Origin of the sequence: Proteus columbae (assembly GCF_002777965.1) — a bacterium.
In the GTDB taxonomy this organism is placed as follows: domain Bacteria; phylum Pseudomonadota; class Gammaproteobacteria; order Enterobacterales; family Enterobacteriaceae; genus Proteus; species Proteus columbae.
In genome coordinates this window covers 34,575-116,057 of sequence record NZ_NGVR01000026.1, presented here as the reverse complement: position 1 = coordinate 116,057, position 81,483 = coordinate 34,575, and the positions used below count along the sequence as shown (strand labels likewise).

74 protein-coding genes and 3 tRNA genes are annotated in these 81,483 nt (G+C 39.9%); 25 read left to right on the top strand and 52 right to left on the bottom strand.

What is annotated here, in order from left to right; translation table 11 throughout:
• Positions 1–130 precede the first annotated feature (130 nt).
• A complete protein-coding gene (gene ftsH / locus CBE70_RS13955) occupies positions 131–2,077 on the bottom strand; it encodes an ATP-dependent zinc metalloprotease FtsH (protein ID WP_100159800.1) in 1,947 nt (648 codons plus the stop codon).
• Between the two features lie 47 nt (positions 2,078–2,124).
• Positions 2,125–2,754, bottom strand: coding sequence for a 23S rRNA (uridine(2552)-2'-O)-methyltransferase RlmE (rlmE, locus tag CBE70_RS13950; protein ID WP_023583577.1), 630 nt, complete (start codon positions 2,752–2,754; stop codon positions 2,125–2,127).
• Positions 2,755–2,899: 145 nt separating this feature from the next.
• On the opposite strand from rlmE, the gene yhbY reads away from it, so the two are divergent.
• Positions 2,900–3,193 carry a ribosome assembly RNA-binding protein YhbY gene (gene yhbY / locus CBE70_RS13945; RefSeq protein ID WP_036914752.1) on the top strand — a complete coding sequence of 98 codons (294 nt, stop codon included), beginning with the start codon at positions 2,900–2,902 and terminating at the stop codon, positions 3,191–3,193.
• Positions 3,194–3,314: 121 nt separating this feature from the next.
• Here the strand turns inward: yhbY and greA are convergent, their stop codons facing one another.
• Positions 3,315–3,791: a transcription elongation factor GreA gene (gene greA, locus CBE70_RS13940; protein WP_023583579.1), complete on the bottom strand. Its 477-nt coding sequence runs from the start codon at positions 3,789–3,791 to the stop codon at positions 3,315–3,317.
• A gap of 409 nt (positions 3,792–4,200) precedes the next feature.
• Here greA and dacB point away from each other — a divergent pair, with 409 nt between their 5' ends.
• Entirely contained in the window at positions 4,201–5,643 is a 1,443-nt protein-coding gene (gene dacB / locus CBE70_RS13935) for a serine-type D-Ala-D-Ala carboxypeptidase (RefSeq protein WP_100159799.1), read from the top strand.
• A gap of 87 nt (positions 5,644–5,730) precedes the next feature.
• Here the strand turns inward: dacB and cgtA are convergent, their stop codons facing one another.
• The 3 genes from cgtA to rplU all read right to left on the bottom strand — a co-directional run bounded on the left by cgtA (position 5,731) and on the right by rplU (position 7,619).
• Positions 5,731–6,903, bottom strand: a complete 1,173-nt coding sequence (gene cgtA / locus CBE70_RS13930; RefSeq protein ID WP_100159798.1) for an Obg family GTPase CgtA — start codon at positions 6,901–6,903, stop codon at positions 5,731–5,733.
• Positions 6,904–7,033: 130 nt separating this feature from the next.
• Positions 7,034–7,291 carry a 50S ribosomal protein L27 gene (rpmA, locus tag CBE70_RS13925; protein WP_006535706.1) on the bottom strand — a complete coding sequence of 86 codons (258 nt, stop codon included), beginning with the start codon at positions 7,289–7,291 and terminating at the stop codon, positions 7,034–7,036.
• Positions 7,292–7,310: 19 nt separating this feature from the next.
• Entirely contained in the window at positions 7,311–7,619 is a 309-nt protein-coding gene (gene rplU, locus CBE70_RS13920) for a 50S ribosomal protein L21 (RefSeq protein WP_006535707.1), read from the bottom strand.
• 263 nt (positions 7,620–7,882) lie between these two features.
• Between rplU and ispB the strand changes: the two genes are divergently transcribed.
• Positions 7,883–8,854, top strand: coding sequence for an octaprenyl diphosphate synthase (gene ispB, locus CBE70_RS13915; RefSeq protein WP_100159797.1), 972 nt, complete (start codon positions 7,883–7,885; stop codon positions 8,852–8,854).
• A 46-nt stretch (positions 8,855–8,900) separates the two neighbouring features.
• Here the strand turns inward: ispB and CBE70_RS13910 are convergent, their stop codons facing one another.
• Complete coding sequence (locus tag CBE70_RS13910) at positions 8,901–9,317, bottom strand: DNA-binding protein (RefSeq protein ID WP_100159796.1); 417 nt, start codon at positions 9,315–9,317, stop codon at positions 8,901–8,903.
• An 82-nt stretch (positions 9,318–9,399) separates the two neighbouring features.
• Entirely contained in the window at positions 9,400–9,750 is a 351-nt protein-coding gene (locus CBE70_RS13905) for a DNA-binding protein (protein WP_023583584.1), read from the bottom strand.
• Between the two features lie 186 nt (positions 9,751–9,936).
• Between CBE70_RS13905 and CBE70_RS13900 the strand changes: the two genes are divergently transcribed.
• On the top strand, positions 9,937–10,203 hold the full coding sequence (locus tag CBE70_RS13900) for a helix-turn-helix domain-containing protein (protein ID WP_075672811.1): 267 nt from the start codon (positions 9,937–9,939) through the stop codon (positions 10,201–10,203).
• Positions 10,204–10,305: 102 nt separating this feature from the next.
• On the opposite strand, the gene mdh is transcribed toward CBE70_RS13900, so the two are convergent.
• Positions 10,306–11,244 (bottom strand): malate dehydrogenase, encoded by a 939-nt coding sequence (gene mdh / locus CBE70_RS13895; protein WP_036914697.1) that lies wholly within the window; start codon positions 11,242–11,244, stop codon positions 10,306–10,308.
• Positions 11,245–11,691: 447 nt separating this feature from the next.
• On the opposite strand from mdh, the gene argR reads away from it, so the two are divergent.
• On the top strand, positions 11,692–12,162 hold the full coding sequence (argR, locus tag CBE70_RS13890; protein WP_006535714.1) for a transcriptional regulator ArgR: 471 nt from the start codon (positions 11,692–11,694) through the stop codon (positions 12,160–12,162).
• A 59-nt stretch (positions 12,163–12,221) separates the two neighbouring features.
• On the opposite strand, the gene mpl is transcribed toward argR, so the two are convergent.
• Complete coding sequence (gene mpl, locus CBE70_RS13885) at positions 12,222–13,601, bottom strand: UDP-N-acetylmuramate:L-alanyl-gamma-D-glutamyl-meso-diaminopimelate ligase (RefSeq protein ID WP_100159795.1); 1,380 nt, start codon at positions 13,599–13,601, stop codon at positions 12,222–12,224.
• 164 nt (positions 13,602–13,765) lie between these two features.
• On the opposite strand from mpl, the gene fbp reads away from it, so the two are divergent.
• The 3 genes from fbp to CBE70_RS13870 all read left to right on the top strand — a co-directional run bounded on the left by fbp (position 13,766) and on the right by CBE70_RS13870 (position 17,452).
• Positions 13,766–14,773, top strand: coding sequence for a class 1 fructose-bisphosphatase (fbp, locus tag CBE70_RS13880; RefSeq protein WP_023583589.1), 1,008 nt, complete (start codon positions 13,766–13,768; stop codon positions 14,771–14,773).
• 198 nt (positions 14,774–14,971) lie between these two features.
• Positions 14,972–15,499, top strand: coding sequence for an inorganic diphosphatase (gene ppa, locus CBE70_RS13875; RefSeq protein ID WP_100159794.1), 528 nt, complete (start codon positions 14,972–14,974; stop codon positions 15,497–15,499).
• A gap of 324 nt (positions 15,500–15,823) precedes the next feature.
• Positions 15,824–17,452, top strand: a complete 1,629-nt coding sequence (locus CBE70_RS13870; protein WP_100159793.1) for a sulfatase family protein — start codon at positions 15,824–15,826, stop codon at positions 17,450–17,452.
• A gap of 90 nt (positions 17,453–17,542) precedes the next feature.
• Here the strand turns inward: CBE70_RS13870 and CBE70_RS13865 are convergent, their stop codons facing one another.
• Genes CBE70_RS13865 through tamA form a run of 3 tightly spaced genes read right to left on the bottom strand, consistent with a single transcriptional unit; the run spans position 17,543 to position 23,462 of the window.
• Complete coding sequence (locus CBE70_RS13865) at positions 17,543–17,890, bottom strand: gamma-glutamylcyclotransferase family protein (RefSeq protein ID WP_023583593.1); 348 nt, start codon at positions 17,888–17,890, stop codon at positions 17,543–17,545.
• Between the two features lie 5 nt (positions 17,891–17,895).
• Positions 17,896–21,723: an autotransporter assembly complex protein TamB gene (gene tamB / locus CBE70_RS13860; protein ID WP_408634017.1), complete on the bottom strand. Its 3,828-nt coding sequence runs from the start codon at positions 21,721–21,723 to the stop codon at positions 17,896–17,898.
• The gene (tamA, locus tag CBE70_RS13855; RefSeq protein ID WP_100159792.1) at positions 21,720–23,462 is read right to left on the bottom strand and encodes an autotransporter assembly complex protein TamA; all 1,743 of its coding nucleotides are present in this window, start codon (positions 23,460–23,462) and stop codon (positions 21,720–21,722) included. The genes tamB and tamA overlap by 4 nt, the downstream gene beginning before the upstream one ends.
• Positions 23,463–23,600: 138 nt before the next feature.
• Here tamA and msrA point away from each other — a divergent pair, with 138 nt between their 5' ends.
• Positions 23,601–24,227 carry a peptide-methionine (S)-S-oxide reductase MsrA gene (gene msrA, locus CBE70_RS13850; protein WP_198585721.1) on the top strand — a complete coding sequence of 209 codons (627 nt, stop codon included), beginning with the start codon at positions 23,601–23,603 and terminating at the stop codon, positions 24,225–24,227.
• A gap of 150 nt (positions 24,228–24,377) precedes the next feature.
• Positions 24,378–25,760, top strand: a complete 1,383-nt coding sequence (locus CBE70_RS13845; RefSeq protein WP_100159790.1) for a hemolysin family protein — start codon at positions 24,378–24,380, stop codon at positions 25,758–25,760.
• Between the two features lie 79 nt (positions 25,761–25,839).
• Here CBE70_RS13845 and CBE70_RS13840 read toward each other — a convergent pair whose 3' ends face one another.
• Positions 25,840–26,046: a DUF1107 domain-containing protein gene (locus tag CBE70_RS13840; protein ID WP_100159789.1), complete on the bottom strand. Its 207-nt coding sequence runs from the start codon at positions 26,044–26,046 to the stop codon at positions 25,840–25,842.
• Between the two features lie 283 nt (positions 26,047–26,329).
• Between CBE70_RS13840 and CBE70_RS13835 the strand changes: the two genes are divergently transcribed.
• Complete coding sequence (locus CBE70_RS13835; protein ID WP_100159788.1) at positions 26,330–26,890, top strand: YtfJ family protein; 561 nt, start codon at positions 26,330–26,332, stop codon at positions 26,888–26,890.
• A gap of 53 nt (positions 26,891–26,943) precedes the next feature.
• On the opposite strand, the gene cysQ is transcribed toward CBE70_RS13835, so the two are convergent.
• Both cysQ and CBE70_RS13825 read right to left on the bottom strand, forming a co-directional pair.
• The gene (gene cysQ, locus CBE70_RS13830; RefSeq protein ID WP_100159803.1) at positions 26,944–27,684 is read right to left on the bottom strand and encodes a 3'(2'),5'-bisphosphate nucleotidase CysQ; all 741 of its coding nucleotides are present in this window, start codon (positions 27,682–27,684) and stop codon (positions 26,944–26,946) included.
• A gap of 142 nt (positions 27,685–27,826) precedes the next feature.
• On the bottom strand, positions 27,827–28,447 hold the full coding sequence (locus tag CBE70_RS13825) for a peptidylprolyl isomerase (protein WP_072064571.1): 621 nt from the start codon (positions 28,445–28,447) through the stop codon (positions 27,827–27,829).
• Between the two features lie 275 nt (positions 28,448–28,722).
• Here CBE70_RS13825 and CBE70_RS13820 point away from each other — a divergent pair, with 275 nt between their 5' ends.
• Positions 28,723–30,171, top strand: coding sequence for an NAD-dependent succinate-semialdehyde dehydrogenase (locus CBE70_RS13820; protein WP_100159787.1), 1,449 nt, complete (start codon positions 28,723–28,725; stop codon positions 30,169–30,171).
• Between the two features lie 149 nt (positions 30,172–30,320).
• Here the strand turns inward: CBE70_RS13820 and zinT are convergent, their stop codons facing one another.
• Genes zinT through CBE70_RS13805 form a run of 3 tightly spaced genes read right to left on the bottom strand, consistent with a single transcriptional unit; the run spans position 30,321 to position 31,357 of the window.
• Complete coding sequence (zinT, locus tag CBE70_RS13815; RefSeq protein WP_100159786.1) at positions 30,321–30,968, bottom strand: metal-binding protein ZinT; 648 nt, start codon at positions 30,966–30,968, stop codon at positions 30,321–30,323.
• A gap of 4 nt (positions 30,969–30,972) precedes the next feature.
• Positions 30,973–31,098, bottom strand: a complete 126-nt coding sequence (ykgO, locus tag CBE70_RS13810) for a type B 50S ribosomal protein L36 (RefSeq protein ID WP_006535739.1) — start codon at positions 31,096–31,098, stop codon at positions 30,973–30,975.
• A 10-nt stretch (positions 31,099–31,108) separates the two neighbouring features.
• Positions 31,109–31,357, bottom strand: coding sequence for a type B 50S ribosomal protein L31 (locus CBE70_RS13805; RefSeq protein ID WP_023583603.1), 249 nt, complete (start codon positions 31,355–31,357; stop codon positions 31,109–31,111).
• Positions 31,358–31,594: 237 nt separating this feature from the next.
• On the opposite strand from CBE70_RS13805, the gene CBE70_RS13800 reads away from it, so the two are divergent.
• Positions 31,595–33,289, top strand: coding sequence for a hypothetical protein (locus tag CBE70_RS13800; RefSeq protein ID WP_100159785.1), 1,695 nt, complete (start codon positions 31,595–31,597; stop codon positions 33,287–33,289).
• 68 nt (positions 33,290–33,357) lie between these two features.
• Complete coding sequence (locus CBE70_RS13795; protein ID WP_232797398.1) at positions 33,358–34,002, top strand: LysM-like peptidoglycan-binding domain-containing protein; 645 nt, start codon at positions 33,358–33,360, stop codon at positions 34,000–34,002.
• 82 nt (positions 34,003–34,084) lie between these two features.
• On the opposite strand, the gene rplI is transcribed toward CBE70_RS13795, so the two are convergent.
• From rplI to tsaE, 16 genes are all read right to left on the bottom strand, one after another.
• Positions 34,085–34,534, bottom strand: coding sequence for a 50S ribosomal protein L9 (rplI, locus tag CBE70_RS13790; RefSeq protein WP_023583606.1), 450 nt, complete (start codon positions 34,532–34,534; stop codon positions 34,085–34,087).
• Positions 34,535–34,574: 40 nt separating this feature from the next.
• Positions 34,575–34,802: a 30S ribosomal protein S18 gene (gene rpsR, locus CBE70_RS13785; RefSeq protein ID WP_000135199.1), complete on the bottom strand. Its 228-nt coding sequence runs from the start codon at positions 34,800–34,802 to the stop codon at positions 34,575–34,577.
• Positions 34,803–34,806: 4 nt separating this feature from the next.
• On the bottom strand, positions 34,807–35,127 hold the full coding sequence (gene priB, locus CBE70_RS13780; RefSeq protein WP_036939458.1) for a primosomal replication protein N: 321 nt from the start codon (positions 35,125–35,127) through the stop codon (positions 34,807–34,809).
• An 8-nt stretch (positions 35,128–35,135) separates the two neighbouring features.
• Positions 35,136–35,534: a 30S ribosomal protein S6 gene (rpsF, locus tag CBE70_RS13775; protein WP_023583607.1), complete on the bottom strand. Its 399-nt coding sequence runs from the start codon at positions 35,532–35,534 to the stop codon at positions 35,136–35,138.
• A gap of 176 nt (positions 35,535–35,710) precedes the next feature.
• A complete protein-coding gene (gene rlmB / locus CBE70_RS13770) occupies positions 35,711–36,442 on the bottom strand; it encodes a 23S rRNA (guanosine(2251)-2'-O)-methyltransferase RlmB (RefSeq protein WP_198585722.1) in 732 nt (243 codons plus the stop codon).
• Positions 36,443–36,545: 103 nt separating this feature from the next.
• A complete protein-coding gene (gene rnr / locus CBE70_RS13765; protein WP_100159782.1) occupies positions 36,546–39,038 on the bottom strand; it encodes a ribonuclease R in 2,493 nt (830 codons plus the stop codon).
• Between the two features lie 39 nt (positions 39,039–39,077).
• Positions 39,078–39,506 (bottom strand): nitric oxide-sensing transcriptional repressor NsrR, encoded by a 429-nt coding sequence (gene nsrR / locus CBE70_RS13760; RefSeq protein ID WP_100159781.1) that lies wholly within the window; start codon positions 39,504–39,506, stop codon positions 39,078–39,080.
• A gap of 428 nt (positions 39,507–39,934) precedes the next feature.
• Positions 39,935–41,233, bottom strand: coding sequence for an adenylosuccinate synthase (locus tag CBE70_RS13755; protein ID WP_100159780.1), 1,299 nt, complete (start codon positions 41,231–41,233; stop codon positions 39,935–39,937).
• 456 nt (positions 41,234–41,689) lie between these two features.
• A complete protein-coding gene (hflC, locus tag CBE70_RS13750; RefSeq protein ID WP_075672791.1) occupies positions 41,690–42,694 on the bottom strand; it encodes a protease modulator HflC in 1,005 nt (334 codons plus the stop codon).
• A gap of 2 nt (positions 42,695–42,696) precedes the next feature.
• Positions 42,697–43,971, bottom strand: a complete 1,275-nt coding sequence (gene hflK, locus CBE70_RS13745; protein WP_099076370.1) for an FtsH protease activity modulator HflK — start codon at positions 43,969–43,971, stop codon at positions 42,697–42,699.
• Between the two features lie 92 nt (positions 43,972–44,063).
• Positions 44,064–45,347, bottom strand: a complete 1,284-nt coding sequence (hflX, locus tag CBE70_RS13740) for a ribosome rescue GTPase HflX (RefSeq protein WP_088495974.1) — start codon at positions 45,345–45,347, stop codon at positions 44,064–44,066.
• Between the two features lie 95 nt (positions 45,348–45,442).
• The gene (hfq, locus tag CBE70_RS13735) at positions 45,443–45,730 is read right to left on the bottom strand and encodes an RNA chaperone Hfq (protein ID WP_075672788.1); all 288 of its coding nucleotides are present in this window, start codon (positions 45,728–45,730) and stop codon (positions 45,443–45,445) included.
• 109 nt (positions 45,731–45,839) lie between these two features.
• Positions 45,840–46,781 carry a tRNA (adenosine(37)-N6)-dimethylallyltransferase MiaA gene (gene miaA, locus CBE70_RS13730; RefSeq protein WP_100159779.1) on the bottom strand — a complete coding sequence of 314 codons (942 nt, stop codon included), beginning with the start codon at positions 46,779–46,781 and terminating at the stop codon, positions 45,840–45,842.
• Positions 46,750–48,762, bottom strand: a complete 2,013-nt coding sequence (gene mutL, locus CBE70_RS13725; RefSeq protein WP_100159778.1) for a DNA mismatch repair endonuclease MutL — start codon at positions 48,760–48,762, stop codon at positions 46,750–46,752. Before mutL ends, miaA begins: the two co-directional genes overlap by 32 nt.
• Positions 48,763–48,785: 23 nt before the next feature.
• On the bottom strand, positions 48,786–50,129 hold the full coding sequence (locus CBE70_RS13720) for an N-acetylmuramoyl-L-alanine amidase (protein ID WP_100159777.1): 1,344 nt from the start codon (positions 50,127–50,129) through the stop codon (positions 48,786–48,788).
• Between the two features lie 13 nt (positions 50,130–50,142).
• On the bottom strand, positions 50,143–50,610 hold the full coding sequence (gene tsaE / locus CBE70_RS13715) for a tRNA (adenosine(37)-N6)-threonylcarbamoyltransferase complex ATPase subunit type 1 TsaE (protein WP_100159802.1): 468 nt from the start codon (positions 50,608–50,610) through the stop codon (positions 50,143–50,145).
• Positions 50,611–50,834: 224 nt separating this feature from the next.
• On the opposite strand from tsaE, the gene queG reads away from it, so the two are divergent.
• The gene (queG, locus tag CBE70_RS13710; RefSeq protein ID WP_100159776.1) at positions 50,835–51,989 is read left to right on the top strand and encodes a tRNA epoxyqueuosine(34) reductase QueG; all 1,155 of its coding nucleotides are present in this window, start codon (positions 50,835–50,837) and stop codon (positions 51,987–51,989) included.
• A gap of 718 nt (positions 51,990–52,707) precedes the next feature.
• On the opposite strand, the gene CBE70_RS13705 is transcribed toward queG, so the two are convergent.
• The 4 genes from CBE70_RS13705 to orn form a co-directional block, all read right to left on the bottom strand.
• A tRNA-Gly gene (locus CBE70_RS13705) sits at positions 52,708–52,783 on the bottom strand.
• A 35-nt stretch (positions 52,784–52,818) separates the two neighbouring features.
• Positions 52,819–52,894 (bottom strand) — tRNA-Gly (locus tag CBE70_RS13700).
• Between the two features lie 36 nt (positions 52,895–52,930).
• Positions 52,931–53,006 (bottom strand) — tRNA-Gly (locus tag CBE70_RS13695).
• A 166-nt stretch (positions 53,007–53,172) separates the two neighbouring features.
• Positions 53,173–53,718, bottom strand: coding sequence for an oligoribonuclease (gene orn, locus CBE70_RS13690; RefSeq protein WP_100159775.1), 546 nt, complete (start codon positions 53,716–53,718; stop codon positions 53,173–53,175).
• Positions 53,719–53,833: 115 nt separating this feature from the next.
• Between orn and rsgA the strand changes: the two genes are divergently transcribed.
• From rsgA to mscM, 3 genes are all read left to right on the top strand, one after another.
• Positions 53,834–54,892, top strand: coding sequence for a small ribosomal subunit biogenesis GTPase RsgA (gene rsgA / locus CBE70_RS13685; RefSeq protein WP_100159774.1), 1,059 nt, complete (start codon positions 53,834–53,836; stop codon positions 54,890–54,892).
• 88 nt (positions 54,893–54,980) lie between these two features.
• Positions 54,981–55,877, top strand: a complete 897-nt coding sequence (asd, locus tag CBE70_RS13680) for an archaetidylserine decarboxylase (protein ID WP_100159773.1) — start codon at positions 54,981–54,983, stop codon at positions 55,875–55,877.
• Between the two features lie 22 nt (positions 55,878–55,899).
• Positions 55,900–59,235 (top strand): miniconductance mechanosensitive channel MscM, encoded by a 3,336-nt coding sequence (mscM, locus tag CBE70_RS13675; RefSeq protein ID WP_100159772.1) that lies wholly within the window; start codon positions 55,900–55,902, stop codon positions 59,233–59,235.
• 69 nt (positions 59,236–59,304) lie between these two features.
• On the opposite strand, the gene yigL is transcribed toward mscM, so the two are convergent.
• The 4 genes from yigL to pldA all read right to left on the bottom strand — a co-directional run bounded on the left by yigL (position 59,305) and on the right by pldA (position 63,960).
• Positions 59,305–60,105 (bottom strand): sugar/pyridoxal phosphate phosphatase YigL, encoded by an 801-nt coding sequence (yigL, locus tag CBE70_RS13670; protein ID WP_100159771.1) that lies wholly within the window; start codon positions 60,103–60,105, stop codon positions 59,305–59,307.
• Between the two features lie 12 nt (positions 60,106–60,117).
• Positions 60,118–61,122, bottom strand: a complete 1,005-nt coding sequence (gene pldB / locus CBE70_RS13665; RefSeq protein ID WP_100159770.1) for a lysophospholipase L2 — start codon at positions 61,120–61,122, stop codon at positions 60,118–60,120.
• Positions 61,123–61,140: 18 nt separating this feature from the next.
• On the bottom strand, positions 61,141–62,970 hold the full coding sequence (recQ, locus tag CBE70_RS13660; protein WP_100159769.1) for an ATP-dependent DNA helicase RecQ: 1,830 nt from the start codon (positions 62,968–62,970) through the stop codon (positions 61,141–61,143).
• 114 nt (positions 62,971–63,084) lie between these two features.
• Positions 63,085–63,960, bottom strand: coding sequence for a phospholipase A (gene pldA / locus CBE70_RS13655; protein ID WP_100159768.1), 876 nt, complete (start codon positions 63,958–63,960; stop codon positions 63,085–63,087).
• Between the two features lie 233 nt (positions 63,961–64,193).
• Here pldA and CBE70_RS13650 point away from each other — a divergent pair, with 233 nt between their 5' ends.
• Both CBE70_RS13650 and rarD read left to right on the top strand, forming a co-directional pair.
• Entirely contained in the window at positions 64,194–64,661 is a 468-nt protein-coding gene (locus tag CBE70_RS13650; RefSeq protein WP_100159767.1) for a thioesterase family protein, read from the top strand.
• Between the two features lie 145 nt (positions 64,662–64,806).
• Positions 64,807–65,700 carry an EamA family transporter RarD gene (gene rarD / locus CBE70_RS13645; protein ID WP_100159766.1) on the top strand — a complete coding sequence of 298 codons (894 nt, stop codon included), beginning with the start codon at positions 64,807–64,809 and terminating at the stop codon, positions 65,698–65,700.
• Positions 65,701–65,711: 11 nt separating this feature from the next.
• Here rarD and CBE70_RS18300 read toward each other — a convergent pair whose 3' ends face one another.
• The 7 genes from CBE70_RS18300 to lptM all read right to left on the bottom strand — a co-directional run bounded on the left by CBE70_RS18300 (position 65,712) and on the right by lptM (position 71,959).
• The gene (locus CBE70_RS18300) at positions 65,712–66,107 is read right to left on the bottom strand and encodes a hypothetical protein (RefSeq protein ID WP_157926012.1); all 396 of its coding nucleotides are present in this window, start codon (positions 66,105–66,107) and stop codon (positions 65,712–65,714) included.
• A gap of 145 nt (positions 66,108–66,252) precedes the next feature.
• The gene (gene uvrD, locus CBE70_RS13640; RefSeq protein ID WP_100159765.1) at positions 66,253–68,409 is read right to left on the bottom strand and encodes a DNA helicase II; all 2,157 of its coding nucleotides are present in this window, start codon (positions 68,407–68,409) and stop codon (positions 66,253–66,255) included.
• 144 nt (positions 68,410–68,553) lie between these two features.
• Positions 68,554–69,270 carry a 5-amino-6-(5-phospho-D-ribitylamino)uracil phosphatase YigB gene (yigB, locus tag CBE70_RS13635; RefSeq protein ID WP_100159764.1) on the bottom strand — a complete coding sequence of 239 codons (717 nt, stop codon included), beginning with the start codon at positions 69,268–69,270 and terminating at the stop codon, positions 68,554–68,556.
• On the bottom strand, positions 69,270–70,193 hold the full coding sequence (gene xerC / locus CBE70_RS13630) for a tyrosine recombinase XerC (protein ID WP_100159763.1): 924 nt from the start codon (positions 70,191–70,193) through the stop codon (positions 69,270–69,272). Before xerC ends, yigB begins: the two co-directional genes overlap by 1 nt.
• Complete coding sequence (locus CBE70_RS13625) at positions 70,190–70,900, bottom strand: DUF484 domain-containing protein (protein WP_100159762.1); 711 nt, start codon at positions 70,898–70,900, stop codon at positions 70,190–70,192. Before CBE70_RS13625 ends, xerC begins: the two co-directional genes overlap by 4 nt.
• 25 nt (positions 70,901–70,925) lie before the next feature.
• Entirely contained in the window at positions 70,926–71,750 is an 825-nt protein-coding gene (gene dapF, locus CBE70_RS13620) for a diaminopimelate epimerase (protein ID WP_099076350.1), read from the bottom strand.
• Positions 71,751–71,791: 41 nt separating this feature from the next.
• Complete coding sequence (lptM, locus tag CBE70_RS13615) at positions 71,792–71,959, bottom strand: LPS translocon maturation chaperone LptM (protein WP_071788576.1); 168 nt, start codon at positions 71,957–71,959, stop codon at positions 71,792–71,794.
• A gap of 79 nt (positions 71,960–72,038) precedes the next feature.
• Here lptM and cyaY point away from each other — a divergent pair, with 79 nt between their 5' ends.
• The gene (cyaY, locus tag CBE70_RS13610) at positions 72,039–72,356 is read left to right on the top strand and encodes an iron donor protein CyaY (protein ID WP_088494024.1); all 318 of its coding nucleotides are present in this window, start codon (positions 72,039–72,041) and stop codon (positions 72,354–72,356) included.
• Between the two features lie 68 nt (positions 72,357–72,424).
• Here cyaY and CBE70_RS13605 read toward each other — a convergent pair whose 3' ends face one another.
• Positions 72,425–75,019: a class I adenylate cyclase gene (locus CBE70_RS13605; RefSeq protein WP_100159761.1), complete on the bottom strand. Its 2,595-nt coding sequence runs from the start codon at positions 75,017–75,019 to the stop codon at positions 72,425–72,427.
• A gap of 997 nt (positions 75,020–76,016) precedes the next feature.
• Here CBE70_RS13605 and hemC point away from each other — a divergent pair.
• Genes hemC through hemY form a run of 4 tightly spaced genes read left to right on the top strand, consistent with a single transcriptional unit; the run spans position 76,017 to position 80,206 of the window.
• A complete protein-coding gene (hemC, locus tag CBE70_RS13600) occupies positions 76,017–76,958 on the top strand; it encodes a hydroxymethylbilane synthase (RefSeq protein ID WP_100159760.1) in 942 nt (313 codons plus the stop codon).
• The gene (gene hemD / locus CBE70_RS13595) at positions 76,955–77,692 is read left to right on the top strand and encodes a uroporphyrinogen-III synthase (protein ID WP_100159759.1); all 738 of its coding nucleotides are present in this window, start codon (positions 76,955–76,957) and stop codon (positions 77,690–77,692) included. Before hemC ends, hemD begins: the two co-directional genes overlap by 4 nt.
• Before the next feature lie 20 nt (positions 77,693–77,712).
• Positions 77,713–78,981, top strand: coding sequence for a uroporphyrinogen-III C-methyltransferase (gene hemX, locus CBE70_RS13590; protein ID WP_100159758.1), 1,269 nt, complete (start codon positions 77,713–77,715; stop codon positions 78,979–78,981).
• Positions 78,982–78,985: 4 nt separating this feature from the next.
• Complete coding sequence (gene hemY, locus CBE70_RS13585; protein ID WP_100159757.1) at positions 78,986–80,206, top strand: protoheme IX biogenesis protein HemY; 1,221 nt, start codon at positions 78,986–78,988, stop codon at positions 80,204–80,206.
• Positions 80,207–80,288: 82 nt separating this feature from the next.
• On the opposite strand, the gene CBE70_RS13580 is transcribed toward hemY, so the two are convergent.
• Positions 80,289–80,606, bottom strand: a complete 318-nt coding sequence (locus CBE70_RS13580) for a hypothetical protein (protein ID WP_100159756.1) — start codon at positions 80,604–80,606, stop codon at positions 80,289–80,291.
• Positions 80,607–81,483: the final 877 nt, after the last annotated feature.

Below are 81,483 nucleotides of genomic sequence, written 5' to 3'. Positions count from 1 at the left end.
TTGAGTTTAAAATCAAGAGAATATTTAGCCATAGAAAAACACCCCAAAGTTGGTGTCCAACTTTTGGGGTGCAGTTCAAAGCCTGGGGTTTGTATTTATAGCTTACTCAATATGCGTAACCCGATAAGGATTAGTGAGTATTGTTATCAGAAGGTGTATCACTTTCTGACTCAGGCTTGTCTTTTGGCTCACTCGCTACATGCGTTTGTGCTGGCTGGGCAGTAGTCGTTGTACCACTATTGCCATTATTGCCTTCCCAACCCGCAGGTGGACGAACATCACGACGATTCATTAAATCATCAATTTGAGGCGCATCGATAGTTTCATAAGTCATCAGTGCATCTTTCATTGAGTGCAGAATATCAAGGTTGTCCATTAAGATCTGACGAGCACGAACATAGTTACGATCAACGATAGCTTTAATTTCTTCGTCAATTGTACGAGCGGTTTCATCAGACATATGCTGTGCTTTAGCAACAGAACGACCTAAGAACACTTCACCTTCTTCTTCTGCGTACAGCAATGGCCCTAATTTTTCGGAGAAGCCCCACTGTGTCACCATGTTACGTGCAATATTAGTTGCAACTTTGATGTCATTAGAAGCACCCGTAGAAACATGCTCTACACCATAGATAATTTCTTCAGCTAAACGGCCACCGTAAAGTGTTGAAATTTGGCTCTCTAACTTCTGACGGCTCGCACTAATTTGGTCGCCTTCAGGTAAGAAGAAAGTCACACCTAATGCACGTCCGCGAGGAATAATCGTCACTTTATGCACTGGATCATGTTCAGGGACTAAACGGCCAATAATTGCGTGACCAGCTTCATGATAAGCGGTTGATGCTTTTTGTTCTTCAGTCATCACCATTGAACGGCGCTCTGCGCCCATCATTATCTTATCTTTCGCTTTCTCAAACTCGACCATTGAGACAACACGTTTATTACCACGAGCAGCAAATAAAGCAGCTTCGTTAACTAAGTTAGCTAAGTCAGCACCAGAGAAACCTGGAGTACCACGCGCTAAAATTGCTGGATCAACATCTGGTGATAACGGCACACGACGCATATGGACTTTAAGAATTTGCTCACGTCCACGCACATCAGGTAAACCAACAACCACTTGGCGGTCAAAACGGCCTGGACGAAGTAATGCTGGGTCTAACACGTCTGGACGGTTAGTTGCCGCGATAACAATAATTCCTTCATTACCTTCGAAACCATCCATTTCAACTAGCATTTGGTTCAGTGTTTGTTCACGTTCGTCATGACCACCACCTAAACCTGCACCACGTTGACGACCAACCGCATCGATTTCATCGATAAAGATGATACAAGGTGCTGCTTTTTTCGCTTGTTCAAACATATCACGAACACGAGAAGCACCCACACCCACGAACATTTCAACGAAATCGGAACCTGAAATGGTAAAGAATGGGACTTTAGCTTCACCTGCGATGGCTTTTGCTAATAACGTTTTACCTGTACCTGGAGGCCCTACCATCAGAATACCTTTAGGGATTTTACCCCCTAATTTCTGGAAACGACCCGGATCACGTAAATACTCAACTAATTCGCTTACTTCTTCTTTCGCTTCATCACAACCCGCTACATCAGCAAAGGTTGTTTTGATTTGGTCTTCTGTCAACATGCGCGCCTTACTTTTACCAAAAGACATCGCACCTTTACCGCCACCACCTTGCATTTGGCGCATAAAGAAAATCCAAAGACCAATCAGTAATAGCATTGGGAACCAAGACACAAAAATTTGAGTCAGAAGACTTTGGCCTTCAAGTGGTTCACCCGTTACTTTTACATTACGGTTCATTAAAGTGGTCAGCAGGTTGTCATCACGCATAGGCATATACGTGCTGTACTTTGAGTTATCTGTTTTAGTTACATTAATATCATAACCACTTATGCTGACCTCGCGTAATTGGTTATTAGTTAACTCATTGATAAAGGTAGAGTAATCCACCTTACGACTATTCGAATCGCTGGGTCCGAAGCTCTGGAATAATGACATCAAAACGACTGCAATAACTAGCCAGAGGATCAGGTTTTTCGCCATGTCACTCAAGGGATTAACCTCATATTACAACTGTGTTAACAAATAGCTTTAGGGTACTAAAGTTTACGCCCTGTGGCTACAATATATACCTCACGAGAACGAGACCGCGAAGCGTCTGGTTTACGAACTTTCACTTTCGTAAACAGGGAGCGTATTTGCCCCAGGTATTCATCAAAGCCCTCTCCCTGAAACACTTTGACAATAAAACTTCCCCCGGGAGCCAGTACATCACGACACATATCAAGCGCTAACTCTACTAAATACATGGATCGAGGGATATCGACCGCGGGTGTACCGCTCATGTTTGGAGCCATGTCAGACATGACAACCTGGACTTTGTTTTCACCTACTCTATCAAGCAATGCCTTCAACACAAGTTCATCACGAAAATCGCCTTGAAGGAAATCGACTCCGACTATAGGATCCATAGGTAAAAGGTCACATGCGATAATTCGACCTTTGCTTCCTAACTGCTGTACAACATATTGAGACCACCCTCCTGGGGCTGCCCCTAAATCGACAACGGTCATACCTGGTTTAAAAATATTGTCACTTTGCTGAATTTCTTCCAGCTTAAACCAAGCACGAGAGCGAAACCCTTTTTTTTGTGCTTGCTGAACATATTTATCACTAAAATGTTCTTGTAACCAGCGGCTAGAGCTTGCCGAACGTTTCTTATTGGCCATTGCGTTTTCCAACTATCATACACTTAGCTATCAATATTTTTACTCTTTCACTCATTTAACCCCGTATTAACGACATTTTATGGTGATAAATGAGAGATGGCGTTAGAATAGCGAGTTTTCAATCCCAACAAAGCAAAAATTAATGATGACTCTTAACAAAAAACAAATTCAACACCTGAAAGGGCTCGCTCATCACCTGAATCCAGTCGTTATGATTGGTAACAACGGGTTGACTGAAGGCGTTCTTGCAGAAATTGAACTCGCTCTGGCACACCATGAGCTTATCAAAGTCAAAATCGCAGGCGAAGATCGAGATGTTAAAAACTTGATCGTGGCAGCGATTGTACGCGAAAGCGGTGCACAGAATGTACAAGTTATCGGAAAAATTCTTGTTCTTTATCGTCCTTCAGAAGCACGCAAGATTATTTTACCGAAATAAAACTTGTATCTTTATATAAAAATGCCATAACTAACTCTATGGCAAAAAAGGCCTTTTAAGGCCTTTTTTATATTACCACAGGATGGCAGTCTAGTTTTCTATAGAAACGTAAAATTATAAATTAAATGTATTCTACGTTTAAAACTTCATACTCGACTTGTCCGCCCGGTGTAGTGATAACAACGACATCATCTAACTCTTTACCAATTAATCCACGCGCAATCGGTGAGTTAACAGAAATTAAGTTTTCTTTAATGTTCGCTTCATCATCACCAACAATGCGGTAGGTTTGCTCTTCTTCTGTTTCAACATTTAACAGTGTCACTGTTGAACCAAAAATAATACGGCCATTGTTATTCATCTTTGTAATATCAATGACTTGAGCATTTGATAATTTTGCTTCAATTTCTTGTATACGGCCTTCACAGAAACCTTGTTGCTCTCTTGCAGCATGATATTCCGCGTTTTCTTTTAAGTCTCCATGTTCACGAGCTTCAGCAATAGCTGCAATGATCTCGGGACGACGAATACCTTTTAAATATTCCAGCTCTTCGCGTAATTTTTCTGCACCTAGAACTGTCATAGGGATCTGATTCATGTGTTAATACCTCAATACTATTCCTAATAAAAAATAGGTATCATCCTGATTTTTTATACTAACAACACAGAGAAAAGGATCTATTTACTCTTCTCAAGACAAAAAAAGACACAGGCAACCTTAAATTGGGCCTGTCTCTACGTATATTCGGTGAATGAGGGGACGCGATTATATTCCCAACTCATGCTATTGGGATGTAAACTAAACCTCCCATACTTAAAACTAAATCTAACACAACAGACGCATTGCTTCACGCCTTATCTCTCTTTATAAAGAGATAAACAGACTTTTTCCGATAATGAGCTAATCCTGCTTGTTACCGTTTACTTTTGCCCTCATTGCCCTTTAGTATTAGCCTCTGGCAATCAATACTATAACGTTACACGCTATAGTCACAGATAGAGAAATTATGCGCTTACTATCAACATTTCGAAGGATACTATACACATTAAGTATCATCAGTTTTTCAACCCAAGCAATACCTGTTGAAAACTATACATCCCTTCTTCCTGAAGGAACACAAGTGGGTTTAATCACTCAACCCGTTGGCGCTACTTCCCCTAATCTTAACTATCATGCCGATCAACTAGCACTTCCTGCAAGTACTCAGAAAGTAGTGACTGCACTTGCCGCATTACTTCAACTAGGTGGAAATTATCAATTCACCACAACAATGGAAACAGAAGGTAAGATAAAAGACAATCAACTTAATGGTGATTTGATCTTCCGTTTTACAGGCGATCCTACATTAACCCGCCAGCAATTAAGAGCAATGGTTGCCATATTAAAGCAATCGGGTGTTACAAAAGTACATGGTGATTTGCTGATTGATACTTCTGCTTTTTCAAGCCACGACAAAGCACCCGGTTGGGTTTGGAATGATCTGACTCAATGCTTTAGTGCCCCACCTAGTGCCGCAATTGTTGATAAAAACTGCTTTTCCGTTTTACTGCAAAGTGGCAACAAAGAAGGCGATATTGCCACAATCCGTAAAGCTGCTTTTTATCCTGTAACTGTTTTAAGTGAAGTTGAAACTTATGAGAAAGGATCAACTCGTACCCGTTTTTGTGAATTAGATGTCACTGTTCGTGACTTAAATACCTATGTAATCACAGGTTGTATTCCTAAACGTGACGATGCAGTACCTTTAATGTTTTCTATTCAAGATGGTGCTCATTGGGCTGGTACAATTTTAAAAGAAGAGTTACAACGCGCTAATATTGAACTTGATGGATATATCAAACGTCGTTCTCAACTAAAAGCGCCTGTTACTGTACTGGCGCAGACACAATCAAAACCGTTACATAGCTTACTGACTACCATGCTAAAAGAGTCTGATAATATGATTGCAGACACAGTATTTAGAACCATTGGTCGTGAGTATTATGGCGTTGCAGGTACTTGGCGCTCTGGCGCAGAAGCCACTCGCGCAATTTTAAAACAAAAAGCCGGAATTGATTTAGGAAATACCGTAATGGTTGATGGTTCAGGTCTTTCTCGCCATAACCTCATTTCACCTGCAACCATGATGCAAGTCCTTCAATATATTGGGCAACATGAAAGTGAATTAAACTTTATCACTATGCTTCCTCTTGCAGGGCATGACGGTACATTACAATATCGCGGCGGTTTTCATGAAGCGGGTGTTGATGGCAAAGTTTCTGCCAAAACGGGGTCATTAAAAGGGGTTTACAATCTTGCAGGCTTTATGACCACGGCAAATGGGCAGAAAGTTGCGTTTGTACAATACGTTTCAGCGTATTCACCGCCTACACAGAATCGCAACGCTGGGCGCGCTTATTTAGTGCGTTTTGAAACTAATCTGTATAAAGATATGTATAACAACCGCTAGATTTATACTAGATAAAGATAAGCAATAGATATGAAAAACGCCTGATTAATCAGGCGTTTTTTATTTTAATCACAATCAGAATAATGATTAGCGTTGGTAGATAAATTCAATACCTTCGTCGTCGTCTTCATCCCAATCATCGTCATCATCTTCTTCGAAATCAGGGTTTTCAAGCTGTTCTTTGTGGTAATCATCCCACATAAAGTCAACTTTTCCTGGCTCTGCTTTTGTTGCAACAATATCTTGCTCACGCGGAGTAACATTCAGGAATTCCATGATATTCCAGCAAAGTTTTTTCACACCTTCTTGGTTGATGGCCGCTATCATGTAATAGTTTTCATCCCAACCTAGCGCTTCAACAATTGCTTTAGCCTTCTCTTTTGCTTCTTCAGCATCAAGAAGATCAACTTTATTGAACACTAACCAACGTGGTTTTTGTGCTAATTTTTCGCTGTATTTCTCTAGTTCAGAGATAATAATTTGTGCATTTTCCACAGGATCTGATCCATCAATAGGATCAATATCGATCAAGTGTAATAACACGCGGCAGCGCTCTAAGTGTTTTAAGAATTGGATCCCAAGACCTGCACCATCAGCAGCGCCTTCGATTAATCCAGGAATATCTGCAACCACAAAGCTTTGGTGATTATCCATACGCACCACACCAAGGCTTGGTACTAATGTTGTAAATGGATAATCAGCAACTTTAGGTTTTGCTGCTGATACTGCACGAATAAATGTAGATTTACCCGCATTTGGCATACCAAGCATACCCACATCAGCTAATAACATTAGCTCTAATAGAACTTCGCGAGATTCACCCGGTGTTCCCATTGTACGTTGACGTGGAGCACGGTTAACCGATGATTTAAAACGAGTATTACCTAAACCGTGGAAGCCGCCTTTAGCAACCATTTGCTTTTGACCGTGAGCAGTCAAGTCAGCAATCACTTCATTTGTTGCTAAATCACGGACACGCGTTCCGACAGGAACACTGATAGTAATATCTTGACCACGCTTACCGGTGCAATCACGACTGTGACCATTTTCACCACGTTCTGCACGATAAGATTTTGTAAAACGGTAATCAATTAAGGTGTTAAGGTTTTCGTCTGCAATCATGTAGACATCACCACCATCACCACCATCACCACCGTCTGGTCCCCCGTTAGGGATATATTTTTCGCGACGAAAGCTTACACAGCCGTTACCACCATCGCCCGCGACGATTAGGATCTTGGCCTCATCAACAAATTTCATGATTTTACTCCGTATAGTAGCCATTAACGTGCTGGATGGCCGAAATTACCCAGAGATGGCCTTTTTTAAATATAAAAAGCCCCGCAACAGATTTGCAGGGCTTTTGACTCGGTGCTTAAAGGACCAGTAATTATTCAGCTTCGATGCTGATAAATTTACGGTTGTTTGGACCTTTAACTTCGAACTTAATTTTTCCGTCAGCTAATGCAAACAGGGTGTGGTCACGACCACAACCAACGTTAGTACCTGCATGGAACTTAGTACCACGTTGACGAACGATGATGCTACCTGCTAATACAGCTTCACCACCGAAACGTTTAACACCCAGACGTTTTGCTTCGGAATCACGACCGTTACGAGTCGAGCCGCCAGCCTTTTTATGTGCCATTGAACTACTCTCCTAAACCTTAAGCGATACCAGTGATTTTAACATCAGTAAACCACTGACGGTGGCCCTGTTGTTTACGGCTATGTTTACGACGACGGAACTTAACAATCTTAACTTTATCGCCGCGACCGTGAGCAACCACTTCCGCTTTAACTTTAACGCCCGCAAGGATTGGAGCGCCAATTTGAATGTCATCGCCATTAGCGACCATCATTACAGTATCAAACTCGATTGTTTCGCCAGTAGCTACTTCCAGCTTCTCTAAACGAATAGTTTGACCTTCGCTGACTCGGTGTTGTTTACCACCACTTTGGAAAACCGCGTACATATAAACTCCGCTTTCCGCACACTCCCAATATGTATAATTTGAGTGCACAATTAAAATATTCACATAGGGCGCGAATTCTACGCAAATTTAGTGCCGATGACAAGTACAGATCGCAAACTAGCGTTAAAAAAAAGAGTTTTTTACACGATATTTATTTCAGCCATTTTTAAAGTACAATCTAAATTATAAGAGAGTAAAATCTATGGCATGATCATTTTTTATTAATAATAACGCGCTCATTGGCGAGCCAAAGTCGAAAAAACATGAATTTAGAATCTATTATAAAACTAACATCCGCTGATATGACTGCGGTAAATGAGGCAATCCTTTACCAGCTTAATTCAGATGTTTCTTTGATAAACCAACTTGGTTACTACATCATTAGTGGTGGTGGTAAAAGGATCCGACCAATGATCGCAGTGCTCACTGGACGAGCATTGGACTATCAAGGTGACAAACATATCTCGGTCGCAGCGCTTATCGAATTTATTCATACTGCAACGTTGTTACATGATGATGTTGTTGATGAATCTGATATGCGCAGAGGAAAACAAACGGCAAATGCTGTCTTTGGAAATGCTGCCAGTGTACTTGTTGGCGACTTTATTTATACACGATCCTTTCAAATGATGACGGATCTTGATTCGATGCGTGTATTAAAATTAATGTCTAGCGCCACCAATGTGATCGCTGAAGGTGAAGTTTTACAGTTAATGAATTGTAACGATCCTGATATTTCTGAAGATGACTATATGCAAGTTATCTACAGCAAAACAGCTCGTCTCTTTGAAGCAGCTTCTCATGCATCAGCGATCCTTTCAGGTGCAACGCCTGAGCAAGAAAAAGCATTCCAAGATTATGGTCGTTATCTTGGGACTGCTTTCCAGCTCATTGACGATTTGCTTGATTATGATGCAGATAACAGCCAGTTGGGTAAAAACACGGGTGATGATCTTGATGAAGGTAAACCAACGTTGCCATTACTTCATGCTATGCATAACGGCAATGAAGAAGAATCCCAATTAATTCGCCAAGCCATTGAACAAGGTAATGGCCGCCATTTATTGGATACTGTTTTAAATACTATGAAACAGTGTGGCTCTTTGGAATATACCCGTCAAAAAGCAGAAGAAGAAGCGGACAAAGCGATTGAAGCTTTATCAATTATACCTGACTCACCGTATAAAGATGCGCTTATTGGGCTTGCTCACGTCGCTGTACAACGTCAATCATAACTTTGGTAAACCCCTATTAGTTATGCAAAGAAGCCCTCTAGAGCGACTATGTCGATTCTGGTGGGCTTTTTAGTTTATTGAGCACTTCTTCATTTTCTCGTTCGATAGCATCTTGATTATCCGCATCAATATAGCTAATGAGCTTTGCCAGCCCTTCACGTAGTACGAATTTCACAATCTTTTCTCGTTCTGATTTAGTCAGTTGATAATAGGCCTCAACCCAAATCAAAAAGGCATCCTGACGTTTTGATAAATACTCAGCCGGAGGTTCATGTGCAGCGAGTACACTGATTACCTCATCAGGCAGACTTTTTACGGAATACTCAACAGCTTTTCCCTGTACGCCACGTTTACGACGATTTTCCCATCCTTCACGACGTGCCATCAAGTTCACTCCCTGCGGTGAGTTAGGTAACCCCGCAAGCCCCATTAATTCTTTCGCTGTATACCATTCTTTTTTCATGATCTCATCTCACATTCAACTAAGAGGTTAGTCAGATAGATATCTGTTGCGGATAACGCAATAATAGATTCTTTAAAATCGCTTAATCATTGACGACTTTTTCTAAAAAACTTCTAATACCATCCCGCAATATCAGCTCTGTTAATGTTTTTTGTTCACCATCATTTAGTTGTTGGAATGCTTTCACCCAGATAACGAGTGGCTCCTCTTTTTTATTTAGTTTGTAATGTGCTAATGGCTCATAAAGTTCTAGAGCAATTAAAGTTTCTTCTGGTAAACAAGAATAATGATATTCAACACCACTACCTTGCTTATTTTTTACATTCTGTTTTTGCCAAGACTCGCGTCTCGCTTTTGAATTTACACCTTGTGGTGATTTAGGTAATCCACCTATACCCGTCAATTCCTTTGCCGTATACCACTCTTTTTTCATTATGTTTCTCTAAAATTGTTATCAACTTCAAAAAAGAAATTATTAAGAAAAAAATCAGAAATCTTTTTAGAAAAATAATGTTATTTTATTTTCTAAATAATCAGTTTAAATGCTTTAGGACATTTCTAATAAACTGTTATTTATACCACTAACACAGCAATCAATTTTATAGAAAAAGGATTAAAAATGATTTCAAGGAAATCTGATTGGCATCCTGCCGATATTATTGCCGCACTTAGAAAACGAGGAACAACACTTGCTGCCATCTCTCGCCAAGCAGGGTTAAGCTCTTCAACTCTCGCTAATGCACTGTCACGCCCGTGGCCTAAAGGAGAGAAAATCATTGCTGATTATCTTGGTGTCGCTCCTAGTGAAATTTGGCCTAGCCGTTATTTCCATCCTGAAACAGGAGAATTACTTGAACGAAAGATTCGTACCAAAACTAATAATTAACTAATAATTACATACATTATAATTAATAAAAAAAACCGCTGATATAGTACCAGCGGTTTTTATTTAAATTTGCATTATTTTTATAGCAAAAAAAGTATTTCTTTATTTATTAATAAATTCTTCACCAAGAATTATATCTTTTTTCAATACATCTAACATACCATTTAGAGATTGCTTTTCAAAATCACTTAATTTACCAACAGATAAATATTCCTCTACACCGTTTTTACCTAAAAGAATAGGTTGTGCAAAGAAACGGGCATATTCTCCGTCGCCTTCAGTATAGGTACATTCAATAACATTTTTCTCGCCATTTAGGGCGCGAATTAATGAAAGACCAAAACGAGCGGCTGCTTGACCCATAGATAATGTTGCTGATCCGCCACCCGCTTTTGCTTCAACAACCTCTGTACCCGCGTTTTGAATACGTTTAGTCAATGCTACAACTTCATCATCGGTAAATGAAACGCCGTCAACTTGGGATAATAGAGGAAGAATAGTCACACCTGAGTGCCCACCAATCACAGGAACGTTAGTTTTTTGTGGATCTTTACCTTTTAGTTCTGCAACAAAGGTATTGGCGCGAATGATGTCCAGAGTGGTGATACCGAAAAGACGTTTTTTATCGTAAACGCCTGCTTTCTTAAGCACTTCTGCTGCGATAGCAACGGTTGTATTCACTGGGTTAGTAATGATACCGATAAGTGCTTTAGGGCAATTTTGTGCAACCTTTTCAATTAAGTTACGCACGATACCTGCGTTAACATTGAAAAGATCTGAACGATCCATGCCTGGTTTACGAGCTACACCCGCAGAAATCAGGACAACATCCGCGCCTTTTAGCGCAGGAGAAGGATCTTCACCCGCAAAACCTTTTACAGTAACTTGAGTCGGGATATGGCTTAAGTCAGCTGCGACACCCGGTGTAACGGGAGCGATATCATATAAAGAGAGTTCACTACCAGCTGGAAGCTGATTTTTAAGAAGAAGTGCCAGTGCCTGACCAATACCACCTGCTGCACCGAGAACTGCTACTTTCATTCTGATACTCCTTAGTTTACGAGATAGTGGAACGCCTTCGAGATACTCACTATTACGCAATTCGCCTTTTAAAAAACAATTATTTAACAGCAATATTGCATAATAAGGCATTTTCAGTGAAAAAAAATACTTTGGTTATTCTAAACAAATTGCTTATCTGTTAATGAGATAGTGGACACTCTTTTGATAAATAATTTCAATAAATATGGCAAAGTGTTAAGTACACCATTATCCTTATGATAATCCTTTAAGCTTATCATTTATTTAACAAATATTTTACTTTCCTTAAGTTATCACATTCACACGCCGTAAATAAAATATTTTTGCAGTACATTCTGCTTTACAATTTTGAGCAGGCTATCACTCGTCTTTCTTCGTCTTATGTTGCATAAAAATTCACTTCTCTGCATAATACACAGGTTATTGATAACTCACTAAAGGTGAACTATGCGCGTTCCTTCTAAGCAAGAAGACTTGGTTAAAGCGTTTAAAGCCCTGCTGAAAGAAGAAAAATTCAGTTCACAAGGCGAGATTGTGACTGCATTACAAGAGGCTGGATTTGATAACATTAATCAGTCCAAAATCTCTCGTATGCTAACAAAATTTGGTGCAGTAAGAACCCGTAACGCCAAAATGGAAATGGTGTATTGCCTTCCTACTGAGCTTGGCGTACCAACAGCAAGCAGCCCATTAAAAAATCTGGTACTCGATATCGATCATAACCATTCTGTTGTGGTGATAAGAACGAGCCCAGGTGCGGCACAACTTATTGCACGTTTATTAGATTCATTAGGCAAAGCAGAAGGGATCCTTGGCAGTATCGCGGGTGATGACACTATTTTTTCAACACCGGCTCCAGGATTTTCTACAGAAGAATTACGAGACGCTATTCTAAATCTTTTTGATCAGGAATTATAATTGGCTTTTCTACAGCTTCAAAAAAATAAGCCACTGAATTTTCAGTGGCTTATTTATTTTTAATACTGACTATCAAGATCTTTAGGCTGTGCTAATTTTGCGAGCAGCTTTTCATGAATACCACCAAAACCACCATTACTCATAATCAAAATATGATCACCCGCTTGAGCTTCTTTCGCAATCATATCGACTAGTGTATCCAGATCTGTACTCCAGCGAGCTGGTTGTACACAATGCTCTGCAATATCACTCACTAGCCATTGAATATTAGCTGGCTGGAATAAGAAGACTTCATCAGCACGACCTAATGCAGGTGCGATATCATCCTTGCTAATTCCCATTTTCATGGTATTTGAACGAGGCTCTAACACGGCAATAATACGAGCAGTTCCACCGACTTTACTACGTAACGCTTCAAGCGTTGCCAAAATCGCTGTGGGATGATGTGCAAAGTCATCATAAACACTGACTTGATTAACCTCACCACGTAGCTCTAAGCGACGACGCGCGTTAATAAACTTATCTAATGCTTCACAAGCATCCGCAGGTAAAACACCAACATGGTGCGCTGCAACAATCGCCATTAAGCCATTTTGCATGTTGTGTTCACCAGAAAGTCCCCAACACACCTCTCCGACGCGTTCGCCTTTGTGGAATACCTCAAAATGACTACTGTCATTACTGAGTTTTTTCGTCTGCCAATCTCCAGTTTCACCCGTGAATTCTTGTTCACTCCAACATCCCATTCCAATGGTCTGTTTTAAATTCATATCGTTATCAGGCATGATGATTTTTCCTGTGCCTGGGACGATACGAACTAAATGATGAAATTGTTTTTGAATTGCCGCTAAATCATCAAAAATATCTGCGTGATCGAATTCAAGGTTATTTAAAATCAGTGTGCGTGGAGAATAATGAACAAATTTAGAACGCTTATCGAAGAAAGCACTGTCATATTCATCGGCTTCAATCACAAAGAAGGGGCTTTCACCTAACTGTGCAGATACTTGGAAATTACCCGGTACACCGCCAATTAAAAAACCGGGTTTATAGCCACAATCTTCTAAAACCCAAGCCAGCATACCTGCTGTTGTTGTTTTACCATGGGTTCCCGCAACGGCTAACACCCAACGTTCAGGTAAAATATAATCATGTAGCCACTGAGGGCCTGAGGTATAAGGCAAACCTTTTTCAAGTACAGCTTCAACACAAGGATTTCCTCGTGTCATCGCATTACCAATAATCACCATGTCAGGGGCAGGTTCTAATTGTTTTGGGTCATATCCCTCAATCAGTTCGATTCCCTGATTTTCTAATAAAGTACTCATGGGTGGATAGACATTAGCGTCTGAGCCTGTGACTTTATGTCCCTTCGCTCTAGCGAGAATGGCAAGACTTCCCATAAAGGTGCCACAAATACCAAGAATATGAATGTGCATGAATTTCTGTCCAATAGCATGAAGTTGGTCACTATTCTAACGATCAAAAAGCAGATAAGAAACGGATTAACCTTTGAATCATCCGATTCTTTGGCTAAACTTGCCACCACCAAGGAGTTTTTCCTCCTTTTTTACTTTACCCACTCACATTCAGGACCTGCGTCATGAAAACATTAGGCGAATTTATCGTCGAGAAACAACAAGATTTTCCCCATGCAACTGGTGAACTTACTGCATTACTTTCAGCAATTAAGCTTGGGGCTAAAATTATCCACCGCGATATTAACAAAGCAGGGTTAGTCGATATTCTTGGTACTAACGGTGTTTCTAATGTTCAAGGTGAAGCCCAGATGAAACTGGATCTTTACGCGAATGAGAAACTAAAAGCTGCATTAAAAGCGCGTGGTGAAGTTGCGGGTATCGGATCAGAAGAAGAAGATGATATTGTTATCTTTGAAGGTGATCGTGCTGAAAATGCTAAGTATGTTGTACTAATGGATCCTTTAGACGGTTCGTCGAATATTGATGTAAACGTTTCCGTCGGAACAATTTTCTCTATTTACCACCGTATTACGCCTATTGGTCAATCTGTCACTTTAGATGACTTCTTACAACCAGGTCATCGTCAAGTAGCCGCAGGCTATGTCGTTTATGGCTCATCAACCATGTTAGTTTATACAACAGGTTGTGGTGTTCATGCCTTTACTTACGATCCATCTTTAGGTGTATTCTGTTTATCTCATGAAAGCGTACATTTCCCACCAACAGGAAATATGTACTCAATCAACGAAGGTAACTACATCAAATTCCCATTAGGTGTAAAAAAATACATTAAGTATTGCCAAGAACAAGATGCAGCAACAAATCGCCCTTATACCACACGTTATATTGGTTCTTTAGTTGCTGATTTTCACCGCAACTTACTGAAGGGCGGTATCTATATTTACCCAAGTACTGCAAGCCACCCTACTGGTAAATTACGTTTACTCTATGAATGCAATCCAATGGCGTTCTTAGCCGAACAAGCTGGCGGTAAAGCAAGTAACGGTAAAGAGCGTATTCTTGATATCGAACCAAAAGAGCTTCACCAACGTATGCCTTTCTTTGTAGGGACTAAATCGATGGTTGAACAAGCTGAAAGCTTTATGGCGCAATATCCAGACGAAGAATAATCCATTCGTTTAGCCTAACATAGATAAACCGGACTTCTTATTCGTCCGGTTTTTTCATCTTTGAAAATAGCTCTTTCTTTTATTTGCTGCTTATTTTTACGGCAGAACGCAACATGTTCGGCAAAAAACGGGTATTGTTAAAAACTTTTCGCTATACTAAAGGCCACGTAAAATTAATTTTTTTATAGGAAATTTTTTATGAGCCTGAATCATGTTCCTGCTGGTAAAGAACTACCAGAAGATATCTATGTTGTTATTGAAATCCCTGCAAACGCTGATCCTATCAAATACGAAGTTGATAAAGAAAGTGGCGCACTGTTCGTTGACCGTTTTATGTCAACTGCAATGTTCTACCCATGCAACTACGGTTACATCAACAACACGTTATCTTTAGATGGTGACCCAGTAGACGTTCTGGTTCCAACTCCATATCCATTACAACCAGGTTCAGTTATTCGTTGCCGTCCTGTTGGCGTACTGAAAATGACTGACGAATCAGGTGAAGATGCGAAACTGGTTGCAGTTCCACATACTAAACTGAGCAAAGAATACGATCACATTAAAGATGTGAACGATCTGCCTGAACTGTTAAAAGCACAGATCAAACACTTCTTTGAACATTACAAAGATTTAGAAGCGGGCAAATGGGTTAAAGTTGACGGTTGGGAAGGCGTAGAAGTGGCTAAAGCCGAAATTCTATCTTCTTTCGAACGCGCTAAAAAATAATTCTTGAGTTAATCAAGCTATTACAAGGTAAATAACACCCTACATTGGGTTTATTTGCCTTTTATTTCTCTGCCTTTTAACCACTCATTTTATATCAAAAGGGTATCTTTAAATCCTATAGATTGAGATCTTCCTTCCCTACTTGTTTTCACTTTTATGTTCTCTTTTATTCATCATAAATAAACTATTCTCTCTACATCACAAATATAAACTTTCGAATACTTTTAAAGTATCTTTCTATTACTTTCGTGTGATCGAGACAAAAGAAATTGAAGATTTTTTAATCTATGTTATTGCCATATCTAATGAATAAGAGAGGTTAAAATGTCTATAACACGTCGAGATTTGTTAAAAGGTGCTGCCGTGGGTGCTACGGGGCTATCATTGGTTTCACCATTGTCAGCGTTATCCCCATCAACAAAAGAGTGTATAACCACATTAAATACACCTAAAAATCCGAAGAACATCTTAATTATTACAGCGGACCAATTAGCAAAACGGGGTATCTCTGCTTATGGCAATAAAGAGGTAAAAACGCCCGTTATCGACTCGATTTTAAATACAGGCACAAGTTTCCATAATGCTTATTGTGCTTATCCCTTATGTGCTCCCTCAAGAGCTTGTTTTTGGACTGGAAAATTACCACACCAAACCGGCATTATTTCCAATGACAGCCCAAACATACCAGAAACAATGTCCACATTAGGAACGTTATTTTCACAAGCAGGATATGAGTGTAAACATTTTGGAAAACAGCATGATTATGGCTCATTAGAAGGATTTGATTGTGCACCTCAAATAGAAAAAGAATTTAATGCTCACCCTGCTTTTCCAGTCGATTATGATACAAAAGAAGATGTGTATTGTTTAGAAGAGAGTCTGAAATATATCAATGCACTCCCCAAAAGAGAGGAGAAAAAACCGTTTTTATTAGCCGTTGAATTTAACAATCCTCACAATATAAATGGATGGACAGGAAACTTTGCAGGTGAACATGGTGACATCGAAAACATCGGGCAGTTGCCACCGTTACTTGATAACTTTGACACCGCTGATGACCTTAAAAATAGACCTAAAGCAATTCAATATGCTTGCTGTACACATAATAGGGTTATGCAATCCGGAAAATGGAATGAGAAAAACTTCCAGCAATATCTCAAAGCCTATTACTACTTTACTGAATTGGTAGACAGTTATATTGGGCAAGTTATCAACGCATTAAAAAAGAGTGGGTATTGGGAAGATACGCTCGTTGTCTTCTTCTCTGACCATGGTGATGCAATGGGAGCACACCGACTAGTTGCAAAAATGAACTGGTTTTATGAAGAATCGACAAACGTGCCTTTTGCATTTTCAGGGCCGGGTATTCAATCTGGTGCTTTAAAGAATGAATTAACATCCCTTTGTGATTTATTACCGACTCTCTGTGATTATATTGGAATTGACTACCCTAAAAATATTTATGGTCGCTCTTTATACCCATTATTAACAGGAGAGAAAGTAAACGAATGGAGAGAGAGTGTTATTTGCCACTGGAATACTGACCGAAATGTCGATGTTCAACCAGCAAGAATGTTAAGAACAGAGAACTTTAAATATATTATTTACAAAGAAGATGAAGAAGAAGAACTCTACGATATGGTCAATGACCGTGGCGAAACCCAAAACCTCAGTCACCATCCTGATTATCAACAAATAAAAAAAGAGTTACGGCTCAAATTAGACAATGAGATCCGAAACAATTCGGATCCTTTTTATGTTCAAGAAGTGATTATTAATAAAAAATGGCGTAGCCATGCAGTAGGATATCAACACCATACTGGTGAAACCAGTATCCAAATTTATCAGAAAAAAATTAGACCATTATTGGCTGAAAGTGAAATAGAAAAAGCAAGACGAATGCGACTGGATCTCTATAAAGAAGCGCGTCTCTCTTATGTTTGTGAAAAATAAACATTAGTTATTTCTCATATAAAAACGGCTCGATATTACTATCGAGCCGTTTTCAAACTTCTGTCTGTAAAAGGTCAATTATTTAACCTATTACTCTTCTTCGTGACGTTTTAGCCAGTCACCACATTTTATTTCACGTAAACCATCAACAGGCTTTTGATAAAGATAGATCCAAGCACTACCATAAGGTGTTGAAATCAGTTGACGCTTGTAATCTTGATCGTTCTTTTTCAACTCATCAAGCTCTGTCAAGATAGAAGGCGTTATCCGATAGACTTCGCACTCTATTTCACCTTCACCTTCAATAACCGCGGGGTAAAACCCTAGATCATAGAGTTTATATCCCACTAATTTATGCTCACCCAAAAGCTGTGCATAGGTCATCCAGTGATGGTTACCTTGGTTTTGCCGTAAACTACCATAAACAATAATTCGCATATAATTTAAAACTCAAATTGATAAAGCAGATCTATTGCCTGATTCATACCAGACACTGCTTGTAAATACAACCTGGGCATCAAGCGATAACGTAAGGTTAACGTCGCTAGCGAATCAAATATACCCACTCCATACTTCACTTGTAGATCGTTTGTGATCTTACCGCTGACCACAACTTGTGAGTTATCCCCCACACCTTGCGTATCAAGCGCTAAATCCGAAACACCAAAGGTTTCACCAATGCGCCCTACAAGCTGACCACTTTGACCAACACCCAATCCTATCAGCATTGCCGTCATTTGTGATGAATCCGCATCACCACTTTTATCTAACCCTTCACCTCTTAGCAAGTAGGATAACGCTTCTTGCTGTGTAAACGCAGGTTCAGAGAAAATTTCAACTTTAGGTTTATCTGCAAGCCCTGTCACCCTGACACCCGCAATTACATTATTTGCCGTATTTTCAGGATTACGAATAGCTTCAATATTTAAGTAAGGTTGATCGACTGGCCCTGAGAACAAGATTTGCCCCTTACGGACTTGCAGATCTTGCCCATAAGCTTTGAATTCACCTTTTGGAATATCTATTTGGCCATTTAAACCTAGTCCTTGTTTATTCTGATTGACTTTGAGTGCTCCCGTCAATCTAGCTTTAAGCCCAAATGCGTCCAGTGTCACATCATTGCCAATATTAATCGCTAAATTACTTTGAATTGGAATCGATGTCTCTTTTGGTGCAATTGGCTGTAAGTTTTTATCCAACATCACTTCATCAGAAGAAGCCGATACCGCAGATTCTGGTAAGTCTTGAACAACGATACGTGCCCAAGGAATATCAATGCGTCCATCTAGTTTCAGCAAATGTGGGCGAGCCTCAAACACTAAATCAGGATTAACATCGATACGTACCATCGGAGGTAATGCAACACGTAACTTGTTGCCATTTGCTGCTACTACTGCGTGCCATGAATCTAACTTACGCCAATCGGCATTACCGGTGAGATTTAAGTAACCTTCAGGGGTTTCGATTCTACCGCTTAAATCAGACGTCGCACCATTGAATTGAACATCAACGTTCCCTTTCGTAATATCAAACGGGATCCAATGTCCAACCACTTTTAATTGGTTAATACCAAATTGACCAAATAACAGTGGAGATTGAGCATTTCCACCTAAACGTAATTGCGCACCGACACGACCTTGAGCAATTTCACCTTTACCTAAGAACGGTTTGATTAAATCTAATGTCAGATTATCGATATCCACCGTACCTGATAGTTGACGTTTTTTCTCAAGATCCGCAACCTGTACATTACCTTTAAAATCACCGTTACCTGCAATGCTAATCAGCCATTGTAATGTTGCTTTACCCTTATTCACACCCGCATTTAAGGTAATGGCATCGAAATCAACAGGTAATATTGTTCCTTCAATATTCTGTTTTACCGCAACACCTTGCCCTTTAAGATTAACAGATGCTTTCGGTAATCCCCCTTTTGAATTCCAAGTTGCCGTCGCATCGCCAGTAAATACACCACGAACAGAAGTCTCTGGTGGTAAGAAAGGTTTGATCATGGCCAGATCAAAACGTGTCAATGTAATTGCCGCAGATCCACTTTCACCCACCGTTATCGCTTTAGGAACACAAACTTGTGCATTTGGGTTTATCCAACAATGAGAACCAATGGTGACTTCTTGCTTTTCCGCCAACAAATTCAACGCCATGGCTTTATTTAAACGCCATTCACCCACAGGAGTATCAAATGCCGTATTATTTAGCGTTCCTTTCCATTGCTGTTTTTCTTTATCGAATGAACCCGCTAATGTCAGTCCACCAGAAACAGGCTCACCTTCCATTTTTAACGTTAGTTTATGCTGTTTTTCTGTACCTGCAACATCCAGCGTTAAATTACGAATAACTAAATCAGCTTGTTTTAGCTGACGAGCAGTAATCGCTAACTTGCCACCAATTTCTTTGTCCGATTGAACATCACCTTTAATAGTGATGGATTCAACACTGACTTGATCTTGCCATTTAATACCATGAGCATTGATATCAGCGATAATCTTAGGCGTATTAATATCACCACGAATATTAACCTTACCTTTAATGACTCCAGCTAATCCAGGCACTAAACCATTTAATCCTGGTGCATTAATATTGGCATCTAATGCCCATTTATCACCTAAATGCCCTTCAATATCGAGGTTATTCTTACCCAGAATAAGTTTTAACTGAGGGATATTCCATTGGCCAGAATCATTACCATAAGCATTACCTCTCGCTTTGATAAGATTGTTTTTGATATTGCCGTCTAAGGTAATTTCAGGAACACGTAATTGCCAACTTCCGCCATATAGACTACCTGTTGTTGCAATGCGTCCATCTAATTTCGCCGGCATATCAGGGTACTGTTTTGCCGTATTAATTCCCGAAATAGTAAGCAATGCATTCCAGCTAATTGCCTTACTCCAATCAGCAACACCCGTAATATCGGCATGACCTTGCAAAGCAGCTAAACGTAAACGCGTCAGTTCTATTTTCTCTTCATTCCCTTTTGCATCCAGCATTAATTTTGCCGGCGGGATCTCTTGACCTTCAATATCGGAGCGTAATGAGAGATCATAGTTATCTGTCTGACCATTCAAGCGTAATCGAGTATCACTAAGTTGATACTGCACATCACCCGTTAATGGCCAACGAACTTTCTGACTTTCAAGTGTCAATTTTAATGGAAGGTGTGGTTTTGCCAGTTCAGCTTGAGCATCTAAAGTTGCTGTAACCGTTCCTGTTAAAGAGAGTGCTAATTTAAGCTCTTCAAGTAATGCGCCTTGTAAAGAAAGTGTCGCTTTTTGATCTTTAAAATCTTCAAACCCTGCAACATCACGAATAGTCGCATTCACATCTAAATTAACAGGCCACTGCTTATCTAGGGTAATTCCCCCATTTAAATTAATTTCACCTTCTGGTGTATCAACATTTAATTTAGTGAGATTAACCTGCTTACCTTGAGTTTTTGCTTCAAACGATAATTGGTTAATCGTAACAGGTGCGTCGCCGCTAATCTGTAATTGCTTACCTTCAATTCCTTCAATATTGATATCAACAGGAATAATAATTTCGGGTAAATCAGCTAACAGAGGTTTAGCAAAAATCGCTTTAATTGTCTCAGCTAAAGCTTGTTCTTTTTCTTCTTGTGTTGTCGGCTCAGTTTGAGGTTTTGCAGTTGCGACTTCTTTTATATCTTGAGCCGTTGCTTCAACACTTCCTTCTTCTGGTGTCTTTGGTAATGCCACCAGCAAATCATTAATGAGTGTTGGATTTAATGTAACTTGACGACCTTCCCACTGTGCACCTGTTTTAAATTCACCAAGTGAGATCGCCATATCGTCAATCTTCACATGCGTATTTTCTAATGAAAGTGAATTTAAATAGATAGGTAATGGTGCATTAAGCTCTGTTAAAGGCTCTGAAGGAGGTGTTTCTTCAGAAGGGGGGAAAGCACTAGTATCAACATTAACAACAACATCTCGTGTACCTAATGTATCGACACAAACTTGTTTATCAGTCAGGCACGCTAAACGTAATCCTAATGATAATTCACCCACGTTCACGTCAACTCCGGGCATTTGATATTCAACACCCGTTAAACGTAGATCTTGCCAGCCACCATTAACATCTTTGATAACTAAGCCAGGAACCCAACGAGCTGCGCTATTAATAGCGAAATGCAAACCTGATTGTGTTCCCAAAATCCAAGCAACAGTACCGAATGTAAGCAAAATAATGATAAGGAGTGTTAGCGCAATCCATTTCAACCACTTTTTTATCATAACTCTGCTCCTAACCCGATATAAAACTGGAGTCTACGTTTATCAACGTCGCTCACAGGTAATGCTAAATCAAATTTAATAGGACCAACTGGTGATGCCCAACGAACACCTGCACCTGCACCTGTTTTAAAATCACTGCGCGTAAAATCATTAACGGCTTCACCACTATCAATAAAGACAGCACTCCACCAATTACCCGTAATGTTATATTGATATTCTAACGATCCTACTAGCATTCTTGATGCCCCCGTTAAATTACCTTTTCCATCTTCTGGTGAGATACTTTGGTATTTAAAACCACGAACACTTCTATCACCACCAGCAAAGAAACGTAATTCAGGCGGCACTTGCTCAAACGCGTTAGTTTCAATCCAACCAAAATTGCCTCTTACCACAAAGCGATGTCCATCCCATGGTGTGCGTATCCAAACATGTTGTGCTTGGAATGCGGCAAACTCGACATCAGATCCCCATATTTTATTGGAGTAATCTAAAGTGTAACGTTGGCTATCACCCCAAGAAGGCATCATACCGCCCCGTTGGCGTACACGGCTGGCCGTTACCCCGGGATAAAGCAACATGGTTGTATTGGTAACTTCACCTTGGGTAAAGTGGCTGAGACTCCAACGTGTATTCACACTGTATTGCCAGCCTGTCGACATATCCCAGTTACGAGACACATTTAGCGTTGTGGTATCAGAGCGGGTGTCATTTAAATCGGTACGTTTAAAACCACCCTGAACACCATAGTACTGCTCTAATGGATTGACCTTCAGTGGAATTTTATAATTGGCACCAATAGATTGTTCAGGCTGAGAAACACTGATATTAGAGGTTAAGCTATGGCCTCGCGAGTTCATCCAAGGCTTATCCCACTGCATATTAAGACGAGGACCAACATCAGTCGCATAGCCGCCACCAAGCTCAACATAGTTACGAGAGCGAGGTGTTACAACTGCACTCATAGGTAACAAGTGACTGTCATCAGCACGCGCTTTAGCAATATCAGGAGTCACAACCGCAGAGTTAAACCACCCTGTTGCAGCTAAACGACGATTAAATTCAGCCAGATCTTCTGAGGCGTAATATTGTCCCTCTTTAAAAGGAACGATATTTTGTAGGTAGTCTTCACGGATTTGAGATCCCGTATAATTCACTTTCCCAAAACGATAGCGTTCTCCACTATCGAAAACAAAATCCCAATATGAGGCATGATTATCTAAAGAAACGCCCAACTGGCTTTTTTGCATTTCCGCATCAAAATAGCCACGACGAATTGCAAGCCCAGTTAATGAACCTTTGAGTTTCTCATAGTCTGCATGGTTTAAAACACTATCAAGAGGAGGCGTATTCTCTTTAATGACTTTCGCATATTGGCTATCTGTTTTAGCGCCACCTTCGAGAACCACATCGACTCCTTTCAGTAAAATAGGAATACCCGGTTCAACTTTAGCGGTTAATACAGATCGTGCAGGCGGTGTATTTTCTTCATAAGAAAATGTCACTGTGGGTTGATAATAACCTAAAGGGCGAAGTCCTTCTTGAATTGCCTTTTCAACACGCGCACGAAAACGCCCGTCAGGTGCAACTTCTTCTGTTGTAATGTTTGATAGCTGGACTCGTGCATTCTTTTCGAGCTGCCCTTCTAAACCTTCTACTTTTAAACGCAAATTTGCCCCATAGGCAACAGGCGCGATAAAAGACAGACAGAGAACGTAGATAACGGAGTATCTCGGCACGTTTTCTCCTCAATATGATTTAATCCATGTGATAAATTGACGACAAACTGTTTTAAGCTTTATTGTAGATTTAGTTTATAACAATATTAAGCCTTTACCATAGTAAAGCGTTTACAAATATAAAAATTGGAGTCTACCTTGCAACATAAAGCGTACCAACCAGAGAATGCCTTAAGGGGTACTTCGATACCATTAGAAATATCTGCTAATCATGCAGTAAATGGGCATTCTATTAATGATATTCCTGAAAAGATGAGTATCGCTTACTTTGCGATGGGCTGTTTTTGGGGAGTTGAACGTCTGTTTTGGCAACAACAGGGCGTTTACTCAACAAGTGCAGGCTATAGCGGTGGTGTAACAGAAAATCCAACCTACCAACAAGTTTGCCAAGGTTTAACGGGTCATAGTGAAGTGGTGAGAATTGTTTTTGATCCCTCAGTGATTAGCTATTCACAACTTTTGGCTCTTTTTTGGGAAAACCACAATCCATCACAAGGTATGCGTCAAGGTAACGATATTGGTAGCCAATATCGTTCTGCTATTTACACTGTTAATGCAGAGCAATATACACAAGCTATTGAGTCCAAAAAACGTTATCAACAAGCGATGAATACTCAAGGTGCTACTGAAGCAATCACCACTGAAATTCAGCCAGCCGGTCCTTTTTATTTTGCTGAAGATTACCACCAGCAATATTTATACAAAAATCCACAAGGTTATTGTGGATTAGGCGGGATAGGTATCTGCTATCCTCCTGAAAAGTAAAACTAGCAGAAAATAGCAGGGCGATGATATAATTACGCCCTCTTATCTCTCTTTGTGAATAATTTCATCACAATATATTGATTTATCTTCTATTTTTAACACTCCAGTATTACCCTTTGGATTAAATACTTGGGGTGGTGTGAGCCTTATATGCTTAATAGTTTACTCATTGTGCTTTTGCTTTGTGCTATCAGCGCCTTTTTTTCGCTGTCTGAAATCTCTCTTGCTGCTTCTCGTCGAATTAAGCTCAAACAACTTGTTGATGAGGGCAATATCAACGCCGCCCGTGTATTAAAAATGCAAGAAATGCCGGGCATGTTTTTTACCGTCGTACAAATTGGATTAAATGCTGTCGCTATCTTAGCGGGTATTGTTGGTGAATCAGCATTCTCTCCTTCGTTAAAAAACTTTTACCTCCAATTTTTTGAAGAGCCCTTAGCGCAACAGTTAGGATCTATTTGTTCCTTTATTATTGTCACATCCATGTTTATTTTACTGGCTGACCTCACACCAAAACGCATTGGTATGATAAAACCAGAAGCTATCGCATTAAGAATTGTGAACCCAATGCGTTTTTGCCTTGCCTTCTTTCGCCCTCTGGTATGGTTATTTAATGGTATGGCAGATCTCATCTTTAAATTATTTAAAATCCCAATGGTCAGAAATGAAGATATTACTTCTGATGATATTTTTGCCATTGTAGAAGCGGGTGCTGTTGCTGGGGTTTTACGTAAACAAGAGCATGAGTTGATTGAGAATGTCTTTGAATTAGAATCTCGTACTGTACCATCCGCAATGACACCACGAGAAGATGTGGTCTATTTTGATCGTGAAGAAACTGAAAGCGATATCAAAGAAAAAATTGCTACCCAGCCTCACTCTAAATTTTTAGTTTGTGAAGGGGATATTGACCATATTATTGGTTATGTTGATTCTAAAGAGCTTCTTAATCGCGTTATTAACGGACAAAGCCTAAATCTCAATGAAGGTGTTCATATCCGTAAAGCGCTGATTATTCCTGATACATTAACGCTTTCAGATATGTTGGAAAGCTTTAAAACATCTGGTGAAGATTTTGCCATCATCCTTAATGAATACGCCATGGTAATGGGTGTGATTACGTTAAATGACGTAATGACAACATTAATGGGAGATTTAATTGGACCGGGGCAAGAAGAGCAAATTGTCAGCCGTGATGAGCATTCATGGTTAGTTGAAGGCGGTACGCCAATTGATGATGTGATGCGTGTCCTTGATATCGACGATTTCCCAGATTCAAGTAACTACGAAACCATTGCTGGCTTTATGATGTATCGCTTACGTAAAATTCCAAAGCGTACTGACTATGTGAAGTTCTCAGGTTATAAATTTGAAGTTGTCGATATTGATAATTATAAAATTGATCAATTACTTGTGACAAAGGTTGATGATATTCCACCTGTTAAGCCTGTTTTACAAGAGCATGTTCCTGTGACACAGACGACCACAACAGAAGTCGAAATCAAAAAAGATGAGAATAAAGTTACTGATTAATTAGTAACAAATCGAAATTAATAACTGAGTCTTATCTAATGCTTCAGAGAGAAAGACTCAGTTATCTATCAGATAAAAGTTAGCCCAGTTCTGCTTTCAGTAAAACCACCTGCTGGTTTACTTCACTCATCACATTAAAATGAAGCTTATCTTTTATTTTAGGCAGTAGTATTTTGCCATAATCGAATTCAAATGCACCCATTCCTTTGATGTAAAACCGTCCACGAAATAATGTCTTAACGTAGAGAGCAATTTTTTCAGGGTTATAGCGATTGAAGATTTTCATCTTTCAGTTAGTCTCCCATGCTCGTTGTTGAGTTTAATAAGTCATAAAGACTTATCTTTATATATCAAATTTAAAGACCTAATTATAAGTACTAGGTTCAACTTATTTGATTTTCTTATCTGTTTTTACATTTATTGACAGTAAAGAATATAAATAAAGATAGCGTGTGCGTTATTTTACCCACTCAATGTTAAATAAATGTATCAGTGATGAGGTATTATTCTTCACCAGCTTCTATGCTTAGATAGAATCTAACGTCGATTTCAATAATAGGACAATGGCTATGCACAAAATAACCTTAGCTGCTCTTTTACTCAGCACATCCTCATGGGCATTTGCACATAACATCACTGAAAATACAGTACTTCCCGCTATCACAATCAATGACAAAGGTGAGCTACTTTATGACACAACCAAAGATAAGTTTAGCTACCAAAATTGGAATAGTGGTCTGCTCAGTGGAAAAGTACGTACTGTTCAGCATATAGCAGGACGTAGCAAGGCTAAGGAGATGAATGCGCCGTTTATTGAAGCCGTAAAACTGGCGAAATTTCCACATACAAGTTATCAAACTACAACGATTATTAATACTGATGATGCAGTATTTGGTACAGGCCCATTTGTTCGTGGCAGTGTTGAAGACAGTAAAAAAGAATTTCCTTGGTCACAGTTTATTGTTGATGCCGATGGTGCAGCATTAAAAGGCTGGGGATTAGAAAAAGAGAGTTCCGCTATTGTTGTTTTAGATAAACAAGGCAAAGTCCGTTTCGTCAAAGAAGGTGTATTAAGTGGTGCGGAGATTACGACTGCAATCAATCTTATCAACGATTTAATTAAAGAATAATTTCTGTGTCAGAGCCCTTGTTAAACAAAGGGCTCCGATTTTATAAAATGGCTCTAAAAGATAGACACTCTAAATCCTGGATTTATCAACGACTCTTTTGGGGAATAATCTAACGTTACCCCTTTCCAATCCGTAACATGTGCGCCTGCTGCAATCGCAATAGCATGGCCTGCTGCGGTATCCCATGTATGCGTAGGTCCAAAGCGAGGATAAAGCTGTGCTTTACCTTCAGCAACTAAACAAAACTTCAAAGATGAACCAACAGCGACGGTTTGATGAGCACCAAGTTGTGAGAGATATTCTTTTAATTCTTCATCTTGATGAGAACGGCTAATTACTATCACTGGCGGCTCTGCACGACTTGCATGGATAGGCAATCGTTGTCCGCACACTTCTTTCCACGCCTGCTTATTTGCCGCTGCATATAACACATTTTGAACCGGTGCATAGACAACCCCTAAAACGGGAATACCTTTTTCAATTAAGGCAATATTTACCGTAAATTCACCATTTTTACTGATAAATTCTTTAGTTCCATCTAAAGGATCAATCAACCAATAGCGATCCCAATGGCGACGAACTTCCCATTCAGGTGGATCTTCTTCAGATAATTGAGGTATATCTGGGGCAATAGAAGCAAGTCCTTGTTTGATAATTTGGTGAGCGGCCAAATCAGCCTCTGTAACAGGTGAATGATCACTTTTTTCCTGTACTTGGATAGGTTCTGATTGCTGGTAGATTTGCATTATCGCCATACCTGCTTGGCGGGCTAATTTGCTGACTTGTTCTAACATCATGCACCTCTCTTATTTCTATAAGCAGATAACTTCTCTTATAAAAATTAATTACCCTACTGTCTCTTTATTTTAGTCCAGAGACAAAAATAGCCGGCAAAAACCGGCTATTTTTTACTCTGATTTACCGCAGAATTAGAAATTATAAAATTTCTAATAATTCTACTTCAAATACTAATGTTGCGAATGGAGGAATAGCCGCACCTGCTCCACGTTCGCCATAAGCTAATTGGTAAGGAATATATAATTCCCATTTTGAACCTACTGGCATTAATGTTAATGCTTCAATCCAGCCTGCGATAACGCCATTTACTGGGAATTCAGCAGGTTGACCGCGCTGAACTGAGCTATCAAACACAGTACCATCAATTAAACGACCCGTGTAGTGAACACGAACATGATCAGTACGTGCAGGAATTGTACCTTCGCCCGCAGTCAGGACTTTGTACTGTAAACCTGATTCTGTAACTTGAACGCCTTCATTTTTCACATTTTCTTCTAAGAAAACTTTACCCGCATCAGCCAGCTCTGCTTGGCGTTCTTGACGCACAGCTTCAGCACGCTCGTGCATAGTACGTAAGGCATTGTGTAATGTTTCAACAGGTACAGAAGGCGCATTACCTTCTAATGCATCGGTCAAGCCAGCTAACAGTGCTGCGGGCTCTAATCCTTGAAGACCTGACTCAGTCAGTTGTTGACCGACTTGCAGACCAATACCGTAACTTGCCTGTGATTCAATAGAATCAAATGATGGTTTTGACATGAAAAATACCTGTTTTTTTATGAAAGTTAGCTCCAAGAATAACAGTGGTAAGGTACAGCGTAAACCTTCAGTCTTGAGTAATGAGGATTATTCATTAAAAACGTATGCAATTAACCTTTTTTATCGTGTTTTCAACACGTATCTATTGGGATTTGTCATACTTATTTTCACAACATCACAACACAAGCATATACTTATACGTAGGCATATAACTGCCTAGCCCTGTTAATCCAGAGCTAAATATCAATATACAGAGATGTTCAGAGAGGTATTAAGTGAAGATAACGACAAATCCCTATTTCCGCGAACAAGGCTATATTGATGGTCTTTGGTGTAATGCTAAAAACAACGAAACTGTTGATGTTATCGATCCTGCCACAGGTGCTCTACTTGGCACTGTGCCCAATATGGCAACACAAGAAGCAATAATGGCTGTTGATGCTGCACAAAAAGCCTTACCAAAATGGCGCGCACTTACAGCACATCAGCGCGGAACATTATTGCAAAATTGGTTTAGATTAATCACGGAAAATAAAAGAAAACTCGCCGAGTTAATGACCTTTGAGCAAGGCAAGCCTGTTGCTGAGGCAGAAGGTGAAATTGCGTATGCCGCTTCTTTTATTGAATGGTTTGCGGAGCAGGGCAAAAGAACCAACGGTGAAATTATTCCCTCACCTTCTGCTGATAAACGCTTAATGGTGATTAAACAAGGTATTGGTGTTTGTGCTGCTATTACACCGTGGAACTTTCCCGCAGCGATGATCACCCGCAAAGCTGCTCCTGCATTAGCCGCAGGTTGTACTATGGTGATTAAACCTGCCAATGAAACACCTTACACCGCATTAGCTTTAGCAGAATTAGCAGCTCAAGCCGGTATTCCTGCGGGTGTCATTAATATTGTGACTGGTGATGCCATTAAAATTGGCGAAGTCTTTACCTCTGATAACCGTGTTCGCAAATTAAGTTTTACGGGCTCAACAGGCGTTGGACGTTTATTAATGCGCCAATGTTCTGATAGCGTAAAAAAAGTCTCTTTAGAATTGGGTGGTAATGCGCCGTTTATCGTGTTTAACGATGCCGATATTGATAAAGCTGTTGAAGGGGCTATGGGGGCAAAATTTCGCAATGCAGGGCAAACCTGTGTTTGTGCTAACCGATTCTATGTTCATAAAGATGTTTATCAACAATTTAGTGAACGTTTTGTTGCCGCTGTTAAAAAACTCAAAGTGGGTAACGGTTTTGAAGAAGGTGTCACTATTGGGCCTCTTATTAATCGCAAAGCCGTTGAAAAATCACAATCTTTACTCGCTGACACACTAAAACGTGGCGCTACACTGCTTTGTGGTGGAAAAAGTGATAAAGCGGGTGAGAACTTCTTCCAGCCTACTGTTGTGGGCAATGTTCCCGCAGATAGTCATATTCTTGAAGAAGAGATCTTTGGCCCTGTGGCACCTTTAGTGATGTTTGAAAATGAAGATGAAGTGGTGCATTTAGCCAATAATACCATTTATGGTTTAGCGGCTTATTTTTATAGTGAAAACCCACAGCGTATTTGGCGTGTCGCTGAAAATTTAGAATACGGCATGGTGGGCATTAATACGGGTTTAATTTCTAATGAAGTTGCGCCATTTGGTGGCATTAAACAATCAGGTTTAGGGCGAGAAGGCTCTGAACACGGTATTGAAGACTATATGGAAATGAAATACCTCTGCCAAGGGCTATAAATAATCACTGTTTAAGTAATATGAGATAAAAAGTCAGTAAGCAAGGATGCGACTGAATTTTATCTTTGATTCTCTTTTCTCTATATAAAAATACCCTCGATATTTATCAAGGGTATAAAATGTCAGCTCATTATTCTTGTCATATCGCCTTAGTGATAAAGCATTTCATGAACAATATCATCGGCCTTCATAGAATAAGGATAGTAAGTTGGCCAATTACTTAACTCTTTAAGTAATTCATCTTGCGATGTATTGCCCATATATAAATGGAAGTGCCCTGCTTTCTCTGGTGCAATAATATGGTCGCTAAATTGAATAAATTTAGGTGCTTGGCTTTTAGCATCATCACAGCGGAAAAGATAACGTACTCCTTTTTTACCAGACTCATAATGTAAAATACGATAACCATCATAGTGATATTCACAGCTATCTACGTTCTCGCCTCTATGGAATTCAATAATATTGTTTTCAATACCAATCATATCCACATCAGTTTTATAGCCCTGTGCATAGTAAGCGCGGTACTCTTCAACCGTTTTATCTTTTTTCGTTTCTGCTTTCTTTTGTAAGACCTCATCTAGCTCGCCACTAAGAAGATAAGGCTCTACAGATTGCCATACGCCATCCCAATCACTAAGCTGGCGATTGAGAACATCCTTGTCCTCAAAAATTCCGTTAGCAGCATCGCGTTGTGCTTGTGTTTGCACTTTTTCATGATGGTGGCTATGCGCTAAAACAGACATTGCACTCCCCAATAACCCCATGATTAAAACACAAGAAAGAACTGGCTTTTGCATAATCTTACCCCTGAACTGCTTTAAAACGCGGATTTGACTTACAAATTACATAAAGACGACCACGGCGACGCACCACTTTGCAATCAGGGTGGCGTTGTTTAGCGCTTTTCAATGAACTTAATACCTGCATTGTTTCTTCCTTACTTAATAAATTGACCAAAACGTTTATTAAAGCGTGCCACATTACCTTCTTGAGAATGTGTCTTTTGCTTACCGGTATAAAATGGGTGTGATTGAGAAGAGACATCTAATGTCACATAAGGGTATGTTTGCCCTTCATACTCTATTGTCTTTTCTGTTTGGATGGTTGAACCCACTTTAAAATAAGCATCTGCACTAGTGTCATGGAAAATCACTGTTCGATATTGAGGGTGGATACCTAGTTTCATAATAAATCCCGATTTATTTGTAATGTTATAATATAACAAATTTAGAATTGCGCTAATGTACCGCTTTTTAATTTTATTGACCAGTTTTTTTTGATTTGTTTTTTATCTCAAGAAGAGAAGTATGTTTTAGGTAGGGGGTTTTTAAGTGATATAAGTGGATTTTCTGGCTTTTTTTTGTCCAGCTTTCCTATTTTCCGCTAAAGTTATACTAAGACGGCAAAACAAATAGGATTTATTATGACTAATTGGCGCGATAAGCTTTTCAGTAAGTCACCTCTGTCTATCGACCTCACAATAGACTTTCCTAACGTTTGTCCTTCTTCTGTTCCTTCAATTCTTTCACAATTAGCACCTTATGAAATAGGTGACACGCCTTTACCTGATGAATTAAATCTATTATCAGACTCCCACCTAAAAATAAAATCTGATGATGATTCAATACCTTTTAGTTGGTCAGCAGGCGCTCGTGAAGGTATTATTTTGCACCAACGAATAGGTCGAGCGATTGAACAACAGCCTTCTCAAAAAGCATGTGAAGAATTTGCATTGTCACTCTATCATGCAATAAAGCATGTTGTTCTTTTGCCTGATAAAGAGCATGTCGATTCTTTTTATTCAATGACTCGCCAAGATAAACTCGCACCTATTACCTATCTTTCACATCTGATAGATAAAATAGAACAAGATGAAACACTGATTAATCATGAGATCTATTTTCAACTCATCTTATGGATCTTGAAGTTAAGCCCTGATAAAAATCCTATCAAAATCGCCTTAGGACTATTAGGATCGTTTAACGATAGTACTTCTCAACGTTTACTTTTATTGTTTGCCCTTCATCCTGAATTTACACTTTATGCTATTGGTTCGCTAAAACAGCGTCTTTCTTGTGAAGAATTTGAGCCTTTTTTATCTTCCCTTGGTCAACGAACTAAAGGCTGGGGACGTATCCAATTTATCGAACATCTACCTTCAACACTGTCTATTAATAATCGCTATTGGCTGCTGACTGAAGGATATAAAAATAATGTGATGACAGAATATGTGGCCTATGATTGTGTCACAAAAGGGGCATTATTAGAGATGTTGAATACGCATCCTTTAGATAATGAGTTACTGCTTGGTTGTAGTGATCTTTTGCGCGCTCTGCTTAATGGAGGCCCTGCAAAAGATATCTATGATTATGTAGAGGGCACCCAAGCGTGCAATGCTTTTATTTCACAAGTCGATACTTTGCCACCAAAAGAATTAAAGCTCCTTTATTGCGTCTGTGAAATCGCCGACTTTGTACAAAATAGTGGTGAAGATTGGTTATTACTCGAGTCTCTTGGTTGGAACGATCATTGCCAACAACAAATTATCTCTGCTTCGCAAAATATTATTCAAAAACCAGAATGGTCGACACTCATTATCGAAGCATTACAAAATCCTTCTCGCTCAAAAAATTACCAAGCAAGCCTTGTCGCTAAATCTCTTCGCCTTGATATTTGGGAATTACTCTTTTCACTACAAAAAGATAATCCTAATGCGGATTGGTGGCACCAGTTAATGCAAACGGATGCTTCTCACAAAATAGAAAGAGTAGTTAAACTTGCAGAACAACAAATTGAATTAACAGCATTAGATAGCACAGATGATCCATTAATAACTACCTACTCTGAATATCAGCCTCATCATGCCGTTGAATATATTATGCAAGATCTTGGTGGTTTTCCTGGTATCGGCTGGTCACTTATCAAAAGGCAATTACGCAGTCCGACATTGCGTGATAGAAATATGGCGCTGAATGTTCTTTCAACATGGTCTGACACATTATTGCCTTATGATCTTTATGGTGAGTTAACGCAGGCTTTAACCATAGAAACTGATAAAAATGTGTATCAACGTATGAAACTATTTTTAGTTAACCATCAAGGAAATAAAGAACATTAACGGTTAGAGCGAATAGATAATTCTGAAAAGAATTCAGGGAGCAGGTTAGGATCATGGTTCGTGCTAGTATGGCTACAAGGAATAAAAAAGATGTTACAGCAATTCATAATACTGATTCACAGATCAATAATGAGGTGAATATGGGCAAATTCCCTGGCTTACATCGTCGAGCAATACTGGTTATTGCGATTGCTTTATTGGTCGTATTTTTTTGGCCGACAAGTGAAAACACTAGTGAGCCACCTCAACCATCATCATCAACGCATGATCTTCCTGTGCCAATAGCATCTACCAATGATCCGGCGTATCAAACATCGATCCCTCAAGCACAAAATAGCTTAAATGCTGGATCTGAGGTATCTCCATCAATAGATAACTCAACGACAAGTGATCCTGAGGGAAATATTGCTCAAACGACACCGCTACAAAATACTCCATCAACACCAGCGCAAACATGGCAAACTTATACCATTAAAGAGGGACAAACCTTAGCGCAACTTTTTAGAGACAATCAACTTCCTGTCAATGATGCATTTTCTATGGCGAAATCGGAAGACCAACAAAAATCATTAAGCCAATTACGCTCAGGGCAAACTATTCGTTTACAGCGTAATCCACAAGGTGATGTCAGTATGCTAGAAGTGACAAATAGCGCCGGTACTGTTATCACTTACACTCGTTTGAGTGATGGAAGTTATTACCGTACACCATAGTAAGAACAGTATTTATTTATCCAAAAAAAACGCCAGCTAAGCTGGCGTTTTTCTTTATCAACATTAACTGTTTAATCAGAGATTATTCAGCAACGATGATAACATTCAGTTCAGCGAATACATCACTGTGAACTTGGAAGTGAACTTCGTGGTCACCAGTAGTACGCAGAACGCCATTTGGCAGGCGAACTTCGCTCTTACACATTTCAACGCCAGCTGCAGTTACTGCATCAGCGATGTCACGAGTACCGATTGAACCAAACAGTTTACCTTCGTCACCCGCTTTAGAGCTGATAGTGACAGAACCCAGTGCATTGATCTTCGCTGCACGAGCTTCAGCTGCTGCTAAAGTTTCAGCTAATTTAGCTTCTAACTCAGCGCGACGCGCTTCGAAAAACTCGATGTTTTTCTTAGTCGCAGAAACAGCTTTACCCTGTGGGATTAAATAGTTACGAGCATAGCCCGATTTTACGTTAACCTGATCACCCAGGCTACCCAGATTCGCTACTTTATCAAGCAGAATAATTTGCATTACCTTATCCTCTACAAGTCATTAATGGACTATATACCTATTACTGATGACGATCAGTATAAGGTAATAAAGACAGGTAGCGTGCGCGCTTGATAGCACGAGCCAGCTGACGCTGGTATTTTGCACGAGTACCGGTGATACGACTTGGTACAATTTTACCACTTTCAGTGATATAGTTTTTCAGCGTAGCGATATCTTTATAATCGATCTCTTGTACGCCTTCTGCTGTGAAACGGCAGAACTTACGACGACGGAAATAACGTGCCATATGGCTAGTCTCCAGAATCTATCAATTCAATCTGCTCGGCATGAAGCACCAATTTAAATAATCCATTTCGCGCCTGATGGCTGCTAATGAATCCAGAAACGGTGATTTGGCTGCCGACCGTTATACTGTGAGTAACTGCTTGTAACGCTTTCCCGCTAGCAATAATGGGCATTCGGCACCATGATTGTCTTTTTAATCCCGCCTCTTCTTGCATTGAACGATGTTCAATAACAAATTGACAGTGCGGGATCCCAGCGGGGCTAACTTTTCGAATTAATGCTTTGCACACTGTGCCTGTTAGCACCAAATGATTATTAGCCGTCACAGCACTAATTACTCTTCAGAATCCTCTGCTACATCATCAACTTCATCTTCATCATCGAGGTCATCAGCGATATCACGACGGCGTTCGTCTTTTGCTTTAACCATTGGAGAAGCTTCAGTTACTGCGTGTTTAGTACGCATGATCATGTTGCGGAGAACGGCATCGTTGAAACGGAAAGTAGTTTCCAGTTCATCAATCACTTCCTGCGGAGCTTCAACGTTCATCAGAACGTAGTGTGCTTTGTGCAGTTTGTTGATTGGATAAGCTAATTGACGACGACCCCAGTCTTCTAGACGGTGGATCTGACCATTTGCATTAGTGATAGCGGTTTTATAACGCTCGATCATGCCCGGAACTTGTTCGCTCTGGTCAGGATGAACCATAAAAACGATTTCGTAATGACGCATTTGATATTGCTCCTTACGGATTTATCAGCCTCCTGTCAGGGTCAGTCACCACCCATGGAGGCAAGGAACTTGTTTAAGTTGTGACTGAAAAAATTGACGCGTAACTATACCCCCGCGGTCAATAAAACTCAAGGGAGTATAGAGAATAAAATAAATTCAGCGATTATTTCACGCAATTATTTCACAATAATGCGCTGACGCATCGCTTCAAATAAGCAAACACCGGTTGCCACAGAAACGTTGAGTGAAGACACCGTACCCGCCATTGGGATACTAATTAGCTCATCACAATGCTCGCGAGTTAAACGACGCATACCTTCACCTTCTGCACCCATCACTAATGCCATTGGGCCTGTGAGTTTGCTTTGATATAACGTGTGGTCTGCTTCACCTGCTGTGCCGACAATCCAGACGTTCTCTTCTTGCAGAAAACGTAATGTACGAGCAAGGTTAGTCACTTTAATTAAAGGGACACTTTCTGCTGCACCACAAGCCACTTTTTTGGCCGTTGCATTTAATTGTGCAGAACGATCTTTCGGAACAATAACAGCATGCACACCCGCTGCATCTGCACTACGTAAACAAGCCCCTAAATTATGGGGATCAGTAACACCATCTAGCACTAATAAGAAAGGTGTACCAACTTTAGCTAACAAGTCCGGTAAATCTTGCTCTTGATACTGACGACCTGGTTTTACTTTAGCAATAATACCTTGGTGAACAGCACCATCTGTTTGGCTATCTAACCATTGGCGATTAGCCACTTGAACCAGAATGCCTTGAGCTTCTAATTCATGAATAACAGGTGTTAAACGGCGATCTTCTCGCCCTTTTAATACATAAACTTCTTTAAAACGTGCAGGATCACGCTCAAGTAATGCGGTTACTGCGTGAATACCATAAATAATTTCTTCGCTCATAGCGGTGCTTACTCATTAAAAAATAAAAGGCACAAAACAGATAAAAGGCGGAGTCTCCGCCTTTTAAAAAAAGAACCAGAAGAACGAAACTTTATGCGTTATCGCGTTTGGCTGCGCGTTTAGCTTTCAGTTTTGCCTCTATCTTTTTAGTTTGTGATGATGCTTTCTTACGTTTGCTACTTGCTTTATCTTTCGCAACTTGGTCTTTTACGGCTTTGTCTTTGCTCGCATTACCTCGACCTGATGATTTGCCTTTTTTGAAGGCGCTATCTGGCTCAAAGTTTTTATCTTTGCTTGCATCACGACGACGAGATTTGCTAGAACTTGCATTTTTCTTGTCTTTTTCACCTTTTAGACCACGAACACGGGCAGTTTTACCCGGATTACGCGCGGTACGTGTTGTTGATATTAAAGAGAAGTCGATAGTACGTTCATCCATACTCACTGCTTCAACTTTCACTTCAACTTCATCACCAAGGCGATAAACTTGCCCTGAAGACTCACCAATTAAGCGCTGACCAACATTATCATACTGATAATAATCATTATTTAATGTGGAAACATGCACCAAACCATCGATAAACAGATCGTTTAAGCGAACAAAGAAACCAAAGCCCGTTACGCTGGTGATAATACCGGTAAATTGTTGACCAATTTGATCCAGCATAAAGTCACATTTCAGCCAATCAGCGACATCTCGCGTTGCTTCATCGGCACGGCGCTCGGTTAAAGAGCAGTGCTCACCTAATTGCAACATGGTATCCATATCACTATGGTAGCCACCAGTTGGTGTCCAGCGCTGTGAACCGTGACCTTCTGCCTTCGCAATCTGATATTTTATTGCACGATGCAGAGCTAAATCAGGATAACGACGAATTGGTGAGGTAAAATGCGCATAAGATTTTAATGCTAAACCAAAGTGCCCGCGATTTTCAGGATCGTAAATTGCCTGTTTCATTGAGCGCAAAATCATGGTTTGTAGCATTTCACGATCAGGTCTGTCTTCAACCTCTTTCATGACACGCGCATAATCTGCTGGCTCTGGCGTTAAGCCGCCTGGCAACGTTAAACCTAATTCATTAAAGACAGAGCGTAGATTCAGAACGCTATCTTCTTTGGGTTTATCATGAATACGATAAAGTGCAGGTTCTTCGTTTTTCTCAACAAAGCGAGCGGCTGCGATATTAGCAAGGATCATGCACTCTTCAATCAATTTGTGTGCATCATTACGAATAACTGGCTCAATACGCTCAATACGACGTTCTGCATTAAAGATAAACTTCGCTTCTTCTGATTCAAAGCCAATTGCACCACGTTGCTCACGCGCTTTATCTAGCACTTGATACAGTTCGTATAGATGTTCAATATCTTGCACGATAGGCTTATAGTGCTCGCGCAACTCTTCATCACCTTGAATAATTTTCCACACTTTGGTGTAAGTCATTCGAGCATGAGAACTCATCACGGCTTCATAGAATTTATAAGAAGAGAGGCGTCCTTGTTCAGAAACCGTCATCTCGCAAACCATACATAAACGGTCAACTTGCGGGTTTAATGAACACAATCCATTAGACAAGACTTCAGGCAACATCGGCACGACTTGAGAAGGGAAATAAACAGAGTTTCCTCGGCTACGTGCTTCTGTATCTAATGCTGTTTGTGGGCGTACATAATAACTCACATCCGCAATTGCAACCCATAAACGCCAGCCACCGCCTTTTTTACGTTGACAATAAACCGCGTCATCAAAGTCTCGCGCATCTTCACCGTCAATAGTAATTAAAGGTAAGCCACGTAAATCAACACGCCCTTCTTTAGCAGATTCAGGCACTTCTTCTTTTAAATCAGCCACTTCTTTTGTGACTTTTGCAGGCCATGTATAAGGAATTTCATGAGTACGTAATGCGATTTCCACCGCAATACCCGTTCCCATGGTTTCACCTAAAATCTCGACAATACGGCCTACGGCTTGAGTGCGGCGAGTGGGTCTTGTTGTAATTTCAACAACAACCACATTTCCCATTCGTGCGCCCATGATATCTTCTTTAGGGATCAGAATATCAAAGCTTAAACGGCTATCATCAGGTACTACAAATCCCATACCTGATTCAATAAAATAGCGACCTACAATTTGGTTATTTCGTGGTTCAATAACTCGAACCACACGGCCTTCACGACGACCTTTTCTATCCATTCCCAATGGTTGAGCAAGAATGACATCGCCGTGCATGGTTTTTTTCATTTCATCTTGAGACAGGTAAAGATCATCTTTTTGACCTTCTGCTCGTAAAAAACCATAACCGTCACGGTGACCGATTACCTTGCCTTTCCATAAATCAAGACGTTCAGGTAATGCATAGCACTGGCGACGGGTAAAAACTAATTGACCATCACGCTCCATCGCTCTTAAACGGCGACGTAACGCTTCTAAGTCTTCTTCACCTGAAATTTTTAACGCCTGCGCTAAATCTTCACGGCTCATGGGTGCCGTGCGTTTTTTCATTTCTTCTAAAATATATTCGCGACTAGCAATTGGAGAGGCGTATTTTTCTGCTTCTCTATCCTGAAAAGGATCTTTTGACATTATGACCTCCAAGCTATCAGATTTGATGAAATAGTAGACTCAAACATCTTCTAATAACAATTTATATAAAGAGCTATTATTCTCAACTAGCTCTGTGAGTGTGTGACGGTCTAACTCTTTCAAAAACTGCTCAATTGCCTGATTTAACACCAGTTTCAGTCGACAAGCTGGGGTAATGTGGCAAAACTCAGCACTACAGTTTACTAATGAAAGTGGCTCTAAAGCACGAACAACCTCACCCACAATGATATCTGTTGCAGGCTTGCCTAAACGGATCCCTCCATTTTTACCGCGAATAGCCTCAACAAAACCTAAATGGCTAAGTTGATTAATAATTTTCACCATATGGTTACGCGAAACACCATAGACTTGTGTCACTTCAGTGATACTCGTCATTTTACCTTCTGGCAGTGAAGCCATATATATCAATGCTCGCAATCCATAATCTGTAAAACTGGTTAATTGCACAATGACCTCTGAAAAGTGTTTTCCCCTATGAAATTCGTTAAGGGATAAGTAATTATTAATGAGAATATCATTTTATTAAGCAATATTATGTTTAATTTTTGGACATTTAGCAAAGATATGCTCAAAAGTGAGTTATTTCCGTCTCTCACTTGACTATCAACAAAATAATAGCGATATCACAGGCAAAGAAAAAGCGATACTGTCGATTTTCAACAGATCGCTTTTCTCTTTCTAGTATTACAACAATAACATTGTCTTACTGTTTTTTTACGCATTACAGATAAAACAGAAGCAAAACCGAGTGTAAAGCTGTCTTATCTTAAGTGTGTAACGCGTTTTTTATCTCAATTTAACCAACAAACAGATACGAAAAAATCGCCCCTGTCATTTTCAGGGACGATTTTCACATCAAACCAATTTAATGCGGATTATGCATCAAATGGATGACGGAGAATGATGGTTTCTGAACGGTCTGGGCCAGTAGAAACGATATCAACAGGAACGCCTGTTAACTCTTCTACACGCTTGATGTAGTTCAGTGCTGCTTGTGGCAGTTGAGCATGATCTTTCACGCCGAAAGTGCTTTCGTTCCAACCTGGCATTGATTCATAGATAGGCTCAATACCTTCCCAATCATCAGCAGCTAAAGGTGTTGTATCAATCACTTCACCGTTTGGTAAGCGATAACCTACACACAGTTTCACTTCTTTCAGACCATCTAACACATCAAGTTTAGTCATGCAGAAGCCAGACAGTGAGTTGATTTGAACGGCACGACGAATAGCAATGATATCTAACCAGCCAGTACGACGGCTACGGCCCGTGGTTGCACCAAATTCTTGGCCTTTCTCACGTAAGAAGTCACCCACTTCATCAAACAATTCAGTTGGGAATGGACCTGCACCTACACGAGTAGAGTAAGCTTTGATGATCCCTAATACGTAACCAACATAGCGAGGACCTAAACCTGAACCTGTTGCCACACCACCTGCGGTTGTGTTTGAAGAGGTGACATACGGATAAGTACCGTGGTCGATGTCTAATAAAGTACCTTGTGCACCTTCAAACATCACTAACTCACCGTTTTGTGTTGCTTTGTACAGTAAGTCAGAAACATCAACAACCATACCGGTCAGAATATCAGCGATTGCCATGATATCGTCTAAGGTTTTTTGGTAATCAACAGGTTCAACTTTATAGTAATTCACCAGTTGGAAGTTATGGTATTCGATGATTTCTCTGAGTTTTTGTGCAAACGCTTTTTTATCAAACAGATCGCCAACACGTAAACCGCGACGAGCGACTTTATCTTCGTAAGCCGGTCCGATACCACGGCCTGTTGTACCGATAGCTTTTTCACCACGTGCTTTTTCACGCGCATTGTCTAATGCGATGTGATAAGGAAGGATTAATGGGCAAGCTTCAGACAGAAGTAAACGAGAGCGAACAGGAATGCCACGATCTTCAAGTTGGGTCATTTCCTTCATCAGTGCTTCCGGTGATAAAACGACACCGTTTGCTATGATGCTAACAACATTTTCACGGAGAATGCCTGATGGGATCAAATGAAGAACGGTTTTTTCACCGTCGATGACTAGAGTGTGACCTGCGTTATGGCCACCTTGGTAGCGAACAACATATTTAGCGCGTTCTGTCAGCAAATCGACTATCTTGCCTTTGCCTTCGTCACCCCACTGGGTGCCCAATACGACAACGTTATTACTCATTTCAAAATACACTCGGTTGCTTAAAAAAGGATTCTACCATCTCAATTCAAGAGTTACAGTAGATTTTATCTAATTATGTCATCCCCGCTTTTAAGCAATAGATTATCTTGCCATTGTCAATATTTTTGCCCGAAAAATCCGCATCACAAACGTATTGTGAATTTTATCAACAGTTTTGATCGCAAAAACAGGAAGCAGAGTGACATAAAAGTGAAAATGGCGAAGAAGACGCTTCGGGATTGCCGAAGGTTTATCTTGAAATGCAATTTTCACTTTATACTATCCCAGCTAAAACCATTTTGGAAACCATTAAGCGTAAATTTTCATCTTTTTATGCACAATTATTTATTTCTTAGCCTGATTGCTCGCTTTATCTTATTGATATCAAAAAAAATCCCCCACTTTTTTAAGTGAGGGATTTTATTATTTACTCAAACGGTTTAATGCGTTTAGAAATTACTCTTCAATCGCTCGCGCTTTTGTTGGTGCTTTCATATAACGTAAGAAATCGCTATCTGGGCTTAACACCATGACGTCATTACCATCTTGGTTAAAGCTCTTCTCATAAGCACGTAAGCTACGAATGAAGGCATAGAAGTCTGGATCTTGGTTGAATGCATCAGCAAACAGTTTAGTCGCTTGGGCATCACCTTCACCGCGAAGACGTAATGATTCACGCTCAGATTCAGCTAATGTTTCTGTTACTGTCTTATCCGCCGCTGCGCGAATTTTCACAGCTTGCTCTTGACCTTGTGAACGGTGACGACGAGCAACCGCTTCACGCTCTGCACGCATACGCTGATAAATCGCTTCAGAAACTTCCATCGGTAGGTTGATTTGCTTAATTCGAACATCAATCACTTCAATACCTAATGCCGCCATGCTGTTCATATTGATAGCAGGCGCTTGACCTTTGGTTTCTTCAGCTACTTTCTTCGCAGCAATGGCAATAGCATCATCAGCAGCACTTGAATCGCGTGAAGGTGTACCTTCATTCAGTGCATTACGAACATCAATGGTTAAACGACCACGAGAATCCGTAATAATTTGGTTTACGCTCATACGACCAATCTCAGAACGTAAGCGGTCACTGAATTTACGACGCAGTAATGTTTCCGCTTGCGTTGTATTACCACCACCAGTTGCCAGATAGTAGGTGCTGAAATCACTGATACGCCATTTCAGATAAGAATCGACTAATAAGTCTTTATTCTCGCCTGATAAGAAACGGTCTTGCTGGATATTCATAGTTTGAATACGCGCATCCAGTTTTTTCACATTCTCAATAAATGGAATTTTAAAGTGAAGACCTGGTTCATAAACAACAGGTTTATTTTCAGCATCACGTACAACTTTCGCAAAGCGTAAAATAATACCACGCTCATACTGTTGAACGACAAATACAGAAGAGTACAACAACGCTAAAATAATAACTGCAACAACAGCGATAACTTTACGCATGATTATTGTCCTCCTTGATTATTGCCGTAAGGCTGACCATAACCGCCATTATTACTACCATATCCACCATTACCATAAGTCGTTGTTGCTGGTTTTTGTGCCGGTGCTGGATTTGCAGTTGGAGCAGGTGCCGTTACACGAGCTGGCGCCTCAAACGTATTTGATGGTGCAGATTGAGATTGCTGACGTAACATTTGCTCTAAAGGCAGCACTAACATGCTGTTACCTTTATCATTAGCGATAACTTTACGTGTTTTTGATAGCACTTTTTCCATCGTTTCAATGTAAAGACGCTCGCGAGTAATTTCAGGAGCAGCACGATATTCAGGTAAGATTTTAGCAAAGCTTGCCACCTCACCTTCTGCTTTCATCACCACACTGGTTTTATAAGCAGTCGCTTCTTCAATCATACGTTGTGCGTTACCTTTTGCTAACGGTAACACCTCATTTTTATAAGCTTCAGCTTGACGAATTGTTTTTTGCTCTTCTTCACGCGCAGCGATTACATCATCGAATGCCGCTTTTACCGCTTCTGGTGGGCGCGCAACTTGGAAGTTGACGTCCACAATCGAGATCCCCATGTTATAAGGACGGATAGTCTCTTCTAATTCTTGACGTGTTTGGTCACGAATTTCTGAACGGTTAGAAGTCAGAATTTTTTCCATTTCTGAACGACCAATAACGCCACGTACTGCGCTGTCAGTTGCCTGACCTAAGCTGTTAATTGGTGTTGTCAGGTTAAACAGGAATGTTTCTGGATCGGAGACAACATACTGCACGTTTATCTCAACTTGAACCATGTTTTCATCTGACGTTAACATCATGCCACCCGTGGTTAAATCACGAATAGTTTTTACGTTAACAGGCTGAACTTCATCAATGAAAGTCGGTTTCCAGTTCAGACCAGGTTCAACGATTTGGTAAAATTTACCAAAACGAGTCACTACGCCTTGTTCTGCCTCTTTGATGGTATAAAAACCACTTGCAGCCCAAACCACGACTACCGCACCTAATGCCAGAGAAATCAAAAGATTTCCAGCATTGCTACGAGGACCGCCATTTTGCCCAGAAGAGGAGTTTCCACCTTTTTTACCGCCGAAACCACCAAGCTTTTCACTTAGTTTACGGAACATATCATCGAGATCTGATGCTCCGCGATTCCGACCTCCTTGATTGCCGTTAGAGTTACCGTTGCCATCGCCATTATTATTGCCGCTGTTTCGGTTACCCCACGGGTCGCGGTCTTGTCCGTTGTTACCGGGCTGATTCCACGCCATGTTCTAGCTCCATTATTATGATTAGATTTATCAGGCTTAAGAGCCGATTTCGTCGCCAGCTCTCAGTTAATGTTCATTATTATGGCCGAATATCAGACCACGTAATCCAATAAATTTGGTTCCTGCTTGCAAAGGCGGCGCCAGTCTACCATAGGCATACGTATGATTAGCCCAACTTTACCGTCTTTTTCAATCCATTCACGTTCTATTGACTGTAATTGATAAAAACGACTACGTAAGCGCCCTGTATTTTCTGGCGGTAAACGTAATTCAAAGTGTGCGATCTCACCTGAAAGACGTTCTGTCAACGCCTGATATAACAGAGGAATACCTTCGCCTGTTTGTGCAGAAACCCAAACCCTAACGGGTAAGTTTTCTTCATTTCGATCAATTCTTGGAGTGAAGTCTTCAAGAAGATCAATTTTGTTCATAACATGCAGTGTTGGTATTTCTTGAGCATCAATCTCTTCTAATACACTTTCAACTGCATGAATATTTTCCTCAAAACGACTATCTGCTGCATCAATAACATGAAGAAGTAAGGTCGCTTCTCGTGTTTCTTGTAAAGTAGCTTTAAAAGCAGCAACAAGATCGTGAGGTAAATGTCGAATAAATCCAACAGTATCGGCTAATACAACGGTTCCCACATCATCAACTTGAATACGTCTTAGTGTCGGATCTAATGTTGCAAAGAGCTGATCTGCTGCATACACATCAGAACAGGTAATATGATTAAATAAACTCGATTTCCCTGCATTCGTGTAACCAACAAGGGATAATGTTGGAATATCAGCTTTACTCCGCGCTTGCCGTCCTTGTTCACGCTGACGCTCAACCCTACCCAATCGCATTAGAATTTGACTAATTTTACCTCGGAGTAAGCGGCGGTCCGTTTCTAGCTGAGTTTCGCCTGGTCCTCGTAACCCGATCCCCCCTTTTTGTCTTTCAAGGTGAGTCCACCCTCTGACTAAACGGGTTGATAAGTGACGTAACTGGGCGAGCTCTACCTGTAGCTTTCCTTCATGGGTTCTTGCTCTTTGAGCAAAGATATCAAGGATAACTCCCGTGCGATCAACCACTCGGCATTCACAAAGTCTTTCCAGATTTCGTTCTTGTGCAGGTGTCAGTGCATGATTAAATAAAACAACATCCGCACCACTTGCTTTTACAGCCTCGGCAATTTCTTCTGCCTTACCTTCACCCACATAATATTTAGGATGAGGTGCTTTACGATTTCCTGTAATAATCTGAACTGGTTTAACACCCGCAGATGTCACCAAAGATTCAAATTCTTGCAAATCATCAACGTTCTTTTCTTGAGAAAAGAAGACGTGCACTAAAACGGCTAATTCGCCACCTTCATAACGATCAAACAAAGGCGAAACCTCTTGGACTTTATAAAAACAGGAAAAAAACATAGGTAAAGTCTCCCTACCTATGTTTTTCTTATATCAAGAATAATATTGAATTATTACTCTGCAACATCATCCTGCTGAGCAGCGCCACCATTGTAGCCTGTACCAGTTTGGTTCGTGCCTGTGTTGCTATGATGAGAAACAGGACGCGAAGGTACCACGGTAGAGATAGCATGTTTGTATACCATCTGACTTACTGTGTTTTTCAGCAAAATAACAAATTGGTCAAAAGATTCGATCTGACCCTGCAATTTAATGCCGTTTACCAAATAGATAGAAACGGGAACCCTTTCACGACGTAATGCGTTCAGGAAAGGATCTTGCAAAGATTGCCCCTTAGCCATTCTATGTTTTCCTTATTTTGTTGTTTTATATTAGAACCCAATTGGTTCGAAAAATGAACTACTCAAAAATTGCGCTTTGGCAACTATCAATTTTACACAAACCTACCATCTATGCACTAACTACCTGCAAAACAGTGTCAAGAGATTGTTTTGGATCTTCACTATCAAGCCAGTGAATGTCATTCCAACCCCTTAACCAGGTGATTTGTCGCTTCGCTAATTGCCGGGTAGCACAGATCCCTCGATAAACCATCTCATCATAATCTATTTCGCCTGATAAATATGACCACATCTGGCGATAACCGACACAACGTACAGAAGGTAGATCTTCATGCAGATCACCCCGTTTATATAATGATTTTACTTCATCTTCAAATCCACACGTTAACATCTGTTTAAAACGGGCTTCAATGCGTTGATGAAGAACATTTCTATCTTTCGGAGCAATCGCAAATTGATAAACATCATAGGGCAAAGACTCGCCTGATATTTTTGTCAATTCTGTCATTGTTTTACCTGAAATCAGGTAAACTTCTAGTGCACGAGAAAGCCGTTGAGGATCATTAGGATGGATCCGTTGTGCTGCAACGGGATCAACTAATGCTAACTCTTTATGTATTGCCTCCCACCCTTGCTCTGCTGCTTTTTTCTCTATTTCAGCACGAACATCAGGATTTGCACTGGGTAAAGGCGATAGACCTTCAAGTAACGCTTTAAAATATAGCATAGTCCCGCCCACTAATAGTGGAATTCGCCCAGCTGCGGTAATTTCTTCCATGGCATTTAATGCATCACGTCGAAAATCGGCTGCGGAATAGGGTAATGCGGGGTCTAGAATATCAATTAATCGATGTGGCGCAAGCGATTGCTCTGTCGCATCTGGCTTTGCAGTACCAATATCCATACCACGATAGATAAGCGCAGAATCCACACTAATAATATCTACAGGCAGCTTTTGTCTTAGTGAAATTGCTAATGCCGTTTTACCTGACGCTGTAGGTCCCATTAGGAAAATTGCTTTAGGTTTTATTTGCGTGTTTACTTCGCTCATTATTTAATGCCGCTACCACCGGTTGTAATTCTATTAATTGTAATAAGTTTTTTGCTGGCTGTCTGACATATTGCGGACAAAGTCTTTCAATATCAGCCAATAATCCTACTGCTTGAGCTTGCGACCACTGTGCTTGCTCTGCACCTAATTGTTTTGCAAACCACTGTCCAAGTTGTTGCTCGGTACAAGATTGCTCTGCTGACAAATAGGCTAATAATGCTGTCAGTAACGCGGGTAAATTTTGCTGGCGCAAAGGTAACGACACAGCATGTATTGTTGCTTTACCGTGAGAAATTTCGATAACGATCCCGAAATGACTGATCAGCGATTGAAACTGATTGAATACGCTAATCTCCTCTTTACTCAATGCCACCTTTAAAGGCACTAGCAAAGGTTGCGGCTTCAATGTTTCATCTTTAGGCAGTAATTGCGCACATTTTAACAGAAAATCGGCTTCTTCCAATGATAACAGCCCAAGACCTTGTGGAGATTCTATTAACGCATATTTGTGCTGATAAATTGCCAATACTCGCCCAAAAGTATAATCAGTTTGTCCCTCTTTCGCATTGACGGAACGAGGCATCACCGAAATAGTATCTTCTTCAATATTATTAGTTGTATGAACGATTTCCCTTAAATTCAATGGGGCACGGTCAGGAAATAGTGGTATTTTCTCTTTATCTTTTGATGTAGATACACTTTCTTGCATCATTTTTTGATAAAGCGCACCTTGTGTCCGTTGATAGCTCTCACCAAACTGACGACGATCTCCAAATTGAGAGGCGTACTTTTGAGGTGAGTTATTGCTGTGCTCTCGTTCACTGTATTGGTGTGATGATGATGTATTTTTCGGAGTTTGAGCTACTGGTGCTTGATAAGGCTGAGAAAATACGTTTTCACCTGCAACTTGACGATTTTCAGGAAAGTTTAACGCTATTTCGTGTTCTTCTTCGTTATCAGAAGTCGGTGATAAAGGCTCTTGCGTTGCTTGTCGTAAAACACTCAGCACACCTTGATAGATAAAATCATGAACCAAACGAGATTCATGGAAGCGAACTTCATGTTTAGCAGGATGGACGTTAACATCAACTTGGTGAGGATCAACGCTTAAATACAAGATGTAAGAAGGTTGTTGCTCTCCTTGCAAATATCCTTCGTAAGCTTGGCGAATAGCATGATTTATCAGCCTATCACGCATCATTCGTCCATTCACATAACAATACTGAATTTCACTACTTTGCACAGGTGATAAAGGATGCTCTACCCAACCTTTTATTGCTAAATCACCATGTTCCCACGATAGCTGCATTGATTGATTGACAAAATTATTACCACAAATCGCACTCAAACGGCGATTTTGCTGACTTTCATCTTTCACTGCACGGTATTGCCGAACACGTTTACCGTTATGAGTAAGATTAATGGAGACATCAAATCGCGATAAAGCAATACGGCGTACCACTTCATCAATATGTGCAAACTCTGTTTTTTCAGTACGTAAAAATTTCCGTCTTGCTGGCGTGTTATAAAACAGATCAAGAACTTCAACCGTACTGCCCACAGGATGAGCCGCAGGCTTAACCGTCACAGCCATATCTCTGCCTTCAGCGTAGGCTTGCCATGCTTCTTCTTGATCCTGAGTACGCGATGTCAGCGTTAAACGGGAAACTGAGCTAATACTCGCTAATGCTTCTCCACGAAAGCCCATACTCATTATGGCTTCGAGATCGTCAAGACTTGATATTTTGCTAGTTGCATGGCGAGCAAGTGCTAACTTCAAATCATCACGATTGATACCGCATCCATTATCACGAATGCGAATTAGCTTGGCACCACCTTTATCGATATCAATATCAATTGAGGTCGCGCCTGCGTCTAAACTATTTTCCAGCAACTCTTTAACAACAGAGGCCGGTCTTTCAACAACTTCCCCTGCGGCAATTTGGTTTGCAAGCTGAGGAGGTAATAAATTTATCGCCATTACCTTTATTCCATTCTACTCAATCAATTAGGCGCGTTTTGTAAAGGGTGAGCCAGAAAATAATTTCTTAAACCCGCATGAATAGATGCCGCAAGTTTCTCTTGATAAGCATCAGAAATCAGTAACTGCTCTTCTGATGCATGGCTGATAAAGCCTGTTTCAACTAGAATTGAAGGGATATCAGGTGAACGTAAAACACCTAAGCTCGCATGCTCTGGTGTTTTCTTATGTAATGAACCCACTTTTCTTAGTTCAGACAATACAGCAACAGCAACGTCATAACCCACTCGCTGTGAATTACCAAACTGCAAATCGAGTACTGTTTGACTTAAATAAGGATCAGCACCATCTAATGCGTCACCAGCCCCACCGAGTAATTCAGATTGTTTCTCGCTTTGTTCAAGCCACTTACCTAATTCACTGTTTGCACGACGATTAGAAAGCACCCATACAGAAGCGCCTCTTGCACTACGATTTGGTGCTGAGTCTGCATGAATAGACACTAACATATTTGCACTTTGCTTACGGGCAACTTCAGAACGCCCTGCAACTGAAATAAAATAATCACCACTACGTGTTAGAACAGGTTTAAACATAGGATCATTACGTAAACGGGCTTCTAGCTTTCTTGCCACACTTAACGTCACGTCTTTTTCACGATTACCTTTCTGACCAATCGCTCCCGGATCTTGCCCACCATGACCCGCATCTATCGCAATAATAATTTGGCGAGAGCCTGCTTGTGGTTTTGAAGGTGTAGTCCGTGGTTTTACAATAGGAACAACAGGCGTAACCTCGGTTGTCGGCTTCGTTATTAAAGGCGCCATTTCCCTAGTTGTATTTGAATTAGTATTTGCACTTGAATTTGATGTAGTTGCTGTTGCAATCGGTGATAACGCAACAACACTTACTGTGGACTGAGCATTGCTATTTTGTCGACCACTCATAGCCTTGATAGTAAGCACTAACTTATAACCACCACTTACATTCATCAAACTTTCAGTCACCACAACAGGCTGAGCAAGCTCAACGACCATACTTTGATATTGGCTATCTTTTGATTGCGTTGAGCGAATTTTATGGACTAACTGCCCATTGCCTAATGTTGCCGGTAATCCCGTAATTTTTGTGCTTTGTTTAAAATCCATCACCAAACGGTCAGGATTTTTTAATGAGTAATATCGATAACTAGGCTTCCCATCACTAAAAGTGAATGTGAGGGTTGTTGCTGAAATACCGTTTTCTGCTTTTACTTCTGTCACAGTAGCGGCTTGTGCTATTTGCACAAAAAATAACGACAAAACAACCAACAGAAAGGCAACAACATAGCGCTGACTTTGACTCACAATGGTGATGAGACTCGACATAATCAATATTCCTTTATGCAGACTGAATACGGGATAAAACAGTATTCCCTCTTTGTGAAAGGGCAACAAAACGCGCTTTTCGACCTTCATCTTCGTAGCTTAAATGAAGTTCTAAATCAGCGTTAGGTAAAAAGCCTTCGCCTTGCGATGGCCACTCAATAAGGCATAACGCGTCTTGCTCAAAATAGTCGCGTATTCCCATAAATTCCAGCTCTTCAGCAGAAGCTAAACGATAAAGATCAAAATGATAAACAGGATTTGGCGAAAGCATATAAGGCTCAACTAATGTGTATGTTGGGCTTTTAACATGCCCTTGATGACCAAGCGCTTGTAAAAAGCCTCGGCTAAAGGTTGTTTTTCCAGCACCAAGATCGCCATATAAATAAATGATCAATCCGCTATGATCCGCCGCCGTTGCAACAGTACGCCCCAGTTCAACTGTTGCTGCTTCATCTTCTAATGTAACAACCCATTCTTTCATATTTATATAATCTATTGTTAAGTTATAACGGCTTAATAAAGAGAGATCGTTGGAGAACATCAAATACTAAGCTTTATATGTTTTCTTAAGGCAAATAGTTATCGAAATCACTATCAAATAACCATACCATAAATCTATTTATTGCGAGGATTTTTCCTACTGCCTCACTATGATACACTGCGCGCTCTTAGGACTCACCTCTTACCTACTGATTCGGTTTATTCATGTCATCACTCGATCTTAATCTTCTCGCTCAAAACATTAAATTATGGGGTTCTGAGCTAGGTTTTCAACAAACAGGGATATGTGATACTGACTTATCACTTGAAGAACCTCGCCTACAAGCATGGTTAGATAAGCAATATCATGGTGAAATGGCATGGATGGAAAAGTATGGAATGACACGAGCCAGACCTCATGAACTGGTTCCGGGTACATTACGCGTTATCAGTGTCAGAATGAATTATCTCCCTACGGATGCAGCTTTTGCACGAACCTTAAATAATCCAGAACAAGGCTATATCAGCCGTTATGCGCTTGGTCGGGATTATCACAAAGTCTTAAGACAGCGTCTTAAAAAACTCGGCGAAAAAATTTCACAATATTGCCAACAATTTGAATATCAAGGGATAGTCAACTTTCGTCCTTTCGTTGATTCAGCACCGATCATGGAGCGTCCATTAGCCGTTAAAGCAGGACTTGGCTGGGTTGGTAAACACTCACTTGTTATTAACAATCAAGCAGGTTCTTGGTTTTTCCTTGGTGAACTACTGATTGATTTGCCATTACCTACGGATAGCCCAGTTGAAGAACAATGCGGTAAATGTGTCGCCTGTATGACAACCTGTCCGACAGGTGCCATTGTTGAACCTTATACTATTGATGCTCGTCGCTGTATTTCTTATCTTACTATTGAACTTGATGGTGCTATTCCTGAAGAATTTCGCCCTCTGATGGGTAATCGTATTTATGGTTGTGATGATTGCCAGCTTATCTGTCCTTGGAATCGTTTTTCATCACTGACTGACGAAGAAGATTTCTCACCAAGAAGAGCGCTTCATACCCCAGAATTACTCGATCTCTTTCAATGGAATGAAGATAAATTTCTGCGTATCACTGAAGGTTCACCGATCCGTCGTATTGGTTATTTACGTTGGCTTAGAAATATTAGCGTGGCGTTAGGAAATGCACCTTATCAAGATAAAATTATACTTGCCTTGCAAGAACGCTTTGGATTGAGTGATGTTTTAGATGAACATTTAAACTGGGCGATTGCACAGCAGACAGCGAAGAGAAATGAAAAAGAAGTAAAAATACAGACTTCACAACAAAAACGCTTAGTAAGGGCGATAACTAAAGGCTTACCTCGTGACGCTTAATTTTTAACAGGATAAACGCATTACGAGTAACCATTAATTTCCTCTGTGAATAAAATAAAAATCCCTTGCCTATCAACATGAAAAAAAAATTCAAGCGAACTAAGACTCAAAATTTAAAAAATTAAAATAAACTTAGTTATCAATTAGATATAAAATCCAATCAATTTATTGAAGAGAATAATATCCTTATCACTTAATGATACGTGCTTGTGGATAACTCTGTGCAGTAAAAAAATAAATAGTGCTTAGATGCGGTGGTTATTAGCATCTCACTGTGGATAAATAGATTTGGGAAGATTTTAAGAATAGTAGAATATATATCACGTTTTTTTAAAGAAAAGCCTGAGAAACCCTTTTCTTTTTCTAAAATACTATTCAATGCATGTTTAACAGAATAAAGGCCTAAAACCTAAAAAATGATCTTGCCTCTAGTTTCCCCTCTAAATGAGGAAAGGCGCACATTCTAGTGCTGTCAAAATAGAAATGCAAGTAAAGATCAAAGATAGATCACAAAAAAATAGCTTGATCTTACATGTAGTAATGACATTTTCTTTTTTGAACAATAATCCTACACACTCTCTTTGCGAGTATTAAGTAAAATTCCCTAACCTGCACCTTAAAACAGTGTAGTCGATATTAAAAAAAGCGAGAGAAAAAATTTAAATTTTCTTTATGGGGATTAATAAATGAGATTGGATAAAACAAGAAGAGAAAAACTTGGAGCGGGAAACGAGACTCGAACTCGCGACCCCAACCTTGGCAAGGTTGTGCTCTACCAACTGAGCTATTCCCGCATTTGGTAAGTTTTGACAATGACTAGTAAAAGATTTGGAGCGGGAAACGAGACTCGAACTCGCGACCCCAACCTTGGCAAGGTTGTGCTCTACCAACTGAGCTATTCCCGCGTCGCATAACATTACTAATAGCTGTCTAAGAAAGATTGGAGCGGGAAACGAGACTCGAACTCGCGACCCCAACCTTGGCAAGGTTGTGCTCTACCAACTGAGCTATTCCCGCGTCTTTCTTACACCCGTACAAACAAAATTCTTCATCGGTACGGGAAGCGCATTATACGAGAAAAATGCTTAACCGCAAGCCCTTATCAACAAAAAAATACGTTTTTTTGATTACATGCCGATAAAATCATCACAATGATGCAATATCAATCATGAGTGCACGCTTTTTACTCTTTAATAAAGGTTTTACGATAATAAGCAAGCTCCGCAATGGATTCACGAATATCATCCAATGCCTGATGAGTATTCTTTTTCTCAAAACCCTCTAAAATTTCAGGTTTCCAGCGACGTGCTAACTCTTTTAATGTGCTCACATCAAGATAACGGTAGTGAAAATATTGCTCTAGCTCTGGCATATAACGGTATAGAAAACGTCTATCTTGCCCCACACTATTACCACAGATAGGTGATACGCCTTTTGGTACCCATTTTTCTAGGAATTCAATTGTCGCTTTTTGTGCTGAATTATCATCATATAAACTGGCTTTTACACGTTCAACTAAACCACTACCTGTATGGGTACGTGTATTCCATTCATCCATTAAACTTAATTGTTCATCAGATTGATGTACTGCAATTACAGGGCCTTCGGCTAAAATATTAAGTTGAGGATCTGTCACGATAGTGGCAATTTCGATGATACGGTCACATTCAGGATCAAGACCTGTCATTTCCAGATCTATCCAGATCAGATTGTTCTCGCTTTTTGACATAATATATCCTAGCTGTTTCTAAGTGTGAGACATGATATTTTAGCGTTTATCATAGCGCGTTTACTCAATAAGCACGACAGAAGAACATCTAACCGAATAATACAAGTGAGGATCGGTGACAAAACGTAAATTATCTAAAGGCCAGCAACGCCGAGTACAAGAAAATCATAAAAAGCGTTTGCAGAGCAAAGAGAAAAAAAACCACGTTGAATTAGACGATACGCAATTGGGCGAAACGACCGAAGGCCTAGTGATCAGCCGTTTTGGTCAACATGCAGATATCGAAGCGGCTGACGGCACTATTACACGATGCAATATTCGACGCACAATTTCATCACTGGTAACGGGTGATAAAGTTGTTTGGCGTCCTGCGCTACAAACACAAGAAAATGTTCGCGTAAATGGTATTGTAGAAGCTGTACACGAACGAACTTCAGTACTTACTCGTCCTGACTATTATGATGGTATTAAGCCCATTGCTGCTAATATTGATCAAATTATTATCGTTTCGGCTATTTTGCCTGAACTCTCTTTAAATATTATCGACCGTTACCTTGTAGCATGTGAAACTTTAAACGTTGAGCCTCTAATTGTGCTCAATAAAATCGATATGTTAGACGAAGAAAGCCGTAAGACTGTCAGTGAATGGATGCAAACTTATAAAGATATTGGCTATCGTGTTCTTGAAGTCTCTAGCTATACCAAAGAAGGTCTTGATGCGTTAACACAAGAATTGATTGGCCGTATCTCCATTTTTGCAGGGCAATCTGGTGTCGGAAAATCAAGCTTACTCAATACGTTATTGCCTCCAATGGAAGAGAGTATTCTGGTTAATCAGGTTTCTGATAACTCAGGTTTAGGTCAGCATACCACTACCGCATCACGCCTTTACCATTTCCCACAAGGAGGAGATGTCATTGACTCGCCGGGTGTGCGTGAATTTGGCTTATGGCATTTAACGCCAGAACAAGTGACAAAAGGGTTTATTGAATTTAGACCTTATCTGGGTGGCTGTAAGTTCCGTGATTGCAAACACTTAGATGATCCTGGTTGCTTAATTAGTGAAGCCGTAAATAACGGTGAGATAGCAGAAACACGCTTTGAAAATTACCATCGTATTTTAGAAAGTATGAGTCAGGTGAAGGTTCGTAAGAATATTAATTTAGACACTTAACAATTGATTCACTGACAACCCTATTAAGGGTGGGTACAATAGACTCCTTTTGTCTATTTTTTATCGTTCAATCCCAGAGGTTGCCATTTTGGACAAGCTAAAAATTAAACTACAGTATTTATTGCCTAAATTATGGCTCACACAGCTAGCAGGTTGGTTTGCAAATAAAAAAGCAGGTGTAATTACCCAATTTGCGATCAAAGCCTTTGCTAAAGCATATAAAGTCGATATGAATGAAGCAAAAGACAGCCAGTTCCAAGCTTATTCTTCATTCAACGATTTCTTTATTCGTGCATTAAAAGACGGTGCTCGCCCTATTGTCGAAGGTGATGACAAACTTGCATTACCTGCTGATGGCGCAGTCAGCCAACTAGGTCTTATTCAAGACGATCAAATTCTGCAAGCCAAAGGGCATCATTACACCCTTGAGGCATTACTTGCGGGTAATTTTATGTTGGCTGATAAATTCCGTCATGGTCAATTTATTACCACTTATCTTTCACCTCGCGATTACCATCGTGTTCACATGCCTTGTGATGGTTTATTAAAAGAGATGATTTATGTTCCAGGCGATCTCTTCTCTGTTAATCCATTAACAGCGGCTAATGTCCCTAACTTATTTGCACGTAATGAACGTATTATTTGCCTCTTTGAAACTCAATTTGGCCCAATGATACAAATTCTAGTTGGTGCAACAATCGTTGGTAGTATTGAAACGGTTTGGTGTGGCATGGTAACGCCACCTCGTGAAGGCATTATTAAACGTTGGACATATCCTCAAGCGGATAAAGCAGGAGCGATATTCTTGAAGAAAGGTGAAGAAATGGGCCGATTTAAGTTAGGCTCAACAGTCATCAACCTTTTCCCAGAAAATACCGTTCAACTGAATAAAGATCTTATGAATGGCTCCGTTACATTAATGGGGGAACAACTAGGTTCCATCATCAATGTCGCTGGTAATGACAATAATGCCATCAGTGAATAACACGTAATTCGGAGTAACCTTTGTGCGCCTGATAATTAGTCTTTTCTTCTCGCTATTTTTGACGCTTTCGTTAAGCACATCTGCAATATCAGCGGATGTGGAGAAATTACGTCAAGATATTAAACAACTTGAAGGAAGCACCAATCCTCAAGATATTGAGGCAGTTCAGGCGCTACAAGGTACTATCAACTGGATTAATGATGGCGAAAAAGCGCAAACAAACGCAGATAGCTATCAAAAAACCATTGATGATTACCCTCAAATTACTCAAGAGCTAAGAAGCAAACTTCTTGAAGAAAGCCATGCTGTTCCGACTATCCCTGAAAAAATTAGCATCCCTGATTTAGAACAAAAAATTATTCAAATCAGTAGCCAATTGATGGAACAAGCAAGGCTTCAGCAACAAGAGCAAGATAAAAGCCGAGAAATTAGCGAATCTTTAAACTTATTACCCCAACAGCTTTCTGAAGCGCGCCGTTTACTCAGCGAGGCAACAACAAGACTCGCGGCTACCAGCACATCAACAACACCGTTGACAGAAGCACAAAATAAGCTAACACAAGCTGAAGTCACCGCTCGTAAAGCGATGGTCAATGAGCTTGAAATGGCACAACTTTCAGCTAATAACCGCCAAGAAATTGCTCGCCTTCGCTTAGAATTATTTAAAAAACGCTATCAACGTCTTGATGTGCAACTACAACAATTGCGCAGCTTATTAAATATAAAGCGCCAAGAAGTGGCTAATCTGGCATTAGAAAAAACAGAGATGTTAGCGGAGAAAGGTGGTGAGCTTCCTGAGTTTCTGACAAAGCAGATCCAAACTAACCGTGAACTCTCTCAGATCCTGAATAAACAAACACAGGAAATGAGTGAGTTATCAGAAAAACAACGCATTACCACACAACAGACACAGCAAGTTCGTCAAACGCTCACCACTATTCGAGAACAAGCACAGTGGTTAAGTGGCTCGACAGCATTAGGTGAGGCATTAAGAACACAGCTTTCCCGCTTACCAGAAATGCCTCGTTCACAGGAACTTGATAGAGATATTATTCAGTTACGTGTTGAGCGTTTAGGCTACGAGGATATGCTGGAAAACTTAAGTAAGATCCAGCCACCAGACACTGCCGATGGCTCTAAATTGCCTGAAGCTCAGCAATATATTTTTGATTCTCTTATCCAAGCACGCCATGAATTATTGAATTCATTGCTATCCGGCTATGACTCTCAAATTCTTGAATTAACAAAACTAAAAGTTGCGACAACCCAATTAGCGGATGCGTTAAAAGAGACAAAAGACGCAACAAACCGTTATATGTTCTGGGTTGCTGATATCAGCCCTATCAAATTTAATTATCCAGTTTTATTAGTCAAAGATATTACTCGATTACTTTCGCTAGATACCTTTTCACAATTAGGTCATGCCGCTGTCAGCATGCTTAAAAATCAGGATACGTTCCTATTTCTATTTGTCACTTTATCAATTGTGGGCTTTAGCCTGCGCACTCGAAAACATTACAACGCATTTCTTGAAAGAGTCAGCAACCGTATTGGTAAAGTCACACAAGATCACTTTTCACTGACAATACGCACTGTCTTTTGGTCTATTTTAATTGCGCTGCCATTACCTCTGTTATGGTCTGCCGTAGGTTATGGCTTACAAAGTGTTGAATGGCGTTATCCAATGGCGGGAGCTATTGGATATGGAGTCACAGCCGCAGCACCTGTGCTGTGGTTATTTATGATAAGTGCAACGTTTGCACGTCATAACGGCCTGTTTATTGCTCAATTTAAGTGGAAAGAGAGCCGTGTTAAAAAAGCGATGCGCTTTTACCAGCTTTCTATTTTTGTCATCGTTCCACTGATGATGTCATTAATTACCTTTGAATATTATAGCGATAGAGAATTTGCACCCACAGTCGGTCGTTTCTGTTTCTTACTGCTCTGTATCGCCCTAAGCTTTATTACATCTAGCCTTAAAAAAGCTCACGTCCCGCTTTATCTTGATAAACATGGATCTGGCGATAACCTGATCAACACCATTTTATGGTGGTTCTTACTGCTTGCTCCGGTTATTGCAGGTTTAGCCGCCGTCTTAGGTTACCTTTCTACATCGATTGTCTTACTCGGTCGTTTAGAAATGTCTGTCGCCATTTGGTTTGCCCTGCTGATTATCTACCACATTATTCAGCGATGGATGCTTATTCAGCGCCGGAAATTAGCTTTTGAACGTGCTAAACAAAAGCGTGCAGAAATTCTGGCTCAGCGCGCAAAAGGTGAAGATGAAAATACGATTGTCGGGAGCAGTGGTGAGAGCACAGTAGGACTTGAAATCGAAGCTCAAGAAATAGACCTTGATACTATCAGTGCGCAATCCATTGGTTTAGTTCGCTCTATTCTGACTATGATTGCATTAGTGTCGATGATCTTATTGTGGTCTGAATTAAACACTGCATTCTCTTTTGTCGATAATATTCGACTTTGGGATGTCACCTCATCGGTGAATGGCGTTAATACGGTGCAACCTATCACAATGGGCTCTATTTTAGTGGCGATCCTCGTCATTATTATTACAACTCAATTAGTTCGAAACCTCCCTGCTTTACTTGAGTTGGCCATTTTACAGCATCTAGATTTAACACCGGGTACAGGTTACGCCATTACCACAATGACCAAATACAGCATTACACTGATTGGTAGTATCGTGGGCTTCTCGTTGTTAGGTATTGAATGGTCAAAATTACAATGGTTAGTGGCAGCAATGGGGGTCGGACTTGGTTTTGGTTTACAAGAAATCTTTGCCAATATCATTTCAGGGTTGATGATCTTGTTTGAGAAACCTATTCGTATTGGCGATACCGTGACAATTCGTAATTTGACGGGGAATATCTCTAAGATCAACACACGGGCAACTACGTTAACCGACTGGGATAGAAAAGAAATTATTGTACCGAACAAAGCCTTTATTACAGAGCAATTTATTAACTGGTCACTATCAGATTCTGTCACCCGTATCGTAATGACAATCCCTGCTCCTGCAGACTGCAACAGTGAGCAAGTGACAAATGTGTTATTAGAAGCCTCAAAACGCTCTACGATGATTTTAGAAAACCCAGCGCCTGAGGTTTATCTGGTCGATTTACAGCAAGGCATTCAGATTTTCGAATTACGGGTTTATGCCGCAGAGATGGGACATAGAATGCCTGCAAGACACGAGATCCACCAAAATATTCTCTTAGCCTTTGCAGAACACGGTATCCCATTACCGTTCCCACCATTCCAAGCAAGAGTGGATATGATGGGTAATACAATTCGTAGCTCAATGCGAGCAACACCAAGAGAAGTGGGCGGATTATAATCTATCTATTCAATTAATAGACAAAAAGGCGAACAATATTACGTTGTTCGCCTTTTCTTTTCGAAGAGATCACACTTGGTATAATTTACGTAAATAATGAGGTACAGCTTCATCAGCATTAGTCCCAATCACTTCCATATTGGGTAGCAAATCTTTCAATGTTTGGTGCGCATTTTCCATAATGCAACCTTTACCGGCTGTCTGTAGCATCTCTTTGTCATTCATACCGTCGCCAAACGCAACCGCATCTTTGGCGGTGTGTTGCATTAACTTAGCCACTTTTTCTAGCGCTTCACCTTTAGATACGCCACCAGCCATCACTTCTAAGCAATTACGCAGTGAGAAACTCACATTGACCTTATCACCCCAGTGCTGATTAATTTCATTCTCTAGCTTCAGTAATAGCTCATGATCATCAGAGGTGAAGAAGACTTTGCAGACATTGGTGGTCGGAAATCCTGTTTTACAATACAATTCATAGCTAAAGTCTGATTCTCGAAAAAACTCACAAGCCCCTGGCATCTCCTTATTAACATACCAGTAGTCACCTGCATAAATATTAGTTTCAATTTCAGGGTGATCAAAAACCATAAGAGCCAAGTCATAAGCAATTTCAGGCTCAAGATCTTGGCTAAAAATAAGGTCGCCACGAGTGTTATGCACGCGTGCACCATTAGAAGTTATCATATAAGCGTTAATGCCTAATCCATCACGAATTTGAGCAACATCAACATGATGACGACCTGTTGCGAATACAAAGTGCACGCCTTTATTAATAAGTAGGTGCAGGGTTTCTTGCGTATAGGGAGTTAATACATGATTAGGTGATAACAGTGTGCCATCAAGATCTGAAGCGACTATCGAATACATACACATTCCTGATTAAAATAAATGCTTATCATAAAACTCACAGATTTCATTTAATGCTTGTGAGCGTAGCTTATCTATTTCGAACAAGATTTCATGATGCGCACCTTCAATCACCAGTGGCAATTTTTGCTTTTCTTCTCTTGTTCTGGACTGACTATAACGTTCACAGAAAGCCCTTAGCTCTTGATTATCTACCACCTTATCATGCTCTGCTTCGAGCACTAATAGAGGGGTATTAATCTCTCCCGCATGTTCAATTAACCAATCTCCCATTTTTAGACTTTCCCCCATCCAATGATAAGTCGGTCCGCCTAATCGTAGTTCTGGAAAATCAGCATAATAACGTAAATACCGGCGATATCGCTCATGGCTATGTGTTAATACATTAAGGATAAATGGCAGTGGAAACCATTTACCTGTTGATACCGCGTAGTTATTTCTTTCAGATTGACTTTGTTCTGCTCGGTTAACTAAAAAATTAGCCACCCAGCGAGGTATGGGTAATTTAATACCAAACATCGGCGCACTTAATGCCGCTGCTTTAAAAACATGAGTTTGCTTTAGAAGATATCCGGCTAAGATAGCACCGCCCATTGAGTGAGCTAATGCAAAGTAATGCTGATATTGAAAAGGCAACACTATTGTATCGACGAACGTCGAGAAATCATCGATATAATCACTAAATTTCTCTACATGCCCTTTTTGTGTATCTTCTAATAGCCTGTCAGAAAGCCCTTGCCCTCGATGATCGAGAAGAAAAATATCATAGCCTGAGTGAAAGAAATCGAATGCAACTTCAGGGTACTTTACATAGCTTTCACTACGACCTGAAGCAATAACCAGTGCTTTATTGTGCAATGGTGAGCGCCAGTGAACATAGCGAATTTTGGCGCCATCAACACCAACAAACTCACCCTCTTCGCGTTGCCCCCAAAAATCCAATAAGACGCCATTCGTAAATGCAGAAAACTGCTTTTCACGCGATAACCACGAATATTTAAACAGAGTGGTTGTCATTGGCTCTCCTTATTGGCGTTATTCGAAGCCCTCAATATGGTCACGAATGAGTGTCATAAAAGCGGGTCCAAATCGTTCTAATTTTCGTTGTCCAACACCGTTTATTAATAACAATTCATCAGGGTAAACGGGGCACTGCTCTGCCATTTCAATCAATGTGACATCATTAAAGACGACAAATGGCGGAATGTTTTCTTCATCAGCAATAGACTTACGTAATTTACGTAGTTTCGCAAATAATTTTCTATCGTACTGTCTATGGGTATTTTTTGTTTGTTGATTACGGCTTTTTGTTGGGCTTAATAATCTAGGTACGGCTAATTGTAATGGCACTTCACCACGTAAGATCGGTCTAGCCATCTCTGTCAGTTGTAATGCAGAGCGATGGACAATATTTTGTGTCACCATACCTAAATGAATAAGCTGGCGGATCACACTCACCCAATGTTCATGGCTTTGCGCTTTACCAATACCATAAACAGGTAATGTATCGTGTCCGGAATCTCGAATACGCTGATTATTCGCGCCTCTTAAAATTTCAACAATATAGCCGATACCAAAGTGCTGACCAGTACGATAAATACAGGACAATGCCTTTTGTGCATCCACTAAACCATCATATTGCTTAGGAGGATCAAGGCAAATATCGCAGTTACCACAGGCATTTTGTCGATGTTCATCGAAGTAATTGAGTAACACTAAACGTCGGCATGTTTGAGCTTCAGCAAATGCCCCCATCGCATTAAGCTTATGCATTTCAATTGCTTTTTGGTCGCTTTCGGGCTTTTCATCTAAACAACGACGCAACCACGCCATATCGGCAGGATCGTAAAACAATACCGCTTCTGCGGGCAACCCATCTCGCCCTGCACGCCCTGTTTCTTGGTAATAAGATTCAATATTTCGCGGAATATCAAAATGAACCACAAATCGGACATTGGGTTTATTAATGCCCATACCAAATGCAACAGTGGCAACCACAATTTGCAAATCATCCCGCTGGAAAGCTTCTTGTACTTTAGCTCGTTGTGCAATTTCCATTCCTGCATGATAACCCGCAATGCTTAATCCCCGTTTACTCAGGCGTTCTGCGGTTTCTTCGACTTTACTGCGACTGTTACAGTAAATAATGCCAGACTTTCCTTTCTGACCTCGAATAAATAACCAAAGCTGATCAAGCGGTTTGTATTTCTCTACTAAAGTGTAGCGGATATTCGGTCTATCGAAACTGCTGATATGAATCAAAGGGTCACGCAACACTAGCTGATTAATAATATCGTAACGTGTTGTATTATCCGCCGTTGCCGTCAGTGCAATAATCGGCACATCAGGAAGATGTTGTCTTAATAACCCTATACCGCGATATTCAGGACGGAAATCATGTCCCCATTGTGAAATACAGTGTGCTTCATCAACTGCGAGTAAAGCAGGTTTCCATTGCACTAATTGATGAAGAAAACTCTCCATCATTAAACGTTCAGGGGCAATATACAGCAGTTTTATTTCACCCTTTTGACAACGTATTTGAACATCAAACTGCTCTTCACGCGTTTGGGTTGAATTCAAATAAGCAGCTTCAATACCATGAAGGCAAAGTTGATCAACCTGATCTTTCATCAATGAGATAAGTGGCGAAACAACCACGGTCAGCCCGTCGAGCAATAATGCGGGAATTTGATAACAAAGGGATTTACCACCCCCTGTCGGCATCACGACTAGGCAATCTCTCCCAGTTGTAATGGTATGGATGATTTCTTGCTGACCAGGGCGAAATTGCTGATAACCAAAGGTTTCTCGCAAAATAACCTGTGCTGATGGCATTGAATTAAGAACTTCTGCTGTGGACACACCGTTCCTCTGAAAAGCTGCTGATAAAAACTATGATGAGGAGTAAAAGAAAAGGCACCAATGTGAAGGTGCCATCATCATTTATAGCGCTATGCTACCCCAGAACGGAGAAAATTACAGCATATCATTAAGCATCACACCAACACCGACCCGTGTCTGACGAAAGTTATAATCAATCATTGATTCACCATAACCACTAAATACTTGGGTATAAAAGCGTACATGCTTAGTAATTGGGTAGCTCCAGCCTAATTCAGCCGCTCCATAGCCACTGTTCCAGTTATAACGCCCAGTCGCAGTGATCACACTTTCACCTAACCGATAGCCTGCTTTTAAGCGGTAATAACCCATATAGCGATTAATCTCTGGATTATCATCACGTTGAGCACTTTCACTAAAGCGATACCAAGGTTTTAGATCAAGCTGTAAATTACCTTTTTGTGCCATAAAACGTGCATAAGCGCGGTTCCAGCTACGAGAGGTGGGATCAGAACGGCCATTCGATTCGTGGTTAAAACCTGTTTCTATTTCACGAAGTGTCCAACCCGCAAATTTATAGTCTGTTGCCCAACCGAGAAAAAGTTGCGGTTCATAGTTTGTTTCACGGAAAGGAGCAGATTCTTTTTTATTGCTTAATTGCCACCAAGAGCGTTGAGTATAAGATGCCGCTAAAACAGAATTTTCACCCGCAATACCGCGCCATAAAGGAAAGGCCAAGCTGAGCTGAAATTTCACCTCATCTTTTTTAGCCTTATTACCCCAATCATAACTTTGAATAGCCTCTTTATTCATATCAGAGGTATCAGTGTAAATAATATAATTGGATTCATAAGGATAAAGAACAAAAGGTGAATCGTATTCTTGTAATAAACCAGAAATGATACTGCCCTGAACAAGCGGTGCAGGAGATGATGATGCTTGTATTTCGGATGCAAATCCCCAGGCTGGATAGAATAAAACCACCGCAAGTAAAGAACGGATGTAACGCATAGTTAATTATCCTGTTTCATTATTGAATAATATAGAAGTTAGTACTTACTTTAGTAATTAGTTCTTATATATGTACTTTATTACACTTTAGCGCCCATATTTTACACGTAATTGCCATTAAATCTCGTATATTTTTACACCATTATATTTATAGCACGAATGTGCAATTACGATTTTGTTATGTATTATTAGCATAATATTAACTTAATGACGTGATATCAGGGGTTCTAAAAATGGAAAAACAGTTAACATTAGAAGAGGCTCAAACACTAATTGGTCATATTTTTGTTTATAAAATGCCCTTTAATCAATTAATCGGCTTAGAACTAGTTCGTTTTGAACAAGACTATGCTGAAATTCAGTTTCGGTATCAGGATAAACTTGTTGGTAATATTGCTCAACGTATCTTACATGGTGGGCTAATTGCTTCTGTACTTGATGTTAGTGCGGGGTTAGTTTGTGTTGGTAATGCATTAACACGTTTAGCACCAATATCCCAAGAGCAGTTAGAACAGAAACTCGCTAACATGGGCACTATCGACTTACGCGTTGATTATTTAAGACCGGGACGGGGAGAATATTTTACTGCAAGTAGCCATATTTTACGCAGTGGCAATAAAGTGTCTGTTGCTCGTGTTGAATTACATAATGAAAAACAAGTTCATATTGCGAGTGGGACTGCAACCTATATCGTAGGTTAAGCCTTTGTTAGAATTCATTGTGCGCGATAATGCTTAGATTAGTATTAATTACTTGTAAAAATACATGCCTAATGACACATTAGATAACGTCATTGGGTATGATAACCCCGTCACACTTTTCCTTTCCATCAATTCCAGAGATAGCATGAGCCAGAAAAACACGATGAAAGGCGTTTTATGTGCCTTAGGCGCCTATTTGATCTGGGGTATTGCCCCTGTCTATTTTAAAAGCATTCAAGAAGTGCCCGCAGAAGAGATCTTAACGCACCGTATTTTATGGTCGTTCTTTTTTATGTTGATTTTAATGACTATCAGTCGTCATTGGTCTTATTTGCGCCAATTAATACGTCAACCTAAAAAAATTCTTCTTTTAGCACTGACTGCCGTCATTATCGCAACTAACTGGCTTACCTATATATGGGCGGTTAACCACGGCTATATGCTAGAAGCCAGCCTTGGTTACTTTATTAACCCTCTAGTTAATGTACTGTTTGGCATGCTTTTCTTGAGTGAACGCTTTCGCCGTATGCAATGGGTAGCAGTAGGTTTAGCATTTACTGGTGTGTTTATTCAACTTTGGCACTTTGGTTCCGTACCCGTGATTGGATTAAGCCTCGCCGTGACTTTTGGCCTTTATGGCTTACTGCGTAAAAAATTGGGTGTCGATGCACAAACAGGCATGCTGGTAGAAACATTATGGCTATTCCCTATCGCATTAGTTTATATCTTATTTTTTACCCATTCACCGACTAGCAATATGCTTGAAAATAGTTGGTCATTAAATACCTTGTTAATTGCAGCCGGTATTATTACAACAGTACCACTACTGCTCTTTACAGAGGCTGCACATCATCTGCGTTTATCAACCTTGGGCTTTTTCCAATATATTGGCCCAACTTTGATGTTTATTCTTGCCACAATGGTATATGGCGAAAAAATTGATGCAGAACGACTAGTCACCTTCGGCTTTATTTGGGTTGCACTGATCCTCTTTACGCTTGATGCTCTTTATACACAACGCCGTTTAAGACGTAGCTAGATCTCTAAGACTCACTCTTCCGCTAAATTACTGATTTGTGTAAAAGCGGAAGAGAGTTTTTTCTTTTTATTCTTCTTTAATGAATGCGCACTCTTTGATATCTCCTTTACATAGCGATGTGAGCGCCTAAATAGCGTTGATATTGCATTATTAATCAATTGAATATGGTTAGTCACGACACTGTAATAGAGATTGATACGAGGAACAAAATCACGCTGGTGTCTCAATAACTTACAATACAAATCTTCTTCAAATGTATTGATAGGTTCGCTAGGATGATAAGTATCACACAGGATTTCCTCAGTATTTTCGACCGATAATTCATTATCAGAAAAAGAGACAGAAGAAGTTCGCGTGCAAGGTGTGACAAAAGAGTAGGTATGAAAAAATACGCTAGAGAGTTTCATCAATTAATCCCGTTAAGTAAAAATAGATAACGAGATTATTAAGTAACCAATTTGAACTTTCCTTAAAAAAACACCCCAGCTTATCTATCAAGTAAGTAAGGGTGTTTTTTATATTGCGGTAATGCTAATTCACTCTAATCGAAGATTATTCTAGTCGAGCAAATGCTGCCACCAGCCATTTAATACCTTCACCATTAAAAGCGATTTGTAATCGGCAATGTTCGCCGCTACCTTCAATATTGATAATGGTGCCATCGCCAAATTTGGGATGCTTCACACGTTGTCCAAGCGAATAACCCGTATCATTGCTGATTATCGGCGTTCCTAAACGGCTGTGATTAACAGGGCGTGAAACTGTTGCGCGTAAACGGACTTCTTCAACACACTCTTTAGGTAACTCACCAATAAAACGAGAAGGACGATGGCTTACTTCTTTTCCATATAAACGACGATTTTCAGCGTAAGTGAGTGTTAACTTTTTCATTGCTCGCGTGACTCCAACATAAGCCAAACGACGCTCTTCTTCCAAACGTCCACCTTCATCTAGTGACATTTGACTTGGAAACATGCCTTCTTCAACACCCACAATAAAGACTTGTGAAAATTCGAGCCCTTTAGCCGAGTGAAGTGTCATTAACTGCACGGCATCTTGATATGCATCAGCTTGGCTTTCGCCTGACTCTAATGCAGCGTGTGAAAGAAACGCTTGCAGTGGCATTAAATCTTCGTCTTCATCTTGATAACTAAATTGACGAGTTGCTGTGACCAGCTCTTCTAAGTTTTCAATACGAGCTTGTGCTTTTTCACCTTTTTCTTGCTCATACATCGCTTTTAAACCTGAATCACGAATAATTCGGTCTGTTTGCACATGTAATGGCATATCTGCCGTTTCAGAAGCGAGGGTTTCAATCAGTTCTAGGAATCGTTGAATTGCAGCAGTTGCACGTCCTGCTAGCATTTTATGTTCGATAACCTGCAATGCACTTTCCCATAAGGTAATTTGGTTATCTCTTGCGACTTGGCGAACAATATCTAATGTTCTATCACCAATACCCCGTGTTGGTGTATTCACAACTCGTTCAAAAGAAGCATCATCATGGCGATTAGCCGTTAATCTCATATAAGAGAGTGCATCTTTGATCTCTTGGCGCTCGAAGAAACGCTGACCGCCATAGATACGATATGGCATCGCAGCTTGTAATAATGCCTCTTCCATTATACGAGATTGAGCATTGCTACGATAAAGAATGGCACACTCTGTTAACGCACCACCTTCTTCTTGCCAGCGCTTAATTCGACCTACGACATAACGCGCTTCATCCAGATCATTAAAAGCACAATACAGCGAAATAGGCTCACCTTCTGCACCTTCAGTCCACAGGTTTTTGCCTAATCTGTCACTATTATTTGCTATTAACGCATTCGCTGCTTTTAGAATATTACTAGTAGAACGATAATTTTGCTCTAAACGAATAGTTTCTGCGCCAGGAAATTCATTTAAGAAATTTTGAATATTCTCAACTTGTGCACCACGCCAGCCATAAATAGATTGATCGTCATCACCTACAATCATCACTTTACCCGTTTGACCCGCCAACATTCTTATCCATGCATATTGAATACGGTTAGTATCTTGGAATTCATCAACCAAGATATTGGTAAAGCGATTTTGGTAATGCTCTAAAATTTGAGGTTTATTAAGCCAGAGTTCGTGAGCACGTAATAAAAGCTCAGCAAAGTCCACCAGCCCCGCGCGATCACAAGCTTCTTGATATGCCTGATACACTTTCAACCAGGTTGTTTCAACAGGATTACCATAAGTTTGAATATGTTGTGGTCGTAAACCTTCATCTTTTTTACCGTTGATATACCACATACCTTGGCGTGCAGGCCATTGTTTATCATCAAGATCCATTGACTTAACAATACGGCGAATAAGGCGATATTGATCATCACTGTCAATAATTTGGAAGTCTTGTGGCAAATTTGCATCAAGATAATGTGCGCGTAATAAACGATGAGCAAGGCTATGGAAAGTACCAATCCACATACCGCCTTGGCTTGTACCAATTAAGTCTTCAATACGATGGCGCATCTCGGCAGCAGCTTTATTGGTAAACGTCACAGCCATAATCGAAAAAGGTGAAGCTTGTTCAACAGATAATAACCAAGCGATACGATGTACCAGTACCCGTGTTTTACCACTGCCTGCGCCAGCTAACACCAGCATATTAATACGAGGTGCGGCTACAGCTTCGCGCTGTTTATCGTTAAGGCCTTCTAGCAGATATGAGACGTCCATAATTACCAATCATTTAGTGAAGAAAATACTGTGGATATATACAGAAATAGAGAGTAAGTAACAAACTAACAGGAATTTACACGCTATGCAAAATAAAGCCTTTTTTAGCCTCGTTAATCTGTGTCATTCTTACCGAATATCACATTAAACCAATTCTATCAGTTTGCTTAAGTCTGTAATTTCAATATGTGGCATGACTCTGGTTTCACCTTCTTCAAACAAACTACGGTTATCAAGGTTAATCCAGCACGCCTGTAATCCACTATTAACGGCACCTTCAACATCTGTTACAAGGTGATCACCCACATGTAGGATTTTCTCATGTGGAAGATTTAACAGTGAGGAGGCTTTATCAAACATATCAGGATAAGGCTTAGAGCGACCATCGGGGCCCGCTTTTAAAATATGTGAAAAATACTGCCCTAAACCACAACTTAATGGGTTTGCATTACCATTTGTGATCGCAATTAATGGGATTTTTTGTGCCAATTCGGTGAGAACTTGATGGGTATTTTTAGGCACATTAATGTGGCTACGCCAATAAGCGAAGTGCGCCATAATTTCATCAGCACCTTGCTGTGCTTTAGCTTCACTATAACCGTAATCTAACAACATATTTCTAGCCGCAAGCCAACGCCATTGCGTAATATCATGAAAAATATCAGGATTATTTTCTAGAAGTGGTTTTTTATAGGCATTCACATCTTTTTCTGTGAAATGATTAAAACGTAGATCATATTGACGAATAAAATCCAGCGTCTCTTTTTCTGTTTTATCCATCACTGGCACATTGTCATACAGCGTGTCATCTAAATCAAAAGTCATCGCTGCAATTGGCGTCAGAGTTCTATAAAAGCGCATTATGATTTTTCTCTCTTAGCTCTCGGATGAGCAGCATCATAGACTTTCGCTAAATGCTGAAAATCTAAGTGGGTATAAACTTGTGTGGTCGATAAATTAGCGTGCCCTAATAACTCTTGTACAGCACGTAAATCACCACTAGATTCTAATAAATGTGTGGCAAACGAGTGGCGTAATTTATGAGGATTCACATGGCTACTTAGTCCTTGTTTAATACCCCAAAGTTCAAATCGTTTTTGTACACTGCGCACAGATAAACGCTTGCCGCTTTGGGTTGAGATAAAGACAGCTTTATCCTCAGGTGCATAGAGCTCTCGCATCGGAAACCAATTTTGTAACCACTCTAGCGCTTTTCTTCCCAACGGGACTTTTCGTTCTTTACTTCCTTTACCTAAAACACGAACTTCACCTTCATTCATGTCGATATCGCTAATGTTTAAGTTAGCCAGTTCTGACAGACGTAATCCTGCACCATACATCACTTCCAGCATGGTTCTATCTCTAACAGAAAGAGGATCTTTTAAGTCGATATTCATTAATTGGCTAACTTCATCGACATCCATATTTTTAGGAAGGTGACGACCAGATTTAGGTGTGCGAATGCCTTTTGCTGGATTAACGTCTAACATTCCTTGTGCCACTTGCCAATCAAGAAAGCTACGTAACGCCGAAAAGCGCAAAGCAAGGCTAGTCGGTTGTAACCCACTACGATGACTTTTCGCTAATAACATGCGTACATGTTGGCTTTCAAGTGATATCCATTGTGTGATGTTCATCGCCACCATCATTTGCGCTAATGCAGTCAGTTGGCGATAATAATTTTCTACTGTGACAGGGCTTAATCGGCGTTCAACTTGGATATAACGCAGGAATTGTTCAATAGTGGTAGAGAGTGTTTCTGGAATATCTATTGGTTGATTCATTGCCTTGCAATCCAACGAAGTAATAATTCTGGTAAAATATGGGCGAGCTTATCCAGCATTACTGTTCCCATCCCTTCCTGAAAATGTTGGTTATCTCGGCTATTAAAAATAATCACACCCAAATCGCCATAATGCCCTAACAATGAAAGCGCAACGGAACCAGAGCGTCGCACATTAGGCATCAATAGCATTATCTCTTGCCCATTTAATGTACCTAAATAGTGATTATCATCGCCCATACGTTGAATGCGAAAATGTTCAAATGCTTGACGAGATAATGGAAGATCTTGTGCATCTAAAGGTGGCTGTAATTGCCAGCGATCGGTAAATAGGCGTAATTGAACTGAATAAAGCCCTAATCCTTTAGCCCAAAGGTTTAAACGTTCTAGCATTTCGTGAAGAGAAGCACTGTTGGATAGTTCAGAAATTAATAATAAGAGTTGGCTAAACAGTGCTTCATTTTCAGAGGCTTGTTCTATCAACAAACGCATATCTTCTTCAAGATAATGGATGCGGTTACGTTGACGTGACATTATCCATTCGACTAAAGAAACGGTTCCTCTGACGGGATGAGGAACTTGCATTTGCCCAATATAGCTTGCATTACGGATAAAAAAACCAGGATGTTCCCTGAGGTAACGGATCACTTGTTGATCATTAAGTTCGTTGGTTTCAGGGCAACAGAACTGCTCATTTTTATCCGTCATACAGTTAGCCTCTCAAAAAATAATATTATAGCTGAATGATCCCATCATAAATATGTGTCGCAGGCCCAGTCATATAAAGAGAGTTACCCTCTCCTTTCCATTCAATTAGCAACGATCCACCCGGTAAGGTGACTTTCACTCGTTTATCTAATAAACCTTGTGAAATACCAATTGCCACAGCTGCACAAGCCCCGCTTCCACAGGCATTTGTTTCACCTGCACCACGTTCAAATACCCGCAAATGAAGGTTACTTCTGTCTACGATTTGCATAAAACCAATATTAGCACGTTCAGGAAAACGTTCATGTTGCTCTAACACAGGCCCTAACAACTCAACTTCTGCTGTTTTAATGTCTTCAACCTGAATCACGCAATGAGGATTTCCCATTGAAACTACACCACATAATACAGTGCGTTCCATTGCCCTGATAATATAGGTCTTTTCTGCCTTTTGTGCACGGAAAGGGACTTTTTGAGGTTCAAATTCAGGTTCGCCCATATTGACGCACACGTCGTCATTGTCCATAACATGTAAGGTCATTCTGCCAGACTGCGTACTGACTTTTATCTCTCTTTTGTTTGTAAGACCTTTTAATCTCACAAATCGGGCAAAGCAACGGGCACCATTACCACACTGTGCAACCTCACTTCCATCAGCATTAAAAATGCGATAATGGAAATCGAGCTCAGGATCATAAGGTGCTTCAACCACTAATAATTGATCAAATCCAACACCAGTATGGCGATTCGCTAATCGACATATTAATTCTGGTGAAAAATAAACATTTTGAGTCACAGCATCGACCACCATAAAGTCGTTGCCAAGACCATGCATTTTTGAAAATTGCATCTTGCCCCTGCCTGAAACGAAATTACCGTTTCTAAGATTGACTAATTGGTCTGAGTTGAGGCGCTCTCAACTTGCTGGGTTGGCTGGGATGACTGTGTCATTTTTGCCTGAGTATCTTCAGGAGGGAAATAAAGAGGGCCTTTCAAGCCACAACCAGAAAGAGAAATCAGTGTTATTATAGCAAGAGTGCAACGTAAATACGTTTTCATTCGAAATCTGCCTGTCATTTATTTGGTTAATATCCTCTATAATCGCAGTTAGATCTCGAAAAGCAAATAGGAAATGAAGATGAACGACAGTGAATTTCACCAATTAGCTGACGAACTCTTGTCAGAAATAGAACAAACTATTGATAATTATGAAGGTGACGCAGATATTGATTGTGAAATCAATGGCGGTGTAATGACATTAACCTTTGAAAATAATAGCAAAATTATTATTAATCGCCAGGAAGCATTTCATCAAGTTTGGTTAGCGACACGCTCTGGTGGCTATCACTTTGATTGGAAAGATGAACAATGGATTTGTGATAGAAGTGGCGGTGAATTTTTAACCATGCTAGCACAAGCAATAACAGAACAAAGTGGGGAAGCATTTTCTTTCTAAGAAGCGCGCTTAACTACAATAATGGGAGCCATCAAAGCTCCCATTTGTATTTATTGGCTTGTACTTAATTAAGAGTGTTGCACCGCTTTATAATCTGTAAATCCGTGAGCAACAATATTCATTTCAGGTTGAGTTTCTTTACTACCCAGATCGGATAATTTACCAAAGGATCCGCCTGCAAAAGGTAACACTTGAGTTGATCCATCCACTTTCACAATCTGATAAAACTGTGGCAGATTAAAATTAATAAAGCTTGAGCCGTATGTGAATCGATCATGAGATGAAGAGTAGAAACGGCTAACATCTTTCACTAACTCTTCTTTACTACCTTCACAATGGGAATAAATTTCAACGCGATTTGCTTCATCTAATATATAGATATTAAAGACATTATTATCTTCTGTGGTTTCAAAGAAGAATTGAATAATCCCTTCACAAGCAAAACCATCAATCACCGCAGGTAAATAGCGGGCATCCTTATCTAATTTAACCGGCAATCCATGAAGCTTGTTATATGAAATCGCACCATAAAACTCGATAGCATTTTCTAATTTTTGTACCGACACATTGAGGCGTTCAAAGAACAATCCCCACGTTTGCCCAGCAATGCGTAAAGCTTTAAAACGGCCCGGCTCTAAACGATTCGTTGATAATCGCAATTCAATACATTCTGAGACTAACTGCTGAACACGAGTACGGATTAAACCACGTAAATGTTGGCTATAACAAAATACTTCAACAGAGGCAGGAGGAGCCGCATCTTGGTGCATTTTACCTAATATCGTTTTTAACGATTCCAACATAGATTGTGTACCACTGAAATGAAGGGTTCTAACTTCATTCCAAGAGTTACGGTACAACAAATCAATGCTACCAATAAGACACTGCTCTTTTTCACCGAAACTAAAGACATCTAGTTTTCTAAAATCAAAGTGAACCACTTGATCAGAAAAACTCTCTGTTGGATCGGTTTCTAAATTGACAATAATCGCGAGATGTCTAATTTCACAAGGGCTATACAGTGCCTTCGGCGTTGGTGCAGGTAAACGAATTGGGAAATGGCTCGACATATCCCTAACTAATTCATGCAGTTTAATTTCATCACAAGAGGATTCTCCTTGATGAATATAAACTCGAGACTCTTTTGTTAACAGCCCATTAAAGTAAGACCATGCCACTAATTTATTTAAATAGCGGTTATATTCTAATGGTTGATGTCCAACAATATTTTCAAAATCAGGGGCACGATTATATAAATACCATCCGCTACGATTTGCTCGACCTTGTGGTACATAAATAAAGGTTAAATGTGACTCTGATAAATCTGGTGAGATTTGTGGATTAACTAGTGTAACTTTACCGGGTAATGCTTCAAACGCTGCGTAAAGTTTACGTGTTAGGACACCAATATCTTGCGGGCTTGCACTGACACTTAAATTATTACGACGCGCAAAACGGATAAGATTACGATAGCTTTGCATCATCGTATCTAATAATTCATTGTGTGCATCACGCACACGCTCGATTTTCCAACTATCACGCGTATCGAGTACTGTTAAACGCTCATTATCCCATTGCCATTGAGTGACCAATTGCGATAAGACTTGTCGTCTCCAACCTTCCGGTTCGTTTTGTGTTTTTTCGTTAGATAATTTTTCACACACTTTCAGGTAGAAACAGCGACGGATAAGATCAAGACGAGTTAAATCATTGATAGAAACCAAATAGCGAGTGACACGCTCAAGCATCATACAATAAGCATCTAAACCATAATTAACGATTTCGCCACGGTGTAGATGTTGTTTCATTTCTAATGCCAGCAATTTCCCATTAGGGTAGTCCGCTGAATAAGCTTCTAATAAAATACTTTTTAGTACGGCTTTATAAGGTGAATCAACACTTTTATAGAGTTGCCATAAACTGGCGCCAAAATACTCTTCAGCAGAAAGTTCACCGAGTCCCCCTAGATCTAGCCACTCATTTGGCGTTAATACACCTTGAGCATAAAGGGAGTTAACATATTCGTCATAATGATGTTCTTCTTCAATAGGTACCATCGCCCATAGCAAGCGCTTACCTGCTAGGCGTACTGCTGTACGATAAAATTCATCAAGTAAAAGAATATGTTGGGTAGAGCCACAATCTTCTCCACCTAAGCTACCACTTGCATGGTGACGAAATCTATTTTCATCAATCAAGAAAAACGTAACATCAATGCCTAGTTCGCCAGCCCATTGTTCAATCAATTGGCATTTGCGTTGTAAAAGTGCGCGTTCATCTTGATCTAGCCATGATTGATGGCAGACCCAAATATCAATATCGGAGCAGTGACTTTGACCAATAGAAGAGGTACTCCCCATTGAATAGATGCCAGTAATTGGCAACTCTCCATTGGCGTATCCATCCATCGGATCATCACATAATGCGTTAACCAGCTTATTCGCCCATTGACGTTGCATGTCATCAGGTTCAAAGAAACATGTGCCGTGAGGAACATTTCCTTGTATGTAGCCGGGCAACTCAGGATGGTGGTAATGCAATAAAACAGGAATTAAACCATAGACCTGTTTAAAAACATCACACATCGATGCAAATGCTCGTTCCAGTCTGAGTTGATTAATCGCATCCAGCCGTTGCTTCAGTGTTTCAATATAAAGATACAAGAGTTTCGCCTGAACAATACTAAGAAGATAGTAGAATCTGAGTTTATAAGTGACCAAGGTTGAGTTAGGTAATATTAATAGATAAAACTTTACTAACAAAATCTCGGAAACGTGATCAATTTAACACCTTGAGCGCAAGGCGTAAAGAGGAACTCAAAATATAGCACCAAGATCTAAAAGTGATATTCAAGCGCTTAATCGTGTAAAGCCATCAAATAAATATCTTTATAATCATGAAGATAAATTGTTTTATTTATAAAAAAAATGATAAAAAAAATCTCTCAATCCTCCCTTTACCCCACAAAAACCCCTGTTTACTTAATGATGGAACTGAAAATAAATTTTGACAAAACATAAAAAATAGATAAAAAAGCAAAAATAAAAACAACTGATTGATAATAATGAATTATTTCTATTTTTTGATTGTTTTTTATTTTTATACTTAAAATAAGAATTCTATTTTTAATGTTGCGATAATAATATTTAAAATAATATTTAATTTTTATTAATTATTTATTTAATTTAAGACTAAATTCTTTTCTCTATTTTCATTATTTTTCTTTCTTTTATTTAATAATAGTTTTGTTAAAATTTATCGTGTTTTTATATATTGAAGAATAATAAGAAAGATAAGTAAATTTAAAATAATGGTTGTTTTATCAATATGTTCAGATTAAACATAATATTTATCTCACTTCCCACTTGCAAAATGTTAATGAAATTAACTTAATGTTTTAATTTTGTAAATAACCACACTTTTTATATAGATATAAAAAGAATAAAATTCTGAAAATAACTAAACTCGATAGTATCCACCAATAATTTACTTATTTTTTATTTTCTCTTTCTTTTTTTCTTTTTCGATGATGGCCTCATTTCTTTCATTGTTATTACGACACAAAGCGCCTTAACTGGAAAATTGAGCCTTAAAGTGTTAAAACAATGCCTTATTTCTAAACAAAAATATCGCTAATCGCTCGGAAGAGATAATACTATTATGTCAAAAAGTACCATCCGTATTGCTACCCGCCAAAGCCCTCTTGCTATGTGGCAGGCACTTTATGTGAAAGAACAACTACAACTTACTCATCCAGGTTTAGTCGTCGAATTAGTACCGATGGTCACTAAAGGTGACATCATTTTAGATACACCTTTAGCTAAAGTAGGTGGCAAAGGGCTATTCGTAAAAGAGTTAGAACTTGCTCTACTTGAATCGCGTGCAGATATTGCCGTTCACTCTATGAAAGATGTTCCTATTGATTTCCCAGAAGGCTTAGGGTTAGTTACTATTTGTGAACGCGAAGATCCTCGTGATGCCTTTGTCTCTAATCATTATGATTCTTTAGCAGAACTTCCTGCGGGTAGTATTGTTGGCACATCCAGTTTACGCCGCCAATGCCAATTAAAAGCACAGCGCCCAGACCTAATTATTCGTGATTTACGGGGTAATGTAGGTACTCGTTTAGGGAAATTAGATAATGGTGATTACGATGCTATTATTCTTGCTGTTGCTGGTTTAAAGCGCTTAGGTCTTAACGAACGTATTCGCACACCATTATCTGCTGAGCAATCTTTACCCGCAGTTGGGCAAGGTGCGGTAGGAATTGAGTGTCGCTTAGATGACAATGAAACTCGCCAGCTATTAGACGCTCTCAATCATTCACGTACCGCCATTTGCGTTAAAGCAGAGCGTGCAATGAATACTCGTCTTGAAGGTGGTTGCCAAGTTCCTATTGGAAGCTATGCCATTTGGCAAGGTGACAAAATTTGGTTACGTGCTTTAGTCGGCTCTCCTGATGGCGAAACTATTTTACGTGGTGAACGCTTAGTTGCCCCAGAAAATGCTGAAACCGCCGGTATCTCATTGGCTGAAGAGCTTTTAGATAAAGGTGCTCGAGCTATTTTAACGGCAGTGTATCAAGGCAGCACCCCTGCATGAGTATTTTAGTTACTCGCCCCAACCCAGCAGGAAAGGCATTAACCCAGCGTTTAATTGATGCGGGCAAAACAGCCTTTCAAGCACCTTTAATAGAGATCACCGCAGGTCGTGAACTCTCTTTATTAGATGCTAAACTAAAAGGATTAAGGGCGGGTGATTGTGTATTTTTACTTTCTAAAAATGCGGTGTCATACGCAAACTGGCAGCTAAATCAATTACAACAATCATGGCCAGATACGTTATCCTATTATGGGATAGGTCAAAGCACAGCGAAAGATTTCCAACATTTAAGTAGTCTTCCAATTTGCTACCCTGAGCAAGGAGAAACCAGTGAAGATCTTCTTGACCTTCCTGAGCTTAATCAGGTGAAAAACAAGCAAATATTACTGCTTAGAGGTAACGGTGGTCGTGACTTACTCGCAACAACATTGAGTCAACGAGGCGCAATCGTTGATGAATGCGAATGTTACCAACGCCTATTTATTCATTATTCCCCTGAAGATTTTGCGCTTCAATGGGAAAAAGCACAGGTTGATACGCTTGTTGTCACTAGCGGTGAAATGTTACAACAACTCTTTGATCTGGTCGCTGAATCTAAAAAAGCATGGCTGTTAAACTGCCATTTACTTGTGGTCAGTGAACGATTAGCAACAATAGCAAGAACATTAGGGTGGGAAACCGTCACCGTTGCTGAAAGTGCCAATAATGATGCTTTATTTCATGCATTAATATAGAACCTAAATGAGACGCCGATATGACGGAACAGAAAAATACAAATGATAATGACTTGCCAAAAAATGCAGCTAAAGCTGATGAGAATGTCCGCTATCAGGAAGTCAAACCTGTTAATAACAAGCGCTCAGGTCTAATTGGAAGTGCTGTTGCTATCCTTGTTATTTTGGCAATCGGTGGTGGCCTTTACTATTACACCAATCAACAAGCATCAAAGCTGAGTGTAGAAAATCAATCACTCAAATCTGAGCTTACCCAATTACAACAACTCCAAAATACGTATCAACAACGCTTTGATAATATTGATAGCATGTTTAATTCACAAAAACAGACTATCGATAAATTACAAAACGAACGCCAAACAACAGAGCGTCAAATTCAAGATCTACAAACACGCTTTGCCGCTATTTCCAGTGCAGATGTCAAAAGTTGGCTATTAGCACAAGCCGATTTTATGGTAAAAATGGCAGGCCGTAAGTTATGGAATGATCAAGATGTTGTGACCGCGGTGAGCCTACTAAAAGGTGCTGATAGTAGCTTAGCGGAAATGAACGATCCGAGTTTACTTGAGATCCGTCGTGCTATTAATGAAGATATCAGTAATTTAGCTGCTCTCACCAAAATTGATAATGATGGTATCATCTTACAATTAAATCAGTTAGCAAATCAGATAGATAATCTCCGTTTAGCTGGCTTTGAGCGTAATGGCTCACCAATGGATAAAAACGACGAAACTATTTCAGGTTCACTTTCTGATTGGAAACAGAATCTAAGCAAAAGCTGGAAAAGCTTTATGGATGATTTTATTACCATTCGTCGCCGTGATACTGCAGCTGTTCCTTTATTAGCACCGAATCAAGATATCTATTTACGTGAGAATATCCGTTCACGTTTATTAATTGCTTCTCAAGCCATACCTCGTCATCAAACTGAAACTTATCAGCAATCTCTGGAAGCGGTATCCACTTGGGTACGAGCTTATTTTGATACCTCTGATCCAAGTACAACCGCATTTTTAGATACTGTTTCTGAATTAGAGAAACAACCTATTACGCTTGCAATGCCATCAGAATTGAAGAGCCAGACACTGCTAGAAAAACGTGTAGAAAAGCAAATCCGCAATTTACTGGCACAAAATGAGTATGCAGAGCCACAAGTTGCTGAAGCACAAGCTGTTGAAGCACAAGGTGCCCAAGCTGTAGAATCTGAACATAATGCATCAGAAAGCGTACAAGATGCGGCAGCTGATAGCGTAACTGGTGACACACCAGTAACACAACAAGGAGAATAAGCTTATGTTAAAAATACTGCTCCTTTTTGTGGTGCTTATTGCGGGCATCATTTTTGGCCCACTATTGGCAGGCCATCAAGGTTATGTACTTATACAAACTGATGATTGGGATATAGAAACCAGCGTGACCAGCCTTGTCATTATGTTTGTTTTACTACAATTAGCATTGTTGCTGATTGGCTGGAGTTATCGCCGTTTTATTGGTACTGGCTCAAAAGCATATAGTTGGTTTTCTTTCCGTAAACGTAATCGGGCACGCAAACAAACCAGCATGGCATTAATGAAATTAGCGGAAGGTGATTTTAAAGAAGTTGAAAAACTCATGAGCCGTAATGCAGATTATGCAGAGCAGCCTGTTGTAAACTACCTGTTAGCCGCTGAAGCCGCACAACAACGTGGTGATGAATTCCGCGTTCAGCAACACCTTGAACGTGCAGCTGAACTTGCCGATACCAATCAGCTTCCTGTTGATATCACACGAGTGCGTATTTTATTAGCACAAAACGAAAATCATGCGGCGCGTACTGGGGTTGATGAGTTATTAAACCAAGCGCCACGCCATCCAGAAGTGTTACGTCTTGCAGAAGTCGCTTATACACGAACAGCAGCTTGGCAAGCACTGCTTGATATCATTCCTTCCATGCAAAAAATTGCATTACACACAGATGATGAACTAGAGCAATTACGCCAAAAAGCCTATATCGGTATTATGGGACAAAAGATGTCCGAAAATGGCTGTGATGGACTGAAAAACTGGTGGAAAGCACAGCCGCGTAAAGTACATCACGATAATGCATTGCGTGCTGTTTTGGCTGAACATCTTATTGAGTGTAACGATCCGGATACAGCTCAAACGATCATCTTAGACGGTATTAAACGCCAATATGATGAGCGCTTGATCTTATTATTGCCTCGTTTAAAAAATACAGATGCCAATGTTATTATGAAGGTGCTTAATACATTAATTAAACAACATGGACCAACGCCATTACTCAATAGCACATTAGGTCAGATAGCAATGCAACAAGGACAATGGGCTCAAGCTGAAGAGGCTTTTCGTAATGCGTTAAAACAACGCCCCGATGTTCATGACTTTGCGTGGCTTGCAGATGTATTAGATAAACAGAGGAAATCTGAAGAGTCGGCGAAAGTGCGTAAAGATGCTTTATTAATGACACTGAAAAAGGATCCTGTCATTTTTGAAGAGCCTAAAAAAAGTAAATAAACTCATTCGATAAAAACGTGATCATAAATCGTTTAATCAACGGTTCTAAAAACCCTCTTTATTGAGGGTTTTTTTATGTGATTTAAAAGCCACGTTGAAATAACAACATCACTTCTACACATAAAGTCAAAAACACATACACCCAAGCAATACGATAAAAGCGAGTGGGTATTCCCTTTTGATTTTCTTGCTTAAATGACAGGTAATGTTTTCTCGCGTGATAAAACACTACGATATAAATCAGAGCGATCCCCTGACAAAGAAAAGCCACATATTTAGCCCATGATTTGCCACCAATAATAAGCATGATAAGAGGGATCAAAAAGAACAATAATGGGCCAAACTTCTCTATAAGAAAGAGCTTTTCTTGTGCAAGATATGCTTTTTGTTTATTTATCATATTGATGCTATCTCCAATCTACCCTTGCGCTGGATAATAGCGTGATAATGCAGTGAATACAAAATGGATGTGTGATTGATATATAAAAAAACGCCTGTATAAAACTATACAGGCGCATAAATATACAATCAGGTCTACAGACGGATGGTGCCTCACTCAACGTTTCGTCCTGTTGATGATGAATGATGTTCATCGTTAACGTGGACGTAGGCACCGAATAATCGGCTCTGCATCATTCCTAGGTTTATGAAGCCATATGCTGTCATAAGGAGTGGAATGAGCATCTACAATATACATATAGCATTTAGCGTGCCAATTTTTCATTTTTTGTTAAAAATATCCCCTATCGCTAAAAAGTATAAGATAACTTATTGAATTTTGGTTTTCCTTTCTGGCTTTACTCATTTTCAATGATAAAGAAGCCGTGGTTTATGCTTTCACCATGCTATTGCTAAATAGAAAAGAAAATATAGGGTCTGATATACGTCTCTTTTTCACGACAAGAAAAACACATCAACTATTTAGCCATTTAAAATCAATAGATTACATGTCTCCTATTGGAGACATTAAAAATAGCGAGTGTTGGCATTTACCGACAAATAAAATAAAAGACTTATATTTCATATAGTTAAAATCAATTATTTTACGTATTTAACTCATCTTTTTATGAAGATTAAAATTCGGCAATAAATTAAATTATTAATAACCCTTAAGTGACAAAGATAGCATTTGCGTTAAAAACATCATTTTGGTTTTCTTATCTGGAACATATAACAAGAAATAAAAAATCTGGATAAGAGTGGCGGCTTGTAGAAGTAGAAGTAGAAGTAGAAGTAGAAGTAGAAGTAGAAGTAGAAGTAGAAGTAGAAGTAGAAGT

Coding starts and splice junctions, on each gene's coding strand:
- rlmE (WP_023583577.1), bottom strand. CDS start 2,754: ATGGCCAATAAGAAACGTTCGGCAAGCTCTAGCCGCTGGTTACAAGAA.
- yhbY (WP_036914752.1), top strand. CDS start 2,900: ATGACTCTTAACAAAAAACAAATTCAACACCTGAAAGGGCTCGCTCAT.
- greA (WP_023583579.1), bottom strand. CDS start 3,791: ATGAATCAGATCCCTATGACAGTTCTAGGTGCAGAAAAATTACGCGAA.
- dacB (WP_100159799.1), top strand. CDS start 4,201: ATGCGCTTACTATCAACATTTCGAAGGATACTATACACATTAAGTATC.
- cgtA (WP_100159798.1), bottom strand. CDS start 6,903: ATGAAATTTGTTGATGAGGCCAAGATCCTAATCGTCGCGGGCGATGGT.
- rpmA (WP_006535706.1), bottom strand. CDS start 7,291: ATGGCACATAAAAAGGCTGGCGGCTCGACTCGTAACGGTCGTGATTCC.
- rplU (WP_006535707.1), bottom strand. CDS start 7,619: ATGTACGCGGTTTTCCAAAGTGGTGGTAAACAACACCGAGTCAGCGAA.
- ispB (WP_100159797.1), top strand. CDS start 7,883: ATGAATTTAGAATCTATTATAAAACTAACATCCGCTGATATGACTGCG.
- CBE70_RS13910 (WP_100159796.1), bottom strand. CDS start 9,317: ATGAAAAAAGAATGGTATACAGCGAAAGAATTAATGGGGCTTGCGGGG.
- CBE70_RS13905 (WP_023583584.1), bottom strand. CDS start 9,750: ATGAAAAAAGAGTGGTATACGGCAAAGGAATTGACGGGTATAGGTGGA.
- CBE70_RS13900 (WP_075672811.1), top strand. CDS start 9,937: ATGATTTCAAGGAAATCTGATTGGCATCCTGCCGATATTATTGCCGCA.
- mdh (WP_036914697.1), bottom strand. CDS start 11,244: ATGAAAGTAGCAGTTCTCGGTGCAGCAGGTGGTATTGGTCAGGCACTG.
- argR (WP_006535714.1), top strand. CDS start 11,692: ATGCGCGTTCCTTCTAAGCAAGAAGACTTGGTTAAAGCGTTTAAAGCC.
- mpl (WP_100159795.1), bottom strand. CDS start 13,601: ATGCACATTCATATTCTTGGTATTTGTGGCACCTTTATGGGAAGTCTT.
- fbp (WP_023583589.1), top strand. CDS start 13,766: ATGAAAACATTAGGCGAATTTATCGTCGAGAAACAACAAGATTTTCCC.
- ppa (WP_100159794.1), top strand. CDS start 14,972: ATGAGCCTGAATCATGTTCCTGCTGGTAAAGAACTACCAGAAGATATC.
- CBE70_RS13870 (WP_100159793.1), top strand. CDS start 15,824: ATGTCTATAACACGTCGAGATTTGTTAAAAGGTGCTGCCGTGGGTGCT.
- CBE70_RS13865 (WP_023583593.1), bottom strand. CDS start 17,890: ATGCGAATTATTGTTTATGGTAGTTTACGGCAAAACCAAGGTAACCAT.
- tamB (WP_408634017.1), bottom strand. CDS start 21,723: ATGATAAAAAAGTGGTTGAAATGGATTGCGCTAACACTCCTTATCATT.
- CBE70_RS13845 (WP_100159790.1), top strand. CDS start 24,378: ATGCTTAATAGTTTACTCATTGTGCTTTTGCTTTGTGCTATCAGCGCC.
- CBE70_RS13840 (WP_100159789.1), bottom strand. CDS start 26,046: ATGAAAATCTTCAATCGCTATAACCCTGAAAAAATTGCTCTCTACGTT.
- CBE70_RS13835 (WP_100159788.1), top strand. CDS start 26,330: ATGCACAAAATAACCTTAGCTGCTCTTTTACTCAGCACATCCTCATGG.
- cysQ (WP_100159803.1), bottom strand. CDS start 27,684: ATGTTAGAACAAGTCAGCAAATTAGCCCGCCAAGCAGGTATGGCGATA.
- CBE70_RS13825 (WP_072064571.1), bottom strand. CDS start 28,447: ATGTCAAAACCATCATTTGATTCTATTGAATCACAGGCAAGTTACGGT.
- zinT (WP_100159786.1), bottom strand. CDS start 30,968: ATGCAAAAGCCAGTTCTTTCTTGTGTTTTAATCATGGGGTTATTGGGG.
- ykgO (WP_006535739.1), bottom strand. CDS start 31,098: ATGCAGGTATTAAGTTCATTGAAAAGCGCTAAACAACGCCACCCTGAT.
- CBE70_RS13805 (WP_023583603.1), bottom strand. CDS start 31,357: ATGAAACTAGGTATCCACCCTCAATATCGAACAGTGATTTTCCATGAC.
- CBE70_RS13800 (WP_100159785.1), top strand. CDS start 31,595: ATGACTAATTGGCGCGATAAGCTTTTCAGTAAGTCACCTCTGTCTATC.
- CBE70_RS13795 (WP_232797398.1), top strand. CDS start 33,358: ATGGCTACAAGGAATAAAAAAGATGTTACAGCAATTCATAATACTGAT.
- rplI (WP_023583606.1), bottom strand. CDS start 34,534: ATGCAAATTATTCTGCTTGATAAAGTAGCGAATCTGGGTAGCCTGGGT.
- rpsR (WP_000135199.1), bottom strand. CDS start 34,802: ATGGCACGTTATTTCCGTCGTCGTAAGTTCTGCCGTTTCACAGCAGAA.
- rpsF (WP_023583607.1), bottom strand. CDS start 35,534: ATGCGTCATTACGAAATCGTTTTTATGGTTCATCCTGACCAGAGCGAA.
- rnr (WP_100159782.1), bottom strand. CDS start 39,038: ATGTCAAAAGATCCTTTTCAGGATAGAGAAGCAGAAAAATACGCCTCT.
- CBE70_RS13755 (WP_100159780.1), bottom strand. CDS start 41,233: ATGAGTAATAACGTTGTCGTATTGGGCACCCAGTGGGGTGACGAAGGC.
- hflC (WP_075672791.1), bottom strand. CDS start 42,694: ATGCGTAAAGTTATCGCTGTTGTTGCAGTTATTATTTTAGCGTTGTTG.
- hflK (WP_099076370.1), bottom strand. CDS start 43,971: ATGGCGTGGAATCAGCCCGGTAACAACGGACAAGACCGCGACCCGTGG.
- hfq (WP_075672788.1), bottom strand. CDS start 45,730: ATGGCTAAGGGGCAATCTTTGCAAGATCCTTTCCTGAACGCATTACGT.
- miaA (WP_100159779.1), bottom strand. CDS start 46,781: ATGAGCGAAGTAAACACGCAAATAAAACCTAAAGCAATTTTCCTAATG.
- mutL (WP_100159778.1), bottom strand. CDS start 48,762: ATGGCGATAAATTTATTACCTCCTCAGCTTGCAAACCAAATTGCCGCA.
- CBE70_RS13720 (WP_100159777.1), bottom strand. CDS start 50,129: ATGTCGAGTCTCATCACCATTGTGAGTCAAAGTCAGCGCTATGTTGTT.
- tsaE (WP_100159802.1), bottom strand. CDS start 50,610: ATGAAAGAATGGGTTGTTACATTAGAAGATGAAGCAGCAACAGTTGAA.
- queG (WP_100159776.1), top strand. CDS start 50,835: ATGTCATCACTCGATCTTAATCTTCTCGCTCAAAACATTAAATTATGG.
- orn (WP_100159775.1), bottom strand. CDS start 53,718: ATGTCAAAAAGCGAGAACAATCTGATCTGGATAGATCTGGAAATGACA.
- yigL (WP_100159771.1), bottom strand. CDS start 60,105: ATGTATTCGATAGTCGCTTCAGATCTTGATGGCACACTGTTATCACCT.
- pldB (WP_100159770.1), bottom strand. CDS start 61,122: ATGACAACCACTCTGTTTAAATATTCGTGGTTATCGCGTGAAAAGCAG.
- pldA (WP_100159768.1), bottom strand. CDS start 63,960: ATGCGTTACATCCGTTCTTTACTTGCGGTGGTTTTATTCTATCCAGCC.
- CBE70_RS13650 (WP_100159767.1), top strand. CDS start 64,194: ATGGAAAAACAGTTAACATTAGAAGAGGCTCAAACACTAATTGGTCAT.
- rarD (WP_100159766.1), top strand. CDS start 64,807: ATGAGCCAGAAAAACACGATGAAAGGCGTTTTATGTGCCTTAGGCGCC.
- CBE70_RS18300 (WP_157926012.1), bottom strand. CDS start 66,107: ATGAAACTCTCTAGCGTATTTTTTCATACCTACTCTTTTGTCACACCT.
- uvrD (WP_100159765.1), bottom strand. CDS start 68,409: ATGGACGTCTCATATCTGCTAGAAGGCCTTAACGATAAACAGCGCGAA.
- yigB (WP_100159764.1), bottom strand. CDS start 69,270: ATGCGCTTTTATAGAACTCTGACGCCAATTGCAGCGATGACTTTTGAT.
- xerC (WP_100159763.1), bottom strand. CDS start 70,193: ATGAATCAACCAATAGATATTCCAGAAACACTCTCTACCACTATTGAA.
- CBE70_RS13625 (WP_100159762.1), bottom strand. CDS start 70,900: ATGACGGATAAAAATGAGCAGTTCTGTTGCCCTGAAACCAACGAACTT.
- dapF (WP_099076350.1), bottom strand. CDS start 71,750: ATGCAATTTTCAAAAATGCATGGTCTTGGCAACGACTTTATGGTGGTC.
- lptM (WP_071788576.1), bottom strand. CDS start 71,959: ATGAAAACGTATTTACGTTGCACTCTTGCTATAATAACACTGATTTCT.
- cyaY (WP_088494024.1), top strand. CDS start 72,039: ATGAACGACAGTGAATTTCACCAATTAGCTGACGAACTCTTGTCAGAA.
- hemC (WP_100159760.1), top strand. CDS start 76,017: ATGTCAAAAAGTACCATCCGTATTGCTACCCGCCAAAGCCCTCTTGCT.
- hemD (WP_100159759.1), top strand. CDS start 76,955: ATGAGTATTTTAGTTACTCGCCCCAACCCAGCAGGAAAGGCATTAACC.
- hemX (WP_100159758.1), top strand. CDS start 77,713: ATGACGGAACAGAAAAATACAAATGATAATGACTTGCCAAAAAATGCA.
- hemY (WP_100159757.1), top strand. CDS start 78,986: ATGTTAAAAATACTGCTCCTTTTTGTGGTGCTTATTGCGGGCATCATT.
- CBE70_RS13580 (WP_100159756.1), bottom strand. CDS start 80,606: ATGATAAATAAACAAAAAGCATATCTTGCACAAGAAAAGCTCTTTCTT.